At 55.2% G+C, this 115,343-nt stretch carries 113 protein-coding genes (2 of these 113 cut by a window edge); 58 read left to right on the top strand and 55 right to left on the bottom strand.

Annotation, left to right across the window (positions count from 1 at the left end):
- The 3 genes from Pyrde_RS10735 to Pyrde_RS07850 all read left to right on the top strand — a co-directional run.
- Positions 1–951, top strand: partial view of an ABC transporter permease gene (locus Pyrde_RS10735; protein ID WP_055409688.1) — the 3' portion only. The gene continues 612 nt to the left of window position 1, outside the view; 951 of the gene's 1,563 nt are visible here — the last part of the coding sequence; the start codon falls outside the window, past its left edge; its stop codon occupies positions 949–951.
- Positions 952–957: 6 nt separating this feature from the next.
- Positions 958–2,046 carry an ABC transporter ATP-binding protein gene (locus Pyrde_RS10730; RefSeq protein WP_055409686.1) on the top strand — a complete coding sequence of 363 codons (1,089 nt, stop codon included), beginning with the start codon at positions 958–960 and terminating at the stop codon, positions 2,044–2,046.
- Between the two features lie 222 nt (positions 2,047–2,268).
- Complete coding sequence (locus tag Pyrde_RS07850; protein ID WP_143522151.1) at positions 2,269–2,853, top strand: hypothetical protein; 585 nt, start codon at positions 2,269–2,271, stop codon at positions 2,851–2,853.
- Positions 2,854–3,365: 512 nt separating this feature from the next.
- Here the strand turns inward: Pyrde_RS07850 and Pyrde_RS10970 are convergent.
- Positions 3,366–3,494: a hypothetical protein gene (locus Pyrde_RS10970; protein ID WP_257640405.1), complete on the bottom strand. Its 129-nt coding sequence runs from the start codon at positions 3,492–3,494 to the stop codon at positions 3,366–3,368.
- Positions 3,495–3,668: 174 nt separating this feature from the next.
- Here Pyrde_RS10970 and crcB point away from each other — a divergent pair, with 174 nt between their 5' ends.
- From crcB to Pyrde_RS07810, 8 genes are all read left to right on the top strand, one after another.
- Positions 3,669–4,067 (top strand): fluoride efflux transporter CrcB, encoded by a 399-nt coding sequence (gene crcB / locus Pyrde_RS07845; protein ID WP_055409679.1) that lies wholly within the window; start codon positions 3,669–3,671, stop codon positions 4,065–4,067.
- Positions 4,039–4,377: a DUF190 domain-containing protein gene (locus Pyrde_RS07840; protein WP_055409677.1), complete on the top strand. Its 339-nt coding sequence runs from the start codon at positions 4,039–4,041 to the stop codon at positions 4,375–4,377. Before crcB ends, Pyrde_RS07840 begins: the two co-directional genes overlap by 29 nt.
- 59 nt (positions 4,378–4,436) lie before the next feature.
- Positions 4,437–5,126 carry a DUF5591 domain-containing protein gene (locus Pyrde_RS07835; protein ID WP_231656718.1) on the top strand — a complete coding sequence of 230 codons (690 nt, stop codon included), beginning with the start codon at positions 4,437–4,439 and terminating at the stop codon, positions 5,124–5,126.
- Between the two features lie 132 nt (positions 5,127–5,258).
- Entirely contained in the window at positions 5,259–6,287 is a 1,029-nt protein-coding gene (locus Pyrde_RS07830) for a D-2-hydroxyacid dehydrogenase (protein ID WP_197272673.1), read from the top strand.
- 3 nt (positions 6,288–6,290) lie between these two features.
- Positions 6,291–7,361 (top strand): pyridoxal-phosphate-dependent aminotransferase family protein, encoded by a 1,071-nt coding sequence (locus Pyrde_RS07825; protein ID WP_082419568.1) that lies wholly within the window; start codon positions 6,291–6,293, stop codon positions 7,359–7,361.
- 172 nt (positions 7,362–7,533) lie between these two features.
- Positions 7,534–7,968, top strand: a complete 435-nt coding sequence (locus tag Pyrde_RS07820) for a hypothetical protein (protein ID WP_143522152.1) — start codon at positions 7,534–7,536, stop codon at positions 7,966–7,968.
- 284 nt (positions 7,969–8,252) lie between these two features.
- A complete protein-coding gene (locus Pyrde_RS07815) occupies positions 8,253–9,332 on the top strand; it encodes a radical SAM protein (protein ID WP_231656717.1) in 1,080 nt (359 codons plus the stop codon).
- 154 nt (positions 9,333–9,486) lie between these two features.
- The gene (locus Pyrde_RS07810; RefSeq protein ID WP_055409672.1) at positions 9,487–10,263 is read left to right on the top strand and encodes a phosphatase PAP2 family protein; all 777 of its coding nucleotides are present in this window, start codon (positions 9,487–9,489) and stop codon (positions 10,261–10,263) included.
- Here the strand turns inward: Pyrde_RS07810 and Pyrde_RS07805 are convergent.
- Positions 10,183–11,052: a hypothetical protein gene (locus tag Pyrde_RS07805; protein WP_055409670.1), complete on the bottom strand. Its 870-nt coding sequence runs from the start codon at positions 11,050–11,052 to the stop codon at positions 10,183–10,185. The genes Pyrde_RS07810 and Pyrde_RS07805 overlap by 81 nt on opposite strands.
- Positions 11,053–11,085: 33 nt before the next feature.
- Complete coding sequence (locus Pyrde_RS07800; protein ID WP_055409668.1) at positions 11,086–12,081, bottom strand: ABC transporter ATP-binding protein; 996 nt, start codon at positions 12,079–12,081, stop codon at positions 11,086–11,088.
- Positions 12,082–12,330: 249 nt separating this feature from the next.
- Here Pyrde_RS07800 and Pyrde_RS07795 point away from each other — a divergent pair, with 249 nt between their 5' ends.
- From Pyrde_RS07795 to Pyrde_RS10725, 7 genes are all read left to right on the top strand, one after another.
- Positions 12,331–14,229 carry a KamA family radical SAM protein gene (locus tag Pyrde_RS07795; RefSeq protein WP_231656716.1) on the top strand — a complete coding sequence of 633 codons (1,899 nt, stop codon included), beginning with the start codon at positions 12,331–12,333 and terminating at the stop codon, positions 14,227–14,229.
- A gap of 601 nt (positions 14,230–14,830) precedes the next feature.
- A complete protein-coding gene (locus Pyrde_RS07790; RefSeq protein WP_231656715.1) occupies positions 14,831–16,129 on the top strand; it encodes a homocitrate synthase/isopropylmalate synthase family protein in 1,299 nt (432 codons plus the stop codon).
- A 243-nt stretch (positions 16,130–16,372) separates the two neighbouring features.
- On the top strand, positions 16,373–17,686 hold the full coding sequence (locus Pyrde_RS07785) for a 3-isopropylmalate dehydratase large subunit (protein ID WP_055410874.1): 1,314 nt from the start codon (positions 16,373–16,375) through the stop codon (positions 17,684–17,686).
- Positions 17,687–17,709: 23 nt separating this feature from the next.
- The gene (locus tag Pyrde_RS07780) at positions 17,710–18,222 is read left to right on the top strand and encodes a 3-isopropylmalate dehydratase small subunit (RefSeq protein WP_055409666.1); all 513 of its coding nucleotides are present in this window, start codon (positions 17,710–17,712) and stop codon (positions 18,220–18,222) included.
- A 7-nt stretch (positions 18,223–18,229) separates the two neighbouring features.
- Entirely contained in the window at positions 18,230–19,264 is a 1,035-nt protein-coding gene (locus tag Pyrde_RS07775; RefSeq protein WP_055409663.1) for an isocitrate/isopropylmalate dehydrogenase family protein, read from the top strand.
- Positions 19,265–19,390: 126 nt separating this feature from the next.
- Positions 19,391–20,158 (top strand): glycerophosphodiester phosphodiesterase, encoded by a 768-nt coding sequence (locus tag Pyrde_RS07770; protein ID WP_055409661.1) that lies wholly within the window; start codon positions 19,391–19,393, stop codon positions 20,156–20,158.
- Positions 20,159–20,284: 126 nt separating this feature from the next.
- Positions 20,285–20,458 (top strand): hypothetical protein, encoded by a 174-nt coding sequence (locus tag Pyrde_RS10725; RefSeq protein WP_156328036.1) that lies wholly within the window; start codon positions 20,285–20,287, stop codon positions 20,456–20,458.
- A gap of 20 nt (positions 20,459–20,478) precedes the next feature.
- Here the strand turns inward: Pyrde_RS10725 and Pyrde_RS07765 are convergent, their stop codons facing one another.
- Entirely contained in the window at positions 20,479–22,089 is a 1,611-nt protein-coding gene (locus Pyrde_RS07765; RefSeq protein WP_055409659.1) for a DUF4346 domain-containing protein, read from the bottom strand.
- Between the two features lie 276 nt (positions 22,090–22,365).
- Between Pyrde_RS07765 and Pyrde_RS07760 the strand changes: the two genes are divergently transcribed.
- From Pyrde_RS07760 to Pyrde_RS07700, 13 genes are all read left to right on the top strand, one after another.
- Positions 22,366–22,689, top strand: a complete 324-nt coding sequence (locus Pyrde_RS07760; RefSeq protein WP_055409657.1) for a hypothetical protein — start codon at positions 22,366–22,368, stop codon at positions 22,687–22,689.
- Entirely contained in the window at positions 22,686–23,642 is a 957-nt protein-coding gene (locus Pyrde_RS07755) for a complex I subunit 1/NuoH family protein (protein ID WP_055409655.1), read from the top strand. Before Pyrde_RS07760 ends, Pyrde_RS07755 begins: the two co-directional genes overlap by 4 nt.
- Before the next feature lie 7 nt (positions 23,643–23,649).
- A complete protein-coding gene (locus Pyrde_RS07750; RefSeq protein WP_055409653.1) occupies positions 23,650–24,084 on the top strand; it encodes a hypothetical protein in 435 nt (144 codons plus the stop codon).
- Positions 24,074–24,358: an NADH-quinone oxidoreductase subunit K gene (locus Pyrde_RS07745; RefSeq protein ID WP_055409651.1), complete on the top strand. Its 285-nt coding sequence runs from the start codon at positions 24,074–24,076 to the stop codon at positions 24,356–24,358. The genes Pyrde_RS07750 and Pyrde_RS07745 overlap by 11 nt, the downstream gene beginning before the upstream one ends.
- A gap of 3 nt (positions 24,359–24,361) precedes the next feature.
- Positions 24,362–26,209 (top strand): NADH-quinone oxidoreductase subunit 5 family protein, encoded by a 1,848-nt coding sequence (locus Pyrde_RS07740; protein ID WP_055409649.1) that lies wholly within the window; start codon positions 24,362–24,364, stop codon positions 26,207–26,209.
- A 2-nt stretch (positions 26,210–26,211) separates the two neighbouring features.
- Complete coding sequence (locus Pyrde_RS07735; RefSeq protein ID WP_055409647.1) at positions 26,212–27,513, top strand: proton-conducting transporter transmembrane domain-containing protein; 1,302 nt, start codon at positions 26,212–26,214, stop codon at positions 27,511–27,513.
- A gap of 1 nt (position 27,514) precedes the next feature.
- Entirely contained in the window at positions 27,515–28,900 is a 1,386-nt protein-coding gene (locus tag Pyrde_RS07730; RefSeq protein ID WP_143522171.1) for a complex I subunit 5 family protein, read from the top strand.
- Positions 28,901–29,061: 161 nt separating this feature from the next.
- A complete protein-coding gene (locus Pyrde_RS07725; RefSeq protein WP_055409643.1) occupies positions 29,062–29,508 on the top strand; it encodes an NADH-quinone oxidoreductase subunit B family protein in 447 nt (148 codons plus the stop codon).
- Positions 29,474–29,914: an NADH-quinone oxidoreductase subunit C gene (locus Pyrde_RS07720; protein WP_180385488.1), complete on the top strand. Its 441-nt coding sequence runs from the start codon at positions 29,474–29,476 to the stop codon at positions 29,912–29,914. Before Pyrde_RS07725 ends, Pyrde_RS07720 begins: the two co-directional genes overlap by 35 nt.
- Before the next feature lie 8 nt (positions 29,915–29,922).
- Positions 29,923–31,089 (top strand): hydrogenase large subunit, encoded by a 1,167-nt coding sequence (locus Pyrde_RS07715; protein WP_082419673.1) that lies wholly within the window; start codon positions 29,923–29,925, stop codon positions 31,087–31,089.
- Positions 31,090–31,103: 14 nt separating this feature from the next.
- Positions 31,104–31,493: a 4Fe-4S binding protein gene (locus tag Pyrde_RS07710; RefSeq protein ID WP_143522170.1), complete on the top strand. Its 390-nt coding sequence runs from the start codon at positions 31,104–31,106 to the stop codon at positions 31,491–31,493.
- Between the two features lie 211 nt (positions 31,494–31,704).
- Positions 31,705–32,667, top strand: a complete 963-nt coding sequence (locus Pyrde_RS07705) for an acyl-CoA dehydrogenase family protein (protein WP_055409638.1) — start codon at positions 31,705–31,707, stop codon at positions 32,665–32,667.
- Entirely contained in the window at positions 32,667–33,527 is an 861-nt protein-coding gene (locus Pyrde_RS07700; protein ID WP_055409636.1) for a phosphatase PAP2 family protein, read from the top strand. The genes Pyrde_RS07705 and Pyrde_RS07700 overlap by 1 nt, the downstream gene beginning before the upstream one ends.
- Here the strand turns inward: Pyrde_RS07700 and Pyrde_RS07695 are convergent.
- The 15 genes from Pyrde_RS07695 to rbcL all read right to left on the bottom strand — a co-directional run bounded on the left by Pyrde_RS07695 (position 33,514) and on the right by rbcL (position 51,358).
- Positions 33,514–34,272 carry a phosphoribosyltransferase gene (locus Pyrde_RS07695; protein ID WP_055409629.1) on the bottom strand — a complete coding sequence of 253 codons (759 nt, stop codon included), beginning with the start codon at positions 34,270–34,272 and terminating at the stop codon, positions 33,514–33,516. The two genes, Pyrde_RS07700 and Pyrde_RS07695, sit on opposite strands and share 14 nt — an antisense overlap.
- 230 nt (positions 34,273–34,502) lie before the next feature.
- Positions 34,503–35,876 (bottom strand): FAD-dependent oxidoreductase, encoded by a 1,374-nt coding sequence (locus Pyrde_RS07690; RefSeq protein WP_055409627.1) that lies wholly within the window; start codon positions 35,874–35,876, stop codon positions 34,503–34,505.
- A gap of 66 nt (positions 35,877–35,942) precedes the next feature.
- Entirely contained in the window at positions 35,943–36,512 is a 570-nt protein-coding gene (locus Pyrde_RS07685; protein ID WP_088171942.1) for a hypothetical protein, read from the bottom strand.
- Between the two features lie 25 nt (positions 36,513–36,537).
- Positions 36,538–36,696 (bottom strand): hypothetical protein, encoded by a 159-nt coding sequence (locus tag Pyrde_RS10720; protein ID WP_156328035.1) that lies wholly within the window; start codon positions 36,694–36,696, stop codon positions 36,538–36,540.
- A 17-nt stretch (positions 36,697–36,713) separates the two neighbouring features.
- Positions 36,714–37,637, bottom strand: a complete 924-nt coding sequence (locus tag Pyrde_RS07680; RefSeq protein WP_055409623.1) for a formate dehydrogenase accessory protein FdhE — start codon at positions 37,635–37,637, stop codon at positions 36,714–36,716.
- 167 nt (positions 37,638–37,804) lie between these two features.
- Complete coding sequence (locus Pyrde_RS07675) at positions 37,805–38,620, bottom strand: formate dehydrogenase accessory sulfurtransferase FdhD (protein WP_180385479.1); 816 nt, start codon at positions 38,618–38,620, stop codon at positions 37,805–37,807.
- A 130-nt stretch (positions 38,621–38,750) separates the two neighbouring features.
- Positions 38,751–39,479: a formate dehydrogenase subunit gamma gene (locus tag Pyrde_RS07670; RefSeq protein WP_055409619.1), complete on the bottom strand. Its 729-nt coding sequence runs from the start codon at positions 39,477–39,479 to the stop codon at positions 38,751–38,753.
- A 37-nt stretch (positions 39,480–39,516) separates the two neighbouring features.
- A complete protein-coding gene (locus Pyrde_RS07665) occupies positions 39,517–40,311 on the bottom strand; it encodes a 4Fe-4S dicluster domain-containing protein (RefSeq protein WP_055409617.1) in 795 nt (264 codons plus the stop codon).
- A gap of 35 nt (positions 40,312–40,346) precedes the next feature.
- On the bottom strand, positions 40,347–44,141 hold the full coding sequence (locus Pyrde_RS07660; RefSeq protein WP_082419563.1) for a molybdopterin-dependent oxidoreductase: 3,795 nt from the start codon (positions 44,139–44,141) through the stop codon (positions 40,347–40,349).
- Between the two features lie 245 nt (positions 44,142–44,386).
- Positions 44,387–45,172, bottom strand: coding sequence for a molybdenum cofactor guanylyltransferase (gene mobA, locus Pyrde_RS07655; protein WP_055409611.1), 786 nt, complete (start codon positions 45,170–45,172; stop codon positions 44,387–44,389).
- Positions 45,135–45,575, bottom strand: coding sequence for a DUF120 domain-containing protein (locus tag Pyrde_RS10465; protein ID WP_180385480.1), 441 nt, complete (start codon positions 45,573–45,575; stop codon positions 45,135–45,137). The genes mobA and Pyrde_RS10465 overlap by 38 nt, the downstream gene beginning before the upstream one ends.
- Before the next feature lie 268 nt (positions 45,576–45,843).
- Positions 45,844–46,356, bottom strand: coding sequence for a hypothetical protein (locus Pyrde_RS07650; protein WP_143522153.1), 513 nt, complete (start codon positions 46,354–46,356; stop codon positions 45,844–45,846).
- Positions 46,357–46,391: 35 nt separating this feature from the next.
- Positions 46,392–47,147: a phosphoglycolate phosphatase gene (locus Pyrde_RS07645; RefSeq protein ID WP_055409608.1), complete on the bottom strand. Its 756-nt coding sequence runs from the start codon at positions 47,145–47,147 to the stop codon at positions 46,392–46,394.
- 334 nt (positions 47,148–47,481) lie between these two features.
- Positions 47,482–49,941, bottom strand: coding sequence for a C25 family cysteine peptidase (locus tag Pyrde_RS07640; protein WP_082419561.1), 2,460 nt, complete (start codon positions 49,939–49,941; stop codon positions 47,482–47,484).
- A 91-nt stretch (positions 49,942–50,032) separates the two neighbouring features.
- Positions 50,033–51,358: a type III ribulose-bisphosphate carboxylase gene (rbcL, locus tag Pyrde_RS07635; protein ID WP_082419560.1), complete on the bottom strand. Its 1,326-nt coding sequence runs from the start codon at positions 51,356–51,358 to the stop codon at positions 50,033–50,035.
- Between the two features lie 197 nt (positions 51,359–51,555).
- On the opposite strand from rbcL, the gene Pyrde_RS10715 reads away from it, so the two are divergent.
- On the top strand, positions 51,556–51,714 hold the full coding sequence (locus tag Pyrde_RS10715; protein ID WP_156328034.1) for a hypothetical protein: 159 nt from the start codon (positions 51,556–51,558) through the stop codon (positions 51,712–51,714).
- Between the two features lie 65 nt (positions 51,715–51,779).
- On the opposite strand, the gene Pyrde_RS07630 is transcribed toward Pyrde_RS10715, so the two are convergent.
- A complete protein-coding gene (locus Pyrde_RS07630) occupies positions 51,780–52,187 on the bottom strand; it encodes a hypothetical protein (protein WP_055409602.1) in 408 nt (135 codons plus the stop codon).
- A 230-nt stretch (positions 52,188–52,417) separates the two neighbouring features.
- Positions 52,418–52,834, bottom strand: coding sequence for an HIT family protein (locus Pyrde_RS07625; RefSeq protein WP_055409600.1), 417 nt, complete (start codon positions 52,832–52,834; stop codon positions 52,418–52,420).
- A 476-nt stretch (positions 52,835–53,310) separates the two neighbouring features.
- Here Pyrde_RS07625 and Pyrde_RS07620 point away from each other — a divergent pair, with 476 nt between their 5' ends.
- Positions 53,311–54,378 (top strand): helix-turn-helix domain-containing protein, encoded by a 1,068-nt coding sequence (locus Pyrde_RS07620; RefSeq protein ID WP_055409598.1) that lies wholly within the window; start codon positions 53,311–53,313, stop codon positions 54,376–54,378.
- Positions 54,379–54,425: 47 nt separating this feature from the next.
- A complete protein-coding gene (locus tag Pyrde_RS07615) occupies positions 54,426–55,304 on the top strand; it encodes a DMT family transporter (protein ID WP_180385481.1) in 879 nt (292 codons plus the stop codon).
- Here Pyrde_RS07615 and cobB read toward each other — a convergent pair.
- A complete protein-coding gene (cobB, locus tag Pyrde_RS07610; protein WP_055409594.1) occupies positions 55,301–56,071 on the bottom strand; it encodes an NAD-dependent protein deacetylase in 771 nt (256 codons plus the stop codon). The genes Pyrde_RS07615 and cobB overlap by 4 nt on opposite strands.
- A gap of 100 nt (positions 56,072–56,171) precedes the next feature.
- Here cobB and Pyrde_RS07605 point away from each other — a divergent pair, with 100 nt between their 5' ends.
- Both Pyrde_RS07605 and Pyrde_RS07600 read left to right on the top strand, forming a co-directional pair.
- Positions 56,172–56,480, top strand: a complete 309-nt coding sequence (locus Pyrde_RS07605; protein ID WP_231656714.1) for an ACT domain-containing protein — start codon at positions 56,172–56,174, stop codon at positions 56,478–56,480.
- Between the two features lie 18 nt (positions 56,481–56,498).
- Positions 56,499–57,887 (top strand): PFL family protein, encoded by a 1,389-nt coding sequence (locus tag Pyrde_RS07600; RefSeq protein WP_055409592.1) that lies wholly within the window; start codon positions 56,499–56,501, stop codon positions 57,885–57,887.
- On the opposite strand, the gene Pyrde_RS07595 is transcribed toward Pyrde_RS07600, so the two are convergent.
- The 5 genes from Pyrde_RS07595 to Pyrde_RS07575 form a co-directional block, all read right to left on the bottom strand.
- Positions 57,876–58,649 carry a hypothetical protein gene (locus Pyrde_RS07595; RefSeq protein WP_143522154.1) on the bottom strand — a complete coding sequence of 258 codons (774 nt, stop codon included), beginning with the start codon at positions 58,647–58,649 and terminating at the stop codon, positions 57,876–57,878. The two genes, Pyrde_RS07600 and Pyrde_RS07595, sit on opposite strands and share 12 nt — an antisense overlap.
- 216 nt (positions 58,650–58,865) lie before the next feature.
- Positions 58,866–59,441: a helix-turn-helix domain-containing protein gene (locus Pyrde_RS07590; protein ID WP_055410871.1), complete on the bottom strand. Its 576-nt coding sequence runs from the start codon at positions 59,439–59,441 to the stop codon at positions 58,866–58,868.
- Between the two features lie 113 nt (positions 59,442–59,554).
- Entirely contained in the window at positions 59,555–60,664 is a 1,110-nt protein-coding gene (gene amrS / locus Pyrde_RS07585; RefSeq protein ID WP_055409588.1) for an AmmeMemoRadiSam system radical SAM enzyme, read from the bottom strand.
- Positions 60,665–60,725: 61 nt separating this feature from the next.
- Complete coding sequence (locus tag Pyrde_RS10710) at positions 60,726–61,160, bottom strand: hypothetical protein (RefSeq protein ID WP_143522155.1); 435 nt, start codon at positions 61,158–61,160, stop codon at positions 60,726–60,728.
- A 508-nt stretch (positions 61,161–61,668) separates the two neighbouring features.
- Positions 61,669–62,535, bottom strand: a complete 867-nt coding sequence (locus Pyrde_RS07575) for a hypothetical protein (protein WP_055409584.1) — start codon at positions 62,533–62,535, stop codon at positions 61,669–61,671.
- 387 nt (positions 62,536–62,922) lie between these two features.
- Between Pyrde_RS07575 and cobT the strand changes: the two genes are divergently transcribed.
- The 10 genes from cobT to Pyrde_RS07520 all read left to right on the top strand — a co-directional run bounded on the left by cobT (position 62,923) and on the right by Pyrde_RS07520 (position 71,572).
- On the top strand, positions 62,923–64,050 hold the full coding sequence (cobT, locus tag Pyrde_RS07570; RefSeq protein ID WP_231656713.1) for a nicotinate mononucleotide-dependent phosphoribosyltransferase CobT: 1,128 nt from the start codon (positions 62,923–62,925) through the stop codon (positions 64,048–64,050).
- The gene (gene cbiS / locus Pyrde_RS07565; RefSeq protein WP_055409582.1) at positions 64,031–65,113 is read left to right on the top strand and encodes a bifunctional adenosylcobinamide hydrolase/alpha-ribazole phosphatase CbiS; all 1,083 of its coding nucleotides are present in this window, start codon (positions 64,031–64,033) and stop codon (positions 65,111–65,113) included. Before cobT ends, cbiS begins: the two co-directional genes overlap by 20 nt.
- 22 nt (positions 65,114–65,135) lie before the next feature.
- Complete coding sequence (locus tag Pyrde_RS07560) at positions 65,136–65,678, top strand: NTP transferase domain-containing protein (RefSeq protein ID WP_055409581.1); 543 nt, start codon at positions 65,136–65,138, stop codon at positions 65,676–65,678.
- Complete coding sequence (locus Pyrde_RS07555) at positions 65,654–66,718, top strand: pyridoxal phosphate-dependent aminotransferase (protein WP_082419558.1); 1,065 nt, start codon at positions 65,654–65,656, stop codon at positions 66,716–66,718. The genes Pyrde_RS07560 and Pyrde_RS07555 overlap by 25 nt, the downstream gene beginning before the upstream one ends.
- A gap of 29 nt (positions 66,719–66,747) precedes the next feature.
- On the top strand, positions 66,748–67,491 hold the full coding sequence (locus Pyrde_RS07550) for an adenosylcobinamide-GDP ribazoletransferase (RefSeq protein WP_055409577.1): 744 nt from the start codon (positions 66,748–66,750) through the stop codon (positions 67,489–67,491).
- 17 nt (positions 67,492–67,508) lie between these two features.
- Positions 67,509–68,462, top strand: coding sequence for a cobalamin biosynthesis protein (locus Pyrde_RS07545; RefSeq protein WP_055409575.1), 954 nt, complete (start codon positions 67,509–67,511; stop codon positions 68,460–68,462).
- Positions 68,463–68,971: 509 nt separating this feature from the next.
- Positions 68,972–69,637 (top strand): energy-coupling factor ABC transporter permease, encoded by a 666-nt coding sequence (locus Pyrde_RS07535; RefSeq protein WP_055409571.1) that lies wholly within the window; start codon positions 68,972–68,974, stop codon positions 69,635–69,637.
- Positions 69,638–69,655: 18 nt separating this feature from the next.
- Positions 69,656–69,949 carry a PDGLE domain-containing protein gene (locus tag Pyrde_RS07530; RefSeq protein ID WP_055409569.1) on the top strand — a complete coding sequence of 98 codons (294 nt, stop codon included), beginning with the start codon at positions 69,656–69,658 and terminating at the stop codon, positions 69,947–69,949.
- On the top strand, positions 69,946–70,722 hold the full coding sequence (locus Pyrde_RS07525) for an energy-coupling factor transporter transmembrane component T family protein (protein WP_055409567.1): 777 nt from the start codon (positions 69,946–69,948) through the stop codon (positions 70,720–70,722). Before Pyrde_RS07530 ends, Pyrde_RS07525 begins: the two co-directional genes overlap by 4 nt.
- Complete coding sequence (locus Pyrde_RS07520; protein ID WP_082419555.1) at positions 70,709–71,572, top strand: energy-coupling factor ABC transporter ATP-binding protein; 864 nt, start codon at positions 70,709–70,711, stop codon at positions 71,570–71,572. The genes Pyrde_RS07525 and Pyrde_RS07520 overlap by 14 nt, the downstream gene beginning before the upstream one ends.
- Before the next feature lie 187 nt (positions 71,573–71,759).
- Here Pyrde_RS07520 and Pyrde_RS07515 read toward each other — a convergent pair whose 3' ends face one another.
- From Pyrde_RS07515 to Pyrde_RS07480, 8 genes are all read right to left on the bottom strand, one after another.
- Complete coding sequence (locus Pyrde_RS07515) at positions 71,760–73,205, bottom strand: NADH-quinone oxidoreductase subunit N (protein ID WP_055409566.1); 1,446 nt, start codon at positions 73,203–73,205, stop codon at positions 71,760–71,762.
- Between the two features lie 7 nt (positions 73,206–73,212).
- Positions 73,213–75,288, bottom strand: coding sequence for an NADH-quinone oxidoreductase subunit 5 family protein (locus tag Pyrde_RS07510; RefSeq protein ID WP_197272671.1), 2,076 nt, complete (start codon positions 75,286–75,288; stop codon positions 73,213–73,215).
- 44 nt (positions 75,289–75,332) lie between these two features.
- Positions 75,333–76,841 carry a complex I subunit 5 family protein gene (locus Pyrde_RS07505; RefSeq protein ID WP_143522156.1) on the bottom strand — a complete coding sequence of 503 codons (1,509 nt, stop codon included), beginning with the start codon at positions 76,839–76,841 and terminating at the stop codon, positions 75,333–75,335.
- A 7-nt stretch (positions 76,842–76,848) separates the two neighbouring features.
- A complete protein-coding gene (locus Pyrde_RS07500) occupies positions 76,849–77,163 on the bottom strand; it encodes an NADH-quinone oxidoreductase subunit NuoK (protein WP_055409560.1) in 315 nt (104 codons plus the stop codon).
- Between the two features lie 89 nt (positions 77,164–77,252).
- Entirely contained in the window at positions 77,253–77,771 is a 519-nt protein-coding gene (locus tag Pyrde_RS07495) for an NADH-quinone oxidoreductase subunit J family protein (protein WP_082419554.1), read from the bottom strand.
- Positions 77,755–78,273 carry an NADH-quinone oxidoreductase subunit I gene (locus Pyrde_RS07490; RefSeq protein ID WP_055409557.1) on the bottom strand — a complete coding sequence of 173 codons (519 nt, stop codon included), beginning with the start codon at positions 78,271–78,273 and terminating at the stop codon, positions 77,755–77,757. The genes Pyrde_RS07495 and Pyrde_RS07490 overlap by 17 nt, the downstream gene beginning before the upstream one ends.
- Positions 78,274–78,281: 8 nt before the next feature.
- Positions 78,282–79,298: an NADH-quinone oxidoreductase subunit NuoH gene (nuoH, locus tag Pyrde_RS07485; RefSeq protein WP_231656712.1), complete on the bottom strand. Its 1,017-nt coding sequence runs from the start codon at positions 79,296–79,298 to the stop codon at positions 78,282–78,284.
- A gap of 15 nt (positions 79,299–79,313) precedes the next feature.
- Positions 79,314–80,525 carry an NADH-quinone oxidoreductase subunit D gene (locus Pyrde_RS07480; protein WP_082419553.1) on the bottom strand — a complete coding sequence of 404 codons (1,212 nt, stop codon included), beginning with the start codon at positions 80,523–80,525 and terminating at the stop codon, positions 79,314–79,316.
- 233 nt (positions 80,526–80,758) lie between these two features.
- Here Pyrde_RS07480 and Pyrde_RS07475 point away from each other — a divergent pair, with 233 nt between their 5' ends.
- The gene (locus tag Pyrde_RS07475) at positions 80,759–81,277 is read left to right on the top strand and encodes an NADH-quinone oxidoreductase subunit C (protein WP_055409555.1); all 519 of its coding nucleotides are present in this window, start codon (positions 80,759–80,761) and stop codon (positions 81,275–81,277) included.
- A 78-nt stretch (positions 81,278–81,355) separates the two neighbouring features.
- Here Pyrde_RS07475 and Pyrde_RS07470 read toward each other — a convergent pair whose 3' ends face one another.
- The 3 genes from Pyrde_RS07470 to Pyrde_RS07460 all read right to left on the bottom strand — a co-directional run bounded on the left by Pyrde_RS07470 (position 81,356) and on the right by Pyrde_RS07460 (position 83,322).
- A complete protein-coding gene (locus Pyrde_RS07470; protein ID WP_055409553.1) occupies positions 81,356–81,988 on the bottom strand; it encodes an NADH-quinone oxidoreductase subunit B in 633 nt (210 codons plus the stop codon).
- A 16-nt stretch (positions 81,989–82,004) separates the two neighbouring features.
- Positions 82,005–82,376, bottom strand: coding sequence for an NADH-quinone oxidoreductase subunit A (gene ndhC / locus Pyrde_RS07465; protein ID WP_055409551.1), 372 nt, complete (start codon positions 82,374–82,376; stop codon positions 82,005–82,007).
- Between the two features lie 244 nt (positions 82,377–82,620).
- On the bottom strand, positions 82,621–83,322 hold the full coding sequence (locus Pyrde_RS07460) for a phosphatase PAP2 family protein (protein ID WP_055409549.1): 702 nt from the start codon (positions 83,320–83,322) through the stop codon (positions 82,621–82,623).
- 249 nt (positions 83,323–83,571) lie between these two features.
- Between Pyrde_RS07460 and gcvH the strand changes: the two genes are divergently transcribed.
- Complete coding sequence (gcvH, locus tag Pyrde_RS07455) at positions 83,572–83,988, top strand: glycine cleavage system protein GcvH (RefSeq protein WP_055410864.1); 417 nt, start codon at positions 83,572–83,574, stop codon at positions 83,986–83,988.
- Between the two features lie 15 nt (positions 83,989–84,003).
- On the opposite strand, the gene Pyrde_RS07450 is transcribed toward gcvH, so the two are convergent.
- Complete coding sequence (locus tag Pyrde_RS07450) at positions 84,004–85,062, bottom strand: NAD(P)/FAD-dependent oxidoreductase (RefSeq protein ID WP_055409547.1); 1,059 nt, start codon at positions 85,060–85,062, stop codon at positions 84,004–84,006.
- 153 nt (positions 85,063–85,215) lie between these two features.
- On the opposite strand from Pyrde_RS07450, the gene Pyrde_RS07445 reads away from it, so the two are divergent.
- A complete protein-coding gene (locus Pyrde_RS07445) occupies positions 85,216–86,010 on the top strand; it encodes a prephenate dehydratase (RefSeq protein ID WP_143522157.1) in 795 nt (264 codons plus the stop codon).
- Here the strand turns inward: Pyrde_RS07445 and Pyrde_RS07440 are convergent.
- Both Pyrde_RS07440 and Pyrde_RS07435 read right to left on the bottom strand, forming a co-directional pair.
- A complete protein-coding gene (locus Pyrde_RS07440) occupies positions 86,007–86,720 on the bottom strand; it encodes a 7-carboxy-7-deazaguanine synthase QueE (RefSeq protein WP_180385483.1) in 714 nt (237 codons plus the stop codon). The genes Pyrde_RS07445 and Pyrde_RS07440 overlap by 4 nt on opposite strands.
- Positions 86,671–87,027 (bottom strand): 6-pyruvoyl trahydropterin synthase family protein, encoded by a 357-nt coding sequence (locus Pyrde_RS07435; RefSeq protein ID WP_055409541.1) that lies wholly within the window; start codon positions 87,025–87,027, stop codon positions 86,671–86,673. The genes Pyrde_RS07440 and Pyrde_RS07435 overlap by 50 nt, the downstream gene beginning before the upstream one ends.
- 391 nt (positions 87,028–87,418) lie before the next feature.
- Between Pyrde_RS07435 and Pyrde_RS07430 the strand changes: the two genes are divergently transcribed.
- Positions 87,419–88,225, top strand: coding sequence for a radical SAM protein (locus tag Pyrde_RS07430; RefSeq protein ID WP_055409539.1), 807 nt, complete (start codon positions 87,419–87,421; stop codon positions 88,223–88,225).
- Here Pyrde_RS07430 and Pyrde_RS07425 read toward each other — a convergent pair.
- The 7 genes from Pyrde_RS07425 to Pyrde_RS07395 form a co-directional block, all read right to left on the bottom strand.
- The gene (locus Pyrde_RS07425) at positions 88,189–89,115 is read right to left on the bottom strand and encodes an HhH-GDP family DNA glycosylase (protein ID WP_143522158.1); all 927 of its coding nucleotides are present in this window, start codon (positions 89,113–89,115) and stop codon (positions 88,189–88,191) included. The genes Pyrde_RS07430 and Pyrde_RS07425 overlap by 37 nt on opposite strands.
- A 44-nt stretch (positions 89,116–89,159) precedes the next feature.
- Positions 89,160–89,942, bottom strand: a complete 783-nt coding sequence (locus tag Pyrde_RS07420) for an ABC transporter ATP-binding protein (protein WP_055409535.1) — start codon at positions 89,940–89,942, stop codon at positions 89,160–89,162.
- Complete coding sequence (locus Pyrde_RS07415; protein ID WP_055409534.1) at positions 89,939–90,916, bottom strand: iron ABC transporter permease; 978 nt, start codon at positions 90,914–90,916, stop codon at positions 89,939–89,941. Before Pyrde_RS07415 ends, Pyrde_RS07420 begins: the two co-directional genes overlap by 4 nt.
- A 25-nt stretch (positions 90,917–90,941) precedes the next feature.
- On the bottom strand, positions 90,942–92,078 hold the full coding sequence (locus tag Pyrde_RS07410; protein WP_055409532.1) for an ABC transporter substrate-binding protein: 1,137 nt from the start codon (positions 92,076–92,078) through the stop codon (positions 90,942–90,944).
- A gap of 273 nt (positions 92,079–92,351) precedes the next feature.
- Complete coding sequence (locus Pyrde_RS07405) at positions 92,352–93,260, bottom strand: glycoside hydrolase family 191 protein (RefSeq protein ID WP_055409530.1); 909 nt, start codon at positions 93,258–93,260, stop codon at positions 92,352–92,354.
- Between the two features lie 559 nt (positions 93,261–93,819).
- Positions 93,820–94,368, bottom strand: a complete 549-nt coding sequence (locus Pyrde_RS07400) for a hypothetical protein (protein ID WP_055409528.1) — start codon at positions 94,366–94,368, stop codon at positions 93,820–93,822.
- A gap of 292 nt (positions 94,369–94,660) precedes the next feature.
- A complete protein-coding gene (locus Pyrde_RS07395) occupies positions 94,661–96,280 on the bottom strand; it encodes a hypothetical protein (RefSeq protein ID WP_055409526.1) in 1,620 nt (539 codons plus the stop codon).
- Positions 96,281–96,826: 546 nt separating this feature from the next.
- Here Pyrde_RS07395 and Pyrde_RS07390 point away from each other — a divergent pair.
- Entirely contained in the window at positions 96,827–97,357 is a 531-nt protein-coding gene (locus Pyrde_RS07390) for an NUDIX hydrolase (protein WP_055409524.1), read from the top strand.
- Here the strand turns inward: Pyrde_RS07390 and Pyrde_RS07385 are convergent.
- Positions 97,334–98,032, bottom strand: coding sequence for a hypothetical protein (locus tag Pyrde_RS07385; RefSeq protein WP_055409522.1), 699 nt, complete (start codon positions 98,030–98,032; stop codon positions 97,334–97,336). The genes Pyrde_RS07390 and Pyrde_RS07385 overlap by 24 nt on opposite strands.
- Positions 98,033–98,312: 280 nt before the next feature.
- Positions 98,313–102,743, bottom strand: coding sequence for a hypothetical protein (locus Pyrde_RS07380; protein ID WP_055409520.1), 4,431 nt, complete (start codon positions 102,741–102,743; stop codon positions 98,313–98,315).
- A 163-nt stretch (positions 102,744–102,906) separates the two neighbouring features.
- Here Pyrde_RS07380 and Pyrde_RS07375 point away from each other — a divergent pair, with 163 nt between their 5' ends.
- Positions 102,907–104,058 (top strand): aminotransferase class I/II-fold pyridoxal phosphate-dependent enzyme, encoded by a 1,152-nt coding sequence (locus tag Pyrde_RS07375; protein ID WP_180385484.1) that lies wholly within the window; start codon positions 102,907–102,909, stop codon positions 104,056–104,058.
- Here the strand turns inward: Pyrde_RS07375 and Pyrde_RS07370 are convergent.
- A complete protein-coding gene (locus Pyrde_RS07370; protein ID WP_055410862.1) occupies positions 104,055–104,375 on the bottom strand; it encodes an acylphosphatase in 321 nt (106 codons plus the stop codon). The genes Pyrde_RS07375 and Pyrde_RS07370 overlap by 4 nt on opposite strands.
- Positions 104,376–104,709: 334 nt before the next feature.
- Between Pyrde_RS07370 and Pyrde_RS07365 the strand changes: the two genes are divergently transcribed.
- Both Pyrde_RS07365 and Pyrde_RS07360 read left to right on the top strand, forming a co-directional pair.
- Positions 104,710–105,633, top strand: coding sequence for an ABC transporter ATP-binding protein (locus Pyrde_RS07365; RefSeq protein WP_055409516.1), 924 nt, complete (start codon positions 104,710–104,712; stop codon positions 105,631–105,633).
- The gene (locus tag Pyrde_RS07360; protein WP_055409514.1) at positions 105,623–106,378 is read left to right on the top strand and encodes an ABC transporter permease; all 756 of its coding nucleotides are present in this window, start codon (positions 105,623–105,625) and stop codon (positions 106,376–106,378) included. The genes Pyrde_RS07365 and Pyrde_RS07360 overlap by 11 nt, the downstream gene beginning before the upstream one ends.
- A gap of 77 nt (positions 106,379–106,455) precedes the next feature.
- Here the strand turns inward: Pyrde_RS07360 and porB are convergent, their stop codons facing one another.
- From porB to Pyrde_RS07340, 4 genes are read right to left on the bottom strand one after another with little or no spacing between them, the layout of a single operon-like run.
- The gene (gene porB, locus Pyrde_RS07355; RefSeq protein WP_055409512.1) at positions 106,456–107,376 is read right to left on the bottom strand and encodes a pyruvate synthase subunit PorB; all 921 of its coding nucleotides are present in this window, start codon (positions 107,374–107,376) and stop codon (positions 106,456–106,458) included.
- A 2-nt stretch (positions 107,377–107,378) separates the two neighbouring features.
- Positions 107,379–108,614, bottom strand: a complete 1,236-nt coding sequence (locus Pyrde_RS07350) for a transketolase C-terminal domain-containing protein (protein ID WP_088171949.1) — start codon at positions 108,612–108,614, stop codon at positions 107,379–107,381.
- A gap of 7 nt (positions 108,615–108,621) precedes the next feature.
- The gene (locus Pyrde_RS07345; RefSeq protein ID WP_231656710.1) at positions 108,622–108,975 is read right to left on the bottom strand and encodes a 4Fe-4S binding protein; all 354 of its coding nucleotides are present in this window, start codon (positions 108,973–108,975) and stop codon (positions 108,622–108,624) included.
- Positions 108,972–109,613: a 2-oxoacid:acceptor oxidoreductase family protein gene (locus Pyrde_RS07340; protein WP_082419548.1), complete on the bottom strand. Its 642-nt coding sequence runs from the start codon at positions 109,611–109,613 to the stop codon at positions 108,972–108,974. Before Pyrde_RS07340 ends, Pyrde_RS07345 begins: the two co-directional genes overlap by 4 nt.
- Before the next feature lie 161 nt (positions 109,614–109,774).
- Here Pyrde_RS07340 and Pyrde_RS07335 point away from each other — a divergent pair, with 161 nt between their 5' ends.
- The 4 genes from Pyrde_RS07335 to Pyrde_RS07320 form a co-directional block, all read left to right on the top strand.
- On the top strand, positions 109,775–111,055 hold the full coding sequence (locus Pyrde_RS07335; RefSeq protein ID WP_055409511.1) for an NAD(P)/FAD-dependent oxidoreductase: 1,281 nt from the start codon (positions 109,775–109,777) through the stop codon (positions 111,053–111,055).
- A gap of 344 nt (positions 111,056–111,399) precedes the next feature.
- Entirely contained in the window at positions 111,400–112,386 is a 987-nt protein-coding gene (locus Pyrde_RS07330; RefSeq protein WP_180385485.1) for a radical SAM/SPASM domain-containing protein, read from the top strand.
- 227 nt (positions 112,387–112,613) lie between these two features.
- A complete protein-coding gene (locus Pyrde_RS07325; RefSeq protein WP_082419546.1) occupies positions 112,614–114,188 on the top strand; it encodes a B12-binding domain-containing radical SAM protein in 1,575 nt (524 codons plus the stop codon).
- A gap of 45 nt (positions 114,189–114,233) precedes the next feature.
- Positions 114,234–115,343 carry the 5' portion of a TIGR04013 family B12-binding domain/radical SAM domain-containing protein gene (locus Pyrde_RS07320; protein WP_231656709.1) on the top strand. 375 nt of this gene lie beyond the right edge of the window, so the window shows 1,110 of its 1,485 coding nt (coding positions 1–1,110); its start codon is at positions 114,234–114,236; its stop codon lies off the right edge, out of view.

Genomic DNA, 115,343 nt, shown 5'->3' with positions numbered 1-115,343 from the left:
GTGGTTGGGCAACAACTATCTAAGCTATTCAATATACCCCTTGAAGTTGCACAGAGTCGTGCGTTGCTTCTGCTCTTTGGTGAACCTCAAGGTAATGAGACTGTAAATCCGCTAACGGGTACATATACAGTAGAGGTCATAATAACTTACCTAGCGAGAGGAGTCAATCCTGCTGTAATACAGAATGCTGTTGAGAATGGAGAGTTAGGCGTCAGAGACTTGAAGATAATAGTTAAGGGATCTGCTTACGGTCGTATGGGTACTGATAGTTATGGCCGTGATCTATATCTCGGACTGTTGTATGGCTTCCCAGTAGCATTGCTGATAGGCTTCTTCGCGGCAGTTTCTAGTGTCGTAATAGGTCTAGTAGCGGGTATAGTAAGTGGATACTACGGTGGCATAATAGACGATATAATACAGAGAACAGTGGACGTTCTAGGTAATATACCGTTGCTACCAGTTCTGGTGCTCCTTGGTGTGACGCTGCAGGAACTAGATGTAAGTCCATGGACGCGGCTCTTCGTGATTATAGGGTTCCTAGTCATATTCGGCTGGGGAGGTATGGCGATAATAGTTAGATCTATGACGTTGAGCATTAAATCTGAGCCGTATATAGACGCTGCAAAGGCCATAGGAGCCTCTGACAGAAGGATAATATTCAAGCATATACTGCCACAGATAGTGCCCTATGCAATGGCTAATCTAGTATTCTCGGTGCCAGGTGCCATACTAGTAGAAGCTGGTCTAAGCGTTCTAGGCATACGGCATGGCCTACCTACATGGGGTAGTATCCTAGCTGATGCACGAGACTACATTGGTGCCGGTGGCAGCTATGGTGTATGGTGGTGGATATTGCCGCCGGGCATACTCATAGGTATAACATCGCTGGCTTTCGTGTTCCTTGGTCTAGCGCTTGAGACGGTGGTAGAGCCTAGACTCAAGAGGAGGTGACCTCTAGTGACCGGGTTCGTCATAAAAGTAGAGGATCTAAAGGTATGGTTTCCCGTACGTCGTGGCTTTATAGAGGCTATTATGAGACGGCCACAGCTATATGTGCACGCTGTAGATGGTGTAAGCTTCGAGATACGTGAAGGCGAGACATACTGTCTCGTTGGCGAGAGCGGTTGTGGCAAGACCACTACTGGTAGGGCTCTATTACGCTTAATAGATCCCGAGAATATCGCGGGGGGACGTGTACTATTCCGCCCAAGCCCTAAGACCTTAGAAGAAGTTGCACGTCTTGCACCACAAGCAGTAAATCGAGAGCTAGGTGTAGTAGATCTATATAAAGTTCCTAATAAAGCTATGAAGCCTCTACGACGTGAACTACAGATAGTATTCCAAGACCCCTTCGGTAGCTTGAACCCCCGTATGAAGATAGCTGATATACTTGAGGAGCCTTTGCTGGTTCATGGCATAGGCTCTACGAGAGAAGAACGATTAGAGATGGTTGCAAAGGCGCTCGAGATAGTAAAGCTCACGCCACCTGAGGAGTTCATGGATCGTTATCCGCACCAGCTCAGCGGTGGTCAGAGACAGCGTGTCTCGATAGCCAAAGCTTTGATGCTGAACCCTCGCTTCCTGGTAGCTGATGAGCCCGTATCAATGCTAGATGTGTCTATACGTGCAGAAGTCCTGGAAATATTGCAGATGTTGAAAGAGAAGTACAGGCTGGCCCAGCTATTCATAACACACGACTTGGCTCTAGCCCGCTACGTCTGTGATAGGATAGCAGTGATGTATCTTGGCAGAATAATAGAGGAGGGTTCAGCAGACCAAGTGATAGACAATCCATTGCACCCCTACACAAAGGCTCTAGTAGCAGCTATACCTGAACCGGATCCCACTAACAGGCTTAAGATGCGGCTCTTGCCAATTAAAGGCGAAATCACAAGCGCTATACACCTACCCAAGGGTTGTAGATTCAGGCCACGCTGTGTGGCTTACGACGAGAACGAAGCCGTAAGACCACGCTGTGATAGCACGGAACCTCAAATGGTTGAGGTTGAACCCGGTCATAGAGTCGCATGCTGGCTATACAGTTAGAGGCTAGCAACTCCGAGTATAAAAGATAGAATTCTTTTTGAACGATTGTCTGCACGCAACCTTGTATCGTTGTTGTAGATTTTACACGTCTAGGCTCTGTATTCTCAGTAGTCGGCAAGTTGGCACCTGGAGGTTAATGTAGACAGCTTCTTGTATGGGTGTTACTAGCCCTGCAGCCGCTAGTTCCCGGCATGACAGTCTATAGTGGCTCCGGGGAGAGCTGTGTACTCTAGGCTGTTACTTGCTCTAGGCTACCTGTCTGCACCATTTGCAGGTCCAGGAGCAGCAGTAATCACAGCAGCGGGATGGCTGTCCTACGGTACAGAGACACGGAAACCCACCTTTACCGGGATAGGGCTGGTAGGGCTGCTAGGTGTGGCTGGGATACTAGCAGGTTACTACGGTGAAGGACTTTCAGGCCTTGTAGGCGCTGGTGGTGTATTGCTGCTGCTCTATCATGTATTAGCCATAGCGGCGCTGTGGATGCTGGGAATAAAGAGTAACAATACTCCGCTAAAAGCGGCGGCGATGCTGCTAGCAATATCCTGGCTGCTAGCAGTATCAGGCACTGGAAGCGTGCATGATGCAACCACAGCGGCGAGTGGTAGCGTGATAGACTGGGGCGGCGTCTCTTGGGCGAATGCTGCAGCTCAGAGCCTCATAGACAAGCTAGGAGGTACACCGGCAATAGCAAAGCTGCTCGCGGCTGCTGGCGCAGTGTTCGCAAGCATAGGCTTCATGACTATGAATGAGGCGGCTAGCGGGTTAAGCAGGGAAGAGACGATATTCAGCATAGGCACTTACTAAAACAACCCAATCCTCTCGTGTTCAGAATTTTTAAGCATAAATTAGGCTGAGGTCCTCCTTAATACTGTGCTTCTATTGTCCTAAGTTCACGACATAAATCTGATGGATAATCGTATGTTTGCAAATTCAAAATTCAGCGATATTCTCCTTAAGCATCCTTAAACTTAAATATGGCAGCTAGAGGCAACCCCTCATACACCTTTATATCATACTGGCTTCGCACTAATCTTGTACTAGTATATTACATACTATATGATACTATATGGAATATGGGGTACGGCGGCACTCCCATGTGGCCCGCCCGCGAAGCCGCCGCGGTGTTGGCGGCTCTTTGATGAGCGGGCCTGGCGTGGCTCAGCCGTCCGCCGCCTCCGCCTTTCATTGCTTATCATAGTATCCTACTAGCCTGGTGCTAATCATCTAGTTACAGGAGACTGTTAGAAGACTGTTCGGGTTGAAAGCTCCAGTAACATCAGGTTAACTATCCCCGCAGTTTTCTTCATGTATTGCCGTTATTGCTGGCTTCTACTCTCGATTCTGGCTGCTCGTCTTGCCTCTCCTTCGTCATTGCTGCGAATCGTGGAGGCTAAGCCTGCCAGGAGGAGCACGAAGCCTATTATTAGTACTAGCTGGAGCAACATAGTGGCTCCCGCCCACACTTGTAACACACTATTGGTTTTAAGTTCTAGTCCTACTCGTTTAGAAGGATGTTTCGACTATAGTCGGTGTGTATTATTAATAATTAGGATTATCGATTAATGGAGAAGGTGAGAAAAGCCGTAGTCTACAGCTGGACATAGCCTGGTCTGACAGCAGTGCTGCGCGAAGCAGTCCTTGTGGCAGTTGGTGGCGCAGCTGGAGCTGTTGCAAGATGGCTATTATCCAAAGCTATACAGAAAGGCTACGTGTTCCCCATAGGCACACTTGTCGTAAATGTGTTTGGCTCGGTCCTCCTAGGTTTTGTAATGGCTTCGGCAAGCATGTACGGTGTATTTTCGCGGGATCAGAGGCTCATCTTAGCCACCGGCTTCGCGGGTGGATTCACAACGTTCTCAACCTTTATGTATGAAAGCTTCTGGCTCCTAAGAGAGTATCAGCCACTCTACATGCTTATCTACGTGGCTGTGAGTATTATGTTAGGCCTTCTCGGTATATACCTGGGCTTCATACTTGCTAACCTGGTGTATGGGCGTGCAGCAATGGCTACGCCTTAGAATATACATTGGTGAATCGGATCGGTATCATGGGAAACCACTCTACATGTACCTCTTGGAATTATTTCGCCAGCGCGGGATAAAGGGAGCTACTGTAATACGTGGTATAGCAGGCTATGGCAGCCATAGCATGATACATACGGCTAGTGTGTTAAGGCTCTCTGAAGACCTGCCTATCGTGGTAGAGGTAGTGGATGAGGAAGATGCCATAAAGTCGATACTGGATGAAGTAAGGAAGGCTGTGAAGGAGGGCCTCATAACGCTAGAACCTGTAACAGTGCTATACTATGGTAATGGAGGCTCTGGCTAGAGCCCTGCAGTCTAAATACCCAGGACTATAAGTGGTATTACCCCTGTCGGTGTGTCCAAGTGACTATTGAGGCTGTTGTGCCGAGGCACCAACTACTAGAAAATGCGTTATTACAGTCCCAGCAAAAGCCTAAGACAAGATTCAGTATACGCAAGGATGAGGCTGGCCGTCTTATGCCCCGTCACTATAATGGTGTAGATCCTGACCTAGTAGGGGAAAAGGCGTTCAATCATCCCAGTGTAAGGGGGTGGTGGAGTTGGCTAAAGGAGAGATATCAGCCAGAAAATAATATAGCTCTCATAACTCCTTGTAGTAGTGTAAAACCGTATACTCGCTCGCCCACGTCACGGAAGATACGTGGGCTCCTCCGGCGCCTCGGCCTCTGGGATACCATAGCAGACAAACCTAGAGGTATTGAGTGGCTGTACTTCTCGGATCTTTTGATACTAGTGCCTTACGAGCGTGCTGAAGAATATCCAGCTTGTTGCTATGAGGTTCCTCCAGATATAGTATTGGAGAACACAGAGCTAAGCAGGGTGGTAACAACGCTGTTGGCCGAATCTATGGAAGCACTTCTTGGGCGTGGGGTAAACCAAGTAATAGTATTTCTGCCTCGGAAACATCTAAGACTATGGGAGGAAGCTCGGTCAAAAGCAGCAAAGTGGCCTCGTGAACATCGTGTAACATACACACTATTCTCGACAAAGAGCCTAGGCGATGCAATAATAAATGTGATCGAAACCGATTAAGTGCGACGCTTAGCGTCCTTGGGGAATGGGTTCTCTCAGTCTTTCTTCAGCACCCGTGTAAGAGAGGATTAAGGCTTAAATACAGATTGGTGGGAGAGCTGTGTTCCTGGCCCATAGAGCGCTGCGGGGGACTTGAAACACGAGAGCCGAGCTCTTCATAGAGGAGGTGGTGCCGTTGGATTCGGCCTTGAAATAACTAAGCTTGAAAAGCTGCGCCCATGCCTCGAGGGGGCACGTGTTCTCGTAACAGATCCTGTCGATGGGCTTCTCCTCGAGGCCTTGAAGGCAGCGGGTCTTGAGGTAGACTACCGGCCTGGAATAACACGAGGCGAACTCCTCGTAGCTATACCAGGGTACGATGCTTTAGTAGTGCGTAGCCGTACTAAAGTAGACCGAGTAGTCATAGAGAGAGCGGAAAGACTGAAAGTGATAGCACGTGCTGGAGTAGGCCTCGACAACATTGATGTTCATGCGGCTCACGAGCATGGCATAAGAGTAGTTAATGCTCCTGGTGCAGCTACACAGAGTGTAGCAGAACTAACAATCGCGTTGCTCATAGCAGCGGCTCGCCGGCTTCACGAATCAATAGAACTTGCCAGGAAAGGTATCTGGAAGAAAGTGATGGGTGTAGAACTGTACGGTAAAACGCTTGCTGTGATCGGCTTTGGTAGGATAGGGCGCCGCGTAACAGAGATAGCTAAAGCCATAGGTATGGATATAATAGCTTACGATGTTGTTGATATAAGTAATTACGCTGAAAAGCTTGGTGTCAGCGTGGCGCATAGCCTCCACGATGCACTAGCTGAAGCTGACGCCGTTACACTACATGTACCCCTAACGCCGGACACGTACCATCTCATGAGCTGGGACGAGTTCCGGGTTATGAAGCGTGGAGCGATACTAGTAAACACGAGCCGTGGAGCAGTTGTTGACAGCGAGGCGCTACTCTGGGCTCTCGAGGAAGGTATAGTTGGTGCAGCTGCTCTAGACGTGCTTGAGCACGAGCCTCCCGAAACCGAGGCAGAGAGGAAACTAGCTGCTCATCCGAGAGTCATACTGACGACGCATATTGGAGCCTCTACGATAGAGGCGCAGCGCCGCGTAGCCGTAGAAACAGCACGCAAGCTCATAGAAGCATTAGCTGATGCGAGAGGTTGCTAGGCCATGCGCGGAGAATTGTTATTCACACCAGGCCCGGTGATGATGCATAAACGTGCACTAGAGGCTATGATAGGGCAGGTTGTCAGCCATCGTTCCGAGGAATTCCGCCAACTCCTAGATGATGTCAGGGAACTTCTCGCAAAGGTCTATCAAGGCGGTGAGCCACTTGTACTAACGGGTAGCGGTACACTCGCTGTAGAGTCGATGACATGGAGTATTGTTGAGCCAGGTGAACAGGTACTAGTTGTCAGTCACGGCGAGTTTGGTGAAAGACTAGCGAACGCACTTGCACAGAGGGGTGCAAGGGTTGACATCCTCGAAGCAGAGAGGCCAGGAGTGCATGTCCCCGCGGAAAAGGTCGTAGAGAAGCTTGAGGAAAAGGAGTACAGTGCCGTTGCAACGGTGTATACAGAGACAAGCCTCGGTCTAAGCTACCGAGACGTCGAGTACATAGCTAAGAAGGCTAAGAGCTGTGGAGCTCTCGTGCTAGTAGACGCGGTCTCAGCGCTTGCGGGAGAGCCCGTGCCGCCGCCCGGTGTTGTTGATGCAGTCGCATCAGCTGCTCAGAAGGCTATAGCAGGTCCTCCTGGCGTATCCTTCGTCGCAGTCTCCGAGGACGCGCTAGAAAAGATGAAGCGTGTAACTAAGAAGCCGCCGAGTTATCTCGACCTCTGGAAGGTCTACAAGTTCCACAGTGAGAGAAGAGAAACCCCCTATACCCCGGCGGTGAACCTGCTATATGGGCTACGTGAGGCGCTTAGACTCATTGTCGAAAAGGGGTTAGATGTCTGGATAAACATGCACCAAGAAAGAGCAGAGTTACTATATAGCAAGCTTCCCGGACTCGGGTTCAAACCAGTAGTAGAGCCAGAGTATAGGGCCAACACAGTGGCAGCATTCTACACACCGATCCCAAGCGGTAGGCTAGCGGCGGAGCTAGCCAAGCGGGGCATAAGGGTCGCTAGAGGCATGGGCAGTCTCAAGGATCAAGTGGTAAGAATAGCTACTATGGGCTGGCTCCCCGAGGATGCCTACGAGAGGCTTTTCAAAGCTCTATCTGAGATACTGGCCTAGACCCTTACGCCATCTTTAACAATCCAGTATCATTGGCGTACATCCTTCCACACTATTATATTGTTATTATTATTGTAATATCATAATCGCTTGGGCTTAAGGGAATAGTCCATTTGTTGACAGTCTAGTTAAACTTATTGCGTTGTGTATATGGTAATGGGGGATGCATTATATGATGTCTGGAGTCTGCCGAGAGCGGTCGGGCTTTATAACTGCTGCGGCATTGCTCCTCTTGGTGTTCGGCACTGTTGGGATCGTACTTGGACTTGTGCTTCTGCTTGCTAGCCTTGACGTGCTTGCTTCTGGAGGGAAGGTGGTAATTTCTGGGCAAACTATTACGATCCATGAGGCAGACCGTTTAGCCGGCTGGAGTGTCCTCTATCTAGTGACAAACGCTATTGAGGTTGTAGCAGGTTACTTCCTCTGGAACGCAAGAAAGATAGGCGGTGTACTCGCTGCTATAGGCGTAGTTGCTAGCGTGTTCCTCTGGTCTCTTCCTGTGCCAGGAATACCCGGAACAACATACGTTGTTGTTGCTGGAGCAATTATGGCGTACAGTGTAGTAGTGGTTGTGCTTCTCGGTCTGGGATGGGATGTACTTAAGTGATGTAAACTGGTTTCAGTGTGTTTTCAGAAGCCTAAGCTACCATTCCTCGTGGCGTGCAGGCATGGATTATGGTATGGGGGAGCACTAGGAGGATCATAAACTGTCGGTAAGTTCATCATCTAAGAGGGTGAATGGGAGCACTGGACTGTTCCATGCCAGATATAGTAGTCCTTCATTTGTCGTAGCCCTCTGAGACATCAAAAATATCTAGCAGTCTCTCCTTTAGCTCTATGGCTGCTATAAGGTAGTACCTGGAAGTATTCACCAGGGGTCCTGGAGGCTCTATGGCGTGGAGCTGGAAGTGGCGGAGCCCTAGCATACTCTTGGAAGGAGCCGAGCGATTCGAACGTGTCGAGATTCCGGTCTACCGTAGTACTGGCGGCCCCCTCTTCAAGACACTCTTGAGCAGTGGTTGTCGTATGGATTGTCGTTATTGTCCCTTTGCAAGTGGTACGAGAACGCCTAGGGAGATGTGGCACCGTAGTAAGCTGGTACGAGTCTTCCTAGAAGCCTATCGTCGGGGGCTTGTCCGTGGACTGTTTCTCAGTAGCGGATTCTACGGCGACCCGGAGCGTGTCAGCCTCGACCTAGTGGAGGTTGCTGAGGAACTTCGGCGCCGCGGCTACAAGGGGTACATCCACCTTCGTCTGATGCCTGGAACCCCGAGCTGGGTGATACGAGAAGCGCTTCGCGTAGCAAACCGCGTCGGTTTGAACTTAGAAGCACCTGGGCCGAGCTTCTTCGCCGAGATCGCGCCGAGTAAGGGTGGCTGGAACCTTGATCTCCTAAGCCGCCTTCTATATGCAGCCTCGGTAACCCGGTACCCGAGCCATGTAGACACGCAGTTCGTCCTAGGGGCGTCCGGTGAGAGTGATCTCGACGTGCTCAAGCTTGTAGAGTATCTCGTTGGCTCGGGTGTTGGTCGTATACATTTTAGTCCCTATACCCCAGTGCCGGGCACAGCCCTGGCCCGGGTGCGGCGTAGGCCAACTCCGCTCTGGAGGAGCCGACAGCTCTACGAAGCTGAGACCTTGATACGCGACTATGGCTTCCGGCTGCGCGACTTAGAACCTCTTCTAGACGACGAGGGCAACATTCCGCCGTCTTTGGTGTCGCTGAAGAGGCGGCTAGCCCAAGCGCATCCTGAGTGGTTCCCCGTGGACCCAGAGACAGCTAGCCTATGGGAGCTCCTACGCGTGCCCGGGATAGGGCCGCGACGTGCCCGGAGGATAATAGCAGCTCGTGCACGTGGGGAACTGAGCTTACACGTTCTTCGCCGGCTGCTCGGCTCAGGGTGGAGGATTGCTCAGCGTTACCTCGACCTAAGCAGCCTAGGCACGGGTACCCTCGACAGCTATACATAAAGGGACTGGTTGCCCAAGTTATTGAGAGGACTCCCGCTGAGCCACTCTCTAGGGCCACAATAGGCCCACCCTCGACTCGGACCCTGGTGTTCGCCGTTATCCCTTCTCTGGGGTCTTTAGTGGCGGGAAGGTAGGGCTAAGGTGTTGACGGGTAATGGACCGAGGCGTTGCTGGGGCTACATGCGCCTATAGGCAGCGTAGCAGCAAGGTTCTACGCTTACTCCTAGACATGATGCCCTTCTTGGCAGCCTACGCTGGTTACGAGCTAGCCCGCGGTGTAGCCCTAGCCCTGCGGGGCGTGATAGTCTATGAGCCTCTGCTAAGGCTGGAGACGACGCTCTTCGGGAAGCCCCTGGCACTGCTATTATCTATGCACCGGAGTATACTGTTAGACGTAATAACTGGCATCATCTATGCGTTTCATCCACTATACTTCCTGGCTTTCGCGGCCTACACTGCGGTGAAAAATAGGCATCTCTTCCGCTGTCTCACCACCTCTTTCGTGTTAGCTAGTATAGCTGCTATACCGGTCTACGCGTTGTGGCCTACTGCGCCGCCCTGGATAGCGATACCTGGCGTCTCGAGGCCCCCGAACCTCCTGGTAGAGCTGGCAGAGCTGGTTCTCGGGAGCCGTATAGACCCTAACCCCTTTGCGGCTATGCCCAGTATGCACGTCTGTATAGCAGTCATATTTGCCTACTACCACTGGCGGCTACGTGGCAAGAAGCTTATAGGCATCCTATGGGTCGGGTTGATGGCGCTCTCTACGCTCTACACGGCTAACCACTACCTAGCCGATGTGCTGGCAGGCGTGCTCTTAGGACTTGTAGCGAGTATTGCTGGCTGGAGGCTAGCCGGAAGCAGGCTCGGGGGGAGTTGCTATGGGGAGTATGAGCCGGAGAGAAGAGCCGTCAAGCAAGTCAAGGTCTAGCATAAGCGGCCTAGAAGCGTACATCATCGCCTTGAAATGCCCGGTAGATGTAGTGTTGTCTAGGCTAGACTCGTAGACTAGAGTGAGCCGTGTATAGTATAGCTCGCGGTTTTGCCGCAGGACGCCACCCAGTGGGACTACTAGTGTGTCTATTCCATCCCCCGTTATACGTTCCCATGCCACTCTGTCCTGTCCTAGAAACAGCTTAACGTCAATCATACCCTCATTTTTGCGGCTTGGCTTTACTACTATATAGTAGGCGTGGCTGGCATTGGGGTATACACCGTTAAGCTCTACCGACGACACACTGCCAGAGGGTATAGTCAAGTTGTAAACGGTGACCAGCTGTGTAGTGCTGGCTGCAGTCGTTATCTCGTGCGCTAGGCTAGTGCAGTTGAAGTAGACTGTAAGGACAGTGTATGGGTTTGGATGGAGTAGTAGTATGCCAGGGCCGCGCGGTAGCTGTATGCTAACTTCTATCTCCAGCCAGTCTATGAAAGATATCCCTTCCCCGGGAAGGGGGATTAGTAAGCTAGAGTTGCCAACGGATAGCCTGACAGCAGAGACTACTGAAGAGCCTTCAATGACTATATAGGAGCTGCAGAAAGTATGATTAGAGTGTACAATACAGAAGCCGTTACCGTATACAGTATTTGTGATGGGTGTAGTCTCGTCTAGGGTAGTTTGCTTTGCAGTACTCTGTGCTATGACATAGGCTGCTATGCCAACTATAATCCCAACGGCTACAGCTAACATAACTGTATAGCGATGGTGTAGTCTCCTATCCACGAAAGGCACCCGTTGTAGTTGCTTTACATGCCTCTACGTGTTTCTGCTAAGGCGGTGAGCGAGGCTCCAGTCTACGTCAAAGCGCACTTGCATGCCTGTCGTGAGTTTCTCGGCGTCAAGTGGGTGGATGTAAGCGCGAATGGTGCCTGCAGGGGTCTCTATGGAGGCGACTACTCTGCCCCGCTCTCGGGTGAGGCTGCGTAGCACTCCCTTATAGCCTCCATCAAGATGTATATATATGGCCTCTGGTGGTAGGGAGACGAGGCCTTGTCTTCCAGGGTCGAGCCTCTCCGCCTCGAAGACATTATGGCCTAAGAACTCTGCTACGCGCTTACTTGGGGGTCTGAAGTATAGCTTTTCAGTCTTATCGAAGGCCTCTAACCTGCCATCTATGAGCACAGCTATGTGTGTTGCAAGGGCCAGTGCTTCGTCCTGGTCGTGGGTCACGTGCACTATTGTGATGCCAGTGGCTTGGTGGAGTCTCTTCAATTCATTCCGCAACTGTTCAGCAAGAGGTCTGTCCAGGTGGCTAAGAGGCTCGTCGAGCAGCAGTATTCTAGCTCTTGTGGCTAGCGCTACTGCTATAGCGGCTCTCTGGAGCTGTCCTCCGCTGAGTTGTCCAGGCCTTCGGCGCAGTATATCCTCTATACCCAACATTCTAGCTAGCTGCCATGCCTCGCTCCTGGCGGCGTCTCGTGCTAGACCAGCTCTCAGCTCTGCTGCGAGAACTATGTTCTCCTCTACGGTGAGATGGGGGAGAAGCCCGGGTATCTGCTGAACAAATGCTACATCCCTTTTCCACGGTGGTAGAGCGGTGACATCTTGTCCATCGACAATTATGCTGCCGCTTACAGGGTCAAGAAGCCCTGCAATAGTCCTTAATAGGGTTGTCTTTCCAGAGCCACTGGGCCCCAAGACTACTAGGTAGCTACCACTCCCTAAAGCAAAGTCTATGTCATCTAGTACGGTCTTGCCGTCGATAGCCACAGTAAGGTTCTGTATCCTGAGGCTGCTACCGCGTAGGGCCAACTCGGCACCATCCCCGGGAGCTAGGGATGCCATGCAACAAGCGATAGTTGCTTCGGTTGATGCTTGATGCCAGGTCTTTACCCTACACGGTTGGTGCTATTGCTCTATCGTGGAAGACAGGGACAGCTTCCTGGGTAGAAAGCGTGTATGCCCAGAAGAAATGTATGGTGTAGGATTCCCGCTACGAGTGGGGGCAGACACTTAAGCCGCTAATCTACGCGATTGAAGCTCGTACCGGGTGCTCGGGCTATGCAAACGCTGATGGTGGAGCAATACGATTACTCACGTATACACCGTACAGAGGTGCCACTACAGATAACCAAGCCAGCAGTAAACATAAACCTTGACGAATTCCTCTGGAGCGAGGATCCCAACATAAAGGAGATACTAGTCACGTCCAGCAATCTCGAGGATGCCCGGCGGAGCCTCTTCCTCTACTTGAATCAGCTCGAGTGGAGCCTCTATAGCGGCGAGCGTAAACTGCATCCACTCATCGAGGCAATAGCGCGAGACGCGATAAGAGTGTTTAAGAACATTATAGCTCCGAGGAACGAGAAGCTCACCGGCTATAGTGCTCTATACCATCTCTGGCGCCTTGCCAAGGATGGCCAGAAAGCAGCCAAGGAGGTTGATGAGGGCTTCGTATATGAGTTTAAACACCTCTTTAAAGCGATAAACGGCCGTCCCGACATATATCCTGCTAAGTATGCTGAGGGCCTTGAGCAAGTAGACTTCAACAGGATAAAGGGCCGTGAGGCAGGAGTGGCACGGAGTAACTATCTAGACCAGCTAGCCAAGAAAGTTAGAGAATATCTGAAGCGGTACCCTAGTGGCCTCGACCCCGAGGTCATAGAGAAGAGGAAGGAGAATGTAAAGCGGATACTAGATGTCCTAGGCGGTAGCATGGATGATTGGAGGGACTACCGTTGGCACTTCCGCAACGTGTTGAAGGGACGTCGTGGAATCAAGGTGCTTCAGGAGCTAGCCCATCTCGGCGAAAACGACGTCAAAGCACTCATGGACGCGCTAGAGTATAAAGTACCATTCGGTGTAACACCCTACTACCTCCACCTCTTCGACCTCGAAACACCGTGGCGCCGTGACTATCATGTGCGCCGCCAAGTGCTACCGCCGCTCCACTATGTCAAGATGATGATAGAGCATCGTAAGGATCGCGAGTACTACTTCGACTTCATGGGCGAACATGACACGAGCCCGCACCCGCTCATAACGCGCCGCTACCCCATGGTGGCTATACTAAAGGCGGCTAACACGTGTCCACAGATCTGCGTTTACTGTCAGCGTAACTGGGAGATAGCAACAGCAATGGACCCCGAGGGTATACCCACCAAGAAGCTAATAGACAAGGCAATAGACTGGTTCGCCGAGCACCCCGAAATACGTGACGTGCTAGTTACAGGAGGCGACCCGATGATACTCAGCGACGATATGATAGAGCATATCGTGAAGAGGCTCTCGGAGCTAGACCATGTGGATCTCATAAGGATAGGTACACGCATACTCGTGACGGTTCCCTTCAGGATAACTGACGAGCTAGCAGAGATGCTCGGCAGCTACATAGAGCCGGGTAAACGCGTCATAACAATATCGTCACACTTTGAGTCGGCCTACGAGGTAACACCAGAGGTAGCTGAGGCAGCGTTCAAGCTGCGCCGCAACGGTCTAATGATATACAACCAGCAGGTGTATACGTTCTGGGTGAGCCGCCGCTTCGAAACAGTAGCACTAAGAATAGCGCTGAAGAAGGCCGGGATAGATCCATACTACAACTTCTACCCCAAGGGTAAGTGGGAGACAAAGGACTATCTAGTGCCGGTGGCGAGGATACTACAGGAGCGCAAGGAGGAGGCGCGCCTACTACCAGGCAGCTTCCGCACAGAGGAGCCGGTCTTCAATGTGCCTAGGCTCGGCAAGAACCACCTACGCGCTGGACAGGACCACGAGCTGATAATGATAAGGCCTGATGGCCGTCGCGTCTACCTCTGGCATCCTTGGGAGAAGAATATACAGCTAGTAGATCCCTACATATACACAGACATAGTCTCCATAAAGATGTACCTCGATAAGCTCCAGGAGGTATTCGGCGAGGACCCAGAGGACTACAAGAGTATATGGTACTACTACTAGCCCCCGTACAACAAGCTCCTCGAAAACAGCATAACCAGTTTTTAGCAGACCCTCTCCTACAGTTTCTCGCCTCGAGGCGGGCCTGCAGCCCCTCGAGACTACCGTGTATTCCTCAGTCACGGTCTAGCCTATTAGGTCTATGACATATTGTCTCTCTTGATCACAACCTCTTGGGTTAGCTGCGGGTATATACAGTATACTATGTACGGATATTCGCAAGTTATAGTCGTACAGGCGTACGCTGGATAAACAACAGAGTCAATTGATTGATAGCTTATTGTTCGCCTCAAGGTCAAGGGTGTAACAGAAACAGCACCTATCATAGAGTCTGTGTACCGAAACTGTATCTAAGAATGTACAGAGGAGTTAAATCCTAGACACCCGTCACAATTCAAGTGCTGGCTTCTACACTTCTAGTACGGAATCCGTCTCCAGGCATTAGTCCCACCGGTCACTAGTCCGGGCGTTAACTCCGGCAAGTTATTAGCACCCTTTGCCCTACACGGTCTACCCGCTGACCCCTATCCTTAGGGGCACACCGTTATTCCTAGCCTTCTCTGCCAGTACCTGGGGGTGGTGCGGTTTTACGGACGTAGCAGGCTTGGAGCTGTACCGTGACGTATTTCCGTACAGTGAACCTCCCCGTATAATGTTCGATGGGGAGGCGCCTGGATGGTTTGAACCAGACAGGATAGTAGTGACTGATACAACGCTGAGAGATGGTCAACAAGGCTGGCGGCCGATAACAGTCGAGGAAGGACTAAGGATCTACGAGCTGCTAGTAGAGCTTGGAGGCCGTGGTGCAATAGCCTCAGCTGAGTTATTCCTATACACGCCGAGGGACCGGGAGCTAGTGAAGAGGATAAGGGAGTATGGTGCAGAGTACCCTAAGCCGATAGGCTGGATACGAGCAACAATGAACGACCTTAAACTAGTCCTCGAAGCTGGGCTCGAGGAGACTACAATGCTGACGAGTATAAGCGACTATCACATCTACTATAAATTTGGCGTGACAAGGGACAAGGCGTTCACCAAGTACCTAACCGTAGTGGAGGAGGCTATGAAGCGCGGTATAGTGGTGCGCTGTACCCTCGAGGATGCTACGAGGGCTAGCCTAGAGAGGAACATCATTCCCTTTGTCGAGAAACTCATTGCTCTAAGCGAGCGCTACGGTGTAACATTCCGCGTAAAGGTGGCAGACACGCTAGGCCTAGGCCTACCCTTCCCAGAGATCGCGCCGCCGCGCGGGATACCAGCACTCGTAGAGGCTCTGCGCGAGATAGGACTAGCAGCAGAGCAGATAGAGTTCCACGGTCACAACGACCTAGGACTAGTGGTGGCGAACCATCTTGCTGCATGGTTGCACGGTGCTGGTATGAGCAATTGTACGCTGCTGGGTATAGGTGAGAGAGCTGGTAACTGTCCGCTAGAAGTAATGCTGCTACACTATGTGGGGCTTACTGGCAGATTAGACAGGGTTAACTTAGAGGCGTTGCCCAGAGTGGTCGAGGTTCTCGAGGAGATGGGATACAGTGTGCCAGAGTACCAGCCCTTGGTCGGCCGCAACGCCTTCCGGACAAAGGCAGGGGTGCATATTGACGGCTTGTTGAAGAACCCGGAGGTCTACCTGCCATTCGACCCAGGTATTGTCGGGAGGAGAGCAGACATAGCTGTCACAGCCTATGGGGGTCGCGCAGCTATAGTCATGTGGCTGCGTAGCCGGCTGCCTGAGAAGCTAGCTGAGTCTATAGACAAGGATGATCCGCGCGTCGAAGCCATCTACAGAGAGGTTGTGAAGTTGTTCGAAGAAAGTGGGCGTCACACACCGCTCAGTGACGAGGAAATGACACGTATAGTAGAACGCTACTTTCCCGAGATCCAGGGCAAGACCCGATCTTAGACATTCCTCGTTTTATCACTACGGATTATGTGAAGACTCTGAGGAAAATAACGTATATAGAGTTATAACTGTGGGTCTGGGTGAAGCCCCAGGGGCGTAGAAGCTCGTCAAGGGATTGTCCCCGGGGCTTTACTGAGACGGGATACAGAGGCGGACCGTCTGTCGTCGAATTAGGCCCCTCCGAGCCATATTCCCGTCGTGTATGCCCTGCAAGTCGTAGAAGCCGGAACCGAGGGGATAGGCTTGAGTAAGCCGCGCACCTTAACGGAGAAGCTGTTCGAGGCTAAGCTTGGCAGAGTGCCGGAAACCGGAGAGATAGTAGTAGTACCTATAGACCTAGTATATGCACATGACGGTACATTCACGCTAGCACTAGACGTCATGAAGGAAACTCCATTGTTGAGCCGCGTCTTCGACCCTAAGCGTGTAGCACTCTTCATAGACCATGCAGCGCCAGCTCCAACTGTAGCGGCTGCGCTAGTACACCGCGTAATGAGGCGCTTCGCCAAAGAGCATGGTGTAAGACTCTTTGACGTAGGCACTGGGATAAGCCACCAAGTGGTAGCCGACGAGGGCCTCATAAAACCTGGTATGTTCGTGGTAGGTGCAGATAGCCATACAGTCACTGGGGGCGCCTTTGCCGCCTTCGCTACAGGTGTAGGAAGCACAGACGCAGCTATAGCAATGGCTACAGGTAAGTTGTGGATGCGCGTCCCTGAGCAGGTAAGGCTCAAGCTGAGCGGAGAAGCACCTGGCTACATAATGGGTAAGGACATAGTACTCACGATCATAGGTATGGTACGCTCTGACGGTATGATATACAAAGCTGTCGAGTTCCAGGGCGAGGGCTTGAAGAGTATATCAATGGACTCCAGGATGACAATCAGCAATATGGCAGTAGAGATGGGCGCAAAAGTTGGCCTCTTCCCTTCCGATGCCGTGACACGAGAATGGTACCGTGCAAACCACGGCATCGAAGTACCACTCCTAGAGCCCGACGCAGGAGCCGAGTACGACGAGGAACTAGAGCTAGAGCTCCCACGCCTCGAGCCGATAGTAGCTGCGCCGCCTAACGTTGACAACGTGAAGCCAGTCCGCGAAGTAGAAGGCATAGAGGTAGACCAAGTGTTCATAGGGAGCTGCACCAACGGCCGCTACGAGGACTACGTCGCGGCCGCAAGGATACTCAAGGGTCGCAAGGTGAAGGAGGGTGTACGCTGCATAGCCGTGCCAGCGTCGCGTAAAGTCTACGAAAGGCTACTACGCAACGGCATAATAGATATACTAGTTGAGGCCGGCTGCTTCGTGGCATTCGGTACATGTGGTCCATGCATAGGCGCGCACCTAGGTCTCCTCGGCGAGAGCGAAGTAGCAGTATCGACGACTAACAGGAACTTCACCGGCCGCATGGGCCATAAGGAGTCGAAGGTCTACCTAGCAAGTCCTGCAACAGCTGCAGCAGCTGCTGTGACCGGGCGGATAACAGACCCCCGAGACTTCTTGCCCGCTGATGCTAGGCTGATGGTTGTAGATCCCTCGTACAGTTTCAAGCCCTAACAATGGAGGAGAGGTGAGTATCCATGGCTAGGGTTATCCGTGGAAGAGCATGGGTACTAGGTGACAACATAAGCACAGACCACATTATAAGCGGTAAATACAAGTTCGCTAAGATAAACAAGCTAGAGGATATGCTCCCCTACGTCTTCGAGGAGGTTATACCGGAGTTCTACAAGAAAGTTCAGCCAGGCGACGTGATAGTAGCAGGCCGTGGCTTCGGCTACGGCAGCAGCCGCGAGCACGCACCCAGGCTCCTCAAGCTTGCCGGCGTCGGTGCGGTGCTCGCTAAGAGCTTCCACAGGATATTCTACAGGAACTCGATAAACATAGGCCTGCCCGTGATAATAGTCCAGAGGATCCCAGAGGTCACTGAGCAGGGCGACGAGATAGAGGTAGACCTTGAGGTAGGCGTGGTACGCAACGTGACTAAGGGTGTTGAGGAGAGGTTCCAGCCGCCGCCGCAACAGCTCCTAGAGATACTCGAGGCGGGCGGGATAGTAGAGTACATTAAGAAGATGAACCGGCTCCCCTGGTGAAGCAGGAATGGCACGACGCTATCACATAGTGCTCATACCTGGCGATGGTATAGGCCCCGAGGTAACAGCAGCAGCGCGCCGCGTACTAGACGTTGTGGGCGTCTTCGACATAGAAGAGGTAGAGGCAGGCCTCGCCTACTACAACCGGACCGGTAAACCGTTCCCTGACGACTTCCTAGACCGGCTCCGTGCAGCCGATGCGACGCTAAAGGGTCCTCTAGCTACACCAGTAGGGCCAAGCGGGTATCGAAGCATAAACGTCTACATAAGGCAGAGCCTAGACCTCTACGCGAACCTTCGCCCCTGTAGGGGCTACCAGGGGATCTCGCCGCGAGTCTTCAACATGGTAATTGTGCGCGAGAATACTGAGGGCCTATATGCCGGCATAGAGGGTGTATTCCGCGACCAAGCGCTAGCAGTCAAGATAGTGACGCGGCATGGCTCAGAGAGGATAATACGGTTTGCCTTCGAGTACGCCAGGGCCAACGGGTTCAAGAGGGTCACAGCAGTCCACAAGGCCAACATACTCAAGCTCAGCGACGGCCTCTTTCTCCAGGTGTTCCGCGAGATAGCCAAAGAATACCCCGAGATACAGTCTGACGACCTCATCGTAGACGCGGCAGCCTACAACATGGCGCGGACCCCGGAGAAGCTCCAGGTACTAGTCACCATGAACCTCTACGGCGATATCTTGAGCGACCTCGCCGCCGGGCTGGCCGGGAGCCTAGGACTCTGCGGCTCTGGCCAGATAGGCGAGCGCTACGCGGTCTTCGAGCCGGTACACGGCGCTGGCTTCGACATAGCGGGCAAGGGTATCGCAAACCCGGTAGCAGCCATACACGCAGCCAGGCTCATGATGGAGTATCTAGCCCAGAAACATAGCGACCCCTACCTAGCTAGGGCAGCCAAGAGCCTCGACAAGGCAATAGAGGCTACGCTCGTAGAGGACCGGGTACTGACGCCAGACTTGGGCGGTAACGCCAAGACAATGGACGTCGCGGAGAATATAGCCAAGAGACTAGCGCAGCTCTTGGAACACTAGAGTTTATAGTGTCCCACCCAATTACAATGTGGCGTGTTTTGTCATCCTCTCCATGGAGCTATTTCTCTCGGAGCAGGTATAACGCCCCTGGCCTCTTTACGTGTAGCTGTATCCCTGGAGGGGTGGATGCTGCTGCACCCGGTTCTAGAGATGTTGAGCCGTAGGCCCTTCGCCGTAATTGGGCATCGTGGTGCCCGTGGCCTAGCCCCCGAGAACACCCTAGCCGCGCTCCGTAAGGCTGTAGAGGTGGGAGCGGATATAGCGGAGTTCGACCTACAGGTAACCGGTGACGGTGCTGTCGTTGCCTCCCATGACCCAGTACTACGCAGCAACGGTGGCAGAACAATCGATGTCAGGAAGGCTAGCCTAGCTGAGGTAAAGAGCATAGATCTAGGAGGAGGCGAAGCACCGCCGACGCTTGAGGAAATCATAGAGGAGGCGCGTGGCCGAATACTCCTCTTCCTAGAGGTCAAGGAGCCGAGAGACACAAGTAGGATAATAGAGGTCTTGAGGAAGGAGAACGCCCTAGACATGGCCGCATTGATAAGCTTCCATGATGATGTCCTCCACGCGGCGCGTCGGCTCGAGCCAGGGTTGCCCACGGGTATCATCTACTTCCGGCCGCCTGGAAGGATACTCGATTGCCGCAAACTGGGCTGCCGTATAGTGCTCCCGAGATACCCCCTAGCTACGGCCAAGGCGGTGGGGCTGGCTCATCGGCTAGGCCTACGCGTAGTGGCCTGGACTGTCAACGAGGAACATTGGGTACTAGAGCTGGCGAAACGGGGCGTGGATGGGATAGCGACAGACTACCCGGACATGGTAGTGGCTACTAGGAGGCGGCTAGCGGAAGGCGGGCTCGGCGAAGGGGGGTTACGGCCACCGGCCCCATAGTTCCAAGGGGCCTAGGCCGCAACCGGACAGTCCTTCGTGGGAACGCGTCCTCACAGCCCCAGGGGAGAGGGTAGTGTTTATGCCGCCCCGGCTAACACTCTGCCGCCTAGACCTGGGTGGAAGGCTATGAGCCGGAAGCTACGTCTCATAAAGAGGCTCGAACGCCACCTACGCAAGCATCCTAACGACAAGAAGGCCCGCGAGATACTCGAGGCACTAAAGGCTGGGCGCTACGAGTGGAAAGGCCGCAGTCTCGTAATTAAGCCAGCTACAGAGGCTGCAGAGGCGCAGCAGGGCTAGCCTCTGGCTCCTGCCATCCCTCATCTTTTCTCTCTTTGTCCTATAGGTTTAATGGGGCTCATGGCTCTAGCACTATACCAGCTACATCGCATCCACGGTGGCGTTAGGAGCGGCTCGTCCTGTACATAGCTCCTCTTCATGATTGCTGCTAGCTCTGCGCGGCACAACTCGTAGCCCAGATAAGCGTAATGACTAGGCTCGCTGGCGAGTCCAAGATAGGCTACAGCCTTGTAGAGATCTCGGCCGTTGCTGCCCCGCAGCTCTATGACGCCCCTCCTCCCGATATACACGTCTCTTATAGTGTCGCCTTCGACTACTATGAGGTGGCTGCCAGTGCGGTCCTGACGGAACCCGTACCAGGCTGCTAGGGTATTGGCGTCTAGGGATAGTCGGGGGCGCCTGGGCAGCCGGGGTTGGTCTCCGCTAGGTCTCTTCTCCTTGGCGTAGAGCAAGTCTATACCTAAGTCCTTCGGCCACCTATTCTTCAGTAGAGATACGCTAGTCATGGTTGCCGCTATGGCTGCCTCTGTGGTCGCCATAACGGTCTTCCTACTCTCCTCGGTGACTAGCATCAACGAGGCGCCGGCCTCGGCGAACAACTGTGTCAACACAGCCACCTGGCCGTGGCTATCAGCGTCTATCAGCTCGTAAGCGTTAGCTATGCCAGCTAGCAGCGGCGTCTCGGGGAGCCTCTCAGAAGCCTCAAGGTAAGCTGCTACGCTCCTTGCAAGTCCCCATCCCGGTGGGTCAACCATAGGATCGGCTATGGGTACGAGGCCCTTCTGCTGTGCACGCTTTACGAGACGCTCTAGAAGCTCTACTCTCTTGCTCACGCTCCTAGGGACATTGAACGAGGAATCTAGAGGTATGACGACAACCTGGCTGCCACGAGGCAGTTCATTAAAGAGTGGGTCACCCTCGCTAAGCGATAGCGTGAGGCAGTTAAGTCCTTCCCGTGCAGCATCGCGTGCTAAAACTTTATCAGGCGTGTCAAGTGCCACGGGCCCGATTCTGTCCACGAGTACACGTAGTACCCGTAGAGCCTCTTCGCGTTCCCAACTCTGTCCAAACCCGGCTACAATAATGTCAGCGCCGCGCCCCAGCAGCTCTTCGGCCCTGCCAGCTATATCCTCGGCCGATATACCTTGTCGGACAAAAACTTCGGCAGCCACCACGATGGGTGGAGGCCTCACGGGTACACGGACGCTGCAGACCTCGACACTGGGCGTGGATAGGTGATGTCTACGCAGCTCTTCGAGCCACTTATCCAGCATGAGTGAGGGGCTGAGACTTCCTTGCTCTGCCAGCCTCTGGAGCCCATCTTCGCCTAGCTCGGCTATCAGCCTCAAGCTCTCCGGATCCGGTGGTCCTCGGACCACGGGGGCTCCGGCAGCCTCTTCAAGTCCATCGAGGCTATAGCTAAGGGTGCCGGGAACTATAATGAGGTCATACCTGCCCCTTAAGCCCCTAAGTATATCCTCCAGTATGTCCCGAGGTATCAACGATGCCACATCAATGGGTGCTTCGACGACATCTATAGTCCATCCGGTGGCTCTACGTATATCGGAGACAACGCTCTCTACCCTATTCCTGGCCCGCTTACCTGTTACAAGTGCTATCCTCGGTGGCACGATTGATCCCTACCACACTTGTTCTCTCACTTATCCCTGGCTCTAGGGGCTGGCGTATCACTAGCAAATTTAGTCCTCGGAGACTTGAGCTCTACGAGTTTCGGGCCTATTATATGTTGACTAATCATATTCTCGTGAGCTTGTGTCGGGGCCCGTACTCTAGCGGTCTAGCACTAAATACAGCGTATCAATCGTAATTAACAATGGATATCCAGCTAAATCGGAGTAATGCTCTAGCGAGGATAACTAGGCGCTTGGAGTCATGGTGTACAAAGGATGATAGAGCTGGTCATTGCATTTGTACTAATAATGGTTGTATCGGCGAGCTACTATCTTGCATCAAAAAGTTTGGCACCAGCTCCACGTAGAGAAGGAGAAGCAGTAGAGCCCTACATGTGTGGAGAAAAGACAGAGCCTCTTCGAGAAGCATCGCCGCCATACCCTTGGCTGCTACTCCTCTTTGCAGCGGTGGAAGCAGTGCCCGTAGCAGTACTACTAGCTGGTGGTTCTAGCAACGTATCGGCTCTCCTCTTTATGGTTGCCGGCGTCTTCTCGGCCATAACTGCCCGTAGTATACTCAAGAGGAGACACACGTTATGAATCCCCTAGACCTGGTCGTGAAGGCTACTGTATACCCTGGCCTAACGTTCGTGGTAGCGCTAGCGCTGTTGCTCGAAGCTGTTGAGCGTAAAGTTGTAGCCAGGCTGCAGAGCCGTATAGGTCCTAGCTATACTGGATTAGGAGGTTTACTACAGCCGCTCATAGACCTCTTGAAGCTGCTGGGTAAGGAGGATCTTGCGCCCCGGAGCCAGGACCCGGTTGCAGTGCCAGCAGCGCTGATATGGAGTCTAAGCCTAGCCGCGTTTGCCTCGCTTTTCATCCCCTGGAGCGGTGCTATAGGCTTTAGCTTTCATGGCGATGCAGTGCTCGTTGCGGCGTGTTTAACCCTCTCGCTTGGCCTCCTCTACCTGGCAGCCTTCTCGACTCATAGCCCTTATAGTGTCATTGGTGGGTTCCGTCTGCTAGGGCTCCTAGCAAGCTATGAAGTTGCTCTCCTCTCCCTGCTTGGTATAGTCTATGCTGTTACAGGCTCGCTCTCGCTCGCGGAGATAAGGAGGACACTGTGGAGCAGCCTAGCTGCTGAGCCGGTGTTCTTGCCGTTGTGGCTAGCGGGGGCTGTGCTAGGCTTCGTGCTGATCCTAGCCGAGGCAGGCAAGGACCCGTTTAGCGTGGCAGAGGCTGAGACCGAGATTGCAGGTGGCTTAATGGCGGATATGAGTGGTCGTCGCCTCGCGTTTGCACACTTGACGCATCGTATCCACGAGACTGTCTCGCTATACTACTACACGACGCTGTTCCTCGCGCCGCCCTGGAGCGGCATAGCAGGGCTCCTTGCGCTCCTGGGGACAGGGCTAGCAGTTGCCATTGCTGCTACACTAGTAGATGCAGCAGCTCCGAGGCTACGGCTCGTAGACGTGGGGAGAGCCTCATGGACTGCCATAGTGCCATGCTCCTTCATAATTGCGGCTCTAGCACTAATAGTTAAGGGGTGATAACAGAGTGAGTATCTTCGCAGGAGTACTAGCAGCTGCGGCGGCTGTAGCGGCGTTCTATGCTGCCACCACGGGGCGAGACGAGCGAGTGTTACTCTCCTCCACCGCAGCTCTGGTGCTCCTCGCGTTAATGTTTATTGATATGGGCGAAGTTGTTGCAGCCGTTGTACAGCTCTCACTCGCAGCCGGGTTTCTAGCAGCTGCAGGCTTCCTGGCTCCCGAGTTGGGCGGCTCGAAGCGGGGCGTCGTCCCGGGTATGGGGGCTATAGGTGCACTCGTGGTGCTCGTAGCCCTAGCCATCGCTGGCTCTCATATACAGCAGCCCCGGGAGCTCAGTGCAGAGGAATGGGCTCCTCTAGCAGTAGCCCTGGCATCTGCTCCGCTAGCCTCAGTGTTGCTAGCGTTAAGAGTCGTGGCGGGAGGTGAAGACGGTGGAGACTAGCATATTCTACTCAATAGCACTAGCAGCTATAGCCTCTGCAGGCCTCTACATGCTCACTCGGTACTCTAACTTTCTCCGCGTACTGGTCGGCCTCGAACTTGTGTCGGCTTCTGCAGCAGCATCCCTCGCCATGTGGGGTGGTAGCCTAGGCTTCTACCTCTTCATACTAGTTCTCGACACCGGTATAATGGCCCTAGCAGCTGCGCTCGCCCTCCGCGCCTCAAGGCTCCATGGGGCTAGGAGTGTGGACGAGTTAGACGAACTAAGGGGGTAGACTATGGAAACGGCTAGCTTGACTACTCTAGGCTACGCGATTATACTGACACCTCTCGCAGCATCCCCAGTCGTAGCCCTGGCGGGACGCTTCCTCGGCCGCCGCGCTGCATGGGGCCTCGCGCTAGCCACGGGCTCTACTGTACTGATGCTCGCACTGCTAATCTACAGCAAGGCTCCCGAAACAGCCTTCTATATAGAAGGGCCTAGTCTCCCCTTGGTTCCGGGTGGTGGGTTTAGCCTCTCGCTCTATATCGACGGGCTCGCGGCGCTCTTCTCGCTGATAGTAGGCCTCGTGGGCCTCCTAGTGATATTGTACTCGTACAGCTACATGGCTGAGGATCCGGGGTACTCGCGGTACTATAGCCTTCTGGTACTCTTCCTCGGCGCAATGGAGGGTCTTGTGCTGACTGGTAGCCTAGTAGCCCTTTACATGTTCTGGGAGATGGTCGGGCTCTGTAGCTTTGCATTGATAGCACATTACTACTCGCCACGCGCCTCAGCAGCTGGCGTCAAGGCTTTCCTGACCACAAGGATAGGCGACACAGCCCTCCTAGTAGGCATAGTCTATGTCTATACTATTCTCGGCTCGGTCGAGTACCCCGTACTCGCAGCATCTGGTCTGGCTGCTCTAAAGTTGTTCCTCTTGCTAGCCTTTGTCGGGGCGGTGGCGAAGAGTGCGCAGCTGCCGCTGCATGTCTGGCTCCCCGACGCCATGGAGGGCCCTACTCCTGTCTCGGCGCTGATACACGCGGCCACAATGGTCAAGGCGGGTATCTACCTTGTTCTAAGGATTGCCTCTCTTGCCCTCATAGGCGGTAGCGTCGCTCTGCCCCAGAGCTTCATGCAGCTGGTAGTGCTTGTGGGTGCAGCTACGGCCCTTTATGCAGCCGTCTCGGCAGCAGCACAGTATGACGCAAAGAGGCTGCTAGCCTACTCGACTATAAGCCAGCTAGGTTTCATGTTTGCAGCGTTAGGGCTCACGTGGAGAGTAGGCGTAGAGGGTCTCGTAGCAGTGTTAGAGCATGTAGCTAGTCACGCCGTGTTCAAGGCCCTTCTATTCCTAGCCGTAGGTGTCGTTATACACGAGTTTGAGCCCATCTTTGGTCCAGAGATTGCAAGGGATATGCGCTATGTGGCAGGTGCTGCCCGGCGTAGTCCACTCCTCGCTGCAAGCCTAGTAGCAGGGGCGGCAGCGCTAGCCGGTATACCGCCTTTCAACGGTGCATGGAGTAAAGAGGCGATAATAGGAGTAGCCTTATCAACTGAGCCTCTCGTGGCACTAGTTCTCCTAGCAGCGTCGGTGGCCACGGCGTTCTATTCGGTGAAGCTCGTCTACTATCTCGTCTTCGCAGAGCCAAGGTACAAGGAGATAAGGGTAGAGGAGATACCAGCATTTATGGCTGCTCCACTTCTATTCTTGATAGTGATGACTCTAGTCTCGCCCCTCCTAGTCGTACCACCCTTCCAGCCGAGCGAAGCTGGGCCATTAGCGGTAGCTGCTAGCCTCGCTGCTGCAGCTGCTGGTCTTGGGACGGCATTCTTGTTGTACACCCGTAAAGTGGCAACCCTTAGGCTAGCGGCTCTACAGCGTGCAGCACTAGAGGGCTTCTACATAGACAGGATCTACACAAGGATAATAGCGCCCTCGATACTGTTTGCTGTGAATCTATCGGCTAGAGGTCTCGTAGAAATCGTTGACGCCGTTGTTGATGCTGCTACTTCGTTCTCGTTACAGCTTGGAGGCATGCTACGCAGCTTACACGGTGGTAAGCTGAGCTACTACTATGCAGTCTATCTAGCCGGTCTCGTTCTACTCATCATAGTCGCCCTGGTAAGTATGGGTGGTTAGCCATGGACGTATACCAGCTACTAACCCTGGTAGCCGGCGTTCCTCTAGCCGCCGCAGCTATCGCTGCTGTCCTTCCGCGCCGTGCAGCAGCAGCCACGACACTAGCCACAATGATCTACATGATGGTAATTGTTTGGGTATTGCCCCAGGGTATGGTAAGGTATGCTGGCCTAAACATCCTATACGTGACGACGGAGTATAATGCTATGGCGGTACTCCTCCTACTGGCAGAGATACTAGCCCTAGCCAGTCTAGTAGATGAGCTAGATAAGGTGAGGGCACCGCTAGTTATCTTAGCCGTTCTAGGCGGGTTCCTCGTGCTCTACTCGGCTAGCCTACTAACCTTGCTCGCCGGTATAGAGACGGCTGCCGCCGCCTTAGCCGGTCTCTATAGTCTTGGAGGCCGGCGTAGTGGAGAAGTTGCAGTGAAGTACCTTTACTCGTCGATACTGGCGACAGCCCTCATAATTGTTGGCATGGGGCTACTCTACAGTCAGGGCTTTCACAGCTTTACCGAAGCACCCCTGGGAGGGGTGTCATGGGCGACTCTCCCTGTGCTCCTTGGCCTCGTCTTCCTCACAGCGGGGCTGGCGCTTGAGGCCGGACTTGCACCATTCTATATGTGGCTGCCCGATGTAGTCCAAGGCGCTCACTTGCTCGGAGTGGTTACTGCCATCCTACTTGTAGATGCTCCAGTATTATTGGTGTTCTTCAAGCTGATAGCCTCCTCGGGAGTCTTGCTCGGCCCAATAATCGCGGCGCTCCTTGTCCTCCTAGCAATGGCGAGCATGGTTGTGGGCGAATTCTCTGCTCTAGCTCAGAAGGAGCTACGTCGCATGATAGGCTACAGTATGGTGAGCGACGCTGGCTACACTGTCCTGCTCGCAGTCGTCTACGCGCTATCTGGTATACGCGACCCTCTAGTCCCGATATACTTCATAACAGCTAGCAACATGTCCATAGCCCTGGTAATAACTGCTCACCGTTACGAAAAGACAAGCATCGGCAAAATAGCACAAGTGACGGGGTTACTCAGCCTAGCCGGGACGCCGCCACTCTATGGGTTTGCCGCGAAACTCTCAGTAGTAGCAGCATTCGCTGCAGCTGGATACACTTGGCTAGCAGTAGTATCGGCAATCTTCTTCCTAGTATCAGCGGTCTACATCTTCCGTTACTTGATAATGGGTGGATATCAAGTATCCCATGGCGTCAACGTCCCCTGGCTCCCTCTCCTTGCGTATTCGCTGCTTCTACTCGTGCTGGGAGTCTATCCCGGCCTAGTCCCCATGCTTGGAGGTGGCTAACGTGCTCGGCGTACCAGTAGCGTATGCGACGTCGCTAATAGTGCTTGGATTAGGTGCTGCAGCAGTCCTAGCTGGTAGGAGGGCAGCCTCAATAATCTCGATAACAGTGTCCGCTATTATTACGCTGCTTGCCAACGGCGACGCTGTATGTCGTTCATGGTTAGCTGTCGTCAACGCTCCAGTGTGTATGGGGCTAGACACTGTCTCGAAGCTCTTCGCAGCCCTCTCTGCCCTAGTAGCGATAACAGTCATAGTATATGCAGGCAGAGCTGGCGTAACATGTAGAGGAGGGGAGGCAGTCTTTGAGATAGTTGTAACTGCTATACATGCTTCGGTTATTGGGCTCGTCTACGCCTATAGCTTGCCGCTCTTCTATGTGTTCTGGGAACTAGTACTCATAGTGTCCACGGTGCTAGTTTGGCTCTGGAGCCCTAGAAGAGCCCCAGAATTCTTCATATACATGCATGCAGGCTCCCTGCTACTTCTCGTAGCGGTAGGCGCCCTACTAGCAGCCAATGCCCCGGTCTTCGGAGGCAATGTCGTGGATGCTAGCCTATCAACAATAGCGCTACCATTGGCACTTATAGCTTTTGCAATAAAACTCGGTGTCTTCCCATTCCACACATGGCTCCCACGTACCTACACCTCAGTGCCCCCATTCGCGGCAGGCTTACTCGCAGGCGTGGTCACAAGCATCGGCGCCTACGGAATGTACAGGTTCACGACAGGATTCCACTGGCCCCACCAAACCACAGCCATGCTAGAGGCCGCGATGTGGCTGGGCATAACCTCGGCAATAGTGGGAGCCCTCCGAGCCCTCTCAGCTAACCGGTTAGGCTTCATAGCCTCCTACAGCAGCATTGGGCACTCCGGCATAATCTACGCCGGGCTTGCCGCTGGCCATCCCCTGGCGGCCGCTGGTGGAGTACTAGCAGCCCTGGCACACGGCATCGTAAAGCCCCTCTTCTTCCTCGTAGCAGGAGTGCTCGAGAAGCAGAGCGGAAGCGACGACATACGCAGCATGGGAGTTTTCGCCCGCAGCATGCCCGTCACAGCCTTCGCAGCCTTCGTAGCAGCCATGAGTCTGGCCGGGGCACCGCCCTTTGCAATGTTCCCAGGTGAGCTACTCATAGTCCTAGGGGTAGGGCGGGTCTACGGCATAGCAGCAGTCGCTGCGCTAGCACTTGCTGTATTATCCTCTGCAGCCTATGCGCTTAGGTTCTGGCTACGAGTATTCTGGCATCCGTCGGTAACGGTTCCTCGTACACTGCCTTCTGAGGCTCCGTCTAGGCTTCTTGTACCACTCCTCATCCTAGCAGCGGCCGCAATAGCTCTAGGTGTATTGCCGGGCCCCATCGTGGACAGTATAGTCAGTCTAATCCGCTAGCGGGGGTGTGTAATCGTGTATGCTGTGGCAGCGGGTTCTTTATCCCGGCTTCTACGGGGTAACCCTAATCAACTATGTTTCGTAGCTATATACTCTATTTGGCGGAGGCGTATATCCCCTTGCAAAATGTGAAGCATCGTGGGAGTTCTTTCACCTTAAGAATGCTCTCACGTTCACCCTGGTTACTCCACTTTAACACCGGCGCATGCAACGGCTGTGACATAGAGGTTCTTGCGGCCCTAACACCCCTCTACGATCCAGAACGCTTCGGTATAAGACTGGCCCCGAACCCTCGGCATGCCGACATAATCATTGTGACGGGTGCACTAACCAAGAAGTCTGCTGAGAGACTTCGTCGTCTCTACGAACAGACACCTGACCCAAAACACGTGGTTGCAGTTGGTACATGTGCTATCTCTGGCAATGTGTTCCGCAATAGCTACAGTGTAGTTGGTGGAGCCGACAACGTCGTGCCGGTGGATCTCTATATTCCCGGATGCCCGCCGCGTCCTGACGCGATACTCCAGGCCATAGTTAGGCTCCTTAAGAGTATCCGAGAGGAGGCTGACAGAATTGAAGCAGCTAAAACTGTGGCTGAAGAACAGTAAAGTAGAGATTGTGGAAAAGAAGCAACGACGTCTAGAAGTACGTATTGATGATCCCTGGAAACTGCCAGGAGTAGTTAAAAGCTTGCTAGAGGCCTACCCTCGTGGAGTTTACCTCTCAGCGATAACTGCCATAGATCTCCCTGAAGAGGACAGTATAGAGCTAGACTATGTGTTCTGGATTATCCCGGAGAAGAGCCTACTCACGCTAAAGACGCGGGTACCGCGAAGCCAGCCAAGAGCACCAAGCTTGGCACTGTTACTCCCCGCTGCAGTGCCCTATGAACAAGAGGTCTACGACCTCTTTGGCGTAGTCTTTGAGGGTAATGAGAGTCTCCGCTTAGGGTTCTTCACACCGCCAGATGTAGCTGGAGAATATCCGTTACGCAAGGACTGGAATAAGAGGTGATAACGGGGATGCCGGTAATAGAAGTGTCTATTGGGCCTCAGCATCCTGCACTACACGAACCCATTATGCTCCGTGTACGCGTTGACGGTGAAGACGTAGTCGGGGTAGAGGTAGTTACGGGCTATAACCATCGTGGGATAGAGAAGCTCGCTGAGAGCAATACGTTCCTAAAAACCCTCTATATAGTGACACGTGTCTGCGGTATATGCAACATGATGCATTCTAACTGCTATGTCCAGGCCATCGAAGAGATAAATGGTATCGAGCCGCCGCCTCGCGCTCAAGCTCTCCGAGTCCTAGCAATGGAGCTCGAGAGGCTTCATAGTCACATGCTCCTAGCAGCCGTGGTTGCAGAGATAGCTGGATTTGAGAGCCTCTTCATGCTGATAATGAGGGATCGCGAGAAGGTAATGCACCTAAAGGAGCTGCTCACAGGAAACCGAGTCATAGCCGATTATGTATGGCCAGGAGGCGTTCGTCGAGACCTAAGTCCTGAAGTAGCAGAGAAGATAAGACGTAGCATGGATATTCTCGAACAGCGGATAAAATACTATATGGAAGTCTATACAAGCGATAGGTTGCTCCGCCGTAGGCTTGAAGGCATAGGGGTAATACCGTACAGTGTGGCCGTAAGTCATGGACTTGTCGGGCCAACAGCTCGTGGCTCCGGCGTAGATATCGATGTCAGACGCGATGATCCTTATGCTTGGTACGGGGAGCTAGACTTCCAAGTAATTAGACGTAGTGAGGGCGATGCACTCGCCCGTATGCTGGTCCGGTTCGAGGAGGCGTTAGAGTCTATAAACATTATACGTCAAGTGCTAGAAAAACTGCCAAGCGGTCCAATTAACAGTCTGAAGACTCCGCCTCGCCGGTTCCGTGAGGGTGAGGCAATATCACGAGTTGAGGCTCCACGTGGTGAACTCCTATACCATGTTGTTAGTCGGGGCGGCACTAAGCCTTATAGAGTAAAGATAAGGACGCCGAGTATCCCCAACATACTGAACAGTCTCGTAGCCTACCAAGGTGCCACATTGGCGGATATACCGGTCATACTAGCAAGTCTTGATCCCTGCATATCATGCATGGAGCGCGTTATAGTAGTTGATGAACGTACTGGGCGCGAACGTCTAGAGAACTTACGTCAACTAGCTCGTCGGCGGGCAGATCAATAGAAGGGGTGGAAGTTGTGAAGCCGCGTATACTTATCATGCTAAGTGAACTCGTATCAAACTTGGCTAGGCGGCCTGCCACAATAGAATACGGCCTAAAAACCGGCCCAACTCCTAGTGGTGGGTATCGCGGCCTCCACGTGGTTGATGTGGAGAAGTGTATAGGCTGTAGTCTATGCGCTATAGAGTGCCCGCCGGGAGCGATAGAGATGAAGCTACTACCAGGCCAGGAAAATGCTAAGAGGCCACGTCGATATCCGGTAGTGCATTACGATCTCTGTATGTTCTGTTACCACTGCGTAGACATCTGTCCACGACACGCCTACAAAACGAGTAACATCGTGCCGCCGGCTACAGCAAACCGTTCCAGCCTAATAGGTGATCCACTTGCAGCAGAAAAACGCTGAATTACGAGATGCATTGTTGAGCACGTGCTACAATGTAGCGGATGTAATGGACCCAGGTAGTCTGTAGACTGCGTGACATGGATTGTACATATCAAGCCCTTAGGAGGCAATGTAACAGTACCAAAGGGAGAACGAGATGAACAAGTAAAGGTAAGCCGTGAAGTTAAAGCCTCCCGCTATGGAGATGTTAGACCCCCGGTGCCTCGGCGTCTTGAGCACTAGCCAGCATAATCTCGTAACACGTGTTCTCGAGCTAGCAGGAGACTGTAGCAACCTAGGCATGCTAGCCCGTAGAGTTATGGAGACGCGTATAGATCCATGCACGGGTATGAGCCTGGTAAGCCATTGTGTAGCACGCCGCATCCTAGAAGGTCTCGGTGTTCAGGTCCCCGAGGGGTTGCTATCCCCGGCACTCACTGAGCCTCGCGGAGGCTCGGATCTAGCGGGCGTTGAGACCCGTGCCGAGATACTGGATGATGGGAGGGTAAGTATAACTGGAGAGAAGGTCTTCGCGACGAATGCTCTCTATGCTTCAGCGATACTCGTTTTCGCTCAGGGCAACGGCGGCCACGTCTTAGCCCTTGTTGAGCCGAATGCGGCTGGGCTTCACGCCGAACCTCTGGATCTAGAGGCCTATAGCTGTAGTGGAATAGCAAGGCTCCGGCTAGAGAATGTGGAAGCACGGCTCATAGCTGGCCCAGGCCGGGAGCCTTATCGTGTAGTACTCCGGTCTCTAGCTGAAAGCAGAGTCCTCGTTGCAGCACTTGCTGTAAGCCTTGCTAATACGGTGCTTGAAAAGGCCCTAGACTGGGCACTTGAGAGAGACGTCTACAGGTTCCAGGCTGTAAGCCACAGACTTGCTCGAGCTTACGCAGGACTTGAGGCTGCAAAAGCACTCGTGGAAAAGGCAGCTGATGTACTCGAAAGCGGTAGTGGAGTCGACTGGGGGCTTACAAGTGCAGCCAAGTATGTCGCAGTTGAAATGGGGCTAGCGGCGGCTGACGCAGCTCTCCGTACTTTCGGCGGTCACGCAGTACGCAGAGGTATGGGTCTCACTGACCTTCTGCTCCACCTCTACGCACTAGAGCCGGCTGAGGGAACCAGCGACATACAGCTCGAGATAATAGCAAGGAGCCTCGAAAAGTTGTGGAAAACAGGGAGGGGCACAAGCTGATGGACAAACACAGATTACTAGAGTTCGCCCTTTTGGTGGGTGCTTCACTCGAGCTTATCACTTGTATATCTGGCAGCATAGACTACTGCAGAGCTGTGACATACCTAGGCGACGAGGCCATCTACATGCTTGTTGGTATTCTCATCTACGCGCTTCTCAGTGGTGTGCTAGGTGTCAGACTGGTATCGGGCCTAGCACTTGTCTCTAGTATAGTAGTTGCTCTCAAAGTGTTCGTTGGATTACCTAGGCCCCCAATGGAAACGTGGCTAGTGGAAGCCTCGGGCCCGGCATTTCCCAGTGGTCATGCAGCACTTAGTGCAGCTTTCTGGGCTATGGTAGCTCTATATACACGCAGTGTGTTGCTAGCTGTTGTAGGTGTAGTACATACGGCGGCGGTATCTCTATCGAGACTAGTTCTCCATGTCCATTATCCTCGCGACGTAGTAGGAGGCATAGTAATCGGCACGGTGATGTCAATAGCAGCGTACAAGCTACTAGTCAAGAGAGATATAGCCTGGGTACCGCTACTGTTAGGCGTAGTAGGGCTCCCGCTAGCAGTTGCAGCCCTCGTAGCTAGTCCCACTTATCGAGCTGCAGCCCGGTTAACGGGAATAGATGCGGGTTTGATAGCTGCAGGCCTCATACTGGCCAGGATAAAGAGGGTAGAAGAAATACTCGAAGCACCGAGTCTAATGATTAAAATAGCCTCTCTTGTACTATCACTGGCCTCACTCGCTGTAGCAATGATGCTAGAGAAGATTGGACTTATGACTGGAGTAGTCGGGTTTTCGTTCTTTGCCTTGGCTACAGCGTTGTCTAAGCCGTTGCTCACCAAGCTAGCATCATCTAAGCTAGAATAGAGTTTTTCCCGGAATCTGAGAGTTCTCCGCGGCCCCACTGGAGGTACTTGATAGCCTCTTCGTCGCTTACATCGTGCCACTCTATGTATGCGTCGGCAACTGAATAGTTAGGATCGCTACGCAGGTTTGGTACAATAATCTTTTCAGCATCTCCTGCTACGCGGTCAACACCATCTATGCTAGCTGTTGGCGCGGCAGCTATTAGCGTTCTGGCACCATGTTGTCTTAGAAAGCGTAGTCCTGCTATCATAGTATAGCCTGTGGCTATTCCATCGTCTATCAATACCACTGTCTTGTCATCAAGTCTCGGGTAAGTAAGGCTTCCACGAAGTTGTAAAGTTCTCTCTACCACGTAATGGTGTGTAGTCTTTACAAGCTCCTTTACTTCCTCCTTTGTATAGCCTAGGTATACGTGGGCTATCTTTGCATCATAGGCGTATGTATTGTTGGGAGCTACAGCGCCGAACCCTGCTTCTGTAGTCCACGGAAATGTGATCTTCTTGACAACGATTATATCAAGGGGGAGACCTAGGCTACGTGCAACTGTAGCGGCTACTGGTATGCCTCCTGTAGCAATGGCATATACAACTGTCTCGTTTATGTTTAGATCCAGCATGGGAAGGATGCTGGCTAGCACTTTGCCAGCCTCTAGACGATCCCGGTAGATTGGTGCGCGCCAACTTAGATTCTCGCAGTATGTGATGCGGCCCCGCTCTGCTAGCTTGCAGATGTCTGCTGCAGCCATAGCATCCCCTCGGTGCTCCTGGCGTCAATGTTCATATGTAATGGTGCTTAGTTACAATCGGTATTATTGATTACTGTAGAACAACTTCTGAGAGTGTTCTATGATATATACTCTCGCGATCATGAAGGGTCTCTAGTGTATCTATAGCGGATACTTGCCAAGTCAATGTGGTGTTATGTTATTAGGTATTCAAGGAGTAATAAAGGGGGGGGTAGTGCTAATCCTGGCTGTCAAGGTTTTGTGCCGAGTTTCCGGAAGAATAGCCTAGCAGCTATGGTTAGCGGATCCCATACGGGATTGAGACCTGGCCAGTAGCCTACATCAACGCTAAAGAGGTCCCAGACAGTTGCACCTCGCCATATTAGTGATGCGATAACGTTTACTCTCCAGAAGCTGCTAGGGTCACTAGACACAGCTTGTGCGCCCAATAGTTTCCCTGTCTCGGCATCAGCTACAACTTTGAGCAGTATCTCGCCTGGCTCGCCCATGTAGCGGGCCTTAGTAGGAGCCTTAACCTTCACAGCCACTGCATCGAAACCGTGTCGACGTGCCTCTTCCTCGTTGAGGCCGGTGGCTGCAACGTAAAGCCCGAAAGCACCCATAGCGCTTGTACGGACTACGCCGGGGAATACTGCATCACCGCCTGCTATGTTAGTCCCAGCTACGAAGCCCATCTTGTTGGCTGCAGTTGCAAATGGCCACCAGACCCGCCCGCCTGTCACGAGATCACGTGTTTCAGCCACGTCGCCTACAGCGTAGACATCCTTGATACTTGTCTCCATCCTCTCGTTAGTCCAGACTGCCCCCGTCTCGCCTATCTTTAGACCCATCTGCTCGGCTAATGTAGTGTTTGGCTCAATGCCGCTCGCGGCTAGGAACACGTCGCCATCTATGCGCTCGCCGTTGTCGAGTAAGACGCTTGCAGCTATATCGCCAGCACCTTCTATGTCGGTAACACGGTGGCCCAGGACTAGCTCTATGCCTGCATTCTGCGCCCTCTCCATGAGCTCCCCAGCCATATCGTGGTCTAGCATCTTGTTGAGGAGCCATTCGCCGCTATGAATCAGGATTACTCTACGGCCGAGCCGGGCAAGGTTTTCAGCAGCCTCAACCCCGGTATAACCACCGCCTATGACTACGACGCGCTTTACGTCGTTTCTAACTACCGTGGCACGTAAACGGTCGGCGTCGCCTAGGCTGTGAAGAGTATACACGTTGCGGTAGCGAAGCCACTCGCCGGGGACGCGGGGCCGGGCGCCAGTAGCCAGGACAAGATAGTCGTACTCGTAGACTCCCTCCTCGCCTGTGGCAAGGCTGCGGTAGCGGAGCTGCCGTGCTCCAGGGTCGACCTCGGTCACAATGGTTTTCAGCTTGACGTTTATCCCGCGGCGTCGCGTAAACTCTTCAAGAGGATAGTGAACTAGCATGTCAAGAGTTGGGACTCGGCAGCCGATATAATAGGGAGTTCCACAGAGAGCAAAGCTAATCCAGCTTCCTTTCTCGAACACCGTAACCTCTGCCTTATCGCCTAGCAGCCTCTTAGCTCTACTAGCAGCAGCCATGCCGGCAGCTCCGCCACCTACAACGGCGATGCGGACAGTCATGGAGCTGTACACCCTTCACCAATGGCCAGAAGAAGATGAGAGAGCAAATATACGCTACAGCATTGACTACCTCTGTGCGTAGAGACAGAAACTACAACGTCCATTCTCCAAGGATCTACCACACACAGGGCACGTAGCATCCTGGCCTAGAGCCGGCAGGCTCCTATCAGATTCTAGCACGGCCCGTATAGCCCTGGCAGCGCCTGCAGCTACTGCTGCGGCGAGGAATGCGACAATCCACTCGGCGGCACCAAGCTCCCTTGACACCGAGACTATAAAGTCTAAGTCTCCGAGCAAGTAGCCACGGGCAAGATCGTAGACGGGTAGCTTTCCCGACATGAGGGCGCGTCGAAGGGGCCTAGCTTCCTCGTAAAAACCAGTAGACTCTAACCGGGCTATGATATCGGCAGCAAAGTCGGCATACTGTAGCGGGTTTAGCGGCGGCGGGCCTCCCTTTACTGCTACGGGCAATGCCTTGGCTGATGCTAACATTGTGTAGAGGTTGATAGCATGCTGTGGCATAGTGGTCTTCATTACTTCTACAATCTTATTCGTAGTCTCTTCTAACATCCCCAAGAGTTCGTCACGGTGTCTAGGCGCATATGCTACAGCATTCAAGAGTCCTGGGAGCGGCAACGAGACTCTCCTCCTGCTATCGCTCTTACTGCCTCTGCTCGTTATCTCCGAGCACCTTGTCAACGGTCTTTTTCTTCCGTTTTTTCCCCAGACTCTTGCATTTCGACAAGCGGCCTAATTCAAGCTCTTCAGCAGCATAGAAGTCTTCAGGCATTTCCTCTACGAAGCCGCCATCTTCCGACAACTTGTACACCCTAGGGCCTACTGCCTCTTGGAGGTCATTGCCTCGGCTACAGAGTCGAGGATAAAAGTATAGACGTCGTAAAGTTCTCTTGGTGGTAGCCCGCTCTTGGCGGCGGCTTCATCCTCCTCATCTACTATCTTCCAGTAGGCTCCGCAATGGCGGCAATAGTAAAGCCGTAACCATTGCCTAGACTCCAGAGGTTGATAGAATACCACATCGCCTGGCTTGTCCGTGCCACAATAGGGACATCGAGCGCGGGGAAAGACCCACTCCATTCCGCAGACCTGGCAACGGAGGAACTGCTTCCTCCCTTCCCCCTTCATGTACCCGACGCGTGTGACAGAACCACAGACTGGACAAAGACCTTGCTGCCAGTATTCCCGAACCCAACCTAATGCGTTGCTAGCAGCTACGCGTAGTGCACTAAGCAAGGGCTGGATTAACCAAAGGGCCAGCGCCCGAACACGGTCCCGGTCAGCTGAGACAGCGCCTGCCCATGCATGGATACTATCTTCTCGACCTTCCAATAGCTCTTCAACGAGCTGAGAGATACTTAATGCTGCCTTCTCCACTGGATCGCGGAGGGAAGCTGTAGCACCTTTGAGACTGTAGCCCTCCCTTGCTACAGCGTCTATTATATCGAGCATCGAGCGGCGCAGAAATTCTTCATCCATAAGCGGTTTAGGGAGACCACCAAGAATTATGATGAGAGGTACGCGTTGAAATGCTATCTTCCGTGCTGCCTTAGCTACTTCCTCAATTAGTCCAGCCTCCTCCAGGCGGCGCAGAGCCTCCTCCTCTATACGTGCCTGGACCTCGTATAGGGCCTCCAGTATGCGGTAAGAAGATTCGTTCCTCTTGTCCTCTTCAGAGAATTTCCCGAGCCAACTTCTTATCTCGGGAAATCTGTCGCGCAGAAGTACGTGCTTCCCACTACCCATAACACGAAACCTCACAACTATAGTCTAAGCGTTATGTACAAGAGAACAAATCCTCTAGGCTAGTAAAGCACGAAGTCATATACGTGTTCATAGCCACACCCTTAGGCTGTCATAAAGAATGGTGTGCATTCACGGGGTTATTAATTGATGCCGGGTCAGGGTAAGATTCAGCACACCGGCAGTATAGAGGCAGCATAAGAAGGTGGCTCTCCTGCCTCCTTAACCGACAACACTAGGGGCGCATTAACTACCAGTTCCGGCGACGTGTAGACTGCGAGGCCTCGGCTATCGGGCCTACGCAGCACCAGTGCAACACCATGGCGAAGAGCGGCTGCAAGGCCACTCAACAACGGATGATGATTGGCAACTATGACCCGGACTCCAGCCCTTGCCAGAGCCTCTACAGCGTCGCCGGATATCCTCCCTGTGGAGACAGCGAGCAATGCAAGACCACGTAGTTTCCCAGAGCTAGCAAGTCTCGAGAGCATACCTGCAGCCTTCAGCACTGCACTATGGCGGCTGACATCACTGACGAGTATCAACCTCCGCGGTTCACCGTCTTGAGGTATCCCGTATACGGCCACAGTGTGTACGGCGAAGGGGCATTGAGCCTTAGGCACAGACCTTATCAGGTCACGATAGACTCTTTCTATGACGTTCCAGTCGAGCGGTCTCTCATCGGGAAGGCTCGTAGCCATAGCCCTGACAAGTCGAGCCCTAACTAGGAAGCTCATATCGCCTAACGGCTTGACCTCGACAAGCTCTACATGATCGCCTAGGGTAGCCAATCCATCGCGTAGAGCTAGCCCTGCTATGGCGTCAGCCAAGTAGTTCGGGCTCGTGTGTATAGAGCCGACGTATTTGTCGTCAACCTCTATTATGTACTTGTAGTCTGCTGCTATGCGTAGTCCTGCTACAAGCGTTGTGGCTAGACTACATTCTTTAGTGGCATCTGCGCCTGGTGTAACTTCCCCTGCAGTCATGTCTAGTACCATCTCCATCTTATCTATATTACTCTCAACTTTAATGTAAACTTCGACATAAGGTAAGAATATGAAAAAGAGAATAGAGGATGTATATGCAGCATAGTTGTTTCAATGTATTGCCGAGAGCTTAGTCTTCGCTTCTTATTTTCTCATAGTATAATGGGTGATGCTTCTTCACAAACTCTTCTGGTGCAGTACCGGTGCGGAACATGGCTCTCAGCATTGGCCTATGCTCTGGTATTCCTATGGCGAGATATATGTGGATTATTAGTCCAGCAATACTTATCCATGCTAGCCATGTGTGTAGCGTATGAGCAGTGTTTACCACGCTTTGGCTGAAACTGTCGCGGAACCACATTATTATGCCTGTTATGAAGAGTAGCGTAAAGCCAACGACTACACCTATTATCCACAGTTTCTGGCCGAGGTTATACTTGCCGAACCGTGGTTCCTTCTTTCCTACATAGTAGTCTATCAGATTCTTGACGGCAGCTCCTAGACCGCCTTCGGGCCATATCTGCCACTTCCTAGCCCGTGGTAGCTCGCCTAGGAGCCACACTAGGCCTATGAACGCCATTCCTATTCCTGCGAGCCGGTGGACTATCCTAGCTACTTGTACACCGAGGCTATAGGCGCTATAGCTCTGCTCGAGCGGTGAAAGCCCGAGGGCTTCAGCAAAGTAGGATGCTGGTGTACCTAGTGTATATGCTAGCCACTCGAAGAACCCTCCTAGGGGGTCTGGCAGGCTGTTGGCGGAGACTATCAGCCCCGTTAGTATTAGGGCGGCTGCGAAGTGTATAGCGTGTTTATGTGCCCATATCTCTAGTTCACTGAAGAGTTTAACCTCCTTACCCATTATGTAACACCCCCTTCATGATTGTAAGTAAAACACGTCATTTCTCGGTCTTGTTCCTCTCCTCGATCCTCTTAGCCCTCCAGTAGATGGCGTGAGCTACTGCACCTACAGCTGCTAGCGCTGCAAGACCTACACCAACGTTGCGTCCGGCTTCAATGAGTGGTAGTGCTCCTGTCGGGTTTTCTGGGAAGCCAATAGCCTCGTACCACTTCTTGCCCTCCTCGGCTCCAAAGTTCCGGAACTTCCTCGTCACGTAGAGGTAGTGAGTGCGTCCGACGTAATCGTTAACGTTGTCTCCGTACACCTCGTAGCCGGCGGCGCGGTACTTCTGGAGCAGTTCCTCCCAGGGGCCGAACTCTAGTGCATCAGTTGGGCAGGCCTCGACACATGCGGGTGCGAGGCCATTCTGTACACGGTCGATACAGAATGTACACTTGTATACCTTGTTCGATATCGGGTCGTAGCGTGGCACATCGTAGGGGCAGGCCTCGATACAGTAGCGGCAACCTATGCACTTGTCGGGACGGATTACCACGGCGCCCTCGGGATGCACCTCTATGGCGTTGACCGGGCACGCCTTGGCGCAAGGTGCCTCGCTACAGTGCATGCACTGGCGCTTCTTGAAGAGCCAGAATGGTGAATCGCCCATCAACCCCTCTAGGAACTCCATTATCATCCAGGTGTTCGGCGATAGGTCTACTGGGTTGGTGTAGCCCTCAGGGTTGAAGCTAGTCTCTTCAGCTTTCAGCCCGTTCCAGACCTTACACGCTGTCTGGCATGCCCTGCAACCTATACATGTATCGAGGTTGAATACTATCCCGTACTCGGTCATGCGTGATCACCCTGCCCCATGGTGTTGAAAATTGGTTAGAACACTTGTATGCGGGGTTTAGCCTGGTAAGTGTACTTGTCTGGGCTGGCCTTCTTCACCCATGCTAGGAACGCCTTCGTCTCCTGCATCGTAGTAACTATGTCCATTACTAGTATTGATATCGTGTTGGCTACGTCGAAGCTGTTGTGGGCGCCGCTCCAACCCCAGCTCCACGGCACGTTGATCACGTAGACCTCCTTGTTGCCTATCCTCAGCTTAGGCATGCGGTGTGTTACCAGTGCTCGCACGTAGATCTTGTTCCTATTGTTGCCCAGCTCTACTATGTCGCCACTCTTTATACCCAGCTTTTCGGCTAGCTCGACTGGGATCTCTGCGAAGGGCTCTGGCAGCGTCTCGGCAAGGTACGGCACGTTGCGCGTCATGATACCGGTGTGGAAGTGCTCCTCAAGACGGTTCTCGGTAACCACTACCACTTCTGCATCGCTAGGCGCGTACTTCTTCAGCTCTTCATAGGTCGCTACCACGGCCTTGTATAGTTCCGGCATCTGCTCTGGTGGCTCTATGTAGAACAGGTTCTCTATCCTCCTCCAGGCTAGTGCTGGGTACTTGGTTGCCATCTCTATGCTCGGGCTTTCAACTGGCTCGAAGTGGAACGGGTAGTCGATACTATAGGCCCATACCTTGCCGTCAGGTCCAGTTATAGCATACCACTCGCCATACTTGTCTAGGAACTCCTTGACACACTTCTTGTAGTTCTCAGGATTGCCTCCAATGCAGGCTGTGAATTCTTTTACGAACTTGTCGTGCACCGGGCGCCATTCCTTCCAGTCCTTGTAGACTATCGTCTTTCCGTTAATGGTCTTGGTGCCCTTGAAGTACGGCTTATAGAACACGGCCTTGCCGTAGTCTAGTATCAGCTCGGGGTCATAGTAGAAGCTCTCGCACATCGGACACCTTATGTCGAGCTCCTCGACAGTCTTTATCTCGTAGCCGCCGCCAGGCTTCCAGAACACTATCTTGCCGACGGTCTTGCCGTAGCGTATCATGTCTTCGGCGTAGGCAGCGCCAGTGAATATGTCGGCCGTGGTCTTCTGGCTGCACTTCTCTGTGAGGCATGTCCAGGCGCGCTTATAGTACTTGCCTATCACGAAGTTGTGGCCCGGTATGAAGGCCGGTCTAGGCATCTTTGTTTTAGCATCTATCATTTCGCCGGCCTCGCCAGTGATCTCCACGGTCTTGCCGTCTAGCTCTGGGCCTACGGTCCATTTGCCTGGCTCAAAGGTGAAGCTGTCCTTGCGGCCGAATGTCTTCTCCAATGTGTACAGGTTGTAGAGTATCCTGACGTTCCTGGGCCAGCTCCAGCCCCAGTCCTTGAAGAGCCTCAGCGGGGCCTTCCCGCCAGGGTGCTCGAGGGTGCCACTGTCGAGCAGACCGTCAGGCTGGCCGGGTACACGTGGCGCGGATATCCTCCTCATGGCTAGTATCTTGTCGTGGGCCCAGTCGTACTGGCCATAGTAGAGGTCTACAGCAGCATCGATCTCCTTGTAGACGAGCACCGGGTCTACTTCCCGGTAGTCGGTCCACGGGAATCTACCGCTGCCATAGTTCATGTAGGGCTCTATCTTCCTCCGGTAGAGCTCGACCAGCGTATCGGCCTCGGGGTGCTTCACTACTACACGCTCGATCTTCTTACCGTACTCCTCGCTCGGCAGCTTTACTAGGCCACTACGCCTCATGTAGTCCCAGAACTTGTACATCACCCATAGGTCTGCCCTGGCATCGCCGGGTGGCTCTACCACGCGGTGCTGCCACTGTATCCAGCGGTTGCTGTTAGTTATGCTGCCCTCCTTCTCGTACTGGAACGCGGCCGGGAGGAATACATCGGCGAACCATGCGGTCTCTGTTATGAATATGTCGGACACTACTAGGAGTTTTAGCGCTGCGAGAGCCGCCATGGTTATCTTAGAGTCAGCGTCGCTAATGGCTATGTTCTCGCCGAACAGCCACATGGCCTCTATCTTTCCGCCGATCTTCTTTGTCCTCGGGTCGTCGGGCAGTAATACGCCCATCCACCAGTTGTTCTCGGTGTAGCCCTTGTTGAATGGTAGATCGCTTATCACGACGCTGTTCTCGTCCCACGGCTTATCCTCGGGATCCGTGCCGACGAAGATACCCATGGCTAGCTCGTAGCGGCGCCAGTTCATGAACCACCATGCCCAGAGTAGCGCCCCACTGTTTACTGTTAGCTTGCAGTTGTCGCCGTTATCGTCGCAATCGCTGCACTTCAGGCCGAGCGCCTTACAAGTGTTCATGCTGGGGCGCCAGTTGAAGGCGTCGGGGAAGCCCTTCAGCTTCCACTCCTGGTAGGCGCGGATCTGCTTACTATTGGTCGGGATCTTGATGTAGCCTGGGAATATGTGGCTTAGTATACATAGGTCAGTTGTGCCTTGCACATTACTGTGACCACGGTAGGGGTTGAGGCCGCCTCCTGGGAAGCCTAGATTGCCCAGGACTAGCTGAACCAGGGCGGCGAGGCGGGTATTCTGTGTGCCTACGTGGTGCTGAGTGAGCCCCATAGCCCACTCTATCGAGGCGAACCTCTTGAACCCGGTGGTTACTCCGCTGTTCTCGACGAAGAGCCGGGCTATCTCGCGAAGCTTCTCGACCGGTACACCAGTTATCCTCGAGACCTCTTCGGCAGTGAACCTCTTGGCTATGTCCTTTATCTCCTCGATCTCAGCTATGTCTATGTTGAACCTCTTAGCGTACTCGCGGAAGGTGTCGAGCCGGTCTACCGGCGGGTTGCGCTCGAAGAACGCGTAGTGTAGGATGTAGTACATTATGGGTATGTCTGTGCCGGGGCGGTGGAATGCGAATATATGGGCCTTGGATGCAGTGCGCCCATACTTCGGGTCCACCACTACTAGTGTTAGTGTGCCGCGGTTGATGCCCTTCATGACGTGCCTCATTGAGACGGGGTGGGCCTCGGCAGGGTTCCCGCCCAGGATGAGGTAGACGCTGATATACTGGGTGTCGGGGAAGCTCTGGGTCTGTGCGCCGAAGCCAACTGTGCCAGCTAGGCCGGCCACTGTAGTGGAGTGACAACGCCGCGCATCATGGTCTATGTTGTTGCATCCTATAAGCATTGATATCTTCCTTATGAGGTATGCTTCCTCGTTGAGCATCTTTGCGCCGGCTATTATCATTACAGGGTACTTGTTGCCGAAGCGGAAGTAGCAGCCCTTCCTGCTATCACATATCTTACCGTCATAGGGGTGGTATACTCTAACAGCATCAGCATTGGCTTCGAGAATCTCTCTCATCTTCTTCATTACGTATTCGAAGGCCTCTTCCCAGGTTACAGGCTTCCAGACTGGCTTATACTTCTCCAGGACCTTCATGAGCTCGTTGGAGTCCCTGGCTTCTAGTATCTCCTCGGGCTTGGGCTTGGGATTTACGCGGATAAGGGGTGTACGGGCACGTAGAGGATTGTGGGCGCCGAACAGCTGTATGGAAGCTTTGCCTTTTATACAGAGCTTGCCCTCGTTAAGAGGATTGTCTGGATCGCCTTCCTGGTACACTACCTTATTGGCTTGCTTGTAGAATATGATTCCGCAACCAACGCTACAGTATGTGCATACACCGCGGATTTCAACTGTCTCATAGAGACTCTTATTGCCTATCTCGCCGAGCATATACTCCTTTGGCGGAGTATAGCCAAGTGCTCTTCTAGCACTGCTTGGCAGCATAGCCAGTGCAGTCATCAATGTTGTTGCTTTGAGGAACGAGCGTCTATTCAAATCGGGCTTGCTTTTACGTTGTGGCGGCATTCGGCAGAGCCTCCATCATTCATCATAATTAAAAATTATCATGATTATTTATTAATCTATAGCTAGATAAAATTATGGTTGCTCGATAACGCGTGTTCAAATAGATTAATGGTGATAAGGATAAATTTATGAATAATAGACAATACTATACTTTTTACAATATTTCGAATTATATAATATTGTTAATAATAACTGTACAATATACTATTAAGTAGCTGATGTGTCATAGCGTATAAAGTTATAACTCACTGTTTACAAAGCATAAGAAAGTCCTTCCATGCCTGTCTTTCCAAGTGAATTATCCCAAGCTTGTGATATTCGTTTCTTTCTCGTGCTAGCCTAAGACATAGTTGGTCTCTTGGCGCAAATGGATCTAAATGGGGCTCCGTAATCAGTATGTCTTTCGGTCCAAGGTTATTCTTTGGTTCACGGGTTTGTAGGCGCTCGCGGGTATTAATGTGGGAAAATACTATCGGATTCCATGTAAGGAGTCCCGAGCCAACAAGTGTAAGTCTCGTTGAAGCTCGATAAGGATCACTAGCTCTCAGTTCTCCTCGTAAATTGCAAAGCTGAACAAGTATCTTCGGTAATCTTTCCACAAGGCTCCAACGTATTGTGGCTACTAGTGTCTCAAGAAAACCGCCACTATGCATTGGTAGTGCAGCCTCGGCCTTGGTCTGTTCCATAAAGGCCTCTAGTCTAATCAATACGTCTGGTGTTATCCATGGCATATCTCCTGGAGTTACTAGTAGTACACGGGCTTGAAGGGACTCTAATCCCGTTAAGGCAGCTGCTGGTCCTCCACATGCAAGCCAGTCTGGGTCATATATGCAGCCATCTAAATTAGCGATATCCGTGTATATCTTACAGCGTTGCTCTTCCCGTGTTGCAACATATACAAGCTCTGCGCCAGCTGCTTGAAGAACATCACTAATCCGTGCAATTGCGGGCCTACCGTCAGTTAAAGCGATGAGCTTGTCTCCGCCAAAACGTCTACCCTCGCCCCCTGCTAGTATTAGGCCTACTTTCATTGTCTCCGCCTCTGCAAAGGACTTCTACACGGATTGTATCTCCTTTGAGTAGTGTGGATAGTCTCTCACATGCCACGATCTCAAGCACTGAAGGCTCGTGACTGCTTAACAATGGGCGTATAACGAGTACATCTGCGGTTCCCTGGTTTGTCTCCACTTTGGCTCTCCAGACATATACTGCGCCGAGATGTTTGCCTTCCCATTCCGTCTCTGGCACTACTATTGGCTCGCATAGCCCGGCTAGTTCACGCCAATCAATGTCCGTCTCAATATTTAGGGTTCCTGGAAATGGTTTGCAACTCAGTAACTTACTGAACCATCCACTATAATAGGGATGCGATATGTAATAAGCACCGACGCCAAAACCCTTTACACGTCGGCCCTTGATAATCCTCGCTTGCATGTCAGCTCTCCCGGCGTGTTTCGTTATCCCGGATGCCGACACGACTAAGGACAACATTTAAAGAAGCATGCTGCTGCACGGGCCTAGCTACGTAAGAATGAGGCATAGTCGTGGAGGCTCAGATGCAATGTATCAAGTGATTAGCGGAGTTGAAGCATACATGCTTGTTTGACTACTAGGAAATACCTGCAACACCTAAATCAATTTAGTAGATAAGCACCCTACGTTCAATACTCTCACATGAGCGTTATATAGTTCTGTATATGATTTAGCTATTATAGCTTAGCTCTAGCCTACACTCTCTGCTATCGCTTTTAGCGTTCAAAATAACCACGTAGTGTTTACTTGATTCAACCCTAGTAAGAAGTAGTTCACTCTTGATAGGTGTTGGAAGTACTTGTATGCAAACAGTGCCAGGTGGGGGCTTCTCGATTCTTAGACGGAGTTCAGCAGCTATGATTACTTGATTGCTAGTTTCTTCTATATTGGTTACCTGTAGAGATTCGACCTTAACTACGTAGCAAGGATTTGGCGGCTGGATATGAGCTACTAGAACGAGCTGGTTAGTTACTGGTTCCAGCTTAGCAGAAATATGTACAGCATCTAATTGGCATGTAGTAGACTCTAGTGTTACTTCTGGGTAGTGGATGAAAGAGGGAAAGGCAGTTATAAGGAATAGTGAAATAGCTATACTCGCAGATAACAATGCTAGCCTAAAGGGAGGCGGTACAGCTCCAAGGAGCGCCAAAACTACTATAAGTAGGAGAAGTATAAGCGCCATGTTCCTCAGCCGCATAGTGTATTAGAACATGGGTCTCACTTATACTTCTCCACTATGATCTTAGCTAATAATGCTACACTTTTGCCGCTCTCGCCCGGTACTACTATGTCGGCTCTTTTACGCAACAGGGGGTCGGCATTCCCCACGGCGGCTAGTAGTACACCAGCTTCACGCATTTCCAGGTCGATCACCGAGTCGCCTATGGCGATGACACAGTCAGGGTTAAGCCCGGCATAGCGCAGCGCCAAGCTGAGTCCAAGTCCCTTGCTCGCCTCTAACGGTCTTACGTGTATAGCATAACCACTATGGCTTAACTTTACCTGGTGTCCTCTCTCCCGTAGTAGCTTCTCCGCTTCCTGTATCACTTCCTCCACTGAGCCTCGACGAACTGTAAACGCATAATCATGAAACCTGCAGCGATTCTGCCAGCTTGGCTCGATTATACCGCTCATTTCCTCCTCGAGGACTCTGGCGGCAGCCCGGGCTGTGCCCCGGCACGCGCTAGTGAAGGAGCCACGGCGGTAAACTAGGCACCCGTTCTCTGAGACGTGAGGCCCCTTTACGCCTATGTACCGGGCAACGCCAGCAGTCACCATTACGGAGTTACCGGTCACAAGCATAACCCGTATTCCCGCATCTTCTAGTGCACGCAATGCCTCTACAGCTTCAAGGCTTAAACGAAAGTCTCCTCTCTGTCTTCTCTCGGTAATAGTCCCGTCGATATCTACTGCTAGGCCGCATATTCGCTGAGGTAGAAGCTCTACTAGAGCCTCATAGCTGTTTGTGTCCAACCGGGGTCACGCCTCCCTGCCTATCTCTCCACCTAGCACTTGGCATCATCTTGGGAGATTTCTAAAGCTCAGCTCTAGCCTCTTCGTATCAATAGACAGTAGAGATTAGAAGCCTTGCTGCAGCGCTTTTAGCAGTGTCATGATGTATAGTTACTTGCTCTTGCCTAGGATTGCCTTGATTACGCTACCAGGTTGCGTTCATACTGACTATAAGTGTCTCTACAAGGATTTCCTAGTTTCGTACCTTTCAGCTCTACATTATTCGTGTGATAAAATAATTAGTGATGTCGTGGTCTCACCGGTAGGGTCATAGCCCTAGTGCGAAAACAAACTTCTAGAGACTAGCTGGAGAGCTGCGGCGTTTAGCCATGGCTAGGGCTGCTACCAGTCCAATAGCAGCGAAGAATGCCACGATGTCGGCACCAACAGTTAGCGGCTTTTTCCCGGCAGCTGGAGTTGGGCAAGATGTATTGCCCTCCGCGAACTGTACAGAGAATGGGGGCAGAATTACCGCATCCTCGGCGGGTACGGTGACCGTGAAGAGCTTAGCTAGCTTCTCCAGCTCGTTTTCGACGAATTTACCACCGTATATTTTGTCGAACCGGTAGACAGGGGTAACCGATACAATGGCATTATTATCTGGCATCAATGGTGCTATTGCTTGTAAGGGTACGGTGTAGCTTGTAGAACCACCAGGTATAGTGGAGGCTGTTGCACCGTTGACGGTTAACAGTATTGGTTCGTCACCCACGGTTTCGAGTACATCAAGTCCTCTTATTACCAGCGTCCCGGTGCTTGTATCGAGGTAGGCTCCAGCAGCTATTATGTAGTACGTTGTGAGGTAGTTATTGCCCCAGCGAGCTAGGAGCCTTATGAGGCCGGGCGAGTCTTGTGGCAGTGTTATCGTGACTGTACAGCCCCCGCTCTGCTCGATAGTAGCGTAGAGACGCTCAAGCCCTATCATATAGTAGCCATAGACTCGATAAAGCGACCATGCATAGACCTTCTCTGGGCAGACGCCATCGAAGTCTATGGTTATGGTTGTTGCATTACCAGGGTTAAACGCGGGCAGAGTACCAGATGCGTAACGGGCTAGCGGCATAGCTAGTACAGATGCACCTATATCTATGCTGCCTGGCGGGGGTACAAGCTCTGGCGGCTCTACGGTAGATGTGATTGTAACCCTACGCCATGGGTTTGGTGCTGCTGGGTCGCCGAGGAATATAGCCTCGCGGAGTACTAGCTCGCCTATGTCCTCCTGACCCCTCACCAGGTAGGCGCGGTAGCTACTCGCGGGCATGACCGAGTAGGCGTTGAGGGCTGAGAGCCACGCATCGCCGAGTGTCTCCGCGGAGCCTAGACTCTTCGTGAAGAGTATCAGCACCGCGTCAGCGGCAGCGAGGCTTGCGTAAACATTGCCATCGACAGCAGTAACCCCGTCAATAACCTCTATCGCTATGCGGGAGAAGCCGAGATAGGCTACAGCAGCGCCTCGCTCCAGCAGCGACACTGCTACGCTAGGGGGCTTGAACGGGGGGTCTACTAGGTCATAGTCCCAGAACCCGGCGCGGCAGGCAGGGCTGAGGTAAACTCCAGGCTGTGTAGTGTACGGCACCTCGATGCTACGGAGCTTCTCCTCAAAGTCGTAGTTCCAGAGCCCGCCCGGCACGTAGTCTAGAAGCGCGTTGCCAGCGCCGTGCGTCACCAGGTAGTATAGCCCGTAATCGCCTATGTAGCTTGTAAAGCGTGTTCCCGCGTAGTTGCCCATGGTTAGAAGTAGCGTGTCAACCTCTAGATCTAGACTAGCAATATTCATGATAGCCTTAATGACAGCGTCCTCGCCTACTAGCAGGCTGGTGGCGAAGGGTGCTCCACCGGCGAGTAGTGCTTTCTCCTGCCAGGTCCCGCCCTTCATCCAGCTCTCTAATGCCGAGACGTAGGTGCTGAGCTTTACCGGGTCACTGAAGGGTATACGGCCTACGGCTAATTCCACGAGTCCATCATAGTCGGGGTCGGCGTAGAAGTAGTCTGTTGGAACAGCAGCTTCTTCAGGGTTTACCAGCTCGTAGAGGATTGGACTACAGTAGTAGAACGGTGGCACGTCCTTAGCACCACCTATTATGAGGACGTATCGTACACCCTCTCTGTAGGCCTCGCGGAGCATGGAGACGATGCGGCGGGCTAGGTCAACGTCGTACTCGGGCCCGGTCTTGCCAGGCTTACAGAGCCCTTCTGGCTCATCTGCGGGCTTGTAGCTCCTCCTGATCTCGTCCGTAGTAACTATCTCCACGTCTAGACCTTGGCTGTGATGCAGCTCAGTTATCTTCTCTGCATAGCTCAGCACCAGCGTGTTATTAGGAACGATTATGAGCATGCCTTTCTTCTCGCTAGTGGTCGTTCCGGCTTCCAACCTCTCAAGAACCACCCTAACCCGGGAGCCAGGCTCGCCTGGAGCCCACGCGTAGAGTTCTATACCGTTAGGCGTGCCGAGGAGTTCTACTCTGGGCTCATAGACTGTAGACGTTGCAGCGACTGCTAATCCTCTAAGCTTCTCCCAGAACCCCGGATCCGGGGTAAAGCTGAGGAGTAGTGGCTTCGGGTTGACGGGCCTAGGCTTCCAGCCCTCGACAGCCACTATCTGGTACTCTCCTGGCGGCAGCCGGGCATGTATGAACGCCCAGCCGTCCTCGCCGACGATAGCCTCAACTACTACAGCACTGTCATGGGCGAGAGCGGGTGCAGCGTAACTAGGCAAGAGGAGGATAAAGACTACAGCTAGGAGCACGCGATGCATAACGATACCCTAGGAGAGGGGCTAGAGGTGGAAAACCCCTAGAAATCGTATTCGCTAGAGAGAACACGGTACACCGGTAGGCGCTGTAAGGCTAGACCGGTCTAACGTGGCCCCACTTTTCAAGCGCCCGGGCCAGCTCCCGGTGCTCCTTTGCGTACTCGTCTAGCGGGATTCCCCTCAATATAGCGTCTATCGCTTGTCTTACAGCTGCCGCGCCTGCCCTAGGGCCGTCAGGATGGCCTATTACGCCACCGCCGACTTGAAGTAGAACATCTGCACCGAGCTTCTCTATTACGGGCTGCAAGTTGCCGGGGTGTAGTCCTCCGCTGGAGACAGGAAGTACTGGCTTGAGCCCAGCCCAGTCCTGCTCCATGTGGATTATGTCGTCCTCTCGTGGTTTGAATACCGGCTCCCGAAGCAGCCGGGCGTAATCGATGACCTCCATAGTTTTTGCATCCATCTTTCCTACGCTGGGTGTCCCTATATGGAGGTGATCTAGTCCAGCTAGGCGGCCGAGCTTAGCGATGACGAACATTGAGACACCGTGGCGGGGGTTACGGGTGAAGGCGGCGTGGAACGCCCGATGGCCATGGATGGCGAGCTTGTACTCCTCAGCTAGTTCTCGGGCATGATGTAGGGCAGCCCAGCCAACGGTAAGGAAGTCTATCATTATGAACTGGTTACCATAGTCCGCGACAAGCTTGATCCTCTTTTCCATCTCCTTTATGTTAGCTGTCACGTTTGCGAGGTAACCTTTCCTCTCCCCTGTCTCCTTCTCCGCTTTATCGATGGCCTTCATTACCTCGCGGAGCCTAGCTTCGAACCTACAGAACTTCTGTCCCGCGAAATTCTCGTCATCCTTTACTAGGTCGACGCCGCCTACTAGTATCTCGTAGGCAATTTTACCATACTCTTCTGGCGTATAGCCTAGCTTGGGCTTAGGTACAGTAGCCAGGATGGGGCGATCGCGTATCTTGAGTATCTCTCTTACACCAGTAACACCGTGCTGTGGTCCGGGGAACCACTCGATATACTCCCGTGGAAACACTATGTCTTCTACACGGAGCCCTTCAATTGCTTTCATGCCAAATATGTTGCCGAGCACACTGCTGGCTAGATTGGGGATACTTCCCTCTTCGAACAGCTCCAAGGGATAGGCTACCCATACAAGCCAGCTACCATCGCCTAGATCGTGGAGTCGATAAGCCTTTGCCTTCAGTTTTTCAAATAAGCTGGGCTTTACGCTCAGTGTGGTCCACGTACCTACACTGCTCTCGGCTGCGACGCGGCCAGCAGCATCATATATAGAGATGCCCTTGGCTGGCGTGACGCGAAAGACGACGATTAGGTCAGTTCCACTCGGCTTGTAGTTTTCGTCTACGAATTCGTGGTATATGATGTCGAACTTTTCAGGCAATCTAGGCACCATAGTGTATAGAGTCTATCTGCCGGGCATAATACTGGTACTGCGTACAGAAGCGGGCTGAGTGCCCCTGCCGGGTATGACCAGGGTGATACCTGCAGATTAGACGCATATCTATTAGAATTGACAGTGATAAAAGCTACAAATTTAAAGGAGAGGCAAATGTGGGAAGAGCGGAGGAATAGTCGGCGATGCTGAAGGCAAGAACGCGCCGACTCCACATCTTTGCGCTCATTCTAGGTTCTATAGGTGTAGTAGCATTCATAATTGATGGGCGTGTTATAGGGGCACTACTAGCTGCATTGTTTATTGCGCATGGTGCTACAGAACTTCTCTCCGAAAAATGCTGACTGTAATCTAAACTGTAGTCTAAGCTACAAGGGATGGAAGGTTTGCGGTAAAACCCAAGGTACGGTTAGACGACTTTCTGTAGAAGCGGTGCTACTACCTTTAGAGCCTCCTTTGCCGCATCTTCTTCCTCCTCATAGCTACGGAACCTATACCTCTTGTCAAGTGTTTCAAGGGTTTCAGGATACGGCTCGAGTACTCCCATTTCGACTAGCTCGTGCAGCAGATCAGTAGCAAGAGCTACTGTGTATTCCTCGCGGCTAACACCCCAGTCTACGTGACCTTCAGTCTGCTTTATGATACTGCGTGCTTCTTCGGCGACAGTTTTAGGTGTTACGGGTTGACCTTTCTGTCTAAGACGTAGTGCTGCCACTAATGTTAGCGCTAGCTTTCTCTTTTCCTGCAAACTATGAAACTCATCCATAAGCTTAGCTAAGGCTTTGCGTAGCTCTTCAAGGAGTTTTTTCGTTGTCATGTTTTTTACTCACCTCGGAAGGCTACCCAATCAAATTATATAGTTTGGTGTACATTTTAAAGACTGGATGTGTATTCGGTAACCTAAGCCGAAATTTATGGTATAAGATGGAATCGAAATGATAGCGCTAATGTGATAGTATCTAGGGTTTGGGAATGATGTCTTGTAACAGGGGGTTCTAACATACGCTACGAAGACTAGTACGTCTCGAGCAATCGGTAGTGTAACTACTACCCTATGGCTCTCCTTATCTGTTCGCCTACTTTCTCTAGCTCTTCCATGCTTGGTTTGCTTCGCTCACAGTCAAATCGGCATTTATCATCTTCGAAGCGTGGTACTATATGGAAGTGTACATGGAATATTACTTGGCCTGCTGCCCTCCCGTTATTAGTTACAACATTATAGCCATCAGCGCCCATGGCTTCTACTATTCGTGGCGCTAGCTTCTTGACAGCATTTATAAGGGCAGCTGCTTCGTCATCTTTTAGTTCGTGAAGGTACTCAACATGTCGCTTAGGAACAACTAGCGTGTGGCCTGGGTTTATAGGGTAGATGTCCAAGAATGCTACTACATTTTCGTCCTCGTATATCTTTACGGATGGTATTTCACCACGAATTATTTTGCAGAATATACAGTCTCCTGTCACGATCTACTCACCTCATTTCTCTTTCCATGTTTGCTCCTTCCGGGAAGGCTGTAGCCTCTTTGACTGGTGCTAAACATGAGTCCTATTTAGTGGTTTGTAGTAGGTGATTCCATGTCGTATCATGGATAGAAAGTTTTAAATATGATATAGGGATTCAGTTTTAAACATTACGCAACATGAAATGATGCATCACTGCTGCGTGTATTTTTAAATGTAAAGATCTATGGATCTTTACTTGACACATAGTTGTAGCACTTATGATGCAAGAAAGATCATACATTAGGCTCGGTACGTATAGTGTCGGAATCATAAAACGCATATTCCCGTGAATTATAACAAAACGATTATTTGTCACTCGCTTTGAACGATTCACGTATAATTATCCCCGACTTTTTGGATAAATTTACAATAAACACAATAAATCCCCTTGCTACTACAGTCTCAATGAGTTAAACCGAACTGGGGTCTGGGATACTGTGTCAGCAGCACTTAGCGGTATGGAGAAAGACGTAGCAAGGTTATTGGCCTGCTATGATGTGCGTACAGAGGTAGAGCAGATAGCTGGACGGCTTGGTGTCACCGAGAACTATGTTCGTGTGATACTACGTAAGTTACGTGAAAAGAGACACGAGCTATGGCCTCAACATATAAGGGATGTGCGACCGTTGGGCCTCCTTACGGCAGTAGTGTATACAAGGACACCGGTTGGTGAAGCTACAAGAATTAGTGACCTTGAACGATTAGGTATACCATTGTATCGGTATCTTCACTCCTATCGAGCAACCCTAGACAATATGCATATCTATAGCTACTTGTTGCCAGAAGGCTATGTGTACGAACTGATTCCTGAGATTGAAAGGAAGCTTAATGGCGAGATAGAGCTAGGTGTAACGATACCGCTCCAGTTTGACTGCAATAAACCCCGGAGACTACCACGCCCTGGCAGTCTGCATGAAGAAATTAGCAAGGCTTTACGTGTCCTTGAGGAGGTTCCTCAGGCGAAGATAAACTTGCTTGACTTGATGATTTACGCTGGGCTTGACCTAAACCCTCTTGCAGGTGTAAGAGAGCTTCAAGACCCTAGCCCTATATACTCTGAGAGACTTGAGATAGAAGGTCTGAGTCATAGGCTAAACTACCGACGCTTAGCTCAGAGGTATCGGCAACTTAGCGCTGCAAAGCTGGTAGGCCGGGTACTTCTTCTAGCAGCGGCGATAGGCTCTGATAGGCCCATACCACTCTTCATACGTGTTAGGAGAGACTGCTTCCCCATACTCTATGCTTTTGCGCTCGCGACATGGAGTACTCCCAGCATATTTCTGGGTGAGGAGACGGTAGCAACAGTGCTTGTATTGCCTGATGAGGCTACAGAGTATGCACGCCAGCTGCTAGGAGAATGCATACTCTACGTGGGTGTCGTAACCCGCGGCTTTGGGACTACTATACCAGTGGAGATGTACGACCCCTTCGAGGGCCAATGGGTACTCAACCCGCAGCCGCTCCCGAACCTGCTACGTCGCCTCGGCTTCCTGGCAAGTAGCTAGCTCTCCCTCGTGGCAAACACCTATCCTATTAGGCGAGACCTATCTCTGTGTCCGCGTCACGGCAGCTGGGTATGCGGCGTGGCGGCGGTCTTTTAGCGGTCTACGCGGCTGCGGCGCTATGGTCCACTATAGGCGTGGCCACAAGACTCGGCTACACGGCTGGCTGTAGTCCACTGGGCATACTCGTGGCGAGGCAAGCGCTAGCGGCGCTGGCGACGCTGCTCGGGCTCGTTGCCGGACTATACCGCCCGAGTGTAGTGTTTGACCGCCGCGTAATCGGCATCGCCTTGACGCTCTTCACGCCCTTCTACGTCTCCTACTACTACGCGGTCGAGGCACTCGGCGTAGGGCGTGCAGCCGCTCTCCTCTACACGGCGCCAGCATGGATACTAGCCTACCAGCTAACCCTTGAACACTGGAAACCAGGCTCCTCGAAGCTTCTCGCCACTACGTTCACCATCGCGGGTGCTTTGCTGTTGGCCGGCGAGGCCTGGGGAGGGCTCGTCAGCCCTGGAGGCCTAGTCTGGGGGCTAGCCAGTGGCGCCTTCTATGCTGCCACCGTATACGCTGCTGCCAGGATAATAACGGGTCTGGAGCCCTCTAGTGTCGCTGCAGGTACACAGGCCTGGCTACTCCCCGGCGCCTTGGCGGCAACGGTGGTCATGCCCGGTAGTGTGAAGGTGACGCTTCAGTGTCTACCCGCGGCAGCCTACCTAGCTATAGTGGTGAGCCATCTTTCATACATCCTCTTCTACCGAGGACTGAGCAAGGGGGTAGAACCGCATCGCGCCTCTATAGCTGCTACACTGGAACTAGTCCTCTCCATGGCCTGGGGCTGGCTCCTCTTCAGCGAGCCCTTCACAGTGCTTTACGGGGCGGGCGTGGTCTTGATAGCAGCTGCGCAACTACTAGCCGGCCGCGGCTAGCCTGAATTTAGCCCGAGAATCTTCTCCAATTCCTTTACGACGAGGGGTAAGAACTCTCCCGCTTTACGGTGCACAATCATCTCCGCCAGATTGTCAAGAGGTGTAGGCTCGAGGTTCACTATGACTAGTCGTGCTCCTCTGCGCCGGGCATACTCTGGGATGTAGGCTGCAGGGTAGACGGTGAGGCTAGAGCCTACCACTAGCACTAGATCGGCAGAGCGGGCCTCGCGGAAGGCTTCCTCTAGTGCATCGTCGGGGAGAGGCTCGCCGAAGAATACTGCGTCGGGCTTAAGCAAGCCTCCGCAGCGGGGACAGTGGGGCAGCTGCCCCCTACGGACGGTCTCCACGGCATCGTCTAGTGCCACCTTGTGGCCGCAGCTCATGCACCGGGCCCAGCGGAGGTTGCCGTGTAGCTCTATCACCTTCCGGCTACCCGCGGCCTGGTGTAGGCCATCGATGTTTTGAGTTATAACTGCCTTGACAACGCCTAGCTCCTCTAGCCTGGCTATAGCCAGGTGGGCGGGGTTCGGCTTGGCTCCGCGGAAGCTGTAGAAGAATTCACTGAAGAGCCTCCAGACCTCGAGCGGCCTCTCGAGGAAATACTCTATCGTAAACACCTCGGGCGGTATGCGACGCCAAAGCCCGCTAGGTCCACGGAAGTCGGGTATACCGCTCTCTGTGCTCACGCCTGCACCGGTGAACACTATTGCGTGGCGTGATTCTGCGAGAAGTCCTGCCAACCTCCTAGCTTCATCCCGCGGATCCAAGGCCTCGGTATCCCTCGCTAGGAGGCTACTGGCATCCTATAGTGTACTTAGGGTATAAGGAGGCTCTGCGCAGCCCCTATCTGGGGTGCAGGCTGGCGCCTTGCATGCAGAAAACATACCGGAGCTAGAAGAGGGCCGCGAGTACATTGTGGTATTCGTGCATGGTCGCGACAGGCCCGGCATAGTGGCTGGCTTAGCAAGCGTCTTGGCGGACGCTAACGCTAACATTCTCGATATATCTCAGACAGTTATGCGCGGGATATTCACGATGGCAATGATAGTTGATGTTACCGAGGCGAAGCTGAAGATAGAAGAGTTACGTCGCCGACTCGAAGAAAGGGGTAAACAACTCGGCGTAGAGGTCAGTGTGTACCACATGGATGTTGTGAGGTATCTCCAGAGACCGTAGAGAGGCGGGGATCCAAGCGTGACATGGCGTTTCAGCATAGCTGAGATAACAGAAGTAGCTGAGATGATACGCTACCGTAGCCTTGACGTCCGCAGCGTCACCCTCAGCATAGATGCGAGTCTATGTGCCTCGCCCCGGCCAAACGAGGTAGTAGACTGTCTCCGGGATCTCGTAGAGAGCCACGGACGACGCATACGCAGAGCAGTAGACACTGTCGCAGCACGGCTAGGAGTACCCATAACCACGGTGAGGATTGCACTAACCCCTTTCGAAACCGTGCTGGCGCCCGTGGCAGCGGCCCATGGGGTGGGGAAGGCAGCGGATACCGGTGTGGAGGTTGCGGTCGAGATCGACAAGACAGTCACGAGAGTGGGAGTAGACTACATTGGCGGTTTTGCAGCGTTCGCGGATCGGGGGCTCAGTGCAGGCGGCCGGGCGGTGGTAGAAGCACTTCCCCGGGTGCTAGTCGAGACAGAGAGAGTCATGGGATTTGTGAATGCGGCTTCCACTCAGCTCGGCCTTAACATGGATGCTGTTGCTGCTTCAGCGCAGCTAATTCTTGATGCTACTCGGCGTGCAGACAGCCCACTGCCAGGCGCGAAGTTCCTCGTAACAGTCAACGTAGCACCCGATATACCGTTCCTGCCTGCTGCTCACCACGGGCTAGGTGAGGCTGACGGAGTAGTAAACGTGGCCATCAGTGGGCCTAGTGTGGTGGCTGCCGTCCTCCAGGGTATGCCCCGGGACGCACCCCTGGAGAGGCTCTACGAGGAGCTGAAGAGGATAGGCTTCAAGGTCGCGAGGTTCGGCCAGCTCGTCGCCGAGCGGGTAGCGGCGGCGAGCGGCTACAGGATAGGCAGCGTGGATCTCTCGCTTGCGCCTACACCAGAGCCTGGCGACAGCATTGCAGACATTCTGGAAGCTATGGGTGTCGAGTTCGGCGCACCCGGCAGCATAGCGGCGCTCGCAATGTTGATAGATGCTCTCCGTAAAGGCGGGGCTATGGGGGTCTGCTGCGCCGGCGGATACAGTGGCGCCATGATACCCGTCTCCGAGGACAGTGGTATAGCAGCTGCAGTTGCCCGTGGACTAGTTACGATATACAAGCTCATAGCTATGACTGGTGTTTGTAGCACGGGTCTCGACATGGTTCCAGTGCCAGGCGACGTTGACTGGAGAAAGCTAGCCGGACTTATAGCTGACGTACTAGTGCTCGGCATGGTGCAAGACAAGATCCTGGGAGTACGCTTACTCCCGGCACCCGGCAAAAAGCCCGGAGATACAATAGAGCTAGGCGGTCTTCTAGGAGAAGCGCCCGTGATGGACCCAGGGCCGGGCAGGATGGAAAAGTTCATAGAAAGGGGAGGCCGTATACCGGCGCCGCTACGCCGCCTCCTAGCCGGATAACTTCTCAGCCAAGAGCCTCCAGTACTCTTCGTCTCCGAGTATCTTCTCTTGCTCCCTCTTTATCCTCGAGAGTAGCCCAGCTGCGCCCCGCTGAACAAAGCCTGCAAGCTTCTCAAGCCTCTCCTGGTCCGGTAGGGGCTTGTCGGGGAGACCGTTACGCCCAATACTAGCCTTAGCTATTAGCCAGAGCCCAACGTTCTCTGGTGATGCTAGCTCGCGCAGCTTCTCCTTCGATAGCTCGCCCCGAGAAGCCCACCAAAGCTCTCTCACAAAGGAGATACCGAGAGCTCTCATCAGCTTATCCTCCCACTCAGCGTAGAGCTCTCCCGCTCGACTCTGGATTTCTCTCGATATCTCCTCCACGTCGAGGCCACGCAACGGTGCACGAGTAGCAGCCGATACAAAAGCGGTGTCTATTACTGGCTCTATGCTACCATGGAGATACGAGACGGCGGCAGCATAGGCGCTATGCAGTACAGCCTCCATGAACTCCTGGACAGGGTCACTCCTCTCTAGGGGCCCCTCGCCAAGAAGGATAGACTCTACCTCTTTGGGAGACACTGGGTCTGTAGCCACAGGCACACCTTCCACAACAAGCCAAGGGACGCTCCAGACAGCTTCACGCAGTACAGCTGAAGCGCCGGGCTGGGATGTAGAGACTAGTTTGACACCGTCCAGTAACCCTTTCGATGCTAGGTGTCTCACGACCTCGTAGCTGGTAGCACATGTTGGGTGGATGTAGAGTATGGGTTTTTCTCCCAAGGCCCTATCGCCCACCTTTAAACGATATAGGCGAGGAAGCATGTAGATGGATCAAGCTCCAAACTCCACGATGGCAGGGAGCAGTTAGGGGTGATAAAAGTAACCATAGAAGCATAAGAGATGCTGGGCTGTATTGTCTAGTGAATCACTTAGAACAAGGTTATGGAATTGGGATATGAAACATTAGGACATAAAATAAAACAGAAAGTCGTGTACCTAGACTGTGAGGGCTTCACGCGCCTCACGTACCGCCTTCTCCGCTTCCTCTAGCTTTCCGGCAGCCCTCTTCACGGCTTCATCTAGTTTTCCTAGCTTTTCGCGTAACTCGGTATTCTCGGAACGTAGCTGCTTGATTTCCTCCTCTAGCTTCTGGACTTGCTCGTGTAGTTGTCTTAGCTCCTCCTCGGCTTCTGGGCTCACTATGGGTACAGCTAGCTTCAGCTCACCCCGGACTAGCATCTCGTAGGTTTCTCTTACTAGCTTCCCGGCTTTAGTCTCGCCCTTTAGGTGACGACGTATTGTGGCCTCGGTACGTCCTAACTCCTCTGCTATCTGGCTCACAGTATATCCCGCCTTCTCCATAGCGAGAGCAGCGGCTGCGACTGCGAGACTGTCAACCCAGGTCAGGAATTCCTCCTTGTTGAGTGCTGCCTGGATAACGTCCGGCCGGAATAGCGTGCCTATTATAAGCATGGCCTCTAGCTGCTTGATCTCCCTTTTAGAGACCGGTCTTACCGGGACCTCTACCGGTACAATGACCTCACGTATCTTTAGCTCAGTCTGCGCACTCATGCACTCCACCAGTATATAGGTTCCAAGTCTCTTGAATAAAAACCTATGGCAAATAGCGTCTCAGCTAACCCATATCCGGTGAAATCGGATAGTCGATGTCTAATTCCAACCAGCTAGTATACTAACAAGGGTAGAATACCGCCTCCACTTCCGTGGAAGCGACCCCGGATATTGATCTTCGTGCCACAATTTTGACAGCGGTTGTCTTTTGTGAGCCTCCAGGCCAATATAGTGAAACCTCTCCTCTCTATCACCGTATAGCCGCAGCGAGGACAATAGGTGTTCTCTAATGGGTGACCCCAGACGTTTCCGATGTAAACGTACTGGAGTCCTTCCTCCTTGGCTGCCTCTGCTAGCTTTTCCAGGGTCTCGACCGGTGTTGGCGGCAAGTTCTGGAGGCGGAAGTCAGGGTGGAAGCGTAGCAGATGAAACGGCGTTTCTGGGCCTAGCTTTTCGACTATCCAGCGCGCGAGCCTCCTGACATCATTCTCGTGGTCACCATACTTGGGTACAACGAGATTTGTGACCTCTATGAACCAGCCCGCCCGCTTCATCTCTTCCATGGCAGTGTAGATTGGCGAAGGATCAGGGACTGCCATAAACTTGCGGTAGAACTCGGGGTTGCCTCCACCCTTGAAGTCAACAGTGGCAGCGTCGATGTAAGGGGCCAGCTCTCTTATTGCCTCGGGTGTTGCATAGCCATTAGTCACCATCATATTATAGAGTCCATGCTTCTTAGCTAACCGGGCCACGTCCCTCATGTACTCGAAGAATATCGTGGGCTCGTTATACGTGTAAGCTATACCGTCAGCGCCATATTCTAGGGCCTTCTCTACAACTTCTTCCGGCGGCACATAGCGGCCATAGAGTCCTTGCTCTAACCTTGATTGACTGATCTCCCAGTTCTGGCAGAACATGCAGTAAAAGCTGCAGCCTACAGTGCTTATAGAGAGTACTTGACTACCAGGTTCAAAATGGAACATAGGTTTCTTCTCAATAGGATCAATATTCATAGCAGTCAATAGTCCATAAACTAGAGTGTAAAGCTTTCCGTCAATGTTCTTACGGACACCACAGACGCCGTACTTGCCCGGCGCTATCACACAGCGCCGGGCACAAAGGTTGCAACGTACGAACCCTGGTCGATCACTTAGTGGCCCCCATAGCTCGGCTTCACGAACATAAGGTTTCCCAAGAAGCCTACTGGAGCCAGGCTCTGTCAAGGCTTATACGCACCAGCTAGAAACGAGATACTGGACACCCCTATCAAGTAAACCCTCAGAGCTAATGGCCTCGGGCCGGGTTTATCATGCTCACGAGCTTGTCGAGTTCTCTCTCGATACGTAGACTCCCTTGAAGCTTTACGACTTGTCTTCCTCCAAGATAAAGTACTATTGCAGGGCTTGCGATAATATCGTGTGTGCGAAACAAGCTTTCCGCGGTAGCGTCGCTGCAGACCTTATGGAACCTGGTGCACACTACCAGGTACATCTCAACATTACGGACTAGAGAGCCCCCTGCTTTTTCTCGGAGTCGGTTAAGTAACTCGTTACAAGCATGCCTACAAAAGATGTTGACGAATATGAATAGTGTGTTTTCTGGCTTCTCGGGTGGGGAAGTTCGAATCCATCCTCGCTGGGGATCGTAAGCAAATACTCCCTCATTGAGTTCTGGACATGCTAGGCCCGTGCTAGCAGGTGTTGTGCTGCTAGCTGTCAATATTCATCGCCCACTAAAACCTTGTTATACGCTGACTTGTTTTAATAGTATTCCGGAGAATTCCGTGTCCCACTCTTAATAATACTTTAACGTGTGAATACATATTTTGAGTGTTTATTATTGGAAGCAAGGCTTTGTACACGCAGCGTCTCTTCTCCAGGCGGCAAACTATACCATAATACCACTAGTAGGATTGATGCGTCAAGACAATGTATTGTGTCGGTGTATTGGAGTCAACCCAAGCTGTCATTTCTTGCGCGGGGCGTCAGGGTCGCTCCACCACTCCTCACCCTGGGGGCTGTGTCGGTACGTCCCTACTACCTCACCCGCCCCGCGGGTTCAACCTCCACAATGCCCTGCAGGGGGAATATTATGTAACGCGGCTCCGTAGCCCACGGGATATAGTAACATAGCTGGATAACGTTACCCAAACGTCGAAGATACTGGGAAAACCTCTCGTTAATTGATTTATTGATGTTTCACACCAGAAAAGATAGAACAGGTATAGCTAAAGATCCTTTAGTTTTCTCAAACCGTGTTCTATTTCCGCCTCGTATACACCCCATATACGTTCAAACTTCAGTGGTAGACCCTTATCTATGGCTAGATCGCGGATGGTCGAAGATACATATCCAGCAGTTCCGTCACCTAGGAAGCCTATTGGCTCGTAATACTTCTGCCGGTTCTCGTCTAGCCCAGGCTTCATGTAGCCTACTAGATAGAGGGTTGGTTTTACTCCGTTAGCTCCTCTATCGAGCAGAGCTATTGCGAGATCAAGCCCAGACTTAGTGAATTCCCGGGCCTCAGCTATGGCATCGCTTAGGGATACTCCCATTTGGAGGCGTCTAACAAGATACATGGCCAGAAGGTGGCTGTCTGTATAGGCGCTCGGATTTACACCCAGCCGCTCTCCTAGCACATCCTTGTGTAGGCCGCCGTTATGCGCGAGGTAGAGTTCGAGACTTGCTTCAGGCTGTTCAAGTGTTACTACGAAGGGGTGTGCATTTAGCGAGCCACGTGGTTCGCTTCGGCCGGCTCGCCGCGCATGCACTATAACGTATGCTCGTTCAGAGGTGGAAATGAGTCCAGCAACATGTTCAACTATCCCCCGTAGCACATCTAGATTGGCTTGACATGCCTCTTCTTCATCTATGTCGTGTGTTAATGCGTCAAAACGCTCGTAAATTACACGCCAGCTCGTACCAATGCCTAAGACGAGGAGAAACCCTAGCCCATGGCAGTGCCGGGCTTCGCCACCAGTAATAGCTGCGAGGTAGGGGTCATTAGAGGCGGCCTTGGCGAGCAGACGTATGAGCTCGGCTAGAGTGCCAGAGCCTTCTCTGTTCCACGCAACACCTGCTACAAGGCGGCACATAGACATGTCGCCTCAGGCACTACGGCACTTAGCTCTAGCTCCTAAAAGGAAGTGGGCCTCGGCTCACGGCCGTAGCCCACATGGCCCTGGGCCCGGGCTTCGGGCTGACGTGCACACCTCAACGGCCCGGAATACATTCTGACTGGTAATCTTAGGCCTAAAACCGGCTCTGTTCTTACCTACTTACCTAGCTTAATGCTATATGGTGTGCGTTAGGTATTTTTCTTTGTTGAATTTCTTGATAAAGCTTGTTTGAAGCATGTAGGTTAGCTACATCTTGCCCCCGGCTCTCGTAAGTCGTGATTGGTTGATATGGATCTTGTTGCTTAACCTAATGTTGCTAAATATTGGACCTAGGGTCCAAGGTTTATTGGGGTTGATGTAGGGTTGGTCGGCCAAAGAGATATGATTGGCGGAATAAGAGTCGAGGGTTACGTCGGTCAAGCTCATGGTTTCATTGATGCATTGCAGGGCCGCGTCATTTTCGTAATAGTAGCTGGAAGTACAAGGACATCAACAATCCCCGGGATTAGTGTCGCTGGGCCTAACCCGGAGGCAACTATGCTTACTCCAATACTTGATGTTGAATACCTACTTGCTGGCAAGCCTATTACGCTCAACGTGGTTCCAGTGACGCCGGAGGGGCTGCCAACGCCAGCGGTGATAACCAGGGCCCTAGTATATAGGCTCGGCCTCCCTGTCCTCGTGGTTGACGCTGGCTGTAGTTCGCCGCCTCGCGTGCCTCATGTGGCACTTCCTTCGCGACGGATGGGCGGCAGGATAGATGTCGAGCCTGCGCTCCCCAGAGGCGTTGCCAAACAGCTCTACATGGAGGCCCGTTTGCTTGGCGCCACTCTGGCTCATGGTCATGATGCATTGGTGGTAGGCGAGACTATACCAGGGGGCACTACCGTAGCGGCGGCTGTGCTCGAAGCTCTGGGCTACCGGGCGCTGGGCAGGGTTAGTAGCAGCTCGGTTCAGAACCCTCATGGGCTTCGTGGACAGGTAGTGCGGGCAGCGCTAGCCCGGCTGAGTGGGTCTGAAGACGTATTCGGGGTGGTTGAGGCTGTAGGCGACCCGGTTCACGTGTCGCTGGCGGGGCTTGCAGCGGGCGCGGTGGAGGCGGGGGCAAAGGTAGTTCTCGCAGGTGGTACCCAGATGGTGTCAGTCCTGGCAATACTAAAGGCGGTAGAGCCCAAGGTGCTAGACCAAGTAGCGATAGCTACTACGCCCTGGATAATCCGTGACAAGTCCTCTGACATCTCTGGGCTTGTCCATGATGTGGCGCCAGCTGTGCCAGTAATCGCTGCCGACTTTTCTCTCTCCGGCTCCAAGTATCCCGGACTAAGGACCTACGAGGAAGGATACGTGAAGGAGGGCGTAGGCGCTGGCGGCTCGCTCGTCCTAGCAGCCGTCCGCGGCATGAACATAGAGGAGATGGTAACTGCAATTGAAGAGGAGTATGAAAGAATAATGAGCCTAGCGGGGGCAGAGCGTGACAGAGACCGGAGTTAGGCTAGTTAACGACTCCTTGGTCGTAAACCTAGGCGCAGAGTACACAGTACTGTCAACAGTATCCGGGCTCACGAAGAGCCGGTATATAGTATTCCATAGTGTGGACGAAGACTTCAATGTTTGTAATGTGGACGAGTACCGTAGAGGAGTAGTTACAAGGCTTGGACTCCCTAGAGAAACCCCAGTCTTTCTCACGGCCGTTGAGCCCGGCGACTACATAGCGCTTAGGGCTGACAATGTAACGGTGATAGCCACTGTTGGTCTACGTCCACCGGTCTGCGTGGAACAAGAGGAGCTCTACGACCCACCGGTTTCTGGCACGATAAACGTCGCGGTGGTTGTAGAGAAGCCTAGCTTGTCCATGTCAGCGCTTGTCGACCTCCTCCGAGTAGCTGTAGAGGCGAAAACAGTAGCTGCATCGCTGCTTCTGCTCCGGTGTAGAGGTCGTGCAGCAGGTACGGTTACCGACGCGATCGCCGTAGCGGCAAAAGTGGAACCCCAGGGGCTGCCATGGGCTGGTATGGCCACCCGCCTGGGGAACAGGGTTGCCAGGCTAGTCTATGAGGCAGTGCTCCGAGGAGACAAGCGGAATCTCAGAGAGAAGCTGAGAGACACGCTGGGCCTGGGCCCCGAGGAGTTACTCGACGACATGCTGCGGATGTACATGCAGGCCCCAGTACCCGGCGTAGACGCAGAAAAAGCGAGGAAACTGCTCGAGGAGATGCTCGGCATAGTGCTCCGTGACCCTAATGTCTGGGCCTTCCTAGTGGCGGCCCGGGAACTCGACCTCCACGGGGCGGCAGGTACACTACCCGGCATAAGCCGCGAGGAGTTCCTCGGAGATAGCCGGAGGATAATCGCCGACGAGGCCCTAGCCTCTGTGCTCGCAGTCTACATAGCGGGGTTCCGGGGCCTACTCTCAACATACTGGGTTGACCGATCCAAGCATCGTGCCGGGCTACGACTAGCCAGGCTGCCAGTATTCGAGGACGACGTTGCGGCCGCGCTCGTAGGCGCTCTCCTCTCCAGGCTCTACGACCGGCTACTTGGCACCGGCATCTAGCAGGTCTCGGAGGAGGCGGGCTTTGAGAGCAGCTGCAGCGGTAATCATGGCCGGCGGCCGGGGCTCCAGGCTCGGGGGCGCCTTGAAGCCTCTCCTCCGGGTCTGCGGCAGGATGATACTCGAACGTGTTGTAGCGGTAGCCCGCAGCGTATCGGAGCGGGTGGTTGTAGCGTTTTCCCCCTATACGCTTCCTGCGGCTGTAGGCCTCTGTCCAGGACTCAACGTAGATGCGTGCATAGAGCTTCCCGGCAGTGGCTACCCCCACGACATGCGCCTCGCTGCAGGGATCGTGAGGACACGTCCCCTCCTCTTCTTGCCATCTGATACGCCCTTCCTAGACCCCAAGAGGCTAGAAGACTTCATAGAAGAGGCTCTGGCTACGGGTGCAGGACTCGTCACCCTCGAGGCCGGGGACCAGGGCCCCCTGGGCATCTCTCTCCTAGCCAGAGGTTTCGAGCCCTGGACGAGTATACGGCAGCCTTGGGGTCCAGACCTACTCAACATAAACACGTCCAAGGATCTCGCGGAGGCCGAACGTCTATGCGGAGCATGGCATGGCCGATGAGGAGTCACGGTGGGAGCCCACCGCCCTGCTGCCATGATTTTAGCGCACCGTTCAATCCTCTGGGGCCTCCACCCTGGCTAGGCGAGGTTCTCGAGGAGTGTATCGGGGAGAAGGTGTACCTCCGCTACCCCCATCACGATTACCATGAGCTACGCGACGCGATAACAATGTTCCATGGCGTAGAGCCGGAGGAGATAGTAGTATCGAACGGTGCTGCAGAGGTACTCGTATTGCTTCCTCTACTTCTGCGCGTCAGGAGGCTCGTAGTGGCTGAGCCTGGGTTCGGCGACCATGCGGTCCAGGCCCCAGCAGTGGGCCTGGAGCTAGTCAGAGTAGTAATGCCCCGGAACGGAGCCAAAGGCTTCACTCTAGACACGGATAGTATCGTGAAGGCGGTCGGTGAAAGGGCGGTTGTAGTAATCTCTAGACCCAATAACCCAACAGGTTACCTTGCTCCCCGAGACCTCATCGTAGACGCTGCCCGGAGGCTCGCTGCCAAGGGCTCCTGGCTCATAGTGGACGAAGCCTTCATAGACCTATCCCCCAAGGCCAAGCCCCTAGAGCTCAGCGAAGGCCTCATAGTGGTGCGGAGCCTAACCAAGACATTCGCCACCCCAGGGCTCCGCCTTGGCTACGTTCATGCTGAGAGGAGGCTGGCCCGGCGACTCGACGCGGCCCGGCAACCCTGGCCCGTCGGGAGCCTAACGGCCTGCGTCTACACAAGACTCCTCACGGATAAGAGGAGCCGAGACTACGTACAGCGCGGCCGCAGCATCGTAGAGGAGGAGGCACAACGCATCCAAAGGGCTATGGAGCGGATAGGGCTCCGTGCCTACCCCACCCGTGCGCCCTTCATACTAGTCGAGCACCCTCAGCTACCTCACCCACTGATGCAGAAGAAGCTCATAAGCCACGGGGTCTACGTGAGAGATGCTTCTAGCTTCTACGGGCTCGGCCCGGGCTACAGTAGGGTCTCCATAAGGACACCTGGAGAGAATGACGTCCTGCTGCGCGCTCTAGAGAGTGTCTTGAACGGCTAGCAGGCAGTCGGAGGATTCGGGTTCCTGGGGTGACGGAGCTGCTGAGGAACCTGGGTTGCCTCATAGCCTTCCTCACTAGGATACCCGTAAGCTGCCACGACGTGAGGGAGGCGGCACGCGGGTACCCTCTGGTGCCCCTCGTAGGGCTATTGGAGGGCATCATAGTCGCAGCGACCATGCATGTAGCTCCCGAGCCCGGGGTCGCGGCGGCCTTGGCATTGATCCTCCACCTCCTGGTCACAGGTGGCCTACATCTCGACGGGTTTGCCGACTATAGCGATGCAATGGGCGCGGGGGCACGGGGCGAGACGGCTGCCCGAATAATGAAGGATCCGCGGCGCGGCGGTTTCGCATTAGCCTACACTATCGTCCTGCTAGTAGCCAAGTATGCGGGGTTCGAAGCTGTCTGGCGGAGCCCCCTCGTGGTAGTAGCATCCTATATAGCGGCGGCTGAGGCGATGTACACTGTCTCCGCACTACTGCCCGCCCCAGGGTACCGTGGCCTCGGCTGGCTCTTCCGGAACCTTGGAGTGAGCCGCAGAGGCATAGCCATCAACCTCGTCATCTACGCCTCAGCTGCCCTCGCTACCGTCCTACTCGAGGCCCGTAGAGTTCTCGCAGCCCTCACTGCCGGGGCGGCTATGTCGCTGCTAGTTGCTCGTGATGCGCGGCTGCGGCTCGGCTACGCATCCGGGGATGTGTTAGGCTTCGCCTACGAGACTGTGCATACAGCCGCCCTCCTAGTAGCAGCGCTGCTCGAAGCCCGGCTGTAGGGAGGGGATCCCTGGCGTTGGCTCCACAATGTCTCCCGGAATGGCTCTACCCGGGCGGCGGCCTCGTTGCTGCCGCGCTGCTCCTTGCCCACCTCCTTGACCTGGTCTATCCCTTCCACCGCGGCATCCTCCTCACAATGCACCCCGTCCACACATCCTTCATCCTCGCCAAGAAGCTGGCACCACCGGGCTCCTCGAGGCTGAGAGGAATAGTTACATGGATAGTAGTGGTTGGCAGTCACCTCGTGGTCTACGCAGCGCTGCTCTACGCGGCGTGGAGGCTCGGCCCCCTAGCCTGGCTGTTCGCTGCGGCTTGGGTGCTGAAGGTCTCCTTCTCGCTACGCCTCCTCCTCGAGACAGTGTGGCGAGCAGCTAGCTGCATGGAGCGGGACGACATGATCTGTGCTCGGCGCCTTGTGCAGGGCTTGGTGCGCCGCGACGTCTACAGGCTAAGCCTCGGCCACGTGGCGAGCGCTGCTGTAGAGAGCCTAGCGGAGAGCCTCGTCGACGGCTATACTTCACCGATATTCTACACAGTTCTACTAGGGCCCCTCGGGGCATTGCTTCAGAGGCTAGCCAACACTCTCGACGGCACTCTCGGCTTCAAGACGCCTGACTACCTTGAGGCGGGCTGGGCCAGCGCTTGGGCGGATACGCTGCTCAACTATCTGCCGGCTCGGATGACTGCTGTCCTTCTCGTGCTGGTGACGCCACTGGTAGGAGGCAACCCCCGGGAGACGCTACGGGTCTGGAGGTGCTATGCCAGGGTCACGGAGAGCCGGAACGCGGGTCATCCAATGAGTGCGATGGCGGGCGCTCTTGAGGTGAGGCTGGAGAAGCCGGGCAGTTACGTGCTCGGGGCGGGCCCGCTCCCAGGTCCCAGGGATATGAAGTGTGGTGTAATGCTCACAGCTGCTGCGGCAGCGGTCTGGCTAGCCGTAGCGACGGCTCTTCTCCCGGTGCTTGACTAACAATGGCAGTCTAGGAGCTCCATGCTGGTTATCTCCTCGAGCCTCTCGTGGCCGGGGACATTGGTGCGGGTGCCTTGCTCAGTCGGGGTCTTGGGCCTCTCAGCTACTAGGGTGTGAGACCGTAGCGTCTGAGAATACCCCGTAGCAGCTCCTTGCCCTCAGAGACGCCTGCTCTGAGGCACTCTGTAGAGACGCTTAGCACAGCCTCTAGGACCTCGTCGCTATTCTCAGCATTGTTCGTCGTAACTCCTCGCCGTCAAGGCATGCCCGCTCGGCTATATAGCGAGATATCCACTGGCATGACATGGACCCCTATCTCCACGACACCAGCTGCATAGGAGGCGTCAGGCCGCGGGACAGCCCCCGCAAGCTTCACAAGGGGAGTGTTGCACGCGTCAAGAGCTCGACCACCCTTGACGCGCCTTGCTGCTAATAGCGGGTCAAGCTTAAATAGGATAATTGATGTCACACCCACCTATTGGAGAAGGTGTACATGAGGGGCGGGTGTTTTGCACATTCCTGACGGCTTCCTAGACCCCTTCTGGATAATGGTGACCTATGCAGCTACTATAGCATACGCAGTAGTCGCTTGGAGCAAGATAAAGGGCCGGCTAACGCAGGAGCAGATAATCTCCATGTCCGTGCTGGCCGCTGGCATCTTCGTGGCGCAGATGCTTAATTGGCCGCTGCCTGGCGGCACCTCGCTCCACTTCGTAGGCGGCGCTCTCGCTGGTATACTGTTTGGGCCCTGGCTAGGCTTCTACGTCATGGCGCTAGTCCTGGTGGTACAGACATTAGTATTCCACGACGGCGGTATAACAGCACTAGGAGCCAACATATTCAACATGGCTGTCGTAGATGTTGTAGTAGGTTACTACCTCTACAGGGCGGCAATAAGGGCTATGGGTGAAACGAGGAAGGCCAGGCTCATAGGCGCGTTCCTCGGTGGCTGGCTCGGCATAGTGCTTGCAGGGCTTGCTGCCGGGCTAGAGATAGGACTTAGCCCATCCTTCCCCTATGGTGTTGAGGTCTCAGTGCCAGTAATGGTGACGTGGCACGCCGTTCTCGGAGTAATAGAGGGGCTGATAACAGCGCTCGTGGTTGACTACCTCTACCAGCGTAAAAGTCCCATCATCGAGGCGGCTGCGAAGGTGGCTGTACACGCTACAGCCTAGCCCGGGGGGTGATGGCTCGTGGCAGGTCTGCTCGGGCGATACCGTGGCGCGCTCCTAGCCGCGGCAGTGTTACTGATAATCAGCCCGGTCTTCGGCGTGGTGCTAGCGGAGAAGGTTGGCTACCACGAGCCCCTCGACGTGGCGGCTGAGAAGCTGGGCCTCGAGGAACACCCGGTGGCCGAGTGGACGCCGTTCAGCGACTATACCGTCCCAGGCCTACCAGACACTATAGGCTACATTGTGGCTGGCGCCATCGGTGTAACAGTGATACTAGGTATAGGCCTGGTGGCGGCGAGGCTGACTAAGCAGTGACGCGTGGCCTCGACAGGGCTGTTGAGGGGCTCCTAGAGGGTCTACGGGACGCAACAACAACCCTTGCTATGGGTGAGGGGGTTGTGTACCCTCATCGTCCTGAACTAGTTTTTCTAACACTAGTAGCTGGTGTAACGCTGGTATCGTCTACTGATTCCATTTTCCCCGCGTTGGCTGGCCTCGCCGGATCTATAGCACCGCTAGTCTACATACTCTCTGTGCACCGGGGAAGAGGCCGCTGGCTCGTTGTCCAGCCTCTAGTCTATGCCATCGTGGCGTCTTTTATCATATCGCTGCCCCTCATACTAGGAGGAAGCCATAGTGAAGCCGTGAGTTTTATACTTCGTATTACAGCCTCTGCTGCCATGGTCATGTCCGTTGCTCGGCTCGTGGGTTGGAGAAGCCTCGCTGAGGGCATGCAGAGGCTTGGGGTTCCTAGAGAGTTTACAGGGTCGATGTACTTAGTACTGCGCTATACACCCCTTCTAGCAGCTGAAGTACTACGTTTACTCGTGGCTCGTAGGGCGAGAAGCCTTAGTGGCCGGGGACTCCGTGAAGAATGGAGACTACTAGCCACAGCTGTAGGTGAGTTGTTGACACGCAGTGTGCAGCGGGCGCTGGTGCTTAGTATGGCTCTCGAAGCACGTAACCTTTCCTATAACCGTCCAAGCCTAGCTGGCCGGGGCGGGATAAGCCTAAGCGAGGCCCTTGCTTATCTACCCTCTATGACTGTGATAGCGGCTCTCGGGCTGAGCCTGGTTGCCGGTCATTGAGGCCCGTAATGTCTGGTTCAGCTATACTCGCGGGGAACCAGTGTTGCAGGGTATAGACTTCCGTGCCGGGCCCGGTGAAGTAGTAGCTCTAGCTGGGCCCACCGGCTGCGGCAAATCAACATTCTTGTTGCTGTTAGCCGGGTTACTCCACCCAGACCAGGGCGAGGTGCTACTAGATGGTCGTCCTCTCTTGAAGCAGATGCCTGCAGCGCGTAAACGGATAGGGATACTCTTCCAGAACCCTGACGACCAGCTCTTCAACCCCACAGTGTACGATGAGATAGCCTACGCTCTACGCAGCCTCGGGATACCCGAGCACGAAGTGAGGAAACGTGTACAGGAGACTGCAGAACAACTGGGTCTCCAAGAACTCCTAGATCGTCCTCCCTACAAGCTTAGTGTAGGTCAGCGCCGCCTAGTTGCATTAGCCTCAATACTGGTCTACGACCCCGACGTGTTACTCCTTGACGAACCCACAGCTAACCTTGATCGGCATGGTGTGGAGGTGGTAACTAGGATGGTAACGAGAGCAGCGAGACAAGGAAAAACAGTGATCATGGCCAGTCATGACCTGGACGCAATTATCGAACTCTCAACCACGACATGTATTCTCCAAGAGGGTCGTCTTCATTGCGCTGCGACGCTAGAAGCACTTAGAACCGGGTTCTTCACTAAAACGCCGCTACCAATCCCCCTAGGGCTCCGTCTCCTCCTAAACATGCTCGGAGGCTGGGACAAGCTAGCAGATGTTATAAGAGATGTATCAAAAGAATTTCATGCGCGATTAGGGGCTGATAAAAAGAAGGGAATAGACCAGATGCAGTCTCACCTAGACTCGACATCAATGTAGGTATGGCAGAATATAAATTAGGCATTGTCTCAGCAACTATATTACAGAATGGACATGTAATCGTGATGTCCGCTTTATCATTATAACAGCCAAATATATATTACTTAGTCGATGCTATGGAGTTTTGTCTTTTTGTTGACACTTGCTTGGCGCATGCAATGCGATTGAGTCATTTGCTTGGAAAGTGCTATGGATATGCGTAGACGGTGAGCCCATAAGCCTCCCAGGGGGCTAGGCCGAGCAGCACAGTAGATACAGCTGCTGCTAGTGCAGCTATTTCCCTAGTGCTAGGTTTCTCGCTGGATTGCCTGGGCCCAGCAACTGTTTGATATATCATGTAACCGTAGTAGAAGACTCCAAGTCCGAAATTAAGTATCATTATCGCGGCTAGGAGGTGGTTAGCTGAGACAGCGGCTATCAGGAGGTAAAGTTTGCCCCAGAATCCTAGCGTCGGTGGTGCCCCCGCGAGACTCGCTAGCGCGATTATAAGCGCGGTTGCTGCTACTGGGTTGCGATGTGCTAGACCGCGCAGCGCTCTCCAGCTACATTGGCCCTCTTCCTCACAGGCTATATCGAGGGCGAGGAAGCTCGCGAGCTTAGAGAACGCGTAGCCGGCCGTATGTAGCACTATACCTGCCAGTGCTGCCTGGTTGTCAACACCGGGTAGTTTGGCGAGCGCGGCAAAGCCGGCTACTATGTAGCCGGCTTGGGCTATACTACTGTAGGCTAGTGTTTTCTGTGGCGAATCTCTAACCGTGAGTAATGCACCTAGGTTTCCGTAGAGCATGGTTATTGCTGCCAGTGAGGCGGCAGTCCAGAGCACTATGTCAGGCTGTGCGGCGGCAAAGGGGGCGACGAGCCTCACTATCAGTAGCGCGGATATTATTTTGGCGGCAGAGCTTATCACTGCTACTATGAGGGGACGTGCATTACCGTAGACATCTACTACCCAGCCGTGAAAAGGCACAACGCCCATCTTGAAGCCAGCAGCTACTATTGCTAGAGCTACTACTGGTGTAACGAAGAGAGGGTCACTGAGCCTCACACCAGGGGCTATCTCGGCACTGCCGCGCACAACGTAGAAGAGCACAAGGTCAAGGAGGAGGATTATGGTGGCTACTGCGCCTGTCACGGCATACTTCATCGCTGCTTCGGCAGCTATAGGGTCGCGGCGGAGTGCTACTAGTATGTAGCCCGAGACGGCGGCCAGTATCCAGGCTACGTAGACTAGGTAGAGGATGCGGGAGAGCCCTAGCACTATCACGCCGAGCGCCATGAACCCTGTTACGGCGTAGAATGCCTCTCCTGCATCCCAGTAATCGACTATACCAGTAGCCGCGACGGCAGCTAGCGCGAATATTATCACAGCAGTAGAGAGTAGAAACACAGTATAAGTATCGATTACAACGGCGCCGTCAAAGGCGATCGCATAGCCGCCAACAGGAGAGAAGACTAATGAGGCATAAAGGGCGGCAGCGATGGCTATCAATGTGGCAGCATACAAGCTGAGTCGGGTAGCCCGTGGGCCCCAGAGTGGTGCTACAAGCCCGGTAAACGCGTAGCCAGCTATCACTGCTAGAAAGCCGTACTCAACTACTCCTGTGATATCGAGGCTGGCGAGAGGTGTAGTCACCTTGTCATCACCCCGGTGGGCTAATAGTTTCTACAACGGGTGCGACAAGGCGAGCTATGAAGAATATTACAACAGTCGATATCGTGGCAGCGAGCACCATACCGACCATGAAGTAGGCCAGGTAGAGCCTTACATCACCGCTTTGGGCTCTCCTCACCCATGCGCTCATTACAGCTATGCTGCGAGGGAGGGCTACGTGAGCCAGTTCATCCATCCGTGTTTCCGTACGTCTGCTTAGTAGTTCTACCGCTCGAGCCCCCAGCCCAGCTAAGCCTTGATGTACAGCGGTATCGAGCCACGCCTCTAGCCGTACTAGTGCATGGGAGAGTCCAGCGCTGGGGTATACTATTAGCCGGTACATTAGGGGGTTAATGAGCCAACGATCGTAGAGGAATCCGTGGAGAGTCCCCAGTAGTGGCTTCTCCTCGACACGATGAAGTGGAAGGAGGCGAGTAAAGTATAGGGCTAAACCCGACACGCCGAGTATAGCAGCAAGTGTGCCGTAAATCACTAAATGCTCTTCTAGCTCGGGATGGTAAAGCCCGGCAGCTTCGGCGAAGAAATGCTCCAGCCATGGCCATGCTATCCCGAGACCTAGCGATGCAATACCTAGTACAAGGTACGGTGTTAGCATTAGCGCTCCAGGCTCCTTAGCATGTAGCTCTCTCTGAGGAGAAGCTATGAAGACATAGTAGATCATTCTCATCGTGTAGAAGCTTGTTATAACAGCAGTAGCTAGTGCGGCAAGGCTTGCACGGCCTCCCAGCCTAGCTATAGCTTGTACAGCCAGGTCTTTGGTCCACCAGCCCGAGAACGGCGGCAATGCGGCTAGGCTTAAGCCGGCGAGCAACATGGCTGCAAACGTGTACGGCATGTAGCGGCGTAGCCCACCCATATCGGTTATGTAGCGGGTATGCAGCTCGTGAATTATCGCGCCGGCCGCTAAGAATAGAGCAGCCTTGAACACGGCGTGTGAGGCAAGATGGGCTAAGCCTCCTAGGCTCCCAAGTGCTGGATCGCCGGAGACAGCGGCAGCGAAGACAGCTGCCATCATATAGGAGAGTTGACTCGCGGTCGAGAATGCTAGTATGAGCTTAAGCTCCCGGGCTACGAGAGCCATAGAAGCTGTTGCGAACGCGGTCAACAAGGCGATCCATGCCATCGTCTCTAGCACGCCCAGTCCGGTACCATGTAGCAATGCCAGTCCGGCTGCTATAGCGGGAGTAAAGCGGAGAGCAAAGTAGACACCGGCCTTAACCATAGTAGCAGCATGGATCAGTGCCGAGACCGAGGTGGGCCCAGTCATAGCTGTTACGAGCCACTCGTGGAACGGGAACTGTGCGCTCTTTGCCAGCGCGCCAAGATAGAAGAATGCTATCCATGCTGCTACAAGACCCTTCATGTTCAGCTCCGAGAGTAGCCTGACAGAATACTCCTCTGCAGCAGATATGCTAGTGGAGCCTAACACGGCAAACACAAGGCCAACACCTATGAGCATAGCCATATCGCCGACTCTCGTGAAGGAGAGAGCTCTAAGCCCACTATGGGTTGGGGTGAACCACATGGGCACTCCTAGCCTCTTTCTGCCAGGATCGCCTACCCAGGCCTCCTTTCTGTCATCATAGTAGAAGCCTATCAATGCCCAGCTTGCAAGCCCGGTACCCTCCCAGCCTATGAACATGACAACGAGATCGTCGGCATAGACTAGGAGCAGCATGCTAGCCACGAAGAAGCTATAGAAGAGCCAGTACCGCGCAGCCCCCCACTCGCCGATGTACTCGACACTATAGAGCGCTATGAGCAGGCTAAGGGTAGCCACTACCACACCCACTATGCCCGAAAGCATGTCAACATGTAGCGCTAGCTCGACATCGATACCCGGTACCCAAGTATACGATATGCGGCCTTCGCCCTGGAGCAACGCGAGCCAAGAGAACAGCGCCGAGGCAGCGGTGCCTGCTACGCCAGTCCACGCTATCTTTCTCCAGCCAGTGCCGGCTACGGCCTCCAGTATCACTAAGAGTGCAGCAATATAGCTTGAGACAACAGCGGCTAGTGCGACCAGCCCGGCTGTCTCGGTCACGGCCACTGCACCCCTACAACCTTGTGCTCTTAGCCTTGTGCGCTCTAGCCGTAGACGACGTGCATGGTATCGAGCATTGGGCCTGCTAGGACGCCTACAGCTAGGAAGAGTGCAATCCCCAGCACGCCTAGTATCACTAGCGGCGCTAGCAACCCCCTTACCTTATCCTCGCTGGCCTTCTCGGTGCTGGGACCGGGCCCGCCTAGGAACATATTCTTGAATGCTAGAAAGCTGTAGATAGCAGTAAGTGTCATAGCTGCGGCAGTAGCCACGGCTAATAGCACGAATACGCCGGGACCATAGCCCATAGCCCAGTCGGCGAACCCGAAGACGAGATAGACCTCGCTCCAGAGCCCAAGTGTCGGCGGCAACCCGGATAGCAGCATAAACCCGAGCAAGGATACGGCAGCTGTATAGGGCATTCGCGACAACAAGCCCCCTAGATCGTCGAGTCTTCGGGTGCCGAGCCCCGCTATCAGTACGCCGGCGACGCCGAAGAGGATAGCCTTGCCTAGTGCGTGGGCAACATAGTGGAGCATAGCTCCGGCTTCGCCGAGTGGATTAGCTACGGCCAGACCTAGCATCATGTAGCCCATCTGAGAGACGCTACTATACGCGAAGAGACGCTTTACGTCACGCTGGGCGAGTACCAAGAAGCCGCCGTAGAGCATTGTAGCTACAGCCCAGATAAAGAGTATAATGCTTATTCGCTGCCAAACGTCGGGGAAGAAGCCAATGCCAACGCGGAGCATAGCATAGCCGCCGAGGCCTATGAGGAGGGGGGATAGCAGCGCTGACACCGGGGTAGGAGCCTCGGCGTGGGCGTAGGGGAGCCAGATGTGAAGCCCAGCAAGTGCAGACTTCATGCCAAGCCCGACCACTATTAGTGCGAGGGGTAGAAGTCTTCCAGCACCCACTCCTGTGACGTAGCCGCTTCCTGGCACATAGTAGTCGTAGATGCCGACAAGGAAGAGTCCGAGTAGGAAGAGAAGTGCGCCTACATGGGTCCAGACAAGGTAGATGAGGCCTACGCGTATTCTGTCGCCATACCCGTATAGGACTATGAGTAGAGCGCTAGGTATGAGCGTGAGCTCGAGGAAGAGGTAGAAGAGTACACCATTACCAGCCAGTACTGCGCCAAGCATACCAGCAGTGAATAGCTGATATAGCATGTAGTAGACTCCCCAGCTCTTCTCTCCCGCCTTCATTTCCTCGAATCGATGCTCCATGTAGGGTAGCGAGTATAGGGCGATGAGCAGACTCACTATAGCTATAGTGAGCGCGAGAATAGCTCCTATGGAGTCTAGGAAGAGACTGAAGACGCCAACACCGGGTACGATGGCCCAGAGGGGATCTATTACGACGTTGCCTCGCAGGGCTATTGTAGCACCTGGAATTAATAGCGCTATGGAGATCAGCCAACTCGCGGCGGTCAGCAACATGTGGCCTCGACTCCCGATACTACGGGCATAGAGACCACTGGCTATACCGGAAACTATGGGCGCGAGCACGCTGAGCCACAGCAGAGGTAGACTAATGATTTGCTCCTCCACGGCCCGGTCACCCCTTGATTTCCGAGAGAAGATCGGTACTGAGACTCTTCTTCTCACGGTACACGAGGATGAGTATAGCAGCCACTATGGCTATCTCGGCTATTGTGAGGACTATGGTTGCGAGGAGAAGGCTATAGAACCCGGGATCGGCGCCGGAAACTACACCTATGTACGAGGCTGTAAGGACTATGGAATTGAAGAGTATCTCTATTGAGATGAGAAGCTTTACAATGCTACGCGCTGTCATTACACCGTATATGCCGGCCATACTAGATATGAAGGCTGCAAGATAGACGAGTGCCGCTAGTGTTATGCCTTCCACGGCTCGCACACCATCTATGTGAATAGCATGACACTGTAACCAATTATCAATGGATTATAAAATCTTGACGACATGTGTTTTTCTCCGAACTACTCGCCCCGGGGGCCAAACTGCCGCCCACGGGCTATAGCTATAGCTTCGACGATTACAGCAGCCACGGTTATTATCATTAATAATGTACATACCCAGCAGTCAAGAAGTATGCTTGAGGCTCTTTCGAATCCAAGGCCTCGACCGGCTATTTCGCTGCTACTTAGCGGATTACTGAATGCATGGAGTGCCAGTGGTGCTTCGAGCGCAGCAGCAGCAAAGAACGCCAGTATAAGCCTGCCAGGCCGCCAGGTCTTGGGGTCTATGCTACAGCCCACCATCATGACCACTATTGCTAACAGTGTGACACTTGTGCCAACATAGACTACTATGTGGAATACCGAGAGGTAACCGTAGCCTAGCAGCGCGAACATGGCGGCGACGCCTAGCGAAGCTATTACCAGCCAAGCTACACTGTGTACGGTCTTTCTAGCTACTACTGCGCCTATGGAGCCAGCGGCTACAGCCGCCAGCGAGGTCACTATGGCTGCGTCGAACAAGCTAGCCTGTAGGCTCATACCGGAGCCCCACCTCCTCGTCAACAATAGTCCTTACGCGGGGTCTAGGGGGTTTCTCGGCCTCCTCGCGTAACCTGCGGCTGTAGAGGGTCCAGTCAACCGGGTCAAAGATCATCGACTCGACTGTCTCGAACGATCGGTCGTGGATAATGCTCGTCTCCAGCGCGTCGGTCGGGCAGATATCGGTGCAGAGCCCACAGAATATACAGCGCCCCAGGTTGTATCCCGGCCTCATTCTCTTGTCGCCTGGTACACGATACATCTTGATAGCCCGGGATGGACAGATCTGGGCACAGAGACTGCATCCGATACACTTGTCGTAGTCAAATAGTATGATGCCCCGGTAGTGCTCCGGCTTAGCCTCCTCAACATCCGGGTACCGGAGTGTTATCGAGGGTTTGAGCATTTGCCTGGCGGCAGCTAGTATCGCATCTAGGTGACCCCGTACCGGGTTTACCCTGGGCCGTCTTCCTCTCCTCGGCTCACTTAGCTCAGGGGCCAAGGCACGGCCTACCTCGCAAACACCGGGTGCACTATGGCCGATATCGCGAAGGCTATGAGGGCGAGTGGGAAGAGACGAGACCAGAAGAAAGCAGCAACTTGGTCGAGCCTCATCCTAGCATAGACCGCTCGAAGGAACACAGCTAGCAGCATAAGCACAATTGTCTTTGCTAGGACTGTTATACTGCCAAGCAATGGGTCGGTAAAAGGCATCCAGCCGCCGAGGAAGAGGTGAGTAAACATCAGCATGAGCACGTAGAGCTTGGCGTAGTCTATAGCCATTGTTAATGCAAAGAGTAGACCAGTATACTCGGTATAGGGGCCCTGGACGATCTCCTGTTCGCCGAGCACTAGGTCGAATGGTACGCGGTCGGTAGCAAGCAGCACAGCTATGAAGAAGAGAAGCGCTGCAATGGGGTTGGCTATGAGCCCTATGATGCCGGTATTAATCTGCTTCTCTACGACAGAGGTAAAGTCGAGTACGCCATACATCATAGCCGCAGCTAACATTGAGGCTAGGATAGTAGCCTCACCCGTTATAGAGACGAGGGCCTCACGGCCAGCACCTATGTAGGCGAACTTATTGGAAGACGCCCAGCCCATTATTATTGTAAGTATCGGCGCTATTGTGATGAGCGCGTAGGCTACTAGCATGCTGAATTCGGTCTGGAACCCATAGACCCCGGGGCCTCCGGGCACAACCGTGAAGGAGAGTGCAACTATAGTGAAGGCGAACATTGGGGATAGTATGAAGCTCCACTTTTCTGCCTCTAGGGGCACAATTATTTCCTGGAATGCAAATCTCACGCCATCGGCTAGCATCTGTAGGGCGCCATGTATACGGGGTGATACATAGTATGGTCCAACGCGCATCTGTACTTTCGCGGCTATTTTACGCTCGGCCCAGATCAGGAAGAGGACCGTGAGCGTGAAAGCTAGAAGCCCGGGGTAGACTAGGGGAGCAAATACTGCTCGGACAAGCCAGGCAGGCACATTGAGGAGATCGGCGATAGCCTCGAACACCACAGCTACCAGGCCCCGCTACCTATCAGCTTCGGGTGGGAAGTAGTCGAGGCTCCCATAGATAGCCGGGAGATCCATCAATGTATGACCTCTGGCAAGTGCGTCGAAGAGCACTAGGTTCCGGGCGCTCGGGGTTACTACACGTAGCCTGTAGGGCTTAACTCCTCCGTCGCTGACGAGGAAGTAGGTGACCTCTCCGCGGCCCATCTCGCCCCGAGTTATCACCTCACCCGGCTTAGTCTTCAACCTCACATAGCTCCCGGGTAGCTTTACTCTGCCCTTTTCTAGCCACTTCTTCCTCATTGGTGGAGGTATGAGTCTTACATACTGCTCAGCTAGTATGGGACCCTCTGGCATCTCTCTTAGAGCGCGGTCTATGAGCTCGAGACTTGCCTCTATCTCACGTAGCCTTACCCAGACCCGCTCTAGCGCATCACCCTCGCTTCCCACTACAGGCTCGTAGCCTAATTCTCCGTAGGCCGCGTAGCCTAGGAGACGAGCGTCGTATCGTACACCGCTAGCACGTAGGTTTGGCCCTGTAGCTCCAAGCGTTATCGCGCGGTGCCGCGACAACACACCTACGTTCTCGAGGCGGCCTCGTACAACAGGATTGTTAAAGAATATCTTGTCGTACTCCTTGAGGCGACGTAACATATAGCGTTTAGCTTTCTCGAACTCGTCGCGGAACACCTGGGGGAGATCTCGCCTTACACCGCCAGGTATTGGGTAGGTGTGGGTAAGCCTGGAGCCTGTAATTAGTGAGGCCAGGTGTACGAAAACCTCGCGGTCCCCAAAGGCCCACATATACATAGTCGAATGGTTGAGGAATATACCGCCTATCCCGAGACCGTAAAGGTGGCTTGCGATACGGTTGATCTCGCAGAGTATCGTGCGAAGGTACTTGGCTCGGGGTGGAGGCTCTACTCCGAGGAGCCTTTCTACAGCCTCCACGTAGGGGAGTGTAATGTTACAAGCATCTATTATAGTCATTCGCTCCAGAAGGCTTATGACGCGTACGTACTCTCTCTGTTCGGCAAGCTTCTCCATAGTGCGGTGTACGTAGCCTATATCCGGGTCAACGCGGACAACGATGTCGCCGTCGAGGTATGCAATGAGCCTCATGTGCCCTGAAGCCGGGTGCTGGGCACCGATAAACAATTCTACTACACGGTAACCCTCACGGGTACCAGCCTCTCTTGCTAGAATTCCCGGCAGCTCTAGTGTCGTCAACTCTGATACACTCCCCCGGGCTCAGTTTAGATTGAAATCTTTAGATGAAATCACTAAATACTCGATCAAGCAAGTGTAGACACGTCTGTGGTACGAGGACTCTCGTCGCTACAGCACCGCGTAGCACTAGCATTAAAGTCTATACCCTGCCACGACGCCAGGAAATGCAGAGGCCGGCTGAATAAGCGGCACAGGGAGGGTCCGGAGTCTCCTCGCTTCTAGGGGTGTTCTCCTTGCCTGAGCTTGAAGAGCTGCTACGCGGTATAGCATCCGAGGTAAGAGAACAACAGACCTACAGGGCGGCAATTGTGCCGCCAGAACGGCTCCGCGAGGCAGCTGAGGCTCTGAGAGACGCAGGCTACAACTACTTCCTGTCACTCAGTGCCGTAGACGAGCCCAAGCAGGGCAGGATAAGGCTAGTCTACCACTTCACCCGAATAGACAACCCATCCGATTTAGTGGCGCTCGAGGTATACGTGTCCCGGGACAATCCCCGCGTGAGCAGCATAGCCGACATCTACCCGGCGGCGCAGCTCCAGGAGAGAGAAGAGCACGAGATGCTAGGAGTAATCTTCGAGGGCAACCCTGATCTACGCCACCTCTTACTGCCCGAGGACTGGCCGGAGAACGTGTATCCACTCCGCAAGGACTTCCGCGTAGTAGAAGAGCCCTTCACCACGACGAAGCAGAGCAAGCCAATATGGGTGCTAAAACCCGAGCTTAAACCCAGAGAAGAACAAGGAAAGGAGTAAGGATACAGCTCAGCCAATAAGCTACATGCTAGGTAGCTAGCATCGTAGTTCGCGGAATCACAAATAGCTAACGCGAGTCTAAAGTCCTTCAAGCAGTCTTCTCCAGCTTACTACACTTTCTCTATAACGCTCGGCTTTCGTGTAGACTGGCTGCATCAGCTCCTCCAGCTTCCCCTTGTCCTCTACGTCGCGGGGCCTCCACTTGCCTTCCCGGACCTTCTTCTGAAGCTTTATCAAAGCGTCTGCAACAGCCTCGGGGGGTGGGGGGCAGCCGGGCACGTAGTAGTCGACGGGAAGCACGTCCTGTACCAAGACGATGTTATAGCTATTGTAGAATAAGCCTCCAGTGAACGCACAAGCACCCATAGCTATGACGAACTTAGGCCATGGCATCTGCTCCCAGGTGATACGGGCAACCCGTGCCATCTTCCGCGTTAGTGTGCCCTCTATCAACATCAGGTTCGTGTTACGAGGATGAGTAAAGGGGAGGCTACCAAGCCTCTCAGCATCGTACTTCGGGGCGTAAAGGGCGGCGAATTCTGCTCCACAGCAGCTCGTGGTAAGGTGGACGGGCCAGAGACTAAAGCTAGTGGCCCAATCCCTCAGTGTTCTTATCGGCGTCTTCTCTACTAGCCAGCGTGCGGCCCGCTCAGCGGCTTCCTCGAGATTGCCTACTAGTATGAGCCCGCGCCTCCAGTCACCATGAACCATGGCTCGTCTCACCCTTCTATGGAAGACTCCAGTACTCACGGCGGCGGGCATACCTAGCAGCATATACTATAGGCGGGAGTATAGCGGCTACTGATGCCATACTCAAAAGTACTGCCTTGAGCCATTGACCTCCTGCAGCGGCGGGCAAGACGAAGAGCAACATAAAGACAGGATCGAGGGCGACGAATATCAGTATGTAGCCGAAGTACTGGTATATGGTAGGTATCCGGGCTGCTCCACGTGGTGGATTACCTGCCTCATAACGGAGTCTCTTGTAAACATGATCCGGGCCTCGGGTAACCCGGGATAGAAACGCGTAAACAAGCAGCAAAGTGAGGGGCACAACTGTGAGTACGACTGCAACAGCTATTATAGCATCGTACGCCATGAACTGGCCCCTCTCTTACCAACGTACTTTAAAGGCCTAGTGTACTCTAGACGTCAGCTACACCAAATAGCTTCCCTGAGAGGATTATTAGTGTTCCTCCCGGCATAGAGTCCGGTAGGTTTGCAAACAACAAACACCATATCAACTCCTACGTTGTCAAGCAAACGTGAATCCTATACGATTTTCTAGCCTTTAACGATAAACAGGTCGGTGTGGCCTACACCCGTAACTATCCGCGCATGAACTAGTCTAGGCTAAGTCTCAACACTTTAATTCTTCCCAGAAACTTATTGTAAACCCGCACCCAGTACCTTGCTGTACAGTCTACTATAAGTGCCGTGGCGAGACCTATAGCAGTTGAAGCTATGACATCGCTCACCCAGTGCGCACCCAGCAGTACTCGGCTTGCTGCTACACTGAATGCCCAGATCCATAAAGCCGCTCTAAAGTATGGCTTCTGCCTCTTCCCGATATAGTATGCAGCCACTACCGCTCTTGCAGTATGGCCTGAAGGAAATGCGTAGTAATCAGAGACTAGGAGTGCCTGTAGAAATGGGTAATGTAGAGGTTGTTCCCCAGGTCTAGGTACTTGTAATAGTGCTTTCAGTACCGCAACTACTATCATAGAGGATGCCAAAGATATGCCTAGCGCAACTGTCTGTAGCCTCAATTTACCAAACTTAGCAATATCGTAAACTACAAGTATAGCGGCATAAACTATGAATGCAGCAACGCTTGCCGTTAGAGACAATAGCCTAACGAATACTGATCCCTGTGGAGGAATAGAGTGGAAAATCAAGTAGTTCAGATTATCCGTGAGACCCATGAGCTCTAGTACCGTCAAGACAGCTGATATAGCGGAGAACAGGACCGCTAATAACGCCAGCCGAGCGTTACATCTGCCAGCCACATTCTCTGGGCCACCCACTTCGAGTCTCCTACTCATCAGGCTGCCCCGCTCCCGCCTCTCGACGCATAGGCCCAGGCCACGTTGGCTCGAAGACACAGACACAATAATAGCATTACTTCATCACATACCGCCACGTAGCCGACCACGTGTTTGACATCAACTCCCGGTTAGTTGGCGATACGGTTTAGGAGAGAACAACCCAGGTTAATCTCCAGGAGGCTTTAGTGCACCCGGCTCTCGAGAGATAAGCATGGCCTATCTCTCTGCGGGGTGTGTAGAGGGTTGGTGGATGAGATACGTGTAGGCGACTACGTGATCCTAAAGGACAGGCTCTACACGGAGAGCGACGAGTGGGTCAAGCGCGAGGGCGATGTGGTAGTCATCGGTATAACCGACTACGCGCAGAAGAAGCTGCGCGATATTGTGGGTGTAGAGCTCCCAGAGCCTGGCTCCAATGTCAAAGCTGGCGAAGCAGTTGGTAGCATCGAGTCCGTGAAGGCTGCTGCTGACATCTACGCCCCGGTCTCGGGCGAAGTAGTCGAAGTCAACGAGAGGCTATACGACGAGCCGGAGCTCGTGAATAGGGATCCCTACGGCGAGGGCTGGATGTTCAAGATAAGGATGAGCGACGAGAAGGAGCTGGAGAAACTGCTCACCCCGGAGCGATACGCGGAAAAGATACGAAAGGAAGAAGGCCTCTAGCCCCAGCTCCGCGGGCTACTCGTTCTTCCTTTTCTTGAGGCCTAGGCGCAGCTGCGTCTTCGGCTTTACAGCGCCGGTTTTCTTCCAGTCGCCACGTATCTCTACATTCTTTCCGCGCCTCTTCTGCAAGTAATTGAACGCAGCCAGCGCAGCCTTGGCGCCCTCGCCGGCAGAGATTACTGCCTGCTTGAAGGGTATGTCTGTCACATCGCCGGCAGCGAAGAGGCCTGGGGTCTTAGTTCTCCCTATCTTGTCCACTATTATCTCGCCGTTCTCGTTTAAGTCGACGAGGTGCTTGACGAACTCGGTCTTAGCCTCGTAGCCCAGCTCTACGAAAATGCCTTCAACCTCGAGGGTCTTTTCCTCGCCGGTCTTCTTGTCCCGTACTACTAGGCCGGTGACGCGGCGCCCGTCGCCCAGGACGCGTACAGGCTCGTGGTTCTCTAGTACTATTACGTTCTCGGCCCCACTGACTCTGGCTACGAGGTCAGGGTCACCGAAGAGCCTGGTCGGCGTGACGTAGTAGACCTTTGGGCATAGCCCGGCCAGCAATGCTACAGCCTCTAGGCCTTGGTCGCCTATGCCCACTACAGCAGTGTTCCTGCCCCGGTACAGAGGCCCGTCGCATATGGTGCAGTAGCTCACGCCACGGCCATCGTACTCTTCCTCGCCAGGTACACCCATCCTCCTGGGAGTCTTGCCGAAGGCTAGTATCACGACCTCGGCGTGGTAACGGCGGCCCCGGCTGCTCTCAAGCAGAAAGGTGCCGTCCTCTAGTCTCTCTATCTTGACTATCTGTTCGCCGTACCTTGTCTTAGCGCCGAAGGTCTTAGCCTGTCTCTCCACCTTCATGGCTAGGTCTACGCCTTTGACGGCTTCTATGCCCGGGTAGTTCTCTATCAGTGTCGCCTGGAGCAACTGGCCGCCAAGATCCCTGCTCACAACTAGTACATCCACGCCTTGCCGCGCCAGGTAGAGTGCGGCAGTAAGCCCAGCTATTCCGGCACCAACTATGATTACCTCGTGCTTCTCTGGCTCCCCTCCACTGCTGGGGTTCCTCCCATTGGTTGACATAGTAGTCTACACCCGGAGGTTCGGAGAATAGTCTCACCAGGCTAAACCTTTTCCGATAGAATGTGGCCCGGAGGTGTCACGAGCCCTCTGGAGGCAGGGTTATAGGGATCGGCTGCAGTGACGGCATGGAGCGTGAGTGGGCTAGGGGTGGGAGTGATTGTTCGCGTTGCCTTCCTAGGCCCCGAGCATAGCTTCACTCACATGGCGGCCGAGAAGCTCTTCCCAGGCGCAGAGCTGGTACCATGTAACAGCATAACCAAAGTGTTCCGGCTAGTAGAGGGTTACGAGGTAGACTACGGTGTCGTCCCGATAGAGAACAGTCTCGAGGGCCCTGTTGGCGAGACCCTAGATAACCTCGCCACCACAATGCTCCACATCTATGCCGCGCTCGAGATGAGGATAGACCTTGTACTCGCAGGCCGTAAAGGCGCAGGAAAGATCTATGGTCATCCTCATGCGCTCCGCGAGGCAGCCCGGAGCCTTGAGAGGCTGGCGCCCGGAGCTGAGCTAGTCCCGGTGCCTAGCACTAGCCATGCAGCCCGCCAGGCCGCCGAGGAGGACGCGCTCTGCGTTTGCAGCCGCCGTGCGGCCGAGGCATACGGCCTCGAGATAATAGCCGAGGGATTAGAGGATGGCCCCAACTACACCAGGTTCATAGCTCTAGCCTGGCGCGATCAGCCTGAGAACGCGGAGAGGACTAGCATAATAACAGCGTTTCCCGACGAGCCGGGCAGCCTATACCGGTTCCTAGAGCCCTTCGCCCGTCACGGCGTTAACTTGAAGATGATATACTCGCGGCCTATACCGGGGAAGCCTTGGCACTACAACTTCTACATAGACTTGGAGGGCAGTAGGCTCGACCGGCACGTCGCGGAAGCATTGGAGGAGGCAGCAGCTCGGAGTCTGTTCATCCACGTGCTCGGCAGCTACCCGGTCCAGCGGGGCTAGCGTAGTCCGAGAAGGAGGTGAAGTCGGGGACTGAAGTTGAACCCATAGTCTAGTGCCAGTTTCGCCACCTGCTGGTGGAGCTTGAGTAGCTCATCCATGGACATCCCATCCCTTGTCAGTGGCATAATGTAGACATGGTCCCGGGGTATACCTTTCTCCTTCACGTATACCGCTATGGCCTCTACGTGCTCCCTCGTAGAGGCTAGGAACTTGAACCAAACCCTACCCGTAGCCCGGGAAGCCTCTACCCAGGAAGGGTGGAGCCTCGCACCCTCAACAGCTACTGGTACATCCTTCGGTGAGACCACGTGGTGTACAGCATAGAGGGGTTCTCCTGGTCTAGGTGCGGGTAATGTGCCATTAGTCTCGAGCTGCATCCTATACCCCTGTTCGGTTAGGAGCCTGGCTAGCTCGTTGACCCCTCTCCTCTGTAGCAGAGGCTCACCCCCAGTAATTACGACCAGGCTAGGACGCGCCCTCTCGACGATAATGGCTATCTCCTCGATGGCTATGGGCTTCCCGGTTCGGGGGTCTAGGCTGTATGTGGTGTCGCAGAACGGGCAGCGTAGATCACAGCCCGCGAGGCGGACGAAGACGCTGCGGGTACCCGTAAATGGGCCCTCGCCCTGCAGGCTAGTGAAGATCTCTACTACGCGGAGCCTAGGGGATGTACTCGACACAGAGCTGGGGGGTCTCGCAGACTTCGACAAGCTCGACCATCCCCGGGTAGCTCTTCTCAAGCCAACTAGCTATCATCTGGGCGAGGTCCTCGCTGGTCACTGTTGGTAGCTCTCCGTCCTCGGCTAGTAGCTTGTTGAGGTACTGGTGGTCGAACCTCTTGAAGACGTGTTCCTGGAGCCACTCTTCGAGCTCGTCCAGGTCTATCCCCATGGGCTTGTCCTCGCGGAGTACTATGCATACACGGTAGTTGTGTCCGTGGATCCTTCCACAGCGTGGATGTCCCTCGATACGGTGTGCAGCAGAGAACATAGTGCATGCCTTCACGCGGAACGGCAACTTATGGTGGCACCCCGCAGCATGCGCTCGATGTTCCTTCTCTGCCAAGGCGTCAGTGGCGGCCTCTACTGTTGATAAAGGCGGCGCCCGCACTGGCCCCCGGGGGTCGCCCCCGAGGTTTCCTCCGCATCCCAGAGGCCGAGCCAGAGAAGCGGCCTCTGGCCCTGCGGGCTGGTAGCCCGGTCTTCATGCCCCCGAGGGGAGCGGGCGCCACCATGTAGCAACGAGTTACTTAGGGCTAGGGAGACGCTATATAGATGACCCTCGCTCCACTGACCTCTGCCGTGGTTCAGAAGCCATGGCGATACTCTAGGAGAGTCGCTTCCGGCAGGAATAGCAGTTATGGATGATTATGAAAGGCTCTCAGCGACTATAGTCCTCTGGGACCCGTATGGTACAACAAGGCAGGAGCCGAGGCTATGACCCTGTAGCTCTAGCTGAGTGGCTTGAGCATGTTGTGGCGCCACGACGAGACGGGGTGCAGCTACGCCGCTACTACCGGTTCCGCAGAGACCGCTGGTATGGAGGTATAGTGACGGGCGATGTGGTTGGCTGTATCCTTCGCTGTGGGTTCTGCTGGGCCCACAAGTTTACATGGGGTAACCCCAGAGCTGGAAAGTTGCTGTCGCCAGGCGAGGCGGCGTCAAGGCTCATCGAGCTGGCCCGGCAGAGCGGCGTGAAACAAGCCAGGCTGAGCGGCGGCGAGCCTACACTGGGCTTCGACCATCTCGTCGAGGTGATGGAGACTGTAACTGCCGAGGGCATTCATTTCGTAGTGGAGACTAACGGGATCCTCATAGGGGCCCGGGAGGAGTATGCCCAGAAGCTCGCCTCTTTCCACGGAGCCGGGATAGAGGTACGCGTCTCAATTAAGGGTACAAGCCCCGAAGAGTTCGCCATGCTGACGGGGGCCAGGCCAGAGGCCTGGACGCTCCAGCTAAAAGCCCTAGAGCTGCTGGTCGCCTACGGGCTCGAGCCGGGTGAGGAAGTCTACCCGGCAGTCATGCTTAGCTTCACCGATGAGCAGGGCGTCGAGAGGATACGGGAGAAGCTGCGCCGCATACATCCAGCCCTCGCGGAGAACATTGACCCCGAGTACGTCATCCTATACCGGCACGTTGAGGAGCTGCTCCGCCGTACTGGGCTGAAGCCTAGGAAGGCCTACCGGCCCGGCGAGGTACCCCCGGAGCTTGTGTAGAACTGCTCGAGAACCCGGGGGAGCTTCTCCCGCCAGCTCTTCCCGCCAAGGCTCCCATAAACGTAAGCAATGGTCTGGACAAGCCCCGCCGCGCCACCATATGTCTCTACTATGCGTCCCTGGAGACAGCCGCCGCGTAGAGGGCACTCAGGGCACCAGGCGCCCCCGCGCAGGCACATGTCCTTGGACGCGGGCCGGAGCCTCTCTAGCCCAAGCACCCTGGCCGCGAAGCGCTGGAGATGCACATCACCTGGCGCTACTGCGCTCGAGACACCGGTGAACAATAGTATAGCGTCGGCGGTCTTTGGCCCCACGCCGGATAGCTCCAGGAGCTTTCTCCGAAGCGCGACTGGGTCGTCCAAGTCCTCCAGCGCCTTGGCCAGCGCTGGTAGAAGCCGGGCTAGCCGTCGTGGCTGTGGACTCGGGAGCCTCGCGGCCCTCTCCACGGCTTTCTCTAAGTCTATTTCCCCTGTCTCCTCGTCAACGACCCCGTCGAACACTATCCGCATCCAGCGCCTAACATTGCTAGCATAACGGGTCCTCCACGACAGCACGACAGCTGCTGCGACGAGGAGCCGATCCCGGGGCGGTGCAGCCGCCACTACAAGACCGAGGTAGTACTCCCGCAGCGGTAGGGCTCGGCTAAGGAGCCCCCGGCGGCAAACGTCGAGGCACCACCGGCCCGACAAGTAATGGAGCATCTCAGTGCCGCAACCGGGGCCCTCACAGCATAGTAGCGGGCCACGCTTTACAAGAACGTGGCCTCTCCCATAGCCCAGGATCTTTATCCAGCGGCCAGGCTCAGCGTAGCTATAGAGTGATGAAACGAAGCTAGGGTACATGGAGAGGTCGAGGTCTAGCCAAGCAACGTCTATACATAGCCGCGGCAAGCGGGAACCCCTTCGACGAGGGCACGCAACGCTCGTTGCGACAGTCATGTAATGTCTACAGGTACCGGTATGTGCTTGTCACCGAGTCTAGTCATTTCAACCTTGACTTGGAACACTCTTTCTAGAAGCCGGGGGTGGAGTATATCCTTGGGAGGTCCCTGGGCTACTATCCGGCCCTGGGAAAGGAGAACCACCTGGTCAGCATAGAGCCCTGCAAGCATCATGTCGTGGGTCGCCGCTACCACGACGCGGCCCCGGCGGGCCTCCTCGTGGAGCAGTTTGTAGACGAGCAGCCGGCCCCTCAGGTCGAGGAAACTAGTAGGCTCGTCTACGAGCAGTACATCAGCGTCACGGGCTAATGCATGGGCTAGGAGTGTACGTTGTTTCTCGCCACTACTCAGCTTTCCGAGGCTCTGCTGGGCTAGTTTCTCCGCCTCTACTCGGCGGAGCTGCCTCTGCGCCTCCTCCAGGTCACCTGGCTGGGGGCCTAGGCGGGGCCCAGGGTGGAGCGGGTACCGGCTAGCAGCGACAAACTCCTCCACGGTCTGGCCGAGCCCTGGGGATTCAAGCACAGCCGGAACGTAGGCGATAAGCCTGGCTCTCTCCATGCGGGGTAGCTTGTAGACGTCCCGGTTCCCGATGAAGACACGGCCCTGGGCCGGGACGTGGAGGCCAGCAAGCACTCTGAGGAGTGTGGTCTTCCCCGCACCGTTGGGTCCAAGGACTACTGTGACTGCGCCGGGCCGTGCCTCCATGGTGACGTCTTCCAGTACGACCTTGCTACCATGCCTAGCGTATACCCCTAGAGCCTTCAGTTCTGCTGTCACTGTTCTTCTCCCCCAGCGGCTCCCCGAAGGAGCATGTAGGCCAGGAACAGACCCCCCACGGCGCTTGTAACGAGCCCAGCCGGTACTTCACCAAGCCCTAGAGCTAGCGCTGTGAGTCTCCCGGCCAGGTCTGCAGCCAGCGTGGTGGCTGCGCCGAGGAGTAGGGAGGCGGGCAAACTAGCCCTAGGATGGCCGCCTACAAGGAGACGCGCGGTGTTAGGGGCTACGAGGCCGACAAACCCCACTATCCCGGCGGCGTAGACACAAACAGAGGTCAGGGCGGCTGAGGTGAGGCTCGCAGCGAGCCGGATCTGCCCCGGGCTATATCCCATAGCGGATGCTGTCTCGTCTCCGTAGGATATTGCGTCGAGTCCTCGGGCTAGGGCGAGTCCCGCGACTAGGCCGGCACCAGATGAGGCTAGAGCGACGTAGACGGTCTCGGGGGTTGCGTAGGCGAAGCTGCCGAGAAGCATCAATGAGGCGGGTAGACGGAGCCTCGCCTCAGCCAGGAGAACGAGAAGGCTCGAGAGGCCGGAGAGTGTGCTGGAGACAGCTACGCCTGCTAGGACTAGGCCTACCCTTGTGAACCCGAGCCGGGCGGCTAGGGCGGCCGAGGCGGCGTAGGCAGCGAAGCCTCCCAGCATCCCGGCAAGGAGAGGGGCTCCGAGCGGTGGCGAGCCCCTCCACGCGAGCATTACTAGGACGCTGGCGGCGAGCGCGCCTGGCGAGACTCCTAGGATGCTCGGGCTCGCCAATGGGTTCGAGACGCTATACTGCATGAAGGCCCCGGCCGCCCCCAGCGCCGCTCCCACGCCTAGAGCGAGAAGACCCCGGAGCAGCCGGAGCCTGAGCACCAGGTCCCAGGACCCAGGGTCCAGGGGGTTACGGAACCCGGCCGGGCCCACGGCTAGACCTGCTAGGAAGAGCAGTGCCGCCAAGGCGACTAGTGCTGCAAAAACACGCCGCGTGTGCAAGGCTTCGCCACGTCCCTGCCGCGGGCTAGCCCTGGTGCATACAAGTATAGTTGCCGGCTAGCCTCTCCGGCGGCTCCACTAGGTCGGGGTGCAGTATCGAGGCCAACAGATAGGCGGCGTCTACTACGCCTGGTGATGGTCTGTTAAGCGCGTCGGTGGCGGCGCCGTAGAGGACACATACATGGCCCTCCTGGAAGGCCTTAGTCTCCCGTAGTGGCGTCTTCTCCGCGAGCGCTATCGTGCGGTTGAAGTCAGCAGGAGTCATACCGGTCACTATTATGTAGTCGGGGTCCCGGGATACTAGCTCCTCGTAGCCAACCATCTGCCAGCCGTAGAGACCGTGAAACACGTTAGAGCCGCCAGCAACAGCTATCACTGTGTCGTGGAATGTGCCGCCGCCGGCTACCCAGGCGCCGTTCTCCTGGAGGTAAACTAGCAGGGCTACACCAGGTCTCGTAGTATTGGCTAGCTTCTTCTCTAGCGCGCTAACCCTCTCTTCCATCAGCTCTATCACCTTATCGGCAGCCTCGGGCTTGCCCAGTAGTGTCGCTATAGCACGTAGATCCCAGTAGATGTCGTCGAAGCCCCGGGCCTGGTCGCAGCGAAGGAAGAATACTCGGATACCGAGCCCCTCGAGCTGCTGTGCCATCTGCTCCTGGGCGGATACACCGCTACATGCCAGTACTAGGTCCGGCTTTAGCTCGGCTACCTTCTCGCTGCTAGGCTGCCAGTAGCCGCCAACATCCACGACGCCCTCGGGGACGCCGGGCACATCCCTGGAGAAGCTGTCGACGCCTACCAGCCGGCTGCAGAGCCCAAGAGAGCAAATATCCTCGGTTATCGAGGGCGCTAGAGCGACGACACGCTCAGCGGGTTTTTCGACAGCGACTGTTCTGCCTAGCGCATCGACTAGGACTAGCTTCTCTTCTACCTGTGGTATTGTCTGGGTCACAGTCTGGGTGAATGTCACCGTCTTTGACACTGTAGTGGTCTCGACCGCGGTAGTGGTCATAGTAGTCGTAGCGGTTTTGGTGACTGTGATAGTGGTGGTCATAGGTGTTGCGGTAGAGGCTGGTTCTCCCCCTCCGCTTGTAAGCATATAGGCAGCTATGATAGCGATGAAAGCAACTATAGCTATGGCTATTACCCTGCTAGTCCACATAGCTTGCTCGCCTCCTCTTGCAGGAGAAGGGCCTGGACCGGGGGTCCAGTATTTAACATCAACTCAACTATGTAGGGTACAAGGTATGGAGGTATTACGGTCGTGTAAACAAAAATGCCAAGAAGCACCGTGGCTCCTGCGAAAGCGAAAACAAACTCTATTCCGTTTAGAGTAGGATTTGTTAGAGTTAGATAGGGTTTCGAATTAGCTAGCTATAGTATATCAAACAGTGATAAATATTGCGTCGGGGTATATGGTCTCCGGATGATACCCTCACTTGTTGCTTTTGACCATTGAGGTGCTGCAACTGCACCAAACTGGTGGAGGTGGAGCGCTGTAGTCAAGAGCCCAGGCTGGCTGCGGAACTGGAATAAAGCCATGGCTCCAGGCCTTTACACAGAAACTCCAAGCCTCCTTTAAGTCGTTCACGGGATCCGCCACTAGCACGGTCTTCCCGTGGCTGTGTGCATAGGCTAGCGCGTCGAGCGCTGCGAGAGTTTCCCAAGGGTCCTGTGGCTCGGGTCCGCTTGGGCCTGGGTGGCTCCACAGCTCCTCTCGTAGCACCCCATCTATGCAGCCTAGGAGGCGGTCATTGTACAGCAGGTTCACTGCACCACCGATATTGAGGTACACCTTTGCCTTAGGGTCTACGGCTTTGACGGCATTGGACACGTTACAGACGAGATCTATCATGGCTTCTCGTGGATCTACTCCCTGAGCCCAAGAGGGTCTCTCTATAGCAAGCAGCTCGGCTGCATCGATGTTGTCTAGATAGATGCCCTGAAACCCCCTAGCCAGGTATCTCGTTGCTAACTCTACAAGTATCTTCCTCCACTCAGTGTGCCAATATTCCACATAGTATTCGCCCTCGTACATGGTGGTGCCGTGGATCCAGGGCTTATCTTTGACTACGTCCCAGTAGCTCCTCCACTCCTCGGCATACCCGGCGTTTAGGTAGGCGAGAACCAGGTCGCTGCGTTTCCTCACCTCCATTAGCAGTGTGTCATTTGCTTCATCTGGCTCTATCACTGCTACAGTCCAGTGCCTGGCCAGTAAAGGCTCCGACTCGATATTTGTCAGGTAGTAGCAAGCGATACTGCACCAGGAGGAGGCAGTAGCAGCAATCTTTGTAGCCGTTATAGTGGCTGTCACTGTAACGGTAGCTGTTACAGTCTCTGTCATTGTCCGCGTCTCTGTAAAATGTTAGCGTCTTTGTTGTAGCTTTCTCCTGCAGATTGGCTCTTGTACTAGTTACAGATTCATCAAATGTTGCGGTGTTGGTGACAGTAACTGTGGCAGTCATAGAAGGGGTGTAGGGCAGGCTAGCCCGGGAAGCAAGGATGATGAGGAGTATGAGCAACACTAACAAGGCGAGGAATACGGCGAAATCGCTCATGCCTCTAAGTCTTTTAACATAGCGCACTATAGCACCCAGAGGGGTAGTGCGGCAAGGATAGCGGCATATTTAGGAAGCCTACTCAAGGCTTAGAACTATTAGCTGTGACCGTCGTTAGCACGCAGGAGAAGGCCATCAATAATAGAGTCCTAATGGTTTGGTGCCATCAGTCGGGCATAGAAGATATAGCCTCGGCAACACACTACGTGCTAGCCGTGGCAGGCGGGTATGGGGAGATGTAGCAAAGCAGAGGGGCTCCGCAGCCGGTCCCCGGGGGCTGCGGGCCCCAGGGCATGACGACTAGGGGCTGCTGGCCGACCCGCCTTTCTCCCTAAGCTAATGCGTCTAGCATCCTGCCTGGCTTGCTGCCCTTCTATAGCCCTGGTCGCGGCGTGCTAGCTCCCGATATATCCTCCTCATATGATCGTCAACGGGTAAGAGCAGCTTCTCGCCATCCTCCTCCACTGGCTCGAAGACTGCGTAACGGGTCTCCCCGAGAGGCTCCAACTCTCTAAGAATCTTGGCAAGGCCCACAGCTTGCAGCTCCTCCGATAACTGGAACTCCTCGGCTTCGCTGCGCAGCATATCGCGGAGCATGTTGAGTGGCAACAGGAACCAGGCAAACCTCCGCCGCATAGTAGCACGTGGTGCCCGAGGTCCCTCTGGCTTACGTTGCGCGATTTCCCGTATCTCGCCGATTTGACTTCCTATATCCACTTGTGCAGGGAGTTGACAGCCTTCTATGGCAGCTTCTCCTAGCCTCTCAGCAGGGTGTACTAGGAGAACTACCCGGTACCTCTTCTCTAGGCTTGGCCAGAAGAACGCGTCTAGGCCCACTATCCTCTTACCAAGCCTGGCCAGGTGGAACGGTACTAGGACAACTCTACTAGACAAGATCGTACCCAACCCTCCGCTAAGCTGGTGCTTGGGGCCACATCTCTCAGAGCATGTAGGCATTCACACTAATGGCTTAACACATTAGCCTAAATATTATTAATCCTTGTCAGTCCTCCAACATGGGCACAGGATAATAGGGCTAGCTAGCCATAAGCCCGGTCTTTCACTGCGCGGCAGCTATCCATCAAGCAAAACGGCTTACGGGGAATACAGCTGCGAAAAAGAGAGTATGCATCTACGTTCTAGGTACCATCGATGGCCATGTCTTTGTGTAAGCAAGTTATTCTTGTCACGGTCTTAAGGCCATCAACGGGATTGTGAAGACGCCGTTATCTGGTACAACCATCATATCGGTCTTCAGGACTTCACTGCTATACTGCATACCTGGGTATACCGACGTATCTATATCTATAGTTACAGTCGATAGGCTTTCATACGCGGTAATGTAGTACACGCTAGATGTTACTGTAAAGCTGAGTGTTGTAGCAGCCATTGGCAGGTTGAGTCCCGAGACTATAGCCGCTACGGAGCCTACGGGGAGAGATACCGACATGTACGTCTCTCCATTCACGTCAACGATTACACTATAGTAGTTGAATTGTCTATCGTTATAGTATCCGCTCAGTATAGTGGCTGTTTCCATTTTGCTTCTTAAGTCGTCGAGCACACGGTAGAGGTAGCCACCATAGTTGTAGTAATCGTCCTGTACCTCCACGTAGGGTTCGAAGTACCCGAAGATATTGTAGATGGGTATAAAGTATGCTGCATAGTTGCTACCAATACTCTCAGTGTAGCAAATGCCGTCCAGGTCGCAGGTCTCAGCTATAAGGTTATATTTTGCTACCCATAGCCTACCCTCAGCACCAGTAGCCAGGTATGCTGCATAATAGTAGTCGGGGATAGCTGCATCGATACCATTCAGCGTGCACTTTGACCCAGGCAGGCTGTTGAGGGTATTCAGGAATGTACACTGTACGTCTAGGAGTGTCTTGATGGAGGTATCATAGTTTCTTATACTGTCTACGAATGCTGGTCCTGGTATCGTGACAGACCCGCCTAGCAGTGTGAAGTCCACTACTAGCCCTATCTCTACTTCTTCTATAGTGTATAGCTGGAGTCGTATAACGTTACTTACTATCACAGATTCTGTCTTCTGTGCTGGCGAGTCGATGCCGTTGCTTGGGGCTACATCAACTATTGTGAAGGGCATGTTTACGGTGTTGTCTACGCCGCTTGGAGGGTATACTATCTGGTCTAGCTCCCAGTAGTAGCATGTGACGCTAAAGCCGTAGTCTACGCATGGTCCGTTGACTGTGGGCTCTACGGGGCTCGTGGCTAGGTCTAGTTTTGGTGCTGCTAGCTGTATCTGTGGCTTCGCCTGCTTAGCCTCAGTCTTGGCCTTGGGGGTGAACTTGTGTACTGCCTTTATATGGTAGCCTGGCTTCAACACGTCTAGGCTAATGGGTACGGTAAACGCATCGGTGACTACTACTGGTTTGCCGTTCTCTATCTCTACACTGGTTAGGAGTACTAGTATCCCTATCTTTTGGAGCCGTTTGCCTGCCGCGTTTATCGAGTCTAACAGCCTTGATAGCTCCTCGGCGTACTTCGTTAGCTCTATCGTGGCTTGACCATGACCGCGCACTGGCTTACTGTGTATGAGACTGCCGTTGGCAGCAGGCATGCTTATCGTAGCGTAGAAGTCTACTGGTCTTCCTTGTTGGTCGCTAACCTCTATCGTTAGTACCGGTGGGCCTCTCGATATCAGAGGCCGAGTTGCCGTAACAATAGTAGACCTATCCTCGTAGATGGTTGCTGTAGTGTAATGCTTTACAAGCATAGTTGATGACGCGGCTAGTATCAGTGCTATAGTTAGCATTGCTGCAGTTTTTGAGCCGTGTAGGAGCACCAGGCTGTATCACCCCGGCGCGGGTGAACTATACATGATGTTGATATATATATATATAGGTATTCAATATAGTTTAGCGTTCCAGGTATATACGACATTCGGCTATCCAAGTTATAAATAATGATAAATAGATTTGTGTGTCAGGTAGCAGAGTGTAGCTAGTACATCGGGTTGGTATGCTGCCCTGTCCCCGCGTATTAGCCTTAGGGAGTTGAATTGTAAATGGTAGGGTATGACAGTGTAACCAGCACAGTAATTGCTAGGACAGTGGATTGACTCGCGTCATAGAGGGGTTTGTGATACTGGCATGCTCTATTGCTTTCGGCCGTTTAGCTGCCCGGTGTCAAGGATTGTGAATCGGGATTCGAAGCAACATAACTAGTCACTGGGAGCGGGGGTTAGTTGCTCGTTCACCCTAAAATTCTATTCTTCCTGTCGTTAGATAATCGGTGCGGGAGCATGTGATGATTATGTTGCAGCTAATGCCTGCTAGCGTGCTAACCTCTATCTAGTCTGCGGAGCGGATAGGGCCAGGGTGTTCTGGGTGTGGAGGTAGAGCCGCGTATCCTGGGGTTTCGCGAGCTTTGCCGTGGCAGGCGCTTTGTATTCGGCCAAGTAGAGGCGGTCATACGCGGCCGAAGGCAGGTCTATGATACGCTGCGTCATCCCGGCGCAGTGGCGATAGTGGCTGTCGACGGTTCTGGAAGGGTGCTGCTGGAGCGCCAGTATCGTCCTAGTGTGGGAGAGTGGCTCTACGAGATACCCGCCGGCACCCTTGAGCCGGGAGAGTCGCCGGAGGAGACAGCGCGCCGGGAGCTGGTGGAGGAGACAGGCTACGAGCCGGGCTGGCTCCGGCTACTGGCCAGGTTCTATACTAGCCCTGGGATCTCGACGGAGGTGATGTACATCTACGCGGCTGGTGACCTGCGCGAGGCCGGGGCCAGGCCCGAGGAGGACGAGCTGATAGAGACCCTCTGGGTCTCCATGGACGAGGCCCTGGAGATGATAAGGCGGGGCGAGATACGGGACGGGAAGACGGTGGCCGGCCTCCTGCTATACAAGCTCCTCATGGGCTAGTCTCTCTAGCTGGCCTTGGAGCACCCAGCCGCGACCCGGCCCAGCGTAGTAGACGAGGCCCTCCTCCCGGAGGAGGCGGAATAGCAGCTTGTACCGGCCCAGCTGAGCCTCTGCCTCATACTCGTCGCTCGCACGAAGCCCCCGGAGCCGCTCCAAGAAGTCACGGAGCCCTTGCCTGGTGAATACGACGGTCTCGCCCCCGATACTGGCTACTACTAGGCCGCGTCTCCGGGCATCCTCGGGGTCGAAGCCCTCCCGGATCTCCGGCGGAAGCTCGCGGAGAACAACATAGCCACGGCCCCGGAGCCGCTCCACGACGGCGCGTAGCCAGCGTGGCTCGTCTCTCCGGCTCTGCTGGGCTCCTGGGGGCTTGACGGCAGCAGCTACGGCGGATGCTATAGCTCGGGCGAGCTCCTCGATATCCCTCCTCGAGAAGCCCCCGCTGCCCTGGCGCTCTAGCCGCTCAAGCCTCTTCTCAATATTCTCTAGCCGCTGCTCGATACGCTCTAGCCTCTCCAGGAGGCCAGGATCCGGAGAAGCGACTGTGCTGCAGCCGGCCTCCCGTACAGCCTCCTCGACTATGCGTCGCACGAGTGCCTCTACATCCACCTGTCTGTTCCTTACAGCGCTGCCGAGCTCACGCAGATACTCGTCAAGCCTACGGCTACCCCGCAATACTATCCAGGCCCCAGTCTACCAGGCTCCTTGGCTGCTGGCTGCCTCTGAGCCGGAGAACACGGGTAGAGACACACCCTGGTACCACAGGAACCCGGACACTAATCTATAGCCTTAGCTACACATGGCCGAATCTACTCGCTCCCCGTGCCTCTAGGCCAGCACGGCTAGTGGACGCGGGGCTGCAGTGTAAGACCAGGAGACTAGGCTCCCGGAGCTGGGGCGAGAAAACCCGAGGGATCGTAAGAACCGTGGGAGACTGCTGTGGCTTAGGGCTTGGCTATAGCCTTGGCTCGAGTATCTCCTTCTCGATGAGGGCTATGAGTATACGGCGAGCCTCCTCGAGGTCTATGCCGAGGCTCTCCGCTACTAGCTCGGCTGCTTCTCGTAGCAGCAGCTCGCCGCGCCTCCTACGCTCAAGGGCCACCACCCGGTAGGCCTCCATCTCCATCTGCGATAGTACCCCCGCCTCAGCCGCCATGCGTCGCAGCTTCTCGATGTACTCGTGGAGCCCAGCTATAGCGGTGAACGGGTCGCTGCTGCGTGGCGGCTGTGGCGCCCTTGCCCCGGTCCTCTCCAGCGCCTCGCGGAGCGCCTGGGCCTCGGCCTCTAGGGCCTGGCGCTGCCTCTCGGCCTCCGCTACCGCGTCCGCGTGTATCCTCTTGCTCCTCTCTAGACTGTCGCGTAGCAGGGTGAGCGCGCTCTCGACAAGGCTGCGGGCATCCCTGAGCGCGTCTAGCAGTCTGCCGGGCTGCTGTAGCACTGCCTGGGCCTTGCCCTTCATGGCCTGGGCCTGGTCGAGTGCCAGTGCTAGGTCCTCTAGGGCCTCGCGCAGCCTCTGGCTAGCAGCTAGCCCTGCTGCCCTGGCGCGCTCGGCCGCCTCTTCTAGCCCATGTATCCAGCTCTCGGCCTCAGCGGCTAGCTCTTCCAGCTGCTCGAGTTCGCCTAGGAGCCGGTCCACCTGCTCCTCGAGCTCCAGTAGCGGGCGCCGCCCCTCCTCTAGCTGGCGCCGGGCCTCCTGGAGCAGCTGCTCGGCCTCGCCGAGGCCAAGCTTCTCGGGCGCGCTTAGCCCCTGCAGCACGATGCTCTGCGGCGCGGGGGCCTCTACGCCGAGCCTCCTCAGCCGCTCGGCTAGCCTCTCAGCGCGGCGGCGTAGCTCAGCACTCTCTTCTAGCAGCCTCCGGGCCTCGCTGACCAGCGTCTCCAGGGCCTGCATTGTGCGGCGTAGCCACTCTCCCTCCTCGAGCCCAGACTCGCCTAGCCGTGCTAGCCCCAGCTCCTCAAGCCTCTTGGCCAGCAGCCAGAGCTTGTAGTTGAAGTGTAGCACGGGGCCAGTGCCACCGACGTAGAATGGTAGGTGGCGCCCTGGGTCGCGGGGGTGGCGGCGCCGGGCCTCCTCCCAGAGCTGTTGCACCTCCTCCTCTAGCTGCTTCTCGCTGAGCCGCAACTCCTCGATCTCTTCTATCGCGTGGAGGGCCTCCTGGAGCCTCTCAAAGCCCTCGACCTCTAGCTGTACACGGCTACCGGTCAGCTGTTCGAGCATCCTTTCGGCTGCCCGGCGCGCTTCCTCTATCCTCTCCGCATAGTCCTCTAGGAGGCTCCGTAACCTCCTGGCCTCGGCGGCGGCGGGCTTCACGTGTCCCCGGAGGACCTCGTCCCTGACGTACTCCGCGGTGTCTAGCACTGTGCGGGCAAGCCTCAGCGCCATCAGTGTATTGCCAGCCTTTAGGGCCTCCTCGGCTGTGTCTAGCAAGCTGTACATCTTCCGGGTGAACTCCTCTAGGCTGCCGGCGCGGTAGTCGCGGGCCTTAGCGGAGACCACATAGCCCCAGGAGGCTGCCTCGGGGTCGTTCTCGATCTCCTCTACAATGGCCCGGGCCTCGCGTATTAGCTGCCAGGCGGCTTCCTCGCCGTCACGTAGCCTTAGCCGGGAGCGCTCCGGGTCTATCCTCCGCGAGGCGGCAGCGGACACGAGGCCGCGGTGGGCCAGCGCCTGTAGCAGCATCCTCCGAGTGCCCGGGTTACGTGCTTCCACTACCAGCAGCTCCCAGACCCTGGATGCGGGGACCTCTTGGCTACGGGCGCCGAGCTGCTCCAGTGCCCGGAGCACGCTACGCTCCATAGGGCTCAACGTGTCTATTCTCGCTGTGCCGTTGCTCTTCTCGAGGAACCCGTTGGCGGCTAGTAGAAGCATATACTTCTCCAGGGTCTGTGTCTCGCCGCGGTCAATGTCCGGGCTTAGTAGGCCCCGGCCCTCGCCGCCGGGGCCCCGGTAGAGATGATACCGCATCACGTATTCGTAGGCAGCGTGGAGCGCTTCCCGAGCCGATGCACGGGTGCTAGGCACTACGAGGAAGTAGCGGAGTGCGCCGCTAAGCTCGGTAGGCCTCTCCACGTCATAGCCTAGGCGGGGGTCCCGCACCACTAGTGGCGCGCCGTCTATGCCCTCCTCTAGCGCTCTTTCCAGCCTCTCCCGGGGCCGTATCTCCTCAGCCAGCTCCCGTAGCAGCGAGTGGAGCCTCAACGGGTCGAAGCCGAACTCCTCGGCCCTCCCCGGGTCCCTCGCCGCCTCGACCGCGGCACGGAGGGCCTCCTCTACGCCGCCAGCCTCGTCGGCGAGCTTGACGCCCAGAGCCTGGAGCCGGGCACGGGACACCATTGACTCTATCGGGGCCTCTACCACCTTTAGGAAGAGTTTGCCCTCCAGCGCGTCTAGGAGCCGCCTTGCCTGCGGCTCCACTCCGCCATGGTGTACTAGTAGTATCGCGTGCGGCCGCCACCCGCTCATGAGTGCAGCCATGACCTGGCTTTCTAGTCTACGGGCCTCCGCGGCGGTTACCTCGCCCGGCACAGCATAGACGAGTACTCTGGCCCGGGCACCACCCTGGAGGACTAGCTCAGCGCGTGCGACGCCCTCGCCCTGCAGTGCTGGCGGCTCTGCCAGCAGCCCCTCTGCAGCAAGGAGGGCTGAGACACCTACTGCTAGGTGGCCTCGGCCTGCCTCGGTGTAGACGCGGCGTATCACTTGCAGCCTTTCGACACGGTCAGCTATGAAGTCTAGGTAGCTCAGCTCGGGGCTCACGTAGAGTAGACGCTGGAGCCTCGGCGAGAGCATGTAGGCCCGGGCACCACCGGAGCCCAGCAACCTGGAGAAGATGCCCTCCCACAGCAGCGCAGCGAGCCTCTCGGCCTCTGCGCGGCTCAGCTCTAGCGGCGACGCGTCCGCCACTAGGTCGGCTGCCATGCGCTCGTCAGCGGGCACCGCTACTACGAGCCGGCCAGCCGAGTCGAGGTACACGAGGGAGTCGAGTAGCTGCTCTAGCGGCTTCTGCTCCTCCCTTCCAGCCAGCTGGGGGAGGAGCTTAACAGCCTCCGGCTCCACGGCCCTTAGCAGCTTGAACGCGTCTTCGACTGCTGGAGCCTCCACGACCTCATGGACGAGCCTCTGTACGCCTAGCTCCCGGCGCGGCCATGACTGCTCACCGTACACGTTGAGCTCTTGCACCATCTCGGCCACGACGCTCAGTCGGGTCCCAATGGCTACGGCCAGCTCCTCGACAGGGACAGTGCCCCGCGCGACTAGCTCGTCTAGCAGCCTCCGGGCGGCGGCAGTGTCGAAGCCTGCTAGCCGGGCCCGCGCCCCCCAGCCCTCGGCTAGCCGTGCGTAGGCCTCGCTGTTGAGGGCTGGCAGCTCGGCGCCCCCAACGCTCAGAGTGAGTCCCTGCAATGCCTCGAGTAGATCGCCAGTCGAGAGCACTGCTACGCCGTCGCCGCAGCCTCCACGGCCGCGGGCCCAGGAGACGAGGTACCTGAACGCCGAGACGAGCGCCCCCATGTTCCCCAGGGTGCCAGAGACCACGGCGTGGGCGAGGCTATGGTCTTCGAGTAGCCCGTCGAGCCCCCGGCCGAGCGTGTAGCGGGCGAGGCTCTCGAGGAAGGCGAAAGCCTCACGGCGGGGTAGTGGCTGTATCCAGACGCTGCGTATCCTCCTCCGCAGCCTCGCTGCCACGGTGGCGAAGTCGCGGAGACCCATGAGCCTGCTGTAGGCCGGCGGCGTGAGGCTAGCCACTATATGGAAGGAGCCGGGCATGCAGCCCTCTCCACGGCACTGGGCAGAGACGGTCTCGACGTCCCCATTGAGTATCCCAACGAGCCCGGCGACTAGCTCTGCTAGCTCCTCCTCCCGGGCCGAGGCCACGAGGTCCTCCAGCTCGTCGATGAAGACTATCAGCTTCCCACCACGGGGAACGAGGCTGCGGAGGACACGATCCACGTATTCCCGGAGGCTCCCAGCAGCATCGGGAGCCCCGTGCTCTGCCAGCATGCCCTCCTGCTCGAGTCCGGCGGCGAGCAGCGCGGCCATAAGCCGGTACGCTGGGTCGCGCTCGCTACGGCTCCTCAGCGAGGCGAGATGAGCCATTACCGTGGCAGCGCGGGCTTCTAGGCTCCTCCAGCCCCTCTCCTCCAGCCAGGGCTTCACCCGCGCATTGTAGATGCTCGTCTTCCCCTCGCCCCACTCGGCCACGAGGAGCACTAGCACCGGGTCCTGGCTCTTCTCCATCTCGTTGAGCGCTTCGGCGACTTGCTGGTAGACCCTCTGCCTACTAGGCAACGGCGGCAGGTACTCGTCAAGGAGCCGGGCGTCAGTACCAGTCAGGCTCGGGAGACGGCTAGGCGGTGGCCCACAACGTGGCCTAGTCTCTGGCGGCATAGTGGGTGCCCCCTAGTAGGGGGCACGGTAACACTCATACAGCCACACCCACCGCGCCGGGCCGCCGGGCTCGTACTACCCGGGTAGCACCCCAGAGGCGCATACCAGATCTATTTACGCTGGGCGGACCATGTTGGCCGGGCATCGGGGGCATGACCTAGGCTTGCGCAACAGGGTCGACTGGTTGCTGGACCCGGCGAGGGCGGAGAAGATACTCGAAGACCTACAGAGGCTGAGAGACGAAGATCCACCACCATGCCGTGTTGCGGGAGGAATGACGGCTGAACCCCTCCCCGTAGCGCTCGAGGCCTACACGCTATACGCTAGAGTGAATCTCAACGACCCCACGACGTGGTACAGTGTCGAGACATTAATGAAGCGGTTACGCCGGCTTCTAGAGGAGTTGCTAGGCCCAGAGCTAGGCATGCTGCCCACGAGCGGCGGCAGTGAATCCGCCTTGACGGGGCTCTACATAGCTAGGGAGGCAACAGGCCGAAACATCGTAATGGCTAGCCGCGCAGCCCACGCGAGCATAGCCAAGGCTGCTAGGATACTCGGCATGAGGCTCATAGAGGCCCCCGTGGACTACGACCTCCGCCTGGACGTGGATTCGCTCCGCAGGCTTCTCCGTGCCCATCAGGGCCGCGTAGCAGTAGTAGTTGTAACGCTAGGAGTAACCGACAACGGGGCCATTGACCCAATCCTGGAGGCTGCCGAGGCGGCGTGGGAGAGCGGTGCAGTACTATACGTGGACGCGGCGTGGGGCGGGTTCCCCCTTCTAGGCCGCCCAGCGGCTCGGGGCATGATCCTCCCGAGGAGTGGTCCAGCCCTCGTGGGGATAGACTTCCACAAGCACATAACACCGCCACCTAGCGGTGTCCTCCTCGCAAACACGCCGGAACTCCTCGACGTAGTGGAGTACCAGGCGCCCTACATGCCCTCCGGGAGGCAACAGGGCCTGCCATGGACCCGTACAGCAGCCGGGCTCGCTGCCGCGGTGGCGGCGCTAGAAGCACTTGGGCAAGACGGCGTAGAGAAGCTAGCCCAGCACCTCTACGAACTAGCAGAACGCGTGGCGGAGGGGCTACGCGCAGCCGGGATCCCGGTCCAGGGTGGGCCCTCGACGCCCCTCGTAGCCTTCAACGTGGGGCGTAGGGCGGACAGCGTGGCAGAGGCACTGAGGAGGCAGGGCTGGATACTCTATCCCTCCCGGCTACCCGGTGTACTGAGGTACGTGGCGAAGTGGTGTCATACGAGGAGTGATGTGGAGGAGATAGTGGAGACAGTCGCGTTAGCTGCCAGCCGTGGTCTCTAGCCTTCCCCGCTCTGCTTGATGGGCCTCGGTGTGTAGGGTTCTAGGTCGTAACGTATAGTGAAGTCCCGGAACTCGCCCCGGTAGGGCTCCCAGATGACCTCTACACGCTCCACCCGAGCGGCCGGGGGTCCGCGGTGCGCCCACTGTATGACCTTCTCGACTGCCTCCCGGGGTCCCTCAACGACGGCCTCCACGCTGCCATCCGGCATATTGCGCACCCAGCCCGTTACTCCGAGCCGGCGCGCCACGTCCCTCATAGTGGCCCGGAAGAACACGCCTTGTACAAGCCCATAGATGCGGAGGTACGCGCGAACCATCTCGCCGCCCACTATTCCTCACCTCAATGGAGTCTGTGGCCCACTCCTTAGTGCTAGGAATCCAGTATAGTATCCATGAAGTACATAGTCTTACGTTTTAATGTCTTCGGCTCTTAGCCAAGAGATAACACTAGCAGCCGCCACAGCTAGCTAGTTGTATTGGTGACGATATAGTCCCTAACGAGGCTACGCTCTTCCTGGCCCACTTTACCTTAAGACCACAAGCTCTCAGAACTATGTGTGGAGACTGCTCCACTCTTCTCGGCCGAGCGTTATCCACAGCCGGTTTATATAGAACTGCTGGTCGAGACCTTGACTCGGGCTGGCGCGTACCATGCCTAGCAGCTATGCAGTGGTAGCGGAGGGCCTGGCTAAGAGGTACCCAGGGGGCGTCTGGGGCGCGGTCGACGTGAGCTTCTCCTCACCCTGGGGTCGTGTGACAGTACTTCTCGGACCCAACGGGGCCGGGAAGACCACAACCATAGGGATGGTATCTACCATACTCAAGCCCAGCCGTGGCCGCGGCTTCGTAGCGGGTTTCGACATTGTCAGGGAGGCCCGGGAGGTCCGACGCCGCATAGCGCTTGTGCCACAGGAGGCCCGTATAGACCTCAACTGGACTCCACTAGAGGCCGTGAAGTGGTATCTCGTAGCCCGAGGCTGGAGTATACGTGATGCTGAGAGACGTGCTCGCGAGGTGCTCAAACAGCTAGGGCTTTGGGAAATACGGAACCGTAGTGGCTGGGGGCTGAGCGGCGGCCAGAAGAGGAAAACAGTGACTGCCATGGCCCTGGCGACAGAGGCTGAGGTGGTGTTCCTTGACGAACCCACCACGGGGCTGGACGTGGAGAGCCGGTATGGTGTATGGGATGCTGTCCGGGGCGCAGCAGCCGAGGGACGATGCATAGTATTTACCACCCATGATATGAGGGAGGCGGAGATGTTAGCCGACCATGCAGTCTTTATATCGAAGGGGCGGGTGGTGGCGGAGGGGAGTCCTAGGAGGCTCCGAGGGGCGCTGCCCTACCGCTACCGTGTCGTGCTCCGCCGGCCACGCCGTGACCCCCAGGGCCTTGCGGCCAAGATTATACGCGTAGGTGACACATTGATAGCGTATGCTTCGTCCCGTAGCGAGGCTCATGCAATAGCAGAAGATGCTGAGGCAGAATCTGCTACGGTAGAACCCGTGGGGTTCGAAGACGTCTATCTTTACTACGTGCATGAGGCACGTAAGGAGGTGAAACTTAATGAGCAGTAGCGGTGGCCGAGACATTAGACCTAGCATTCTCCGTAGTATCCTAGGTATAGCAGTTCTGGAGAGCCGGTGGGTGACCAGGCAGCCTGGCTGGCTGATACAAGACGCGTTCATGGCTTTATCGTTCGCGCTCATACTCTGGGCGTGGGGCGGCGCCGAGGCAGTGAAGAGCATAATAATAGCATGGATAATCGCGGGCGCCTGGTCTACCGGCATAAACTTTGTCGGACAGGATATAGCCTGGGCACGTGTCTACGGCAAACTCCAGATGTACATAGCGTCGCCCGTGACGCCCCGCGGCTACCTGCTCGGCCTCCTGGCTAGCCATTTTGCAGTACATATGCCGCTCAGCATAGCAGTCCTATCGCTGATAGCAACAGCCCTAGACACGCTAGGGCTCATACCGGCTGCCGTGGCTGCAGGGCTCCTGCTACTACCGTGCTCAGTGTTCCTAGGCCTAGCACTAGCGATGAGGATACGGAAGCACACCAACATATCAGCTATAACAAACCCGATAGCAATGATCCTCATAATGCTGCCGCCAGTATTCTACCCCCTCGCAGCGCTGCCGGCTATGCTCCAGCCTATAGCACTCATGGTACCCACAGCAGCGGCAGCAGAGCTGGCGAGGAGCCTCGCGGGCTACTATGCTGTCTATCAGCCTCAGCTACCAGCCCTAGTCCTCGTAATGTGGAACATAGCGGCGCTAGTAGTGGCATCGAGGACCATAAAGTGGGGCCACGAGTAGACGGGGGCGGCCAACTAGAGCCGGGAGTTAGAAAGTACTTACAAAAGATCCAAGATAGTGAGGATGTAAAGCAGAGGCTAGGTCTTTGACCGCTCCTCCAGCTCCTGCAGCTTCAGCATCGCTGTTATCTCGCGCCAGTTCATTTCAACCTCTTGGCGTAGCCTCTCGATGTCTTCTGGTTTTAGGTGCCGGAACCTACCCTGCAGCTTAATGTACTCCTCTATAGGCTTCCTCTTCGAGGGGTCTATTAGCCGGTTGCTCGGCGGGTTTAACCGTAGTTTTCCGTTCTCGTACTCGTAAAGTATCCACATACCGGTCTCGACGGCGAGCTGTGCTATCTTCGCTGTGAGGCCTGGGTCGAACCTCCAGCCTACCGGGCAAGGCGCGTGAAGGTGTATGTACTTGAAGCCCCGTATACTCGCCGCCTTGCGGAGCTTAGCTATGAAGTCCCAGGGATAACCGATGCTTGCAGTAGCTACGTAGGGGATGCGGTGGGCTGCAACTATCTGTGGGAGTGGCTTCTTGAACTCCTTCTTGCCCTGGTGCGTCGTCGTGGTCCAGGCACCGTAAGGTGTGAGGCCGCTCCTCTGGATACCCGTGTTCATGTAGGCCTCGTTGTCGACACAGATGTATATGATGTCCTCGCCGCGTTCGGCAGCAGCGCTGAGAGCCTGGAGGCCTATATCTGCGGTGCCGCCGTCACCAGCCCATACCACGACCTGCGCGTCTATGCCGCGGCGGCGTAGGGCGCGGGCGAGCCCGCTGGCAGCAGCGGCACCTGCAGCGAACACTATGTTGAGTACGGGGAGCCCCCAGCCCTGCCGGGGCCACAGTCCCTGGATCACAGAGCTACAGCCGGCGGGTATCACCATCACTGCCTTCTCGCCGAGTGCCATTCCTACGTAGCGGAACCCCATGGTCTCTGGGCAGCCGGGGCAGGCAGCGTTACCCGGCATCACGTACTTCTTGCGCGGGAGCTTGCGTATGTTTACGGCCACGGTTACTCACCCTTAGGGGCTTGTTCGGGCGCTAGAAACACGGACTCGTATGGGGGCATTGGGTGGAACTTGCCGAGGTGGTACCAGTAGGCCGGTATGTAGACCCGGCCCCTCTCCTCAACCATTTCGTAGATGTGCTCAACCATCCTAGCTATGTCCTCGTACGATATATCAACTCCGCCGACTCCAGCCAGGATGCCTACCATGCTAGGCTTGGCCTCTACGGCGCTGCTAATCTCTAGGAAGAGTGGCCCAGCGTGGCCGAAGGAGACGCTACGGTCGAGCACCACCAACAGTTTCTTGCCCATGGCGGCTTCCCGTATCTCCTCCCAGGGGAAGGGCCTCACCCAGCGTAAGCGTAGGACTCCAGTGCGTAGTCCCTTCTCGCGGAGCACGTCGGCTGTGATCTTGGCGTCGCCCATCCAGGAGCCCATGCCAGCTATCACTATGTCGGCGTCGTTGCAGCGGTAGCACTCTACGAGGCTTTCGTAGCTCCTGCCCGTGAGCCTACCATACTCGCGGCCAGCCTCCATAATGACCTGGCGGGCCCTGGCAAGGCTCTGGTGCATGTCCATGCGGAGTTCCTCGAAGTACTCGTCTGGCACCAGGTTGCCCATTGCCTTAGGCTCGCCTGGCTCCATCACGTAGGGCTGTCGGCGCGGTGGCAGGAACTCGTCCACAGTTTCCTGGTCGGGCAGCTCAAGCGGCTCCACCGTGTGGCTGAGGATGAAGCCGTCGAGTCCGATTATGCCGGGTAGGTAGACCCGTGGGTCCTCGGTGACACGGAACATCATTAGTGTCAGGTCTAGTGCCTCCTGGTTGTTCTCAGCCATGGCTATTAGCCATCCTGTATCACGGGTACTCATTAGGTCTGCATGCTCTACGTGGATATTCCAGGGTGGGCCTAGAGCCCTCGTAATTATCGCCATTACTAGGGGTATGCGGCTAGCAGCTGTCCACCAGAGCATCTCATACATGTAGGCGAGTCCATGGCTGCTAGTAGCCGTGAAGGCTCTCACTCCGCCGGCGGCAGCACCATAGGCTGCTGCGAGTGCGCTATGCTCGCTCTCTACATGTATCATCTCAGCATTCATTTCGCCGCTTGCTATCAGTTCATCGATTTTCTCCACGACGATAGTCTGTGGTGTTATCGGATATGCTGCTACAACCTCTACGCGGGCCAGCTTAGCCGCGTATGCTACAGCTTCATTGCCCCTCATGCTTGTGAGCACGGGCACGGCTTGCTCAACCCTCCCTTTGTACTACCTCCTCGTGTAGAAACTTCTCCTCGTCGACCATTTCGAGAGCCTTGACGGGGCAGACGTTGGCGCAGACACCGCAGCCCTTACAGTATTCGTAGTCGATCACCGGTATCGCCTGGCCACGCGGTCCAGCGCCCTCCTTCATCTCTATCACGTCCTCGGGGCAGTATAGCCAGCACATGAAGCAGCCAGTGCACCGCTCAGGGTTCAGTACGGGTCGCTGGGTACGCCAGAACCCAGTACGCCCTGCCGAGCCCTTGTCGGCGAGCGATAGCGGCAGTACATGGCCAGCGGGATCGGCTAGAGCCACAAGGCCTGGCCTATCGGCTCTTGTCACGGCTGAGCCACCTCCGCCGGCTTGGCTACAGCTTCCCGGGTCTCAGCGTAGGCGCGGCGGGCGGCCTCAGCGTTCAACTCCGCTACCCGCGGTCGACCGCTCCAATGCTCCTTGATGGCCTCAACCACAGAGTCTATCGAGACCAGACCCGTAGCCTTGGCGAGAGCTCCTAGCATAGCCGTGTTAACCACGGGCCAGCCTGCCACAATCAGCCCTAATTCCTGGGCGATGCGGGTAGCGTTGACCCAGTAGAGCCTGGCGCTAGAGTCTCCTAGGTCCACGGGCTCGGGGAGATTAGCCACTATCTTTGCGCCTGGCTTGACTCCATGCAGTACCTTCTTCTTTTCAACCAGGATTAGCGAGGGATCAAGTACCACAACAACGTCAGGCCTCCGAACCATACTGTGGATAGGCACCGGCTTCTCGGCGACACGGGCGAATGCAAGCACGTGCGCTCCACGTCTCTCGGCTCCAAAGCTGGGGATAGCCTGGCCCCACTTGCCCTCCAGCAGCGCGGCGCGGACGAGGAGCGTAGCCGCGGTTACAGCTCCCTGGCCGCCGCGGCCATGAAACCTCAACTCTACAGTGCTTCTTAGAGCCTCGAGGAGCCCACCGCCGGTAGTTGCGTGCGGGACCAAGGCCTAGCCACTCCCGAGGAGCCTTCAGCAGGATTCCATATTTATAGCTGGCCCACCGCTAGACCACGCATAGTAGCAGTTATCTCCAGGTGTGCATCGGCCACAACATGGACATCGTAGAGCCTCGCTGGACTCAGACCCCTAGTGCCGGAGGCGCGATTATGACTAGGGTAGACGTGCTAGTCGTGGGCGCCGGCGTAATAGGCCTCGCAACAGCCTTCCACGTGAAACAGCAGTGCCCCAGCTGTAGTATAGCCCTGGTGGACAAACACCCCGGCCCCGGTCACGGGGATACGGGGAGGAGTGCAGCGGCTTTCCGCGCCTTCTTCTACTCGCGTACCAACATGGCGCTCGCCGCCACAAGTATCGCGTTCTACCGGAGCATACAGGAGAGGGAGAACTTCGACCTTGGCATGAAGTTCATCGGCTACCTCTTTCTCCTCAGCGAGGAGAAGTATGGGGCGCTGGAGCCGGTGCTCCAGGAGCTGCGGCGCCGCGGCCTAGGCTACCGGGTCATTGACGCCGGGGAGTTAGAGGAGAGACTGGGGCTACGGACGCGTGTTCGGGGTGATGAGGAGGCGGAGCTCATGGGGCTCGAGGACATAGAGGTCGGTATCCTCGCCGAGAACGCTGGGATAATGAGGCCGGAGAGGCTCGTCGAGTACTACCACACTAGGATAAGGGAAATGGGGGTCGAGACCATCTACAACACCCGGGTCGAGCGGCTCATAGTAGAGCCCGAGGAGCCTCTTGGCCTAGCCTATGAGCCCCTCCCCTGGCAGCGGGCCCGAGTAGCCGGCGCCGTCACTCAACATGGCGAGATACGGGCAGACGTGACGATAATAGCTGCTGGCGCCGAGTCGCCCATGCTCCTCGACCCGATAGGCGTAGATGTTCACGCCAAGCCGAAGAAGAGGCAGGTCTTCGTGCTCCGCGCCAATACTCCTGGGCTCCAGAGGCTTCTTCACGCAGAGGGCTTTAATCCGTACGGCGTAATGCCGTTCATCCTCCTGCCCAAGGGGGTGTACGTACGCCCAGCCCCCGAGGAGAACGCGTTCTGGGTAGGCGCCTCTGACCACCTCGGTAGGCCCTTCGCCTGGGAGCCGGATCCCCAGCCCGAGGAGCCCTACTACACCTACGGGGTCTACCCCATCCTACGCAGCTACCTCCCAGCGTTCAATGGTGCCCGGCCCGCTGCGGCCTGGGCGGGTTTCTACGACATATCGATAGACGGGCAGCCTGTGGTCTTCAGCGAGCCCGGCTTAGTCGTCGCGGCGGGGACAAGCGGCAGCGGGATAATGAAGGCTGATGCCGTGGGCAGGATAGCTGCAGCCCTCGCCCTGGGCAAGAAGAAGGCTGTGCTCTACGGCGGTGAGGAGATAGACGCAGACATACTGGGAACGAAGAGCCGCCGGATAGAAGACGAAAAGCTCGTCATTTAGGCTCCTAAGCTCCAGGCCAAAGTCCTGCAAGCGGCATGGAACCAGCTCTCCTAGTTCTACAAGGGGAACACCATAGAGGTGTGCTGGTTTCTTGATTGCCGGGAACTGGAGCCATGAAGCTAGCGCGTTTGCTGCCTCCGGATAAAACCCTATGAGGGGAATACTGTAGTACCGTAGGCTGGCCTCGAAGACACCCTGGGGCCCAGAGCCTCAGCAGCCATGCTATAGGCCTTGGCCGCCAGCGGCGGCTACAAGCTCCGGGCCTAGGCGTCGTGGCAGCTGCCTCTTGGGTGCCGGGTTGGCAGCCTACACACGGCTACATGTTGTGCATGGTGAGTGGCACTATGGCTGCAGAGGGGCCGGAATGGCTCATATGGATAGTAACTCCGGCGTGTAATCTGCGCTGCCCCTATTGCTATGCTACGCGCTACCAGGCCGAGAAGCCGCTCCCCACCAGCGAGGCCCTCCGCATAATAGGCGAGGCAGCAGAGCTAGGAGTAGGCTACATCAACTTTACCGGTGGCGAGCCGCTACTGCGCAGAGACATATTCGAGATAATCGGGGCTGCACGCGACCGGGGCATAGAGACAAGCCTCTTTACCAACATGACCCTCATGACTGAGGATAGGGCCGCTAGGCTGGCCCGTCTAGAAACATCCCTCCTAACGAGCCTTGACGGGCCCCGCGACGTCTACGAGAAAGCCAAGGGCCCTGGCTCCTGGGCCAGATTCCTAAAGGGCCTCGAGACCGTCCGGCGCCAGGGGCTAAGCTTCCACGTGAACATCCCGGTCTCCCGGCTCAACTACAGCCGCGTCGGCGAGGCGATAAGAACGGCAGTAGAGCTAGGCGCCTCCAGCATCTCAGTGATACCCTCGATGCCCACGGGGAGGGCTCTGGGGACGCGGACAAACGTCTCCCAGAGAGAGTTCCTAGAGGCGCTCCGCCAGGCCGAGGAGACGGCCAGCCAGCTAGGCATAACAGTAGCAGTCTGGTGTGCCCCGTTCACAGCGGCCCTACCCTGGGCGAGACACCTAACCTACAGCAACTGCCGGGACTGGAATGTCATGGATATAACCCCGAGCGGCAAAGTAGTGTTCTGCGACGTGCTAGGAGTAGTAGTCGCGGACGTGCTGAGAGACGGTCTGCGAGACGCCTGGGAGAAGCTACAGAAGCACCCCCTAAACAGGCTAATCAACCAGACACCAGGCAGGTGCAGAAGCTGCCCGGTAGCAGTCAGCTGTCGTGGAGGATGCTACGCTCGGGCACACTACTACTGGGGTAGACTCCCATCGCCAGACCCTCTATGTCCACGCGTACATACAGGGACCTAAGTACAAGGTGTTTTGCATACATCTAGCTGGCTGTAGAGATGTTGTATCCCTTCTATGCTGCTCTTTATGGCGACGAGCACTGCCAGAACGATAACAGCTAAAAAGTGGAGCTACATTAGGCTACACGTTGTTGTACGATGTTAATGGATGTGATGTAGATATTAGTTGTGTCAGCCGTGAGCCTATGTCATGCTGTATGACGTAGTGCTCGTAGGGTTCGAACTGCCATGACTCAGCGGCAGGGCAGTAAGCCTAGAGAGCACGGGGTTGTGGTGAAGCGCTGCCGGGGCTGTCTCCGTGTAGCGTTGTTGTACCCGGCGGTGTATAGTGCGGCTGTGGCTAGCTTAGCCTACCAGAACCTCTACTACATGCTCAATAGCCTCGACTATGTCCAGGCCGAGCGCTTCGTGGCGGCATCGATGGCCGGTGAGGAGCCACCTCCACAGAGCCTAGAGACGGGCACACACCTCAACAGGTTCGACCTGGTGCTCGTCCCGGTCAGCTACGAGCTAGACTACGTGACTATGGCCCGCATGTTGGAGGCGGCTGGCATACCAGCACTCCGGCGGGAGAGGAGACGCAAGGAACATCCTCTTGTGGTTGTTGGGGGCCCTGTCCCCAGCATGAACCCAGCCGTAGCACTAGAGTTGGCTGACCTGGTCCTCGTCGGCGAGGCAGAAGAGACAGTACCCAGGTTAGCCGAGCAGCTCTATACTGATGGTGGAGAGGCGGTTGAAGAACTCGCTTGCAGCCGTGGCTTCCTAGTGCCAGGTTGCAGTGAGCCAGTAGAGAAGGCAGTCACCTGGAACCTCGACGAGGCTTTCCACTCCACGCTCCAGTTCCGGGTACCCGGCAGCGGCGAACCCTGGGGAGAAGCCTACATAGTTGAAGTCAGCCGCGGCTGCCCTCACATGTGCAGGTTCTGCATGGAGGCCCATTTCCTCCTCCCAATCAGACACCGAAGCCTCTGGCGGCTCCAGCAGTTGATAGGGCAGGGTGTGGAGGCTAACAGGGTGAGGAGGGTCGCCTTCTATGCGCTCAGCTTTTTCGACCACCCCTCTGCCGACAAGCTACTGGAGTGGGTTATAGGCGAAGGCCTGGAGGCGACGATAGGTAGCTTACGCGCCGACCTCCTCACCGAGAATCGGATAGAGCTACTCAATGCCGTGGGCCAGCGTGTAGTCACTGTGGCCCCGGAGACTCTCAGTCCCAGGCTGTGCCGCGCTATAGGCAAATGCATAATGATGGATAGGGTTGAGGAGATAGCAGAGTGGGCGTGGCGGCGGAGAATGCACATAAAGCTATACCTTATGCTCGGCCTCCCCGGCGAGACGGACAGCGACGTAGAGGATTACGCGGAGCAGCTACGCCGGCTTAGCCGCCGCGCGCCCCCAGCCCGCGACGCGATACGGGTCACAGTAAACCCCCTCGTACCCAAGCCCTGGACCCCCCTCCAGTACCTCCCCCTCATAGATCGCAAGGCCTACGAACGCCGGGTCCGGATACTCCGGCGGACCCAGAGCAAAGTACTCAGCATAGACGCGCTAAGCTACCGCTACGCCTACGCCCAGGCGGTAATCGCCCGTGGCGACGGGAGAGTAGCAGAGCTAGTCGCGGAATGGGCCCGGCTCGGCGGCCGCCTAGGCCAGCTATGGACTGCCGCCCGGAGACTAGGAGTAGACCTTGACAGCTACACCCACGGCCCGCAGGCCGAGCGGCCCTGGGAACACCTAGTCAAGCCAGGCTACCCGTCAGCAGCACTAAGAGCCTCATACCAGGCAGCATTGGCACAGCTACGATAACCGTGGAATAGCTTAGTAGCTGGTTTCCGCTGGGTCTCGAGGAGAGTGAAGATAAGGAGACACGATAATAGTACTGCATGGTTTTACTCAGCGTTCACTTGGGAGTGGCAGGCGGGCCGAGGTGTAGAGGGTCTCGGCGTTTCTGCTGACTCTGCCACGGCTGCTATGGGGGTTGCTGGAGCTGTGGTAGCGCGGCGGGTCGTGTTCATAGCGCGTGTGATGTACGGTGCTCGTAACGCTTTCGCCCACCTGGCCTCGGCTCTAGAGGATAGTGGGCTCCTCGGCCGGAGCGTGGATCTAGTCTTCGTGGAAGATGACCCGCTGCCCCTGGCCCGGGAGCTAGAGGATAGTGGGCTCCGGCCCGTGGTGCTCTATGGGCTCTCTACACCTGTCTTCCTAGAGCTAATGGGGGAGATCTCCCGGGTTTCGCGGCGCTATCCAGTGGTGGCAGGTGGACCCCATGCGGAGGGTGCTTACTGGCAGCTGCTGCGAATGGGGGTCTACGCAGCGGTTGTCGGTGACGGCGAGAACGCTATCGTGGGTCTCTCGGAGCATTTCCTCGGCGAGCGGGAGCTAGAGGACGTGCCCAACATAGCGTATCGCGAGCCGGGCCAGGGGTTCCGCGTCACCCGTATAGAGCTGGTCGAGCTGGACGATTACCGGCCGTATAGCAGTAGGTATGGGCTCTACCCGCCCATCGAGATAATGAGGGGTTGTCCCTACAGCTGCAAGTTCTGCCAGGTGCCCTGGCTCTTCAAGGCTCGTGTGCGCTACCGGAGCCCCGGGCGGGTCGGGGAGGCTGTACGAGAGTACGTGGCGGCAGGGCGTAGGAGGATACGCTTCGTAGCCCCGATAGGCTTCGCCTACATGGCTCGGAGGCCGGGCGAGCCCAACCCCGAGGCTATCGAGGAGCTGCTACGGAGCGTCCGCGAGGCTGGCGGCGAGCCCTACCTCGGCAGCTTTCCGAGCGAAGCAAGACCAGAGTACGTGACTCCAGATGTCCTCGAGATTGTCCGGCGCTATGCAGCCAACCGCCGCATCTCAGTGGGCCTGCAATCGGGCAGCAACAGGCTCCTCGATGCGGTTGATCGAGGCCACACAGTGGAAGAGGCCTTAGAGGCTGTTGAGCTGATACACCGCTACGGCTTCCAGGCT

The sequence above is a fragment of the Pyrodictium delaneyi genome (assembly GCF_001412615.1).
In the GTDB taxonomy this organism is placed as follows: Archaea; Thermoproteota; Thermoprotei_A; order Sulfolobales; family Pyrodictiaceae; genus Pyrodictium; species Pyrodictium delaneyi.
This window is presented reverse-complemented; position numbering and strand designations above follow the sequence as displayed.

Coding starts and splice junctions, on each gene's coding strand:
- Pyrde_RS10970 (WP_257640405.1), bottom strand. CDS start 3,494: ATGTTGCTCCAGCTAGTACTAATAATAGGCTTCGTGCTCCTCCTGGCA.
- Pyrde_RS07840 (WP_055409677.1), top strand. CDS start 4,039: ATGGGCGTGCAGCAATGGCTACGCCTTAGAATATACATTGGTGAATCG.
- Pyrde_RS07825 (WP_082419568.1), top strand. CDS start 6,291: ATGCGCGGAGAATTGTTATTCACACCAGGCCCGGTGATGATGCATAAA.
- Pyrde_RS07820 (WP_143522152.1), top strand. CDS start 7,534: ATGATGTCTGGAGTCTGCCGAGAGCGGTCGGGCTTTATAACTGCTGCG.
- Pyrde_RS07815 (WP_231656717.1), top strand. CDS start 8,253: ATGGCGTGGAGCTGGAAGTGGCGGAGCCCTAGCATACTCTTGGAAGGA.
- Pyrde_RS07810 (WP_055409672.1), top strand. CDS start 9,487: ATGGACCGAGGCGTTGCTGGGGCTACATGCGCCTATAGGCAGCGTAGC.
- Pyrde_RS07795 (WP_231656716.1), top strand. CDS start 12,331: ATGCAAACGCTGATGGTGGAGCAATACGATTACTCACGTATACACCGT.
- Pyrde_RS07780 (WP_055409666.1), top strand. CDS start 17,710: ATGGCTAGGGTTATCCGTGGAAGAGCATGGGTACTAGGTGACAACATA.
- Pyrde_RS07775 (WP_055409663.1), top strand. CDS start 18,230: ATGGCACGACGCTATCACATAGTGCTCATACCTGGCGATGGTATAGGC.
- Pyrde_RS07770 (WP_055409661.1), top strand. CDS start 19,391: ATGCTGCTGCACCCGGTTCTAGAGATGTTGAGCCGTAGGCCCTTCGCC.
- Pyrde_RS10725 (WP_156328036.1), top strand. CDS start 20,285: ATGAGCCGGAAGCTACGTCTCATAAAGAGGCTCGAACGCCACCTACGC.
- Pyrde_RS07760 (WP_055409657.1), top strand. CDS start 22,366: ATGATAGAGCTGGTCATTGCATTTGTACTAATAATGGTTGTATCGGCG.
- Pyrde_RS07755 (WP_055409655.1), top strand. CDS start 22,686: ATGAATCCCCTAGACCTGGTCGTGAAGGCTACTGTATACCCTGGCCTA.
- Pyrde_RS07740 (WP_055409649.1), top strand. CDS start 24,362: ATGGAAACGGCTAGCTTGACTACTCTAGGCTACGCGATTATACTGACA.
- Pyrde_RS07735 (WP_055409647.1), top strand. CDS start 26,212: ATGGACGTATACCAGCTACTAACCCTGGTAGCCGGCGTTCCTCTAGCC.
- Pyrde_RS07725 (WP_055409643.1), top strand. CDS start 29,062: ATGCTCTCACGTTCACCCTGGTTACTCCACTTTAACACCGGCGCATGC.
- Pyrde_RS07715 (WP_082419673.1), top strand. CDS start 29,923: ATGCCGGTAATAGAAGTGTCTATTGGGCCTCAGCATCCTGCACTACAC.
- Pyrde_RS07700 (WP_055409636.1), top strand. CDS start 32,667: ATGGACAAACACAGATTACTAGAGTTCGCCCTTTTGGTGGGTGCTTCA.
- Pyrde_RS07695 (WP_055409629.1), bottom strand. CDS start 34,272: ATGGCTGCAGCAGACATCTGCAAGCTAGCAGAGCGGGGCCGCATCACA.
- Pyrde_RS07690 (WP_055409627.1), bottom strand. CDS start 35,876: ATGACTGTCCGCATCGCCGTTGTAGGTGGCGGAGCTGCCGGCATGGCT.
- Pyrde_RS07680 (WP_055409623.1), bottom strand. CDS start 37,637: ATGGGTAGTGGGAAGCACGTACTTCTGCGCGACAGATTTCCCGAGATA.
- Pyrde_RS07675 (WP_180385479.1), bottom strand. CDS start 38,620: ATGACTGCAGGGGAAGTTACACCAGGCGCAGATGCCACTAAAGAATGT.
- Pyrde_RS07670 (WP_055409619.1), bottom strand. CDS start 39,479: ATGGGTAAGGAGGTTAAACTCTTCAGTGAACTAGAGATATGGGCACAT.
- Pyrde_RS07665 (WP_055409617.1), bottom strand. CDS start 40,311: ATGACCGAGTACGGGATAGTATTCAACCTCGATACATGTATAGGTTGC.
- Pyrde_RS07660 (WP_082419563.1), bottom strand. CDS start 44,141: ATGCCGCCACAACGTAAAAGCAAGCCCGATTTGAATAGACGCTCGTTC.
- mobA (WP_055409611.1), bottom strand. CDS start 45,172: ATGAAAGTAGGCCTAATACTAGCAGGGGGCGAGGGTAGACGTTTTGGC.
- Pyrde_RS10465 (WP_180385480.1), bottom strand. CDS start 45,575: ATGCAAGCGAGGATTATCAAGGGCCGACGTGTAAAGGGTTTTGGCGTC.
- Pyrde_RS07650 (WP_143522153.1), bottom strand. CDS start 46,356: ATGGCGCTTATACTTCTCCTACTTATAGTAGTTTTGGCGCTCCTTGGA.
- Pyrde_RS07640 (WP_082419561.1), bottom strand. CDS start 49,941: ATGCATCGCGTGCTCCTAGCTGTAGTCTTTATCCTCCTCTTGCCTAGT.
- Pyrde_RS10715 (WP_156328034.1), top strand. CDS start 51,556: ATGCTGAAGGCAAGAACGCGCCGACTCCACATCTTTGCGCTCATTCTA.
- Pyrde_RS07630 (WP_055409602.1), bottom strand. CDS start 52,187: ATGACAACGAAAAAACTCCTTGAAGAGCTACGCAAAGCCTTAGCTAAG.
- Pyrde_RS07590 (WP_055410871.1), bottom strand. CDS start 59,441: ATGAGTGCGCAGACTGAGCTAAAGATACGTGAGGTCATTGTACCGGTA.
- Pyrde_RS07575 (WP_055409584.1), bottom strand. CDS start 62,535: ATGTGCCGCCTTGTAGCAGGTGTTGCGTGGAACAGAGAAGGCTCTGGC.
- Pyrde_RS07555 (WP_082419558.1), top strand. CDS start 65,654: ATGCGGAGCATGGCATGGCCGATGAGGAGTCACGGTGGGAGCCCACCG.
- Pyrde_RS07495 (WP_082419554.1), bottom strand. CDS start 77,771: ATGAGCCTACAGGCTAGCTTGTTCGACGCAGCCATAGTGACCTCGCTG.
- Pyrde_RS07470 (WP_055409553.1), bottom strand. CDS start 81,988: ATGGTTCATGGTGACTGGAGGCGCGGGCTCATACTAGTAGGCAATCTC.
- ndhC (WP_055409551.1), bottom strand. CDS start 82,376: ATGGCGTACGATGCTATAATAGCTGTTGCAGTCGTACTCACAGTTGTG.
- Pyrde_RS07460 (WP_055409549.1), bottom strand. CDS start 83,322: ATGAGTAGGAGACTCGAAGTGGGTGGCCCAGAGAATGTGGCTGGCAGA.
- Pyrde_RS07450 (WP_055409547.1), bottom strand. CDS start 85,062: ATGTCAACCAATGGGAGGAACCCCAGCAGTGGAGGGGAGCCAGAGAAG.
- Pyrde_RS07430 (WP_055409539.1), top strand. CDS start 87,419: ATGGTACAACAAGGCAGGAGCCGAGGCTATGACCCTGTAGCTCTAGCT.
- Pyrde_RS07410 (WP_055409532.1), bottom strand. CDS start 92,078: ATGTGGACTAGCAGGGTAATAGCCATAGCTATAGTTGCTTTCATCGCT.
- Pyrde_RS07405 (WP_055409530.1), bottom strand. CDS start 93,260: ATGACAGAGACTGTAACAGCTACCGTTACAGTGACAGCCACTATAACG.
- Pyrde_RS07380 (WP_055409520.1), bottom strand. CDS start 102,743: ATGCCGCCAGAGACTAGGCCACGTTGTGGGCCACCGCCTAGCCGTCTC.
- Pyrde_RS07370 (WP_055410862.1), bottom strand. CDS start 104,375: ATGGTTCGCGCGTACCTCCGCATCTATGGGCTTGTACAAGGCGTGTTC.
- Pyrde_RS07365 (WP_055409516.1), top strand. CDS start 104,710: ATGCCTAGCAGCTATGCAGTGGTAGCGGAGGGCCTGGCTAAGAGGTAC.
- Pyrde_RS07360 (WP_055409514.1), top strand. CDS start 105,623: ATGAGCAGTAGCGGTGGCCGAGACATTAGACCTAGCATTCTCCGTAGT.
- Pyrde_RS07335 (WP_055409511.1), top strand. CDS start 109,775: ATGACTAGGGTAGACGTGCTAGTCGTGGGCGCCGGCGTAATAGGCCTC.
- Pyrde_RS07330 (WP_180385485.1), top strand. CDS start 111,400: ATGGCTGCAGAGGGGCCGGAATGGCTCATATGGATAGTAACTCCGGCG.
- Pyrde_RS07325 (WP_082419546.1), top strand. CDS start 112,614: ATGACTCAGCGGCAGGGCAGTAAGCCTAGAGAGCACGGGGTTGTGGTG.